83 protein-coding genes, 1 tRNA gene and 5 pseudogenes are annotated in these 99,244 nt (G+C 57.6%); 37 read left to right on the top strand and 52 right to left on the bottom strand.

Going from position 1 to position 99,244, the window contains the following annotated elements:
• Nucleotides 1-154 precede the first annotated feature (154 nt).
• Nucleotides 155-538: a hypothetical protein gene (locus AC19YQ_RS17690; RefSeq protein ID WP_043864217.1), complete on the bottom strand. Its 384-nt coding sequence runs from the start codon at nt 536-538 to the stop codon at nt 155-157.
• Nucleotides 539-1,479: 941 nt separating this feature from the next.
• On the bottom strand, nt 1,480-2,394 hold the full coding sequence (locus tag AC19YQ_RS17685) for a replication initiation protein (protein WP_338791582.1): 915 nt from the start codon (nt 2,392-2,394) through the stop codon (nt 1,480-1,482).
• Between the two features lie 374 nt (nt 2,395-2,768).
• On the opposite strand from AC19YQ_RS17685, the gene AC19YQ_RS17680 reads away from it, so the two are divergent.
• Nucleotides 2,769-3,314 carry a type 4 pilus major pilin gene (locus tag AC19YQ_RS17680; protein ID WP_481861439.1) on the top strand — a complete coding sequence of 182 codons (546 nt, stop codon included), beginning with the start codon at nt 2,769-2,771 and terminating at the stop codon, nt 3,312-3,314.
• Between the two features lie 244 nt (nt 3,315-3,558).
• On the opposite strand, the gene AC19YQ_RS17675 is transcribed toward AC19YQ_RS17680, so the two are convergent.
• From AC19YQ_RS17675 to AC19YQ_RS17665, 3 genes are all read right to left on the bottom strand, one after another.
• Nucleotides 3,559-4,641 carry a J domain-containing protein gene (locus AC19YQ_RS17675; protein WP_500595606.1) on the bottom strand — a complete coding sequence of 361 codons (1,083 nt, stop codon included), beginning with the start codon at nt 4,639-4,641 and terminating at the stop codon, nt 3,559-3,561.
• A 103-nt stretch (nt 4,642-4,744) separates the two neighbouring features.
• Nucleotides 4,745-6,583 carry a hypothetical protein gene (locus AC19YQ_RS17670; RefSeq protein WP_500595605.1) on the bottom strand — a complete coding sequence of 613 codons (1,839 nt, stop codon included), beginning with the start codon at nt 6,581-6,583 and terminating at the stop codon, nt 4,745-4,747.
• 522 nt (nt 6,584-7,105) lie between these two features.
• On the bottom strand, nt 7,106-8,779 hold the full coding sequence (locus AC19YQ_RS17665) for a recombinase family protein (protein WP_017736445.1): 1,674 nt from the start codon (nt 8,777-8,779) through the stop codon (nt 7,106-7,108).
• A gap of 46 nt (nt 8,780-8,825) precedes the next feature.
• On the opposite strand from AC19YQ_RS17665, the pseudogene AC19YQ_RS17660 reads away from it, so the two are divergent.
• Nucleotides 8,826-10,565, top strand: a pseudogene (locus AC19YQ_RS17660) (TonB-dependent receptor family protein); the annotation flags it as partial.
• Nucleotides 10,566-10,593: 28 nt separating this feature from the next.
• Here the strand turns inward: AC19YQ_RS17660 and AC19YQ_RS17655 are convergent.
• Nucleotides 10,594-11,745, bottom strand: coding sequence for an MFS transporter (locus AC19YQ_RS17655; RefSeq protein WP_500595604.1), 1,152 nt, complete (start codon nt 11,743-11,745; stop codon nt 10,594-10,596).
• A 147-nt stretch (nt 11,746-11,892) separates the two neighbouring features.
• Here AC19YQ_RS17655 and AC19YQ_RS17650 point away from each other — a divergent pair, with 147 nt between their 5' ends.
• On the top strand, nt 11,893-12,315 hold the full coding sequence (locus tag AC19YQ_RS17650; protein WP_500595603.1) for a RidA family protein: 423 nt from the start codon (nt 11,893-11,895) through the stop codon (nt 12,313-12,315).
• 158 nt (nt 12,316-12,473) lie between these two features.
• Here AC19YQ_RS17650 and uvrB read toward each other — a convergent pair whose 3' ends face one another.
• Entirely contained in the window at nt 12,474-14,489 is a 2,016-nt protein-coding gene (gene uvrB, locus AC19YQ_RS17645; RefSeq protein ID WP_500595602.1) for an excinuclease ABC subunit UvrB, read from the bottom strand.
• A gap of 323 nt (nt 14,490-14,812) precedes the next feature.
• Between uvrB and AC19YQ_RS17640 the strand changes: the two genes are divergently transcribed.
• Together AC19YQ_RS17640 and AC19YQ_RS17635 are read left to right on the top strand one after the other, a co-directional pair.
• Nucleotides 14,813-16,009, top strand: coding sequence for an amino acid aminotransferase (locus AC19YQ_RS17640; RefSeq protein ID WP_219261244.1), 1,197 nt, complete (start codon nt 14,813-14,815; stop codon nt 16,007-16,009).
• Nucleotides 16,010-16,074: 65 nt separating this feature from the next.
• A tRNA-Asn gene (locus tag AC19YQ_RS17635) sits at nt 16,075-16,150 on the top strand.
• Between the two features lie 98 nt (nt 16,151-16,248).
• Here the strand turns inward: AC19YQ_RS17635 and AC19YQ_RS17630 are convergent.
• The 5 genes from AC19YQ_RS17630 to AC19YQ_RS17610 form a co-directional block, all read right to left on the bottom strand.
• Entirely contained in the window at nt 16,249-16,533 is a 285-nt protein-coding gene (locus tag AC19YQ_RS17630; protein ID WP_133077617.1) for a type II toxin-antitoxin system RelE/ParE family toxin, read from the bottom strand.
• Entirely contained in the window at nt 16,523-16,762 is a 240-nt protein-coding gene (gene relB / locus AC19YQ_RS17625) for a type II toxin-antitoxin system RelB family antitoxin (RefSeq protein ID WP_133077618.1), read from the bottom strand. Before relB ends, AC19YQ_RS17630 begins: the two co-directional genes overlap by 11 nt.
• A 94-nt stretch (nt 16,763-16,856) precedes the next feature.
• Nucleotides 16,857-19,070, bottom strand: coding sequence for a DEAD/DEAH box helicase (locus tag AC19YQ_RS17620; protein WP_500595609.1), 2,214 nt, complete (start codon nt 19,068-19,070; stop codon nt 16,857-16,859).
• A gap of 43 nt (nt 19,071-19,113) precedes the next feature.
• A complete protein-coding gene (locus tag AC19YQ_RS17615) occupies nt 19,114-20,409 on the bottom strand; it encodes an ATP-binding protein (protein WP_500595601.1) in 1,296 nt (431 codons plus the stop codon).
• Nucleotides 20,406-22,592 carry a tellurite resistance TerB family protein gene (locus tag AC19YQ_RS17610; protein ID WP_500595600.1) on the bottom strand — a complete coding sequence of 729 codons (2,187 nt, stop codon included), beginning with the start codon at nt 22,590-22,592 and terminating at the stop codon, nt 20,406-20,408. The genes AC19YQ_RS17615 and AC19YQ_RS17610 overlap by 4 nt, the downstream gene beginning before the upstream one ends.
• A 276-nt stretch (nt 22,593-22,868) precedes the next feature.
• Between AC19YQ_RS17610 and AC19YQ_RS17605 the strand changes: the two genes are divergently transcribed.
• From AC19YQ_RS17605 to AC19YQ_RS17570, 8 genes are all read left to right on the top strand, one after another.
• The gene (locus tag AC19YQ_RS17605; RefSeq protein ID WP_339475464.1) at nt 22,869-23,636 is read left to right on the top strand and encodes an HpcH/HpaI aldolase family protein; all 768 of its coding nucleotides are present in this window, start codon (nt 22,869-22,871) and stop codon (nt 23,634-23,636) included.
• 17 nt (nt 23,637-23,653) lie between these two features.
• Nucleotides 23,654-25,741 carry a TonB-dependent receptor family protein gene (locus AC19YQ_RS17600; protein WP_500595599.1) on the top strand — a complete coding sequence of 696 codons (2,088 nt, stop codon included), beginning with the start codon at nt 23,654-23,656 and terminating at the stop codon, nt 25,739-25,741.
• A gap of 75 nt (nt 25,742-25,816) precedes the next feature.
• Nucleotides 25,817-26,140: a hypothetical protein gene (locus AC19YQ_RS17595; RefSeq protein ID WP_500595598.1), complete on the top strand. Its 324-nt coding sequence runs from the start codon at nt 25,817-25,819 to the stop codon at nt 26,138-26,140.
• Complete coding sequence (locus tag AC19YQ_RS17590) at nt 26,086-26,931, top strand: ATP-grasp domain-containing protein (protein ID WP_500595597.1); 846 nt, start codon at nt 26,086-26,088, stop codon at nt 26,929-26,931. The genes AC19YQ_RS17595 and AC19YQ_RS17590 overlap by 55 nt, the downstream gene beginning before the upstream one ends.
• Nucleotides 26,928-28,709 carry an IucA/IucC family protein gene (locus AC19YQ_RS17585; RefSeq protein ID WP_500595596.1) on the top strand — a complete coding sequence of 594 codons (1,782 nt, stop codon included), beginning with the start codon at nt 26,928-26,930 and terminating at the stop codon, nt 28,707-28,709. The genes AC19YQ_RS17590 and AC19YQ_RS17585 overlap by 4 nt, the downstream gene beginning before the upstream one ends.
• Complete coding sequence (locus AC19YQ_RS17580; RefSeq protein ID WP_500595595.1) at nt 28,694-29,836, top strand: MFS transporter; 1,143 nt, start codon at nt 28,694-28,696, stop codon at nt 29,834-29,836. Before AC19YQ_RS17585 ends, AC19YQ_RS17580 begins: the two co-directional genes overlap by 16 nt.
• Nucleotides 29,833-31,608 (top strand): IucA/IucC family protein, encoded by a 1,776-nt coding sequence (locus AC19YQ_RS17575; RefSeq protein ID WP_500595594.1) that lies wholly within the window; start codon nt 29,833-29,835, stop codon nt 31,606-31,608. Before AC19YQ_RS17580 ends, AC19YQ_RS17575 begins: the two co-directional genes overlap by 4 nt.
• Nucleotides 31,605-32,789, top strand: coding sequence for a type III PLP-dependent enzyme (locus AC19YQ_RS17570; protein ID WP_500595593.1), 1,185 nt, complete (start codon nt 31,605-31,607; stop codon nt 32,787-32,789). The genes AC19YQ_RS17575 and AC19YQ_RS17570 overlap by 4 nt, the downstream gene beginning before the upstream one ends.
• Before the next feature lie 55 nt (nt 32,790-32,844).
• On the opposite strand, the gene AC19YQ_RS17565 is transcribed toward AC19YQ_RS17570, so the two are convergent.
• The 4 genes from AC19YQ_RS17565 to AC19YQ_RS17550 all read right to left on the bottom strand — a co-directional run bounded on the left by AC19YQ_RS17565 (nt 32,845) and on the right by AC19YQ_RS17550 (nt 37,151).
• Nucleotides 32,845-34,275, bottom strand: coding sequence for an MFS transporter (locus AC19YQ_RS17565; RefSeq protein WP_500595592.1), 1,431 nt, complete (start codon nt 34,273-34,275; stop codon nt 32,845-32,847).
• Nucleotides 34,276-34,335: 60 nt separating this feature from the next.
• The gene (gene aroE, locus AC19YQ_RS17560) at nt 34,336-35,151 is read right to left on the bottom strand and encodes a shikimate dehydrogenase (protein ID WP_500595591.1); all 816 of its coding nucleotides are present in this window, start codon (nt 35,149-35,151) and stop codon (nt 34,336-34,338) included.
• Between the two features lie 303 nt (nt 35,152-35,454).
• Nucleotides 35,455-36,342: a dihydrodipicolinate synthase family protein gene (locus AC19YQ_RS17555; protein WP_500595590.1), complete on the bottom strand. Its 888-nt coding sequence runs from the start codon at nt 36,340-36,342 to the stop codon at nt 35,455-35,457.
• Between the two features lie 26 nt (nt 36,343-36,368).
• Nucleotides 36,369-37,151 (bottom strand): aldolase, encoded by a 783-nt coding sequence (locus tag AC19YQ_RS17550; RefSeq protein ID WP_500595589.1) that lies wholly within the window; start codon nt 37,149-37,151, stop codon nt 36,369-36,371.
• 159 nt (nt 37,152-37,310) lie between these two features.
• On the opposite strand from AC19YQ_RS17550, the gene AC19YQ_RS17545 reads away from it, so the two are divergent.
• Nucleotides 37,311-37,853 carry a helix-turn-helix domain-containing protein gene (locus tag AC19YQ_RS17545; RefSeq protein ID WP_500595588.1) on the top strand — a complete coding sequence of 181 codons (543 nt, stop codon included), beginning with the start codon at nt 37,311-37,313 and terminating at the stop codon, nt 37,851-37,853.
• Between the two features lie 46 nt (nt 37,854-37,899).
• Here the strand turns inward: AC19YQ_RS17545 and AC19YQ_RS17540 are convergent, their stop codons facing one another.
• On the bottom strand, nt 37,900-38,370 hold the full coding sequence (locus AC19YQ_RS17540) for an FAD/FMN-containing dehydrogenase (RefSeq protein WP_133077633.1): 471 nt from the start codon (nt 38,368-38,370) through the stop codon (nt 37,900-37,902).
• Nucleotides 38,371-38,530: 160 nt separating this feature from the next.
• Between AC19YQ_RS17540 and yghX the strand changes: the two genes are divergently transcribed.
• Complete coding sequence (gene yghX, locus AC19YQ_RS17535; protein ID WP_339475552.1) at nt 38,531-39,415, top strand: YghX family hydrolase; 885 nt, start codon at nt 38,531-38,533, stop codon at nt 39,413-39,415.
• Nucleotides 39,416-39,419: 4 nt separating this feature from the next.
• Here the strand turns inward: yghX and AC19YQ_RS17530 are convergent, their stop codons facing one another.
• Both AC19YQ_RS17530 and AC19YQ_RS17525 read right to left on the bottom strand, forming a co-directional pair.
• Nucleotides 39,420-39,602, bottom strand: coding sequence for a DUF1289 domain-containing protein (locus AC19YQ_RS17530; protein ID WP_500595587.1), 183 nt, complete (start codon nt 39,600-39,602; stop codon nt 39,420-39,422).
• A gap of 3 nt (nt 39,603-39,605) precedes the next feature.
• On the bottom strand, nt 39,606-39,977 hold the full coding sequence (locus tag AC19YQ_RS17525; protein ID WP_133077635.1) for a hypothetical protein: 372 nt from the start codon (nt 39,975-39,977) through the stop codon (nt 39,606-39,608).
• Between the two features lie 421 nt (nt 39,978-40,398).
• On the opposite strand from AC19YQ_RS17525, the gene mqo reads away from it, so the two are divergent.
• Nucleotides 40,399-42,045: a malate dehydrogenase (quinone) gene (gene mqo / locus AC19YQ_RS17520; protein WP_133077636.1), complete on the top strand. Its 1,647-nt coding sequence runs from the start codon at nt 40,399-40,401 to the stop codon at nt 42,043-42,045.
• Between the two features lie 100 nt (nt 42,046-42,145).
• Here mqo and AC19YQ_RS17515 read toward each other — a convergent pair whose 3' ends face one another.
• The 7 genes from AC19YQ_RS17515 to AC19YQ_RS17485 all read right to left on the bottom strand — a co-directional run bounded on the left by AC19YQ_RS17515 (nt 42,146) and on the right by AC19YQ_RS17485 (nt 46,804).
• Nucleotides 42,146-42,997 (bottom strand): CAP domain-containing protein, encoded by an 852-nt coding sequence (locus AC19YQ_RS17515; RefSeq protein WP_219261261.1) that lies wholly within the window; start codon nt 42,995-42,997, stop codon nt 42,146-42,148.
• Nucleotides 42,998-43,046: 49 nt separating this feature from the next.
• Complete coding sequence (locus tag AC19YQ_RS17510; protein ID WP_133077638.1) at nt 43,047-43,727, bottom strand: GNAT family N-acetyltransferase; 681 nt, start codon at nt 43,725-43,727, stop codon at nt 43,047-43,049.
• Nucleotides 43,728-43,839: 112 nt separating this feature from the next.
• Nucleotides 43,840-44,394, bottom strand: coding sequence for a UPF0149 family protein (locus AC19YQ_RS17505; RefSeq protein ID WP_219263166.1), 555 nt, complete (start codon nt 44,392-44,394; stop codon nt 43,840-43,842).
• A 61-nt stretch (nt 44,395-44,455) separates the two neighbouring features.
• A complete protein-coding gene (locus tag AC19YQ_RS17500; RefSeq protein WP_133077640.1) occupies nt 44,456-44,800 on the bottom strand; it encodes a hypothetical protein in 345 nt (114 codons plus the stop codon).
• A 125-nt stretch (nt 44,801-44,925) separates the two neighbouring features.
• Nucleotides 44,926-45,327, bottom strand: coding sequence for a hypothetical protein (locus AC19YQ_RS17495; RefSeq protein ID WP_500595586.1), 402 nt, complete (start codon nt 45,325-45,327; stop codon nt 44,926-44,928).
• A 26-nt stretch (nt 45,328-45,353) separates the two neighbouring features.
• Nucleotides 45,354-45,809 carry a GNAT family N-acetyltransferase gene (locus tag AC19YQ_RS17490; RefSeq protein WP_133077642.1) on the bottom strand — a complete coding sequence of 152 codons (456 nt, stop codon included), beginning with the start codon at nt 45,807-45,809 and terminating at the stop codon, nt 45,354-45,356.
• A 23-nt stretch (nt 45,810-45,832) separates the two neighbouring features.
• On the bottom strand, nt 45,833-46,804 hold the full coding sequence (locus AC19YQ_RS17485) for a threonine dehydratase (RefSeq protein WP_133077643.1): 972 nt from the start codon (nt 46,802-46,804) through the stop codon (nt 45,833-45,835).
• Between the two features lie 85 nt (nt 46,805-46,889).
• Between AC19YQ_RS17485 and AC19YQ_RS17480 the strand changes: the two genes are divergently transcribed.
• Entirely contained in the window at nt 46,890-48,227 is a 1,338-nt protein-coding gene (locus tag AC19YQ_RS17480; RefSeq protein WP_500595585.1) for an aminotransferase-like domain-containing protein, read from the top strand.
• Between the two features lie 478 nt (nt 48,228-48,705).
• Here the strand turns inward: AC19YQ_RS17480 and AC19YQ_RS17475 are convergent, their stop codons facing one another.
• A complete protein-coding gene (locus AC19YQ_RS17475) occupies nt 48,706-48,930 on the bottom strand; it encodes a DUF7683 domain-containing protein (protein ID WP_133077645.1) in 225 nt (74 codons plus the stop codon).
• Nucleotides 48,927-50,060: a colicin E3/pyocin S6 family cytotoxin gene (locus tag AC19YQ_RS17470; protein ID WP_500595584.1), complete on the bottom strand. Its 1,134-nt coding sequence runs from the start codon at nt 50,058-50,060 to the stop codon at nt 48,927-48,929. Before AC19YQ_RS17470 ends, AC19YQ_RS17475 begins: the two co-directional genes overlap by 4 nt.
• Before the next feature lie 348 nt (nt 50,061-50,408).
• On the opposite strand from AC19YQ_RS17470, the gene AC19YQ_RS17465 reads away from it, so the two are divergent.
• Nucleotides 50,409-50,633 carry a hypothetical protein gene (locus tag AC19YQ_RS17465; RefSeq protein ID WP_339475501.1) on the top strand — a complete coding sequence of 75 codons (225 nt, stop codon included), beginning with the start codon at nt 50,409-50,411 and terminating at the stop codon, nt 50,631-50,633.
• 108 nt (nt 50,634-50,741) lie between these two features.
• Entirely contained in the window at nt 50,742-51,344 is a 603-nt protein-coding gene (locus tag AC19YQ_RS17460) for a hypothetical protein (protein ID WP_133077647.1), read from the top strand.
• Between the two features lie 46 nt (nt 51,345-51,390).
• Here the strand turns inward: AC19YQ_RS17460 and AC19YQ_RS17455 are convergent, their stop codons facing one another.
• From AC19YQ_RS17455 to AC19YQ_RS17435, 5 genes are all read right to left on the bottom strand, one after another.
• The gene (locus AC19YQ_RS17455) at nt 51,391-52,068 is read right to left on the bottom strand and encodes an RES domain-containing protein (RefSeq protein ID WP_133077648.1); all 678 of its coding nucleotides are present in this window, start codon (nt 52,066-52,068) and stop codon (nt 51,391-51,393) included.
• Nucleotides 52,068-52,469 carry an antitoxin Xre/MbcA/ParS toxin-binding domain-containing protein gene (locus AC19YQ_RS17450; RefSeq protein ID WP_133077649.1) on the bottom strand — a complete coding sequence of 134 codons (402 nt, stop codon included), beginning with the start codon at nt 52,467-52,469 and terminating at the stop codon, nt 52,068-52,070. The genes AC19YQ_RS17455 and AC19YQ_RS17450 overlap by 1 nt, the downstream gene beginning before the upstream one ends.
• Nucleotides 52,470-52,634: 165 nt before the next feature.
• Nucleotides 52,635-54,314 (bottom strand): GmrSD restriction endonuclease domain-containing protein, encoded by a 1,680-nt coding sequence (locus AC19YQ_RS17445; RefSeq protein ID WP_500595583.1) that lies wholly within the window; start codon nt 54,312-54,314, stop codon nt 52,635-52,637.
• A gap of 57 nt (nt 54,315-54,371) precedes the next feature.
• A complete protein-coding gene (locus AC19YQ_RS17440; RefSeq protein WP_500595608.1) occupies nt 54,372-55,448 on the bottom strand; it encodes a DUF1615 domain-containing protein in 1,077 nt (358 codons plus the stop codon).
• 65 nt (nt 55,449-55,513) lie between these two features.
• A complete protein-coding gene (locus AC19YQ_RS17435) occupies nt 55,514-55,855 on the bottom strand; it encodes an FKBP-type peptidyl-prolyl cis-trans isomerase (RefSeq protein WP_133077650.1) in 342 nt (113 codons plus the stop codon).
• Between the two features lie 305 nt (nt 55,856-56,160).
• Here AC19YQ_RS17435 and AC19YQ_RS17430 point away from each other — a divergent pair.
• The 4 genes and pseudogenes from AC19YQ_RS17430 (at nt 56,161) to AC19YQ_RS17415 (ending at nt 60,712) form a co-directional block, all read left to right on the top strand.
• A pseudogene (locus AC19YQ_RS17430) lies at nt 56,161-58,418 on the top strand (FepA family TonB-dependent siderophore receptor).
• A gap of 128 nt (nt 58,419-58,546) precedes the next feature.
• On the top strand, nt 58,547-58,837 hold the full coding sequence (locus tag AC19YQ_RS17425; protein ID WP_133077652.1) for an iron transporter: 291 nt from the start codon (nt 58,547-58,549) through the stop codon (nt 58,835-58,837).
• A complete protein-coding gene (locus tag AC19YQ_RS17420; RefSeq protein ID WP_500595582.1) occupies nt 58,834-60,372 on the top strand; it encodes a PepSY-associated TM helix domain-containing protein in 1,539 nt (512 codons plus the stop codon). The genes AC19YQ_RS17425 and AC19YQ_RS17420 overlap by 4 nt, the downstream gene beginning before the upstream one ends.
• A gap of 1 nt (nt 60,373) precedes the next feature.
• Nucleotides 60,374-60,712, top strand: a complete 339-nt coding sequence (locus tag AC19YQ_RS17415; protein WP_326427070.1) for a DUF3325 domain-containing protein — start codon at nt 60,374-60,376, stop codon at nt 60,710-60,712.
• A gap of 629 nt (nt 60,713-61,341) precedes the next feature.
• Here the strand turns inward: AC19YQ_RS17415 and AC19YQ_RS17410 are convergent.
• The 4 genes from AC19YQ_RS17410 to AC19YQ_RS17395 all read right to left on the bottom strand — a co-directional run bounded on the left by AC19YQ_RS17410 (nt 61,342) and on the right by AC19YQ_RS17395 (nt 64,717).
• Nucleotides 61,342-62,010, bottom strand: a complete 669-nt coding sequence (locus AC19YQ_RS17410) for an amino acid ABC transporter permease (protein ID WP_133077655.1) — start codon at nt 62,008-62,010, stop codon at nt 61,342-61,344.
• 3 nt (nt 62,011-62,013) lie between these two features.
• Nucleotides 62,014-62,742, bottom strand: coding sequence for an amino acid ABC transporter permease (locus AC19YQ_RS17405; RefSeq protein ID WP_133077656.1), 729 nt, complete (start codon nt 62,740-62,742; stop codon nt 62,014-62,016).
• 71 nt (nt 62,743-62,813) lie between these two features.
• Nucleotides 62,814-63,620, bottom strand: coding sequence for an ABC transporter substrate-binding protein (locus AC19YQ_RS17400; protein WP_133077657.1), 807 nt, complete (start codon nt 63,618-63,620; stop codon nt 62,814-62,816).
• A gap of 230 nt (nt 63,621-63,850) precedes the next feature.
• Nucleotides 63,851-64,717, bottom strand: a complete 867-nt coding sequence (locus AC19YQ_RS17395; protein ID WP_500595607.1) for a DMT family transporter — start codon at nt 64,715-64,717, stop codon at nt 63,851-63,853.
• 96 nt (nt 64,718-64,813) lie between these two features.
• On the opposite strand from AC19YQ_RS17395, the gene AC19YQ_RS17390 reads away from it, so the two are divergent.
• Nucleotides 64,814-65,698, top strand: coding sequence for a LysR family transcriptional regulator (locus AC19YQ_RS17390; RefSeq protein WP_500595581.1), 885 nt, complete (start codon nt 64,814-64,816; stop codon nt 65,696-65,698).
• A 194-nt stretch (nt 65,699-65,892) separates the two neighbouring features.
• Here AC19YQ_RS17390 and AC19YQ_RS17385 read toward each other — a convergent pair whose 3' ends face one another.
• From AC19YQ_RS17385 to AC19YQ_RS17365, 5 genes are all read right to left on the bottom strand, one after another.
• Nucleotides 65,893-66,915, bottom strand: a complete 1,023-nt coding sequence (locus AC19YQ_RS17385) for a microcin C ABC transporter permease (protein WP_133078469.1) — start codon at nt 66,913-66,915, stop codon at nt 65,893-65,895.
• Nucleotides 66,915-67,985: a microcin C ABC transporter permease YejB gene (locus tag AC19YQ_RS17380; protein ID WP_133078470.1), complete on the bottom strand. Its 1,071-nt coding sequence runs from the start codon at nt 67,983-67,985 to the stop codon at nt 66,915-66,917. The genes AC19YQ_RS17385 and AC19YQ_RS17380 overlap by 1 nt, the downstream gene beginning before the upstream one ends.
• A 1-nt stretch (nt 67,986) precedes the next feature.
• Nucleotides 67,987-69,855: an extracellular solute-binding protein gene (locus AC19YQ_RS17375; RefSeq protein ID WP_500595579.1), complete on the bottom strand. Its 1,869-nt coding sequence runs from the start codon at nt 69,853-69,855 to the stop codon at nt 67,987-67,989.
• A 65-nt stretch (nt 69,856-69,920) separates the two neighbouring features.
• Nucleotides 69,921-71,309: an ATP-binding protein gene (locus tag AC19YQ_RS17370; RefSeq protein ID WP_133078472.1), complete on the bottom strand. Its 1,389-nt coding sequence runs from the start codon at nt 71,307-71,309 to the stop codon at nt 69,921-69,923.
• Nucleotides 71,287-71,970: a winged helix-turn-helix domain-containing protein gene (locus AC19YQ_RS17365; RefSeq protein WP_133078473.1), complete on the bottom strand. Its 684-nt coding sequence runs from the start codon at nt 71,968-71,970 to the stop codon at nt 71,287-71,289. Before AC19YQ_RS17365 ends, AC19YQ_RS17370 begins: the two co-directional genes overlap by 23 nt.
• A 218-nt stretch (nt 71,971-72,188) precedes the next feature.
• Here AC19YQ_RS17365 and AC19YQ_RS17360 point away from each other — a divergent pair, with 218 nt between their 5' ends.
• Nucleotides 72,189-73,544 (top strand): MATE family efflux transporter, encoded by a 1,356-nt coding sequence (locus AC19YQ_RS17360; protein WP_133078474.1) that lies wholly within the window; start codon nt 72,189-72,191, stop codon nt 73,542-73,544.
• Between the two features lie 101 nt (nt 73,545-73,645).
• Here the strand turns inward: AC19YQ_RS17360 and AC19YQ_RS17355 are convergent, their stop codons facing one another.
• The 4 genes and pseudogenes from AC19YQ_RS17355 to AC19YQ_RS17340 form a co-directional block, all read right to left on the bottom strand.
• Nucleotides 73,646-74,545, bottom strand: a complete 900-nt coding sequence (locus tag AC19YQ_RS17355) for a hypothetical protein (RefSeq protein ID WP_500595578.1) — start codon at nt 74,543-74,545, stop codon at nt 73,646-73,648.
• Between the two features lie 107 nt (nt 74,546-74,652).
• Nucleotides 74,653-75,240: pseudogene (locus AC19YQ_RS17350) on the bottom strand (YadA family autotransporter adhesin); the annotation flags it as partial.
• Between the two features lie 110 nt (nt 75,241-75,350).
• Nucleotides 75,351-75,429: pseudogene (locus AC19YQ_RS17345) on the bottom strand (hypothetical protein); the annotation flags it as partial.
• Nucleotides 75,430-75,651: 222 nt separating this feature from the next.
• Nucleotides 75,652-76,923: pseudogene (locus AC19YQ_RS17340) on the bottom strand (ESPR-type extended signal peptide-containing protein); the annotation flags it as partial.
• 1,469 nt (nt 76,924-78,392) lie between these two features.
• Between AC19YQ_RS17340 and AC19YQ_RS17335 the strand changes: the two are divergent.
• The 8 genes from AC19YQ_RS17335 to AC19YQ_RS17300 all read left to right on the top strand — a co-directional run bounded on the left by AC19YQ_RS17335 (nt 78,393) and on the right by AC19YQ_RS17300 (nt 88,478).
• Nucleotides 78,393-79,373 carry a WD40/YVTN/BNR-like repeat-containing protein gene (locus AC19YQ_RS17335; protein WP_339475532.1) on the top strand — a complete coding sequence of 327 codons (981 nt, stop codon included), beginning with the start codon at nt 78,393-78,395 and terminating at the stop codon, nt 79,371-79,373.
• The gene (locus AC19YQ_RS17330) at nt 79,370-81,796 is read left to right on the top strand and encodes an efflux RND transporter permease subunit (RefSeq protein ID WP_500595577.1); all 2,427 of its coding nucleotides are present in this window, start codon (nt 79,370-79,372) and stop codon (nt 81,794-81,796) included. Before AC19YQ_RS17335 ends, AC19YQ_RS17330 begins: the two co-directional genes overlap by 4 nt.
• A 157-nt stretch (nt 81,797-81,953) precedes the next feature.
• Entirely contained in the window at nt 81,954-83,198 is a 1,245-nt protein-coding gene (locus AC19YQ_RS17325) for a helix-turn-helix transcriptional regulator (protein ID WP_500595575.1), read from the top strand.
• Between the two features lie 93 nt (nt 83,199-83,291).
• Entirely contained in the window at nt 83,292-84,059 is a 768-nt protein-coding gene (locus AC19YQ_RS17320) for an SDR family oxidoreductase (RefSeq protein ID WP_500595573.1), read from the top strand.
• Nucleotides 84,060-84,075: 16 nt separating this feature from the next.
• Nucleotides 84,076-84,909 carry an SDR family NAD(P)-dependent oxidoreductase gene (locus AC19YQ_RS17315; protein WP_339475538.1) on the top strand — a complete coding sequence of 278 codons (834 nt, stop codon included), beginning with the start codon at nt 84,076-84,078 and terminating at the stop codon, nt 84,907-84,909.
• A gap of 232 nt (nt 84,910-85,141) precedes the next feature.
• Nucleotides 85,142-86,179: a 3-ketosteroid-9-alpha-monooxygenase, oxygenase component gene (locus AC19YQ_RS17310; protein ID WP_500595572.1), complete on the top strand. Its 1,038-nt coding sequence runs from the start codon at nt 85,142-85,144 to the stop codon at nt 86,177-86,179.
• Nucleotides 86,180-86,207: 28 nt separating this feature from the next.
• The gene (locus tag AC19YQ_RS17305) at nt 86,208-87,383 is read left to right on the top strand and encodes an MFS transporter (RefSeq protein WP_500595571.1); all 1,176 of its coding nucleotides are present in this window, start codon (nt 86,208-86,210) and stop codon (nt 87,381-87,383) included.
• An 81-nt stretch (nt 87,384-87,464) separates the two neighbouring features.
• Nucleotides 87,465-88,478 carry an AraC family transcriptional regulator ligand-binding domain-containing protein gene (locus AC19YQ_RS17300; RefSeq protein WP_133078482.1) on the top strand — a complete coding sequence of 338 codons (1,014 nt, stop codon included), beginning with the start codon at nt 87,465-87,467 and terminating at the stop codon, nt 88,476-88,478.
• Here the strand turns inward: AC19YQ_RS17300 and AC19YQ_RS17295 are convergent.
• The 3 genes from AC19YQ_RS17295 to AC19YQ_RS17285 form a co-directional block, all read right to left on the bottom strand.
• On the bottom strand, nt 88,464-89,993 hold the full coding sequence (locus AC19YQ_RS17295) for a SulP family inorganic anion transporter (protein ID WP_133078483.1): 1,530 nt from the start codon (nt 89,991-89,993) through the stop codon (nt 88,464-88,466). The genes AC19YQ_RS17300 and AC19YQ_RS17295 overlap by 15 nt on opposite strands.
• Nucleotides 89,994-90,075: 82 nt before the next feature.
• Nucleotides 90,076-90,804: a carbonic anhydrase gene (locus AC19YQ_RS17290; RefSeq protein WP_219263203.1), complete on the bottom strand. Its 729-nt coding sequence runs from the start codon at nt 90,802-90,804 to the stop codon at nt 90,076-90,078.
• 1,448 nt (nt 90,805-92,252) lie between these two features.
• Nucleotides 92,253-93,029, bottom strand: a complete 777-nt coding sequence (locus AC19YQ_RS17285; protein WP_133078488.1) for an IclR family transcriptional regulator — start codon at nt 93,027-93,029, stop codon at nt 92,253-92,255.
• Nucleotides 93,030-93,198: 169 nt separating this feature from the next.
• Here AC19YQ_RS17285 and AC19YQ_RS17280 point away from each other — a divergent pair, with 169 nt between their 5' ends.
• From AC19YQ_RS17280 to AC19YQ_RS17270, 3 genes are read left to right on the top strand one after another with little or no spacing between them, the layout of a single operon-like run.
• Nucleotides 93,199-93,960 carry an ABC transporter substrate-binding protein gene (locus AC19YQ_RS17280; RefSeq protein WP_133078489.1) on the top strand — a complete coding sequence of 254 codons (762 nt, stop codon included), beginning with the start codon at nt 93,199-93,201 and terminating at the stop codon, nt 93,958-93,960.
• Between the two features lie 59 nt (nt 93,961-94,019).
• Nucleotides 94,020-94,676, top strand: coding sequence for an amino acid ABC transporter permease (locus tag AC19YQ_RS17275; protein WP_133078490.1), 657 nt, complete (start codon nt 94,020-94,022; stop codon nt 94,674-94,676).
• Nucleotides 94,673-95,965 (top strand): NAD(P)/FAD-dependent oxidoreductase, encoded by a 1,293-nt coding sequence (locus AC19YQ_RS17270; RefSeq protein ID WP_500595570.1) that lies wholly within the window; start codon nt 94,673-94,675, stop codon nt 95,963-95,965. Before AC19YQ_RS17275 ends, AC19YQ_RS17270 begins: the two co-directional genes overlap by 4 nt.
• A gap of 21 nt (nt 95,966-95,986) precedes the next feature.
• Here the strand turns inward: AC19YQ_RS17270 and AC19YQ_RS17265 are convergent, their stop codons facing one another.
• Together AC19YQ_RS17265 and AC19YQ_RS17260 are read right to left on the bottom strand one after the other, a co-directional pair.
• Nucleotides 95,987-96,208, bottom strand: a complete 222-nt coding sequence (locus AC19YQ_RS17265) for a YgdI/YgdR family lipoprotein (RefSeq protein ID WP_133078492.1) — start codon at nt 96,206-96,208, stop codon at nt 95,987-95,989.
• Nucleotides 96,205-97,143, bottom strand: coding sequence for a LysR substrate-binding domain-containing protein (locus AC19YQ_RS17260; protein WP_339475542.1), 939 nt, complete (start codon nt 97,141-97,143; stop codon nt 96,205-96,207). Before AC19YQ_RS17260 ends, AC19YQ_RS17265 begins: the two co-directional genes overlap by 4 nt.
• A gap of 136 nt (nt 97,144-97,279) precedes the next feature.
• Here AC19YQ_RS17260 and AC19YQ_RS17255 point away from each other — a divergent pair, with 136 nt between their 5' ends.
• A complete protein-coding gene (locus AC19YQ_RS17255; RefSeq protein WP_500595569.1) occupies nt 97,280-98,218 on the top strand; it encodes a DMT family transporter in 939 nt (312 codons plus the stop codon).
• 16 nt (nt 98,219-98,234) lie between these two features.
• Here AC19YQ_RS17255 and AC19YQ_RS17250 read toward each other — a convergent pair whose 3' ends face one another.
• Complete coding sequence (locus tag AC19YQ_RS17250) at nt 98,235-98,909, bottom strand: histidine phosphatase family protein (protein WP_133078495.1); 675 nt, start codon at nt 98,907-98,909, stop codon at nt 98,235-98,237.
• Nucleotides 98,910-99,244: the final 335 nt, after the last annotated feature.

The following is a 99,244-nucleotide window of genomic DNA, read 5'->3' as shown; positions in this document are numbered from 1 at the left end:
GTAAGCGCTTCGATTTCAAATGCCCGATCGAAGTCATGGGAGAGGTGATGCAGGAAGCCTTGGCTATGCGGCATGATGCTCCGGCTTCAATTCAATAACCGTGTTGCACTCAGCTCCTGCAACCGCCGTATGTAAAGTGGGGCTTTACATGTGTTTATAGTTTAATGTCCAGCTTTTCGATAATAGATTGCTTGTATTCGTCGGCTTCAATGTCTATTTTTATTTTTGCTTCTTTCCACTGTTCTTCATAAAGGTCTTGCCATCGTGCTACTAATGAATGGACAATCATATCAAGGTTTTGTTGTTTTACACTGTTCCCGCTTCTTGCAAACTCCTTGATTAGAACATCATTGGATATTGATTTGCAGCCTGAAAATGCTGCTATTAGCTTTTTAGCGAGGTTTGAGGTCATTCGGATATCATGAAGCTCATCCATTTCTACTATCTTTACGAACATGATTAAAAATTTTTGACGCTCACGTCTTTTAAATCCACCAACCATACCGCCTATTTTTCCTGCATATTCCATCCTGTTCATAATTAGAACTCCTATGTTGTTATAATACCAATACCATAGGGTTTTGATATGTCAATGCTTCAAGGTCATATCTCCGAACCTTCAACCATTTCAGGTTTTGCTTCCGGGATATGTATTGTAGGAAATTGGTTACTTTCGATTTTTTTGAAATTTTAACGTCACCAATCCCCCACATTTTTTTGTGAAATTAATTTGAGAGCGATTTTTGAGTTTTTACAGTGTCGTTTTTTGTTCTGCTTTATGGCAAATTTCAACTAAGTGATTTGCTTAGGGTTGAACCCTATTTGCTCATTAACGTCCGACCTTATATTTATTTTCGTTTTGCTATTGACAAGGTTTTTTGCTGTAAATAAGCCATAATTCAATGGTTAAAAAATTAAATATCTAAAAAAATTCGATGAAAACGTTAAATTTTCACGGCAATTTTTTCAAGAAAATAATTTTTGTAAAAAGTCGATTTTTGGTTACTGCCCCAAATCGCTTTCGGGATATTTAGGCTTATCAGCCCAGTGAATGATATTCACCCATTTTGATGAATTTTGAAAAGTGTGAAATTTTCATCAGGAGAGAAATTTGATATGTATGTATACATACATATAGGTTGGGGGACATATCTCCGAACCTATGGAAGTATTGGGTTGAGTGGTTAACGCTGTTTTGGACTGTTTTTGATATAGGCTTTTTACACTACCCATAATGCTGCGAGGTATAACGCATTTGGCTATTTTAGGCGTGTAGTGGTGTGGCTTGGTGTCGTTGTATCAACGGAGTGGAAGAATGCCGATTTTGACCAATTCCGTGCGTTATATCGATATCGGTGGGGCGGTGTATGTATATGTGGGGGATACGGGGAGGAAAGGGAGGGGATGGGCGGGAAAGGAAGAAGAAACACCCTCACCGGGTGCTATTATCTGATATAGGCTTTTGCACTAATTATAATGCTAGGGTTGCTTTCTCCAATAAAATACAGTTCTACGGCTTACATTTAACTCCTTCATGACTTCCTTAATGGTTGCTCCTGCTTCAAGTAAGATAATACCTCGTTCTCTCTTGGTCTTGCCCTTCTGTTTACCCCTGAAAGCCTGTATCTCGCTTGTATGGGTTCTTGCGACATAATCGTCAAAGGTGCCCCGGTTAAAGTTTCTATGCGTCCACTTCGCCACGCTTTTGGCCGTGTGCTTTACTTCGGAAATGTCCAACGGCGTAGTAAAATTAACGTTGTAGCCGGTGGCACGGTCTAGGCAAGCGTTTAGCCATTGTTCATAGGTCGGCCAACCCTGACGAATCGCCTTGTATGCCCACGCTCTTAATTGGTCAAAAAGCATACAGTTACGACCCAAGCCATAATCCTCTATGGGCTTTTCTTTGGCCTTTTCAGGGGTTAGGTCGATGTAGTCGGCCAAGTCGTCCAACGTGTATGGATCGGCCTGCCATTGGTGGACGATCCAGTGGGAATTGATCGGGTTCTTGCAGATCAACCCGGAATAGCCTCTGTCGGCTCCCAGACGACTACGCAAGCCTGCCTCAACGGCTGCAGCGTATCGTAAAGCGGCGGTTTTGCCGTCGATTGCGGTTCGGACAGGTGTTTGTAGGAGGTAAAGCAAATGAGCGTGCCCATTGGCCGGATTTCGAGCTATTAGGTTTGGGGCTGGTGCTCCCACGTCATCCCAGTGCATCCCTGCATTAGATTTATCGAGGTCAAAAACCATCCAATATCTATGTGTAGGCCCATTGGGCTGAACTAGTCTTGCAAGTTTAGCTTTTTCTTTTTTGTTGATTTTTAAGCCGCTGATTAAATCATCGGTGTGATAAGGTCTCTTTGGTAAGTAGTCCTCAAATAGTTTTACGCATCCCATTGTTATCCTCTTCTAATAGTTATTTAGAAAAAGAAACCTTGGGAAGAGACTTGACAATAAAATTTTTGATGATTAAATAGTTTGTGTAGATTAAATTTTTATCGCTGTATCCAGACCACCTTGCCCAAGGTGGTTTTCTTTTTCTGCTCTATTCAAAGTGCCATAGAAATAATAATTGTCAATTAGCTATTGACTTTAGTTTGTGGCGGGTTAGTTTGTAATTGTGCATCAGCTCTTTGTAATTCCAGATTCCTCTGGTTGATGCCGTCTTGTTAAAAAGGCCAGCAAATGCTGGCCTTTTTTATTCCCCGCTCTTCCATTATCGTTTTCTTACTATATATTAAAGTATAAGTAAACATAAAAAGGGAATTACGATGTTAATAAATAGTAAAGGAAGGCGTAAAGGTTTGACGTTGATAGAGTCATTGGTGGTTGTAGGTATACTGTTGGGTATCGTTGCGGTTGCGTTAACGCTATATGGGACAGTTAAAAATAGATTGGACGTAAAGAATGAGTCCGAAAATATATCAATTATATATTCACAAATTAAAGATTTGTATAGTGATGAAGGCACTAAGGATTTAACCAATACGGTGGCGGTTCAGCTCGGCGTCATACCAAAAAAAATGAATGTAAACAGCGATGGCAAGACTGTTTATAATACATGGGGTGGGAAGGTGGATATTAAGGGCAATGGAGATAATGGGTTTATACTAACTTATCCTAAGGTGCCGTCTGGCAGTGTTTGCGTTGACTTAATACGAAACCAAAGGAAGGTCGGCTGGGATAAATATGGGGTCGGAAGCTCTGCGAACACACAATTCAGTGGCTTGAGTAATAAAGATTTGACAGTCAGTTGTGCAAGTACTAAGGATTATGTAGATGTTGTGTTTCAATCAGGAGAGGATAGTGGTTTGTAATTTTGTAAAGTACGGATAATAAAAGCCCGCAATTAAGTGGGCTTTTCTATTTTATTCTTTTGGGAATTTTCTTTTGCACATGTCGTAGGCTATTTGTGCGTGAAATTTGCTGCCTCCATTCTTTGCATTATACAAAACACAATCTTCAAAATTTCTAGGAGTGGTAAATAAGGTATAGGCGATTACCATCATGAAAATCGTTCCGGCAAGTATAACGGCATTTCTTAAGCTTGCATTTGAAAACTCAAAACGCATTTTCTGGTAACCTCTCGAAGTCCATGTTTCCGTTGAGCATTGTGTAGATTGTCAGGGATATATCGCTATATTGAATGCCTTGAGCTGTTTGGATTTGCTCAACGTCAAAAGGGTCTGACTTTGAGTTGCACCCATTCTTAATGTCTTTGTATTTAATTACATAGTTGCCCGGTTCAATTTTATTCATTTTGAATGTGCTCCCTGCTGGAATGTACGCCTCTCGGATTCCAGAAGATTTTCCATCAGTAGGGCGAGCAAGCTTAATGTAAATGTTTGAGTTGCCCTTACCATTGTCAATCGTAATAGTCGAATAACCATTGGCTCTAGTAATCGGCCCTACATAGGCAGCACGAGCGGGCCAAGCCTGTCCATTAGGGGCTTTTGTCATTTCAGGAGAGCACATGGTAGGAGCTGTTGGCTTTGTAGGAGCTTTAACAGTCGGTGCTTGAGTGCCTGTGGTGCCCGTTGGTTTGATATTAGTTTGTGTTAAAAGCTTTTTACTTTGTTCCGGTGTTAAATTATATGCTTGATGAAATGGCGATGTTTTCGTGGTTTCACTACTTTCTGTTGTTGATTTAGAATTGTTATAATCAAAAAAGTGATCCCAGTATCCGGCAATCTTGTTTTTCATATCTGTTGGAGTAAGCGAGTACCCCCAACCTAGAAGTATCAGTAAAGGTAGTATTGTCCTTGACCATTGAAACGGTTGTTTTTTTGAACTGGCGGGTTCTACCGGCTTTTTTTCCCGCCATTTATCTGAAGAGGCCGATGCTTGTGGCTGTGGCTGTGGCTGTGGCTGTGGCTGTGGCTGTGGCTGTTCTTTTTTTGGATCAACTCTATGAGCAGCTTTCCATTCTTCAAATCTTATCCATTTATCATGGTTATCTCGTTTTTCTGGATCAGAGAGAACCTCATATGCTTCATTGAGATGCAGCATAATTTTAGCTGCTTGCGGATCGGGGTTACGATCAGGGTGGTATTTCTGTGTTAACGACTTGTAAGCTGCACGTATAACCTCTGGAGGGGCGTCCCGTGAAACTTTTAAGTTATCGTAATGGGTGCGGATTTTCATTGGCATATCCGTTGCGTTCAATGCTGGCATTCTACCATTGAGATGCCGTCAATCCAAGAATTGCGTTGAAGGGGATAGAGGCTATAAAGCCGCTATATTGCGGCTATTGATAGGGGTCGTAAGGGTCTTGGAATGGGCTTGGCGGTTTGAGCTTTAGCAATTTTCGCCTTCTGGCTTCTTTTGCCTGCAAGGCTTCCTCTTTGTCAAATTCAACCACTTGTTTTTTTGTGAAGGTGTCGGATGCCCAAAGTTTTACTTTTTCTGTCAATCCAAGCTCCACTTTAACATGGTCTAATCCTTGCTCTTTTAGTTGTTCTCCGACATTAAATAGGTAATCCTTTCGCTTCTCGGAACCCAACCGGCTTGCCATTTTATAGGTGTTTTCTCTAAGTCTTTGGTAGTATTGCTCTGGATTTTCATCGAGCCTCTTAGCTTTAAGTATTCTATCAACGAGAATGTCAAATTTCTTGATTAATGGTTCTAACTCTACCTCGTAGACCTTAATTGCTCTTTCTAACACTGATTTTCTTTCGGTATCCTCTTCTATTTTCTTCCTTAGCTCGCGTAGTTCCTTGGTCATTTTTTCTTTGGCGGTTTTGAAGTTTGCCCTAAGCTCTTCGGTTTTGTTTGTCTTCTTGGTTATGTCCTCGGACAGTATTTGCCTATCGTGGTCGAGCTTCGCATTTTCTTTCTGCTGCTCCGTGGCGTGCATCTCTAAATTTTGGATTGTATTCTGGTATGTTGAAACAGTATTTTGAAGGTTGCTTATCGTGGTGTTAAGTCTGACGACAGTGGTCTTTTGCTCGGTCAGCTCTTCTTTCTTTTGTGTAAGCTCCTGCTCAAGTTTTTCTACTTGTCTGGTGTAATAGTTATGGCTTCGCTCGCTCTTGGGCTTCTTGGCCTCCTGCTCAATCTTGCTTAGGAATTCTTGTTTTTCCTTGGTTTTAGGTAGGAATTTTGCTTGTAATCCATATGCAGCGGCTAATCCGTTAAAGTGTTCATAAAAGGCTGCCTGCATTACTTTTGACTTCCATGACTCGCGTTCTCGGATAAACCTATGGTTTTGCTTTTCTTCGCTACGGTTGGGAAGTTTGAAGTCTTCTAATATTGGTGGCTCAGATATTTTGTCAAGGTGAGCTTTATTCCTCGCATAGTATTGTGATGCGAATTCAAATTCTTGGGCTGAAAAATCATATTTCCCAGTTTTTGTATTTTGAAGGTCAAGGAAGGCGTGGACATGGTTTGTGGTTTCGTCCAAGTGACTGAACGAAAATAGAATGTCGTTGTTGGGGAAGTTCTTTTGATAGAACTGGTGCATGGCTTTCTGCAAAAGGTCCGTGTATCCCTTTGTGATAGCCAATTTATTGGGTTCAGGTATCACAAGGATGATTTCTTTAACCCTGTTGACCGTCCTTGATACGGCTCGATTTGGTGCGTTTTGCTCGATCTCTCGCTTTTTGGTGGTGTAGTTCTCTAAAAGGTCGATACGTTGGGATATACGGCTGATTTTGTGCTGATTGAGTAGGGCGGCGTAGTCTTGGGCTACTAACGGCCTTTCTCCTTCCATTACCGATGTGACGTATTCTTTTATCTCAGTCGGTTCGGCTGCGTTGATGAATTTGACCAGCTTCGATTTTAGTTTTCGGAGCTTTTCTTTTTCTGCTGCTATCTCGTCAGTTGCTTCTGTTGCTTTGAGTTTGGTTTGTAGTTGGTCGTTGAAGTTGGCCAGCAATTGCTCTGCCAATGCCCTAGTTAATACCTGTTCAACGCCACCTACAATGGCGATATTTGGGTGGTCTGGATTGGGGTTGAATTCAAAGTCGTCATACTCGTTTTGGTCCAGTCTAAGCGAGTGTTTCAGCGAACTGTCCAGCCCCTTGAGGTTGGAATAGTTCCTGTCTCTTTTGGTCAGTGTGATTGTCTGCAAATTGGTGTCATTCATTTTATCCTCAGTGGTGGGTTTGTTTTTGCTCTTGGCTTTTGCTTCTGTCCTGCCGACTAGGCACCTGCGTTAACCGTCACATCTTTTGCGTAGCAAAAGTGGGATGGTTAACATAGCAGGTATGTTTCTAAGGGCTTCTTTGAAAACTTGAACCATATGCATATATTGAACCACATAAAAAATGTATATCAAGCATGATGGTGTGGGTGGTTTTGTATAGTGGTGTTGGTTGGGTATGTGCGTGCGGTGTAGTAATCTTTATTATAGTTATCTAGTGTATATGATATCTATATATAGATAACTAAAGACGTGTGTGGGTGCGTGCGTATACATGAGGCGTGTGCGGGGGAGTGCATTATGCGAGAGATTTTTTTAAAAAAGTTTTTTTTGAAGAAAGTCAAAAGCTATTCTGGTGATTAAGAGCGTGGTGCCTTTTGTTTTTGCTCTGGTTTTTAACGTGTAACGCCTTGGATTGTTAATGTGTAACCCCTCCAATTTTCGGTTTATTAGAGGGGCTTAATTTTATTTTATGATGTGGGAAAGGTCTGGTATTCCAAATGGCGTTAGTGGAGCTTTTTGTTTGAAAAATTGATGGGTATAAAGATTAAAGTCTTTTTCACCTTTTATACGAATGTCCATGCCGACGAGGTTTGTTTCTTTGTCAATTTTAACGTCGAAGGTGATTCCTCTGGTGATGAAAAATGTGTTGAGTTTCAATCGGCCTTCTTCTGTTTCGTATAGGGCTATTATGTCTTCGTAGGTGGTGATTTCGAGCGTTTCCGCTTCGATTGCTAACGTGCCTTCAAGTTTTTGGATCTCGCTTTCTAACACGGTGATCCGTGCTTCGCTATCGGCCACACGCCTGATAAATGTATTTGGAATTATTCCGTCAAACTGAGCTAGCGAAGCCTCTAACATCTCCAATGTGGATTTTTCGGTTGTTAGCTTGGCTTTCTTGGCTCGTATTTCTTCTTTTGGTGCCGAAGTATCACGAACGGAAAAGAAACGGCTGAATGCGTCGTTTACGGTGTCCATTTGCTTGTATTGGTCTTGGCTGAACCAAGTGAAGTCTTTTCGCTTCTTGTCTGTCCGCTCGTCAATGTAACGATTTTCCGATAATTGCCTAACGAAAGCGAGGAATGTGCCGAAAACAAGCTCAAATCTAATTCTGTTACTACATTCGCATACTCGTTCGGCTCTGTTAGAGCAAACAAGGTAGGCGTAGCGTTTTTTCTCGGTTCCTAATATTTGTAAGTTGAAAATCATCCCGCATTTATGTTCTTCGCATTGGATGCAGTGCCGGAAAATATTGTAATGGTGGGGTGTTCTACGTCCGTAATTTCGCCCATTTAATCGGGTTTTCATCGCAGCAACGGCTGCACTGAATTCTATTTCATCAATGATTTTTGGAAAATAATTGGGAACATAACGATCAAACGCTTTGGTGCCGTTCTCGTTGCGTCGTTGCAAACGTAGCACGCCAATTGGGCTTTTGCTGTTTATAAGTTGAAGGACTGCTGTTCTAGTCCAACGGCGTTTTGAATGTTTATTTACTTGCTTAACGCTCTCCAATACTCCAACGTGTTTGAGTAGGTCGAAAATCTGGCGAATTTCTTGGGCTTCATCTTCAACGATGATAAAAGATTGACTTTGTTCATCAAAGCGAAAGCCGTAGGGGCATCGTTTACCTATAACGTTGGTTTCTGCAGTGTCTCGCTTCTTTACCCACACGGATTTCAGGCGTTTGCTCTTGGTGTCGCTTTCTTCGTGTGCCCGTTTTGCGATTACACCTACTAGGATCAAGGTTTCGAGGTCGCGGCTTGGATCGTCGTAGGAATATGTCTTGTTGTCGAAAACGGTGTGTAGTCGCACGCCTTTTTTGAGAATTGATTGGATTAGATCAACGGAGTCGGTGAGTTTCTGGCGGGTTAGTCGGTCGATTGATTCGACAATGATGTAGTCGCCATGCTCAATTTCTCCACTCTCTATCCTGTCCAACAACCCTTTTAACTGGCCGATCCGGGCGTTTGCACCACGGAATGCACTGATCCCCTTGTCGATAACGGTTTCGACCACGGGGACGCCTGTGACCTCTGTAAATGCTTGGAGTGGGGTGGTTTGACGGTCGTGGCTGTCTCGGCCTTCTTCGCCTTGCGAGGCGGTTGACCATCTGACGTATGCGTATGCCTTGGGCATTGAATCGGCTCCGGGTAGGTTCTATCTCATTTTATTAGAAAATAGCTTACCGTGGTCGTCGGGCAACCTGGACAGCATCGATGTGGTGCGCGGTGCCGGTTCGGTGCGTTATGGACCGCAAAACGTGGGCGGGGTGATCAACTTTGTCACCCGGGCGATTCCTGAAACTTTCCAGGGCGAAGTGGGCACGACGCTGGAAACGTCCGAGCGCGGTGGCTGGAAGCACATTGAGTCGGCGTTTCTGGGCGGCACGGCAGACAACGGCATGGGTGCCGCGCTGCTGTACTCGGGGGTCAAGGGCGATGGCTACCGGGCGCGCAACAATGACAACGATATCGATGACGTGTTGCTTAAAACTCACTGGGCGCCCACCGACCAGGATGACTTCACGCTCAACTTTCACTACTACGACGCCACCGCAGACATGCCCGGCGGCCTGACCCAGAAGCAGTTCGATGCCGATCCGTACCAATCGTTGCGCGACTACGACAGCTTCACCGGGCGGCGCAAGGACGTGTCCTTCAAGTACCTGCGCCAGATTGACGACCAGACCCAGTTTGAAGTCCTGACCTATTACACCGACAGCTTCCGTGGCAGCACGATTGCTGCACGAAACCTGCAGACGCTGGCCTCGTATCCGCGCAGTTACCACACCTTCGGCATCGAGCCGCGGGTGTCCCATGTGTTCACGCTGGGGCCCGTGACACAGGAAGTGGGTGTGGGCTATCGCTACCTCAAGGAGGCGATGCACGAGGAGGCCAGCCAGGTCTTGCTGGTGAATAACGTGCCAGTGCCGGGGCCGGGAGCTGACGGTCATGTGTACCAGGATCGCACCGGAGGCACCGAGGCCAACGCCTTCTATATCGATGACAAGATCGATGTGGGTAACTGGACGGTCACTCCGGGTATCCGTTTCGAACGCATCAGCACCCAATGGCACGACCGCCCGGTACTGGCTAACAACGGTGTGCCGGTGCTTGAGAAGAAGCGCAGCATCGACAGCAGCGAAGCCCTGCCGGCCCTGAGCGTGATGTATCACCTCTCGGACGCCTGGAAGCTGTTTGCCAACTACGAAACCTCGTTCGGCAGCCTGCAATACTTCCAGCTGGGGCAGGGCGGTGTCGGCGATGCGACAGCGGCAGGCCTGCGCCCTGAAAAGGCCAAGACCTACGAACTGGGTACGCGCTACGACAATGGCGTGTGGGGCGGTGAAGTGACGCTGTTCTACATCGATTTTGCCGACGAGTTGCAATACGTCAGCAACGATGTGGGCTGGACCAACCTGGGGGCCACCAAGCACCAGGGCCTTGAAACCTCGGTCCACTACGACATGTCGGCGCTGGACGCGCGCCTTGACGGGTTGTCGCTGAATGCGGGTTTTACCTACACCAAGGCGACATCCGAGGGTGACATCCCGAACTTCAAGGGCCGTGACCTGCCGCTGTATTCGCGTCAAGTGGTCAACCTGGGGGCGCGTTATGTGGTCAACCGCTGGACCTACAACCTGGACATGTTTGCCCAGTCCCAGCAGCACGCGCCCGGCACGGGCGGGGTATATATCACTGACCCGACGCCGGATGGCCAGTATGGTGATATTCCGGGTTATGCCACCTGGAGCACCCGGGTGGGCTACGACTTCGGGCCAGAGGCGTCGAACCTGAAGGTCGGTGCGGGCATCAAGAACCTGTTCAACCAGACGTACTACACCCGCTCCAGCGACAACAACTCAGGCATCTACCTGGGCGAGCCGCGTACATTCTTCGTGCAGGCGAGTGTAGGGTTCTAAGCGACCGGTACAGGCGGGGATGCTTGACCTAGACGCGCAAGATCCGCCCGCTGATGGCCACGGCCATCAGCATGGCGGTGATCAGCAAAAAGGCAATGCTCAGGCTGCTGGCATGGGCGATAAAGCCGATGGCCGCAGGCCCTGCCAGAATCCCGGCATACCCCAGGGTGGTAATGGCCGGTACTGCGATGTTTTCCGGCATCACGGTCTGTTTGCCAACGGCGGTGTACAGCACCGGGACGATGTTTGAACACCCCACGCCCACCAATGCATACCCCAGCAGCGCCACTTCCCAGCCGGTCCCCAGTGTTGCCAGGGCCATGCCGGCTGCGGCGAACATTCCGCCCAGCACAATCACCCTTCGGGCACCCAGACGCTTGACGATGGTGTCGCCCATCAATCGACCTGCGGTCATGGTCAGGGCGAACGCGGCATAGCCGAGCCCGGCGTAGGCTTCGCCGATGTTTTTTTCGGTGGTCAGGAATACCGCGCTCCAGTCGAGCATTGCGCCTTCGGCCAGAAACACCGTAAAGCACAGCAACCCGATAAACAGCACCACGCCGTGGGGCACGGCAAACGCCGGGCCGGTGCTTTCGCTGCCATACGCCAGCAGGTGGGGAGCGGCTTTGAGCAGGGCCGCGAGGATCAGCGCAATCACCACGACAATCGCCCACAGGGGTGACAGGCCCAACGCAAGCAGCGCGCTGACTCCGGCAGCACCGGCGATCCCGCCCACACTGAACAAGCCATGAAAGCCAGACATCATGTTGCGTCCGCTGGCGCGTTCAACGATCACGGCCTGCAGGTTGACGGTAGAGTCGACGGCGCCCAGCCCTGCACCAAATACAAAGAGCGTCGCGATCAGCAGCGCCAGGGAACTGGCAGTCGCCAACAGCGGCAGCGCGAGGCAGATCAGCAGGGTTCCACCGATCAATACCCGCCTGCAGCCAAAGCGTGTGGCCAGAATCCCGGCGATGGGCATGGCCAGGATCGAGCCTGCGCCCAGACACAGCAGTAACAGCCCCAGGGTGGCCTCATCCAGCCCGGCCCGCGCTTTGGCATAGGGCACCAGTGGCGCCCAGGCTGCGAGCCCGAAACCGGCGATAAAAAAGGCAATGCGGGTCGACATTTGTTCGAGACGCCCCGGCACAAGGGGCATTTGGGTGTTGATGGCGGTCATGGTCATCCTTGGAATACGGGCTGTGGTGCGGTGCGGCGTGACATCCTTGCATATTTGCAGCCGGTGTCGCGAGGGCGCTGGCACAGGGGTTTGCGAGAGTGGTTGAATAGCGCGCTTGCTCACTCAACTGCCTATGGTGCGTATTTTATGGATAAGAACTCTAACCCTGCAGTGCAATTGCTCAACCCGGCCGGGCTGTATGACCCTGCACCCAACGGCTATTCCCATGTTGCCCGCCTGGCACCCAATGTGCGCCTGGTGTACACCGCAGGCCAGGGTGGTGAGAACGCCGACAGCCAGTTGTCACCCGACTTCGCCGAACAGGTGCGCCAGGCATTTGCCAACCTGCAGATTGCCCTGGCAGCAGCTGATGCGCAGATCAAGGACGTGGCCAAGATCACCGTACTGATCGTGGATCACAGCATGGAGAGGTTGCAGATTCTGGGCACTGAAGTGGCGCGGGTGTGGGGTGCGCTGCCAGCACCGGCCTGCACCTTGATCCCGGTGCCGCGACTGGCGCTGGACGAGATGTTGTTTGAAGTAGAAGCGGTGGCGGCAGTCGCCGTCTGATTGTGCGATAAAAAACCGTAGCAGCTGCCGCAGGCTGCGTCCGGTTGCGAAGCAATCGTAAAATCAGTGAGCGCGGTTTATCAGATGGGCCACGGTAGTTGATTTTACGACGGCTGCGCCGTCGGACGCAGCCTGCGGCAGCTGCTACTGGAGGCAGGTCACACCTGCAACAAGCGCTCCCTGAGCTTGCCGATTTCGTCGCGCATTTGCGCGGCGGCCTCGAACTCTAGGTCGCGGGCCAGGGCATACATTTTTTCTTCCAGCTGGCGTATGCGCTTGCTGATCTCGCTCGGCGAGCGCAGTTCGTTTTCGTACCTGGCGTTTTCTTCGGCGGCTTTGGCCATACCTTTGCGCTTTTTACTGCGCGAACCCGGTACGACCGCACCTTCCATAATGTCGGCAACGTCCTTGAACACACCTTTGGGGGTGATGCCGTTGGCGAGGTTGAAGGCGATCTGCTTCTCGCGACGACGCTCGGTTTCGCCAATGGCCCGCTCCATCGACCCGGTGATCCGGTCCGCATAGAGAATCGCCCGGCCATTGAGGTTGCGCGCCGCGCGGCCAATGGTCTGGATCAATGAGCGCTCTGAACGCAGGAAACCTTCCTTGTCGGCATCGAGAATCGCCACCAGCGACACTTCGGGCATGTCCAGGCCTTCACGCAGCAAGTTGATGCCCACCAGCACATCAAACACGCCTAGGCGCAGGTCGCGAATGATCTCGACCCGTTCCACGGTGTCGATGTCCGAGTGCAAGTAACGCACGCGCACGCCGTGGTCGGCCAGGTAGTCGGTCAGGTCTTCAGACATGCGTTTGGTCAACGTGGTGACCAGTACCCGCTCTTCCAGCGCGACCCGCTTGGCAATCTCGGACAGCAAGTCGTCCACCTGGGTCAGTGCAGGGCGAATTTCAATTTGCGGGTCGACCAGGCCGGTCGGACGCACCACTTGCTCGACCACACGGCCCGCGTGCTCAGCTTCGTAATTGCCGGGGGTGGCCGAGACGAAAATCGTTTGCGGGCTGATGCGCTCCCATTCATCAAAGCGCATCGGCCGGTTGTCCAGTGCCGAAGGCAGGCGGAAGCCGTACTCCACCAGGGTCTCTTTACGCGAGCGGTCGCCTTTGTACATGGCGCCTACCTGCGGCACGCTGACGTGGGACTCGTCGATGACCAGCAAGGCATCCGCCGGCAGGTAGTCGAACAGGGTCGGTGGCGGGGCACCGGATTCGCGGCCCGAGAGGTAGCGCGAGTAGTTTTCGATGCCGTTGCAGTAACCCAGCTCCATGATCATTTCCAGATCGAACCGGGTGCGCTGCTCCAGCCGTTGGGCTTCGACCAGCTTGTTATTGGCGCGCAGGTACTCAAGACGCTCCTTGAGTTCCTCCTTGATGCCTTCGACGGCGTCCAGCAGGGTTTCGCGCGGGGTCACATAGTGGCTTTTGGGATAGAAGGTAAAGCGCGGCATCTTGCGGATGACTTCGCCGGTCAGCGGGTCAAAGGCGCTGATACTTTCGACTTCATCATCGAACAGCTCGATGCGCACGGCTTCCAGGTCCGACTCTGCCGGGTAAATGTCGATCACATCGCCACGCACCCGAAATGTCGAGCGGGCGAAATCCATGTCATTGCGGGTGTATTGCAGGTCGGCCAGGCGGCGCAGCAGCTCGCGCTGGTCCAGTTTGTCCCCGCGATCGACGTGCAACACCATCTTCAGATAGGTTTCAGGGCTGCCCAAACCATAAATGCACGACACCGTGGTCACGATAATCGCGTCCTTGCGCTCCAGCAGCGCCTTGGTCGCGGACAGGCGCATCTGTTCGATGTGGTCGTTGATCGAGGCGTCTTTCTCGATAAAGGTATCGGAGGAGGGCACGTAGGCTTCGGGCTGGTAGTAGTCGTAGTACGAAACGAAGTACTCCACGGCGTTGTTCGGGAAGAACGACTTGAACTCACCATACAGCTGAGCTGCCAGGGTTTTGTTGGGCGCCAGTACCAGCGTGGGGCGGTTCACGTGGGCGATCACGTTGGCGATGCTGAAGGTTTTGCCTGAGCCCGTTACCCCGAGCAGGGTCTGGTGCGACAGACCGGCTTCGATGCCTTCGATCATCTGACGAATGGCTTCGGGTTGATCACCCGCAGGCTCGAAGCGGGTAACAAGCTGGAAATCGGACATGAAGGACCTCGGGGTTTGCTTCTATAAAGGCAGTGGCCCTTATAAGCGCATGCGACTCAAGCCGCAGGAAAAAACAGAATATGGGTAAATATGGAGGTGATGCCTGACTGTTTCAAGGCGCTGCTCTGACACGGCCATCCTGGCAAAGATTGCAATTGGACCAGTGGCCTGAAAATAAACTCAAATTCTTGGCCAAAACCGGTAATAGCCTGTTGCCCGAATCGTGATCGGGCTTATACTTGCTCCCCGTTTGTGCACCGCTCTAGTGCAATCGGCTGGAGCGTTGTCACCCCCTCCATTCTCCATTCAGAGCCGCCGTAATAATGAGCCTGTTCTCCGCTGTCGAAATGGCACCACGCGATCCTATCCTGGGCCTCAACGAAGCATTCAACGCCGATACCCGTACCAGCAAAGTGAATCTGGGGGTTGGTGTTTACTGCAACGAAGAGGGACGAATTCCGCTCTTGCGTGCCGTTGTCGAAGCCGAAACGATTCGGGTTGCTCAGCATGCGTCGCGCGGCTACTTGCCGATCGACGGTATTGCTGCCTACGACCAAGCTGTTCAGAAACTGCTGTTTGGCGCCGAGTCGCCACTGCTGGCTGCTGGCCGAGTGATCACCACTCAAGCCGTGGGCGGTACTGGCGCGCTGAAAATCGGTGCTGACTTCCTCAAGCAACTGCAGCCAAATGCTGTGGTCGCTATCAGCGATCCAAGCTGGGAAAACCACCGTGCCCTGTTCGAAACCGCGGGTTTCCCGGTTCAGAACTATCGCTACTACGACGCTGCCAGCCATGACGTCAACCGTGCCGGCATGCTCGAAGACCTCAATGCCTTGCCAGCCGGTTCCATCGTTGTGCTGCACGCGTGCTGCCACAACCCGACCGGTGTCGACCTGACCCCAGCCGACTGGCAGAACGTGCTGGACGTCGTCAAGGCCAAGGGCCTGATCCCGTTCCTGGACATGGCGTACCAGGGCTTTGGCGACGGCATCGACGAAGACGCCGCGGCAGTGCGCCTGTTTGCTGAGTCGGGCCTGAGCTTCTTTGTTTCCAGCTCGTTCTCCAAGTCGTTCTCGCTGTATGGCGAGCGTGTAGGGGCACTGTCGATCATCACCGAGTCCAAGGAAGAGAGCGCTCGCGTTCTGTCCCAGGTCAAGCGTGTGATCCGCACCAACTACTCCAACCCGCCAACCCACGGTGCAACCATCGCCGCTGCAGTGCTCAACAGCCCAGAGCTGCGTGCCATGTGGGAAGAAGAACTGGCCGAAATGCGCCTGCGCATTCGCGGCATGCGTCTGCAAATGGTAGAGCTGCTGTCGAAAAAGGCTCCGGGGCATGATTTCAGCTTTGTGGCGCGTCAGCGCGGCATGTTCTCGTACTCCGGTCTGACTGTTGAACAAGTGACGCGCCTGCGTACCGAGTTCGGCATCTACGCCCTGGACACCGGCCGAATCTGCGTTGCTTCCTTGAATCAGCGCAACATTGAAGCCGTAACCGACGCCATTGTTCAGGTCATCTGAATAATGCATGGAGAAGTCATCGAAAGTGTTGACTTCTCTATTTATATCAGTAAGATAGACGCCATTCCGCGATAGCTCAGTTGGTAGAGCAAATGACTGTTAATCATTGGGTCCCTGGTTCGAGTCCAGGTCGTGGAGCCAGATAGTAAAAAAGCCGCTAGCGATAGCGGCTTTTTTTTGCCTGAAATTTGGTGTGCTGCGGCCAGAATCAACCCTGAAATTCTTGGGGACAGTGGTTTTTACCACGTGTTAGGCGGGAGTCGGCGGGTGTGGAAAATTCGTAATACCTGCAATTTACCAAGACGAATCCGATAGGGGATTACATAAGGCAAGTCGGGCAGTGGCCACTCTCGGGTGCCTGGCAATCGGCCTTCATGGCCCATTGATGGAAACTGTGAAAGCTGTTCAACGCTGGCCTTGATGGTTTTAACGAATCGGGCCGCCGCGTGGGGGTTGTCCTTGGCTATGTAGCGGGCCTCGTCATCCAGATTTTTGAGTGCCGTGCGCAGCCACTCAACCTTCATGGACGGACCATTTGTTAAGCGTGGCGGTGACTTCCTCCTCGGTAGCAAAGTCGCCTGCATCTGCTTCTTCCAGTGCCTGCTGGATCTCGGCTATCTGCCACGCCTCACGTGCCAGATAATCCCGCAGTGCATCGACGGCCAGAAACGATTTACTGCGGCCTGTAGCTTTAGCCAAATTGGCGAGGGTGTCGGCCATTTCGTCAGGCAGGCGTATAGACATAACGGACATGGGAACCTCGGTGTAGTGATGTGTAATACAACATACTACACCGACATACATCCACATCAGTAACCGGTCATCGGGCCCCGCTAGCGCCTTGAATTCAACTCGTTGCAGCCTGATGCTGGCCTGCTTTCGCTTCGGATGTTCCTGACAATTGAACCTGCGCCTTTGCAAAGCCTATAGCCGTCTCAATGTCCAGGGAGGTAGAAGCGAAGGACTTCATAAGCAGCGACTCAGGTAGCGCCCAGTCCCATTTTTCCCGGCTCATGTTCTCAACATCTGCCAGCAGGGTTTTTAGATCGCTGGCGTCCAGAGCTGCCACCTGTTCAAGTGCTTGCATCATCTCGACGGTGTCGGCCTGCGTCGAAATCAGTAATCCCTCCGTCTCGCAACTCACCCCGACATGATTAAGCAACAAACACAGGGCGTCATTGGCGTGATCACCCAGCCAGCTAACGATCTGGCAATGGCTGCCTTTTTTTATGATGTGTTTTTGTGCCAGGCCAAGATCTGCAAAAGTCTGTCGCGCCTCATCCAGTAGTGCTTGAGCAGTGCGGTCAATAAAGGGGCAGGGCGTGTTTTCAGTGAGCAATGCTCGCATCTCCTGCCTGACCCGGTCGTGAATCATGGCGCCCAGTCCCTCAAAATGAGGAGGAGCACCGCCACGAGAAGGGGACACAACAATCACTTTGGCCTCCAGATCAACGTCCTGAACTTGCCAGCGGCGGCCGCCAAATATGATTCGCTGATCCTTGGTCAGGGGGCGGCTGACCGGAACGCAGCCCAAAGGTTTGCCTGCGCAGACCAGTCGAAACTCCTCATCACTGGTGAATGCACTGTAAAACTCATAATGGTTGATCATGCGCTCGCCAATGGTGCCTGGCAGCAACAGGCCCGAACTTTCTTGTGTGATGAGCTCTTTTGCACCGAGGTTTTTGAGCAGTTCTACAAAGTCTGCTTTTTCGGTTCGGGTAAACGCACCGTCCGTAACCAGACGCCGCCATAACTCGGGCGCTGTAGCCCCTCCGCATTGGGCAATGATGGAAAGGCATTGCTGAACGAGTGTGGAGGCATGCACACCTTGAGTACGTGGCGGCTCAAACCATGACTGGGTGAGCAGACGAATCATGGCGATGGTCTGTACCAACCCTTGGCGCAACTGGTCCGAAAGGGTGGAGTTGGTTGTCAGCACCGGCTCTTTGCAGTAAGCACGCAAAATGGCGGGTTCACCGGGGCGCCTGCCGGAGCGCCCCAGGCGTTGACGAAGGCTCGCGACCGAGGGCGGGGAGCCGATCTGTACGACATTTTTGATGGAGCCAATGTCGATACCCAGCTCCAGGGTTGATGTGCAGATGCCTGTGGCGGGATATTCCCCGGACTTCAAGGCATGCTCGGTTTGCTCGCGCAGATCCTTGGACAGACTGCCGTGGTGGGGCCAGAACTCATTGGGCACGGCATCCCGTTCACAGCATCGACGAAGCCGGTCCGCGTAAACCTCGACCTGGCCGCGGCTGTTGGGGAAGACCAGGTTATTGCTACCTCTGAGTACCTTGTACAGATGCTCGGCGATAGCAAAATCAGGTGTGCTCTGATCTTCAGGTTCTTCATCGGAGTCTGTTTGAGGCTCATCCCCGGTTTCGAGCAGTTTGCACATCGGGGACAGGATGTAGCCTCTTACCTGGATCTGAAGTTTCTGGCCCGCATTCCTGGACTCAATGATCTTGACGCCCTCTGCGCGACGAGGGCAAAGAAACTCACTGGCCATCTTCATATCACCCAGCGTTGCCGAGAGCCCGACCCTGGGCAAGGTTCGACCGACCACCAACTCGACGCGGTGCATCAGCGATTGCAGTTGTTTGCCGCGCTCACTGCCAATAAAGGCATGCAATTCATCAACGACGATGTAGCGCAGGTTTTTGAACACTGCGCCAAGGTTGGAACCACGATTTACAAAAAGCGCTTCGAGGGATTCCGGCGTGATGAGTAGCACACCTTCAGGTGATTTCAGGAAGCGGTGTTTCTTGCTGGCCGAAATATCCCCATGCCAGGCAACTACCGGGATTTCCAACTGCTCGCACAGGCGACCCAGGCGATCCCATTGATCGTTAATCAGCGCTTTGAGGGGGCTGATATACAGCACCGAGCCCGGTACATCGGGGTGATTGAGCAGGTGGGTCAGGATTGGCAGGAAAGCCGCCTCGGTTTTACCCGCTGCGGTGGCTGCAGCAATAATGACGTCCTGATTGGCGTCGACCAAAGCGGGAACAGCCTGCTCCTGGGCATCCCTGAGCGACGTCCAGCCTTCGTCCCAGATCCAGCGCTGAATCCGCGAGTCGAGCAGGCTGAAAGAGCAGGAGTCAGAGTTCGAAGGTGGCAAGTTCATCGTCCTGCTCCACGGTCAGGTCAGATGCGCCACCGTTGTCCCTGGCCACTTCAACGCTACCAATCAATTCGCGCCAGTCCGTACCCGGGTTCTGCTCAAGAATGGCCAGCAGGTTGATAAAGGCTGTGATCGTTGTGCGGGGTGTACGGAAATAGGCTTCACCAAGACGTTGATGACAGTGCGCCATAAATTGCGGCAAGGCTTCGTCGGGCAGCAAGTACTTCTGAGGATCCCCAGAGGCATACACGTGTCGCAGTTTTTGCAGCAATACGTAAAAGTCTTCAGGTGTCAGGCTGGTCAGGCGCAGAACCGGCCCGGACAAATCCACCAGGCCACTTTTGGCAAAGGCGTTTTCCGCCAGCCGGGATTGAAGGGCAGGGTAGCTGAACAAACCGCGGCGAGTATCCATCAGGAACTCAGGCGTACCCCCCAGGACAAAACCCAATCCTTGTGTGGATCCCTGTAAGGAGTCGTTGAGAATGCGCAGGATCTGTTCATAGTTGGCGTTACGGGCCTGGGTGTTGGCCAGCTTGTACAGGTTCACCAGCTCATCCAGGCAAACCATCAATCCGGCATAGCCGGCCAAACGCACGAATCGGGATAACAGTTTGAGCTGATCGTAGATCGAAGCGTCGTCAATAATTGTCCGTACCCCGAGGGCCGCTCGTGCGTCGGTTTTTGTCGAAAACTCCCCCCTCAACCACCGAATGGCATCTCCCTTGAGTTGCTCATTGCCCTCATCAAAGCCACGGCAGTAGGCCGCAATCACGTGTGCAAAGTCATACCCGTTGACCATTTCAGTCAGTTCATTGAGGCGTGCCTGGATGACGTTTTCGGTACTAACGCCCGATGCCTTGGCTTCTGCTTTTGCCTGGGATATGAACTTTTCGACGATACCCTGCAGCGCGCCACCGTCCGGTTTTGCCCGAGTGGACATGTTTTTCGCCAGTTCGGCATAGAGCGACCGGGCCTGCCCGCCGTTGGCGTGCAAACGTCGGTCCGGGTTCAAGTCTGCGTGCAGGGTGACCAGCTTGCGCTCCATGGCAATTGCACGAACCAGATTCAGAAAGAAGGTCTTGCCTGCGCCGTACTCGCCGATCACTACCCGAAATGACGAGCCACCGTCCGCCAAACGATCCACGTCCTTGAGCAGAGCATCCAGCTCACCGACACGTCCAACCTGGATCAGGTGTTGACCCACGCGCGGTACAACGCCAGCACGCAGTGATTGAATAAGCGCATCGCGATCTTTTGTTCGAATAGTGCTCATAGGGCCAATTTTTCCAGAATGTCCGGGTTGATTTCGACGGGCTCTTCACCTTCGGTAATGGGCATGTCGAAGTGTTCATAAGCCAGTTCGTTGATATGTTCCAGAGCTCCGTCGAGCATCAACTCCATATCGCTGGCGCTGTCCTCCAGCTCTGAGCGGCTCCACTGGGGGCGGGAGAGCAGCAGCCTCAGGAATGCAAGATGGTCACCTTCTAGCCCCGGGATGATGACGGCGGCATCATCTTGCGTTTCGCTCACCGGGGGGGCTGGCTCAGGCTCGATGACCGGCTCTTCGGTAAACACTTTAGCCAGTAATGCCGAGACCGCCTCGGTTTCCCGCTGCAGCAGGGCGATGCGATCCAGATTGAGCACCACACCACCCAATTCAGGCATGAGTTGCGGTTCAGGGGTGGTCAGCGGTACGCCGAAGTGTTCCGAGAACGCCCGTGACGCAGTAGCAACATGCAAGTCGCCGTAAAGGGACTGAGGATCCAGCTGAAGGACTTTGTAGACCCGTTCCAGTAGTTTCACCTCTTGAGCACTGACACAACCATCTGCCTGGGCAAGGCTCGCAAGGAAGTGGGCGATTGCCTGCTTCTCTGTGATTGCCAAGGGTTCTAGTCTGCTTTTGAGGCTTACAAGCGTCGGGGGTTGTTGCAGTTGAATACCCAGGTGAGCTTTCAAACGCTTGCGCTGAGCAATGCTCAGATGCTGCCAGGCATCGATCTGGTTCAACAGCAGTGATACTTCTTCTGCCGATATTTTTCCGTCGGCAACCGTTACGGCGCTAGCCAGGTCCAGCGTCAGACACGCCGCGTTATAAGCCGGTGTTGCCCGAAGTGCACCATCGTCAGGCAGTGTGACAAACAGGGCAATGCAGTCATCAGGCTTGGGTGTCCTGCTGCCCGCCAGCACGTCGGGTTCGATGCCTATTTGCAAGGACTCCAAAGCCCGGGCCATGGCCAGCAGCAGCGGGCGGGACAAAACACCGGCACTGTTGAAGCGTTTGCCCAGATCTGCAAACGTCATGACTTCCAGGTCATCTTCTATACGGGCTTTCAACCGCTCCAGCTCATCGCGCAGGGTTGATGGCCATAGTGAGATGGGCAGTTGAAGTAAACCTTCAAGCTTCTGCGCGCTTTCAGGGTAACGGCCAATAAAACGGCTATACCCGTCCAGATCACTGGAGCAGCGGTCGAGCAAGAACTGAAGCTTTTTGCGATTCAGCGAGCTGGCTGTCACATCGGGAATCTCTCCCAAATCCATCACTGGGGCGCCAACCGCTCTCGAAGCGGTGCGGTAACCGTGCTTGAGCTTCGTTTTGTTATGGCTCAGCACAATGCCATCGGGATAGACCCGCTCAAACTCATCAATAAACAGAGTGGCCAGCAAGTCCGGGCAACGAGTTGCAGGGGTGCGTCGTGTAATGTCCGGGTCTGAGAGGGCCCAGGCCAAAGCCCATTGCCCGTTAACCGGATACTGATTGATAGCCATTTGCCCGAGGCCGACTCTCAGCCCCATTGGCATACTGGATCGCGCTGCAGAGGTGACTGGCGGAGAGTGTAAATACAGTTTTTCGTCTACTTGCGAATGGCCCAGATAATCCAGAAAACTTTCTGCATAGCCTCGCAACGAGCTGTTTGAGCCATAGATACCGAGCAGATGTTCGACTGCCTCAATAATATCCGGCAGGTCGTCAATAGCTTCTTGATCATCGCCTGTGTCTATCAGGGCGCGTCGCTCCAGCCCGTAGAAAAAGATGAACACGTACCCGATATCAGCCCGAGGATCGCAACGGCCCTCTGCCAGCCATTGCACATACCCGCGTCGAGCTTGTGCAGATATGGTTTTGTAGTCTGGCCAATAGGTCATCAATGATGAAGATGAGTCAACGTTTTCAGGCCAAAGCTTGAGCCAGGTATTGATAAGCGATGGCTCACACAAGGCGGATTGGGGATCTACGCACAGCGTTGTGTAAATCAACCCACCCGGGATCAGGAAGTTGCCGACCGAAAGGGGTTGGCCTTTCTTTAGCCAGCGCGCTGCGACAGCGCCTTCAGCAGACGCCGACGAGACCGAAGCCCCACTCACGCTTTGAGTGGGGGGAGCGGGGATTCTGTATGCCCTTGCAGGGCGAGTGCCAAGATTAATGGTGAAGAAGTCTGAGCTGGAAGTGCTTGCCATAGGGAGATTCTCAGATTCCAGAGCGCAATTGAGCCTTGCAGCTTGAATGATGGCTTATCGGCAGTATCGCTATTTATGTGCAAATGACCAAGCACTCCACAGCTCAGCGTCTGAAGTTCAAGAAAGCACTGGCGTTTAGCCAGCTATTTGCGGGCAGCACCGTTTTTTTATGCGCTCCATCACGAATATCGCTATTCGATAATAAAAATCGTTTACACCTATCTGAGAATGATTATTATTGGCTTCAGTGTTTGCTCGCTCAAAGGACCTGTGTCAGTGATCAGAACTTCTCCGGTATTTTCCCGACTTCAAGACGGGAAGAGCGTCTACGGCATGCTCAACTCCCTGCCTTCACCCATGCTCTGTGAAATGCTCGCGTTTGCCGGGTATGACTTTGTAATCCTCGATCTTGAGCACTTGCTGCGCTCCGAAGAAGACCTCATGCATTGCATCAGGGCGTGTGAGGCGGCCGGTATTTCTCCCTGGCTGCGCCTGCCCCAGGTTGACGAAAAGCTGATCGGCAGGGCACTGGATGCCGGTATCGAAGGGATCGTCCTTTCACGTACCGAAAGTGCAGCGCACGTTCAGCGCGCCATCGAAGCCGCCCGTTTCCCGCCCTTGGGCAAGCGCGGAATCACCGGCGGGCGCATTACCGGATTCGGTCGTGTGCCATTACCCGAATACATCGAACTGGCCAACCGCCAGACTCCCATCATTCCCATGATCGAAAGCCGCGCCGGGGTCGATGCCCTGGGCGACATCCTGCAATTGCCGGGGGTCGGCATGGTCATGGAAGGCGCGCTGGACCTGTCCCTTGATCTCGGTCTGGGCCCCGACCCTCTCAACCCTCACGTCTGGCAAATGCTGCAAGACATGGCTGACGCCTGCCTCGCCGCTGAAGTGCCTTTTTGCGCAAACCCCCGCACCGCTGAACAGAACGCGTTCTGGCGAGCCCGGGGTGTACGCAGTTTTCTGGCCGGTGAAGACCGCGGCTTATTGCACAACGCATTGAAAGCCCGCCTGCATTCTCTCCAACAGCAATAAAGAGTCGACGTAGATCAATGAAAACAACAACATACCTACACTTTTCACTCAGTCTCATCACGCTTGGCATTTGCCACGCCGCCCTGGCTGCCGATCAACCCCCTGCCAGCAGTCTGGAGCTGGCGCCCATGACGATTCAGGGTGACGTGCTCGGTGCTGCCAGCGATCAGGACGTGCGTACTTACGCCGGCAGTCGCAGCGTGGTCGATTCAAGCGACCTGAAAAAAGCCAGCGCCCGTGGCCTGGACGACGCCCTGCAACGGGTGCCCGGGATCAAGATCTTTGACGAGACCGGCACCGGTGCCTTGCCGCAGATTTCCGTGCGCGGGCTCTATGAGAGCCGCAGCGGCCGGATCCAGGCCTTGTCCGATGGCATCCCCCTGGCCTTGGCGCCCTATGGCCAGACCGGTCTTTCGCTGTTTCCGATGACCATGGCCACGGTCGATCGTATTGATATCGTGCGCGGGGGCGCAGCGGTGCAATACGGCCCGAACAACGTTGGCGGGGTCATCAACTTCATCAGCAAGCCTATTCCCCGCGAGTGGGAAACCACGTTGCAGGAGAAAACCACCTTCAACCCTGGCGGGCGCCAGTTGTGGGACACCTATCTGGGCACCGGCGGCTACCTGACCGACAACTTCGGCCTGCAACTGGATATCAACACCCTGAGTGGCGAATACGGTCGCGAACACTCTGACACCGATGTCCAGAACTACCGCCTGCGCGGCCAGTGGAACATTGACGACGATCGTGACCTGAGTTTCGGTGTGCAGCACTACAAGGCCGACATGGACCTGGCCGGGGCGCTCAGCGTGAAGGATTACAAGGCTGATCCGCGCCAGTCGACGCGTCCGCTGGACCGCTTCGAAGGCGATACCGATCGCGTGTGGGGCACCTACACCCAGCGCCTGGGTGCGATGGGCCCATTCGATTCCGTGGAAGTGAGCTGGACCAACTTCGCCCACAACAGTTACCGCAACTTCGTGGTCGGCTTGCCGTTCACTCCGGACGGAACGGCAGTCACCAAACAGGACGGTCCCCGTGACTTCAAGGTCTGGGGTACGGAGCCGCGCATCAGTGCCACGGTCGATGGCGACAACGTCGGCCAGACCTGGCTGCTCGGCGCCCGCTATGTCAGCGAAGACATCGATTACAAGGTCAACCGCCAGAGCCTCGCGACCGGTGTGACGGCGCCGTTCCGCGACTGGAAGTTCGATGACAACGCCCGTGCCTTCTACATCAGCAACGCCATCAGCCTGCTCGATCATCGCCTGACCATCACGCCGGGCGTGCGCTATGAAAACGCCCGCATGAATTACAGCGACGGCATCACCGGGTTCGAGCGCGAGAACAAATCCGAGGAATGGCTGCCGGGCCTGACCGTGGGGTATCAGGCAAACGACGCCTGGTATGTCTACGCCAACGCCCAGAAGTCCTTGCGTCCGCCCCAGGTCACGCAGATCGTCAAGGAAGGCGCTGTCGGTGCCGAACTGGCGTGGAACTACGAGACCGGTGTGCGCTATACCCCGTGGGATGGCATGCGCGTCGACTTCAACCTGTACCGCATCGACTTCGACGACCAGATCGCCTACAACGCCACGACCGACCGCTTCGACAACCTTGGCAGCACCCGTCACCAGGGTTTCGAGACCGATATCTTCTGGACCCCGCAAGCCATGCGTGATCTGGACCTGCATGCCGGTTATGCCTACCTCGATGCCAAGCAACGCAACGGAACATTCAAGGACAACGAAGTACCGTACTCCTCGCGTAACCAGTTCATGGTTGACGCCCGCTACCGTTTTGCCGAGCACTGGACCTACAACCTTGACGGCCTGTACATCAGCAAGGCCTACACCGATGCCGCGAATACCCGCGATGAAAATGCCTCGGCCAGTGTGGGTGAGCTGCCTGCTTACTGGGTCTGGAACACGGCCGTGGAGCGCGAGTTTCCGCTGGCAGACAAGAGCGTCCTGACCGCTTCTGCGGGCATCAGCAACCTGTTCAACCGCGAATACTATTTCCGCGGTATCGATACCGCCCCTTGGGGTCGTCAAGCCGCGCCCGAGCGTTCGCTCACCCTAGGCGTCAATTACCGCTTCTAAACCGCGCACACGCGCCTACGTCAACCAGTTGCCCGATCCTCAGGGACGGGCAACTGCTGCCCCCAGGAAACTGCCATGCAACGTCCATTCGTCATCCTTGCCCACGTCGCACATCCAGCCATTCTCGAGGGTTTCTTGCCTGCAGCCCACACGCGCGGGCTGCCGATCGTGGTGATCACTGACCACGCCCAGGAACACCGGCGCCTGCTCGCCACTTCACCCATTGCACCGGACCAACTGCACGTTATCGAGTGTGATGTGTTCAATCCGCTGGCTGTGATCGAGACGCTCAACGCCCAGGCAAGGACTGGCGACTGTGTTATGCGGCGAAGAACAAGGCAGCCATGCGCGAGCGCATGCAGCGACTGGGTTTACCAGGACCGTGGTTTCAGGTACTGACATCGAACGCCCAGGTGCCGAGCGATGCGCCATGGCCAGTGGTCGCCAAGCCTCGTGAAGGCGTCGCCAGCCTGGACGTCAGGCTCTGTCACAACGCGGCCGAACTCAGCGCTTACTGCGAGCAGTTCTGGCAACAGCAACCGGACCGGGCGCTGTTGCTGGAAGCCTACATGGAGGGGCCGCTGTTCACCCTCGAAACCCTGGGCGACGGGCGTAATCTGCAAGCCATTGGCGGCTTCGACGTGACCCTTTCTGCGCCGCCGCATTTTGTGGAGCTCGCCGCACGCTGGAACGGCCACCTCAGTTGCGCGCAGCGTTCTGCGGCGCTGGCACAAGTGGCTGCATTCGGGGTCAATTTCGGCGTGTGCCACAGCGAGTTCATTCTGACCGCCCAAGGCCCGGTACTGGTTGAAATCAACTATCGCAGTATCGGGGATGGCCGGGAGTTCCTGCTTGACCGGCTGCTGCCGCAAGGGTGGTTCGATCGTATTGTTGCCGTGCATTTGGGGCACGCCCTGAGCGCTGCGCAACCGGCGCAAGCCCAGGCCACCGTGCATTACCTGGTAGCCGACCGCAGCGGGCGCCTGGACCAGGCCAGCGCCAGTTTCAACGTCGAGCGAGAAGGGCACTGGTGTGATTACCGGGCGTTGCAGCATGCGGGGGATACGGTAACCATCAGCCATTCCAACAAGGACTATGTCGGTGTGCTGCGCCTGATCGCGCCGGATGATGTCAGCCTCGATGCGCAACTGAATTCAACCCTGAATGACCTGAAATGGGTGGTGGCATGAGCCTGCAACCAGAGGTCGCCGATCAGGGCTTCATCACCCGGCGCATCATCGATTGTTGCCTGCGCGAAGACATTCGCGGGGTTGTCAGCCAGGGGCAGGTTGGCCCGCTGCCCGAAGCGTTGAGCCCCTATCTGGATCACCAGCCCGGCGCCCACTGGCTGCGTATCGCCCATTTGGGCGCCGACGAGCTATGGCTGCCCGTTGTCAGGGCCTATCCGTTGCAGGACTGGATCGGTACAGGCGACGCCTGGATCAAGGTTTCGTCGCAACAACCGGCCGAGGTCCAGCGCGGCTATCCGCTCTGGCTGGGGCATCTGAGTCAGGGGCTGGATGAAGAGAGCCTGACGCTGTTCGCGGCGTATCTGAAAGAAGCGGATTGCGCCACTGAACACCGGACCCTGTGCAATCAGGCTTACCTGCGCTTTGCACCCGAGCTCGGTCATGTGATTGCACTCAAGGACTGGTCCCGGCGGCTGCTGAAGATTGACCAGCTGGCGAGCTATCTGGATCACCCGTTCTATCCGACGGCGCGGGCCAAAAGCGGCTTCGACGGGGCTGCGCTCAAAGGCTACGCCCCGGAGTTTGCACCGCGTTTCGAACTCAACTGGCTGGCAATTCCCAACCAGGCGCTGACCCTCACCAGCCCGCAACCGCCGCACTGGCCGGACTTCGAGGAGGTCGGCCTGTCACCGACCTTGCACAACAGCCATTCACTGTTGCCGGTTCATCCGCTGACCTGGGCCGAGCTTGAGCACCATGGCTTGCCTGAAGGCACGCTCAAGGCTCCACGCACCGCCATGCAGGTAGAGCCCACGCTGTCCGTGCGAACGGTGGTGTGCATCGACCAACCGCAGTGGCACATCAAGTTGCCATTGCTGGTCAGCACCCTCGGGGCGCGCAATTTGCGCCTGATCAAACCGAGCACCCTGTATGACGGCCACTGGTTTCAAACCACCTTGCTGGCCTTGACCGAGCGCGATACGGCGCTGGCATCGCGGTATCTGCACGTTGATGAAAAGCATGGCGGACATGCCGACCAGAACCGTCATCTGGCCTATATCGTGCGCCGCTACCCCGAGGGGCTGGAAAACACCACGCTGGTGCCTGTCGCTGCGCTGGCCAGTCCGCTACCCGATGGGCGACTGTTTCTCGAACAACTGGTCGAGGGTTTCTACGCAGGTTCATTGCACCACTGGCTCAGCGATTATTTCGACCTGCTGCTGCAGGTCCATCTGAGGCTGTGGTTGCACTACGGCATCGCACTGGAGGCCAATCAGCAGAACGCCGTGCTGATTTTCGAAGAAGGTCAGCCATTGCGTCTGTTGATGAAGGACAACGACGCCGCGCGCCTGTGGCCTCTGCGCTTCGCTGCTGCCTGTCCGGATCTCGCCGACCTGCCGACGACGCTGCTGGATGAGCGCATTCGGGTCGACAGCACCCAGCCCTTGGCCGAGATGTTCTGCACCATCACCTTGCAGTTGAACATCGTGGCCATTGTCGAGGCCATTGCGGTCGCGGGTCTGGCCACCCGGTCCAGCCTGTACGGTGCGTTGCGTCAGCGTCTGACGCACTGTCTGGAGCAGCTCGAAGCAGAAGGCATCAACTGTGACGATGCACGCCTGTGGCTGCTCGACAGCCCGAGGCTGCCGGTCAAGTACCTGCTCAGCGCAGGCAGCCTGTTCAGCAAGGCGCATTCTGGTGCCAGTGACATCAACAAGTTCTATGGCTACAGCGCGGTGAACTTCCTGCTGGCGGAGGCGCCATGCAACGCCGTCTGATCACCAGCGTCCTGCTGGGGCATTTCCTGTCGGCCTTTACGGCATTGGGTATTCCGCTGTACCTGCCGCGCATCCTCGCCGATCTGGCGCCCAACACCCCCGGCTGGGCCATTGGCGTGCTGTTTGTATTGCCGACACTGTGCACCGCACTGGCAGCGCCGATCTGGGGGCGCTGGGCCGACCGCAACGGCTGTCGCCTGTCGTTGCTGCGTGCTCATGCCGGGCTGTTCGCGGGGTTTCTGCTGGCAGGCTTCAGTCCCAACCTGACCGTGTTCGTCCTGGCGTTGATCATCCAGGGCACCTTCGGAGGTGCGATGGCAGCGTCCAACGCCTACCTGTCGACCCAGCTCAAGGGCGGGGACCTGTCCCGAGCCCTGAACTGGACGCAGTACTCGGCACGCCTGGCGATGATCAGTGGTCCGATTTTGCTCGGGCTGATGACTTCCAAAGGCCTGGGGTTGAGCCTTTACAGCTATCTGGCCTGGTTGCCGCTGCTGGCCTTTGTGCTGGTGCTGGCATTGCCCAACGACAAACCCGGTCGGGCCCTGGACAGCAAAAAAGCCGAGGTATTGGGCGAGATGCCGCCCGATATGGCGCGGTTGCTGGCGGTGCAATTTTTATTCAGCTTCGCGATGGTCGTCACCTTTCCCTACTTCATGCCGTTCGGCGAGCAATTGGGAATTGGCAGCGACACCTTGATCGGCGTGCTCTACAGCCTGCCGCACCTGGTGTACCTGCTGGCCTTGCCCTGGGTACACAGGCATCAGGGCAACCTGCTGTTGCCGGGACTGGCGCTGCTGGCAATCAGTAACGCACTGCAGTTCTGGAGTGTACAGGCCGAGCCTTTATTCGCCCTGCGACTGCTCAGCGGGGCGGGCATGTTGCTCAGTTTTGTCGGGTTGCACCGCTGCCTGAGCCAGCGCAGCCGCCAGGGCAGTGCAGGGCGCCTGTTCGGTTGGTTCGACTCCAGCGGTAAATGGGCCGGAACCGCTGCCGGCGTCACCGCCGCCGTGGTCAGCCAGACCTGCGGCATTGCCTCTCCGTTTCTTGTTGCGTGCCTGGCGGCCATGACGGCCATGGTCCTGGCGCGACCTCTATTGATGACTTCCCGGGAGATTCCGGCATGACGTTCGCTAGCAATACCCCATCCCTGAACACCGCATCCCTGCATGACCATGCCCTTGATGGCGAAGCGCAGCGACATGCCATCGAGTGCCTGCTCAATTGCTATTTGCGCGAATACGCATTGCCACGCAATGAAGCCAGCCTGGATTATCAGGCACAGGACTTACCGATGAGCCTGCGCCAGGGCAATGGCCGTTGCATCAGCATTCGCCTGCCAGGCGGCCGGCTGGTTGTACGCATCGACCGCGCCAGCCTGCTGGGTCGTTGTCACTACACCAGCGCCCCTTATTTCAAAGGCAATAACCAGAGCTGGCGCCCGCTGGACGCCCATGAACTGGCACGCCTGCTGTGTACCCCGCTAAGTGGCGCCGAGCGCGTCGGCGAGATGTTGCAGCAAGTCGCCAACAGCCTGCAGATCACCCGTACCTTCCTGCGCCATTCCCGTCCTGCCAATCAAGTGGCCGACAGCCTGCTGGCATCCGAGCAACATCAGCTGTGGGGTCACGCACTGCACCCGACCCCGAAGAGCCGCGAGGGTATTTCCCATGAGGATTTGCTGGCCTGCTCGCCGGAAGTCGGTGCGCGTTTTCAGTTGCACTGGTTCAAGGTCGATCCGGCGCTGATCAGGCATCAGGGCGAAGACCCGCGCAGCACCTTGCGCGAACTGTCGGGGCGCGACGACGCCTATCCATGCCACCCCTGGGAAGTCGCGCGCATTCTCGCCGATCCGCTGGTTCAGCGGGCCCAGCAGCAGGGGCTGATTGCCTACCTCGGCGCTCTGGGCCAGTCCATGTACCCAACGTCGTCGGTACGCACGCTCTATCATCCGCAGCTGCCGTATTTCATGAAGTTCTCGATGCACGTGCGGCTGACTAACTGCGTGCGCAAGAACGCCTGGTATGAGCTGGACAGTGCCGTCGCTCTGACCCGGCTGCTCGGCCCTGTCATGAACGAGCTGGCGACGCAGCAACCGGGCTTCAGGCTGATGCCCGAACCCAGTGCCACCAGCCTGGACCTCAGTGCTTTGGGCACCCTTGAACAGGCCCGGGAAGTCACTGAATGCTTCGGCATCGTGTACCGGGAAAACCTGTGCGCCGCTGACCGCGAGCGTTATCAGCCGCAGGTGGCAATGGCCCTGTTCACCTGGGACCAGCAAGGTCGCAGCGTGTGTCGTGAGCAGGTACAGCGCTATGCCGACCGCGCCGGTTTGAGCATGGAGCACGCCACGCTGAACTGGCTGGATGCCTATGCCGCCCGGATGCTCGGCGGCGTGCTGTATTGCCTGTTCCGTCAGGGTGTGGCCCTGGAGCCGCACTTGCAGAACACCGTCATCGGTTTCGCTGAGGACGGGCTGCCAAGCCAGGTGTGGATCCGCGATCTTGAAGGCACCAAGCTGGTCCCGGAAATCTGGCCAGTTGAACGCCTGAGTGCACTGGATGAACGTACCCGCAACTCGGTGTATTACAGCGCGCAAAAGGCCTGGCAACGGGTGGGCTACTGCGCCCTGGTGAACAATCTGGGTGAGGCGGTGTTCCATCTGGCCAACGCCAGTGCTGAGCTGGAGCAACAGCTGTGGGCACGTATCGGCGAGCTGCTGCAGGCGCAATCAGCGTGTCTTGGCCACCCTCGGCAGCTGCGTGAGTTGTGCGCCGGGGCGCCATTCCCGAGCAAGGAGAACTTCATGACACGCCTGATGATGCGGGCTGATCGTGAAGCCGGTTATACCCAGTTGCCCAGCCCGCTGGCAATCATTGAAAGGAGTCAATGCGCATGAACCTTCCTGCATCCGTCACCCACTGCATCGAGCAGCTCAAGGCTGAGCACGACGCACCGTTGTGTGCCTACGTCTACGATCTGCCAGCCCTTGAACGGCACGTAAAGGCCATGCGTCAGGTGCTGCCCCGAAACTGTGAATTGTTCTACGCCGCCAAGGCCAATCCGGAAGCCCGGGTGCTGAAAACCCTTGCGCCCTGGGTCGACGGTTTTGAAGCGGCCTCGGGGGGCGAACTGACGTGGTTGCATGAGCAGTGCCCCGACCAGCCGCTGATCTTTGGAGGCCCCGGCAAGCTCGATCGTGAGCTGGATATCGCCCTGCAGTACCGGATATCGGCGTTTCATGTGGAGAGCGTGACTGAGCTGCGCAGCCTGGCACGTATCGCTCGCGAACGTGGCGTGCAGGCCCCGGTGATGCTGCGGTTGAATTTGAAGCTGGCCCAGGCACCCCGCAGTCGCCTGGTCATGGGCGGTAAACCCACGCCGTTCGGTCTGGATGAAGAGGGGCTCGCAACGGCCCTTCAAGTATTGGCTGAAGAGCCGTCCCTGGCGCTCAAGGGGCTGCATTTTCATCTGTTGTCGCACCAGTTGGATGTCGACGCACACCTGGATTTGATCCGCAGCTATTGCCTGACCTTCCGCCAGTTGTGTACCGATCACAACCTGCAACTGCCGATCCTGAATGTCGGGGGAGGCATGGGCATCAACTATCAGGACCCGGCGCAGTCGTTCGACTGGCCAAGGTTCTGTCAGGGCCTGCAGGGGCTGATCGATGAGTTCGACATGGGTGCCACCCGCATCCGGTTCGAAATTGGCCGCTTTATCAGCGCTGCATGCGGCTACTACGTCATGCAGGTACTGGACATTAAAAGCAGTCACGGCGAGTTCTTTGCCATAGGCCGCGGCGGTACCCATCACTTCCGCACGCCTGCGGCTCAAGGCCACGACCATCCGTTCACGGTAGTGCGAGGTGCGCAGCACGCACAGATCAGCCATCAGACGGTCACGCTGGTGGGGCAGCTGTGTACACCCAAGGACGTGCTGGCCCGACAGCAGCCAGTGGCGCACCTGGCGATAGGTGACTTGCTGGTGTTCACCCTGGCGGGCGCTTATGCCTGGAACATCTCGCACCAGAACTTCCTGATGCACGAGCCACCCCTGAAGGTGTTTATCGAGGGTTGAAGCAGGGCAGTACGGCTGCGGGAGGGAGCAGGCTCGCCCCCGCAGTCGATGAACATCACGGCACGACGGGCTGCGGTGTCACGTTCGTGACGCTGTGGGCGGGCATCATTTCCCAGGCATCACGGGGCTCGTCCAGATCGCGGTTGAGGGTTTCCGGGGTCTTGAAGGTGGTGTACAGGGTAATCAGTGTCAGTAGCGACAAGTAGCAGGCAATCGGCAGCCAGGCGCCGATACCTGCACTGGCATCGCCATCGTGGCTTGCCACGACCAGGGCTATCAGGCCTGCGCCAATCAGTGGCGCGATGCCTCCGGCGATCACGGCCGAAGCTTCCCTGGCGATCGATACGCCCATATAGCGGTGACGCGAACCAAACAATTCGGGCATGAGCGCAGCCTGAGTGCCGAACATTCCCCATGTACCGATACCCAGAGCGATGGAGATGGCAATGATGCTCGCCACCACGTTGCCCTGACTCAGCACCCACCACACCGGAAAGGCCAATACCAGTTGCAGCATGGCAAAGGCCCGGTAGACCACCACACGACCAAAGCGATCGCTGAGCTTGCCGGCAATCGGCACCGTCAGCGCTCCAAGGCTGGCGGCGCAGATCAATGTCAGCACGCCCACCGGCCCTTGCAGACCCACCACGCCAACGATGTAACTCACCGCCAGGGCCTGATAAATCGAAGATCCACCGTTCTCTCCCAGGCGCAGGCCAATGCCGAGCAGCAAGGTGGGCCTGGAGTGTTTCATTGCACTTTTAAGCGGGTTCTCACAGACGCGCTTGAGTGCCTTGAGGCGGATAAATGTCGGCGACTCCTTGAGCGACAAGCGCATATACAGGCCCAGGGCAACAATCACCACGCTGCTGAAAAACGGTATGCGCCACAGTCCGCTCTCCAGCACGTTGTCACTGCTGCTGATCACCATGAAGTACACCAGGGCCGCGAGAATGGTGCCCAGCTGGATGCCCAGGAACGGCAGGGCGGCATAGAAGCCGCGTCTGCCTTCGGGGGCGTACTCGGTCATCATGACGGCTGCGCCTGCCTGTTCGGCACCCGCGCCCAGGCCTTGAAGCAGACGCAGAACCACCAGCAGTACCGGTGCCAGGTAGCCCACTTGTTCAAAAGTGGGCAGGGCGCCAATCAGGGTGCTGGAAACACCCATCAGCAGCACCGTGGACGTGAGCACGAACTTGCGCCCTACGCGGTCTCCGATCATGCCGAACAGAACACCGCCCAGAGGCCGTATTGCAAACCCCAGGAAGTAAGTGCCGAAGCTGGCAATCAGGCTCATGGTGCGGGTTTGTTCAGGAAAGAACAGCGGCCCGAAAATCAGTGCGGCGGCCAGGGTGTAGAGAGCAAAGTCGTAGTATTCCAGAGCACTGCCCAGGGAGCAGGCCCAGGCAGCGCGGTGCAAGTCTTTCTTGTGTGCTTGCGGTTCGGGGACCAGGTCAATGTCAGATGGAGAATGATCATGAGTCATGTTGGTACCTTCTGGTAGGTGCCTTTACGGCATCTTGTTATCGATAGGCAGCAGGGTTGTTTACAATTTCAGTCTCTGTATTTCCTGGAGCATGGCCTGCTCCATGATGTCGATGGGAGCGTCGTGTTCGGTGTACAACTCGATTTGCCGGCAGGCCTGGTGCACGAGCATGCGCGTGCCGCAAATCGTGGTGCAGCCCAGCGCGGCGGCTTGCAGCAGCAGGGCGGTCTGCACGGGCATGAACGCCACGTCCATGACAATCAGGTGGCTGGCCAGCAGGCCGTCCAGCGGGTTGCTGTCCGGTTGCTTGAAACCCACCGACGTTGCGTTGATGACGATGTCGAAGTCACGGGCTGAAAAGGCATCGACGCAGCCGCCCCATTGCGCACCCAAATCCTCGGCCAGTGCCTTGCCGCGCTCGCTGCTGCGGTTAAACACCGTGACCTGCGCGGCAGCTTGCAGACAGCCGTAAACCACCGCCCGGGCAGCGCCACCGGCACCGATCACGGCAATCCGCTTGTTGCTCAGTTCGCAGACTTCCTGCAGGGCGCGCACAGCGCCCAGGTAGTCGGTGTTGTAGCCGGTGAGAACACCGTCGATGTTATTGATGGTGTTGACCGCACCAATCACCTGGGCGGACTCGTCGATCACATCCAGATGAGCCATGACAGCCGTTTTGTAAGGCATGGACACGTTCATGCCGCGTACGCCCAATGCCCGGATGGCCGCTACGGCGGCCACCGGGTCTTCAACGCCAAAGCAGACAAAGGTGTAGTCCAGGCCCAACGCGACGTAGGCTGCGTTGTGGATTTTTGCGGAGAGGGAAAACGGCGACCCCATGATCGAACCGCACAGGGTTGGCAGGGATTGGGGCATGGGTGCCTCCTTGAATTGGATTTATGAGTGGGGCAATGCCGCCACTTTCAACCCCTCCCGGCCTTGAGTGCCAATCGTATATGGTGATGCCGTGATCACGGATCGTGATCACCAAAAGAGCGGTGCCGCTGGTGTTGGATGTTGTGTGCCATTAACCCTGCAAGTGCTGTGAAAGTTTTCGTCGCCGCCGCCTCGTGCTACTCGTCAGCGGCTACAAGGCTGCCGCAGGGATGGTGTAGTCGCTGAGGAGCGGAGCGAGGCTGCGAACGGACACCACATAAACCCAGAAAAATACCGGACTCATCAGCTCAAGGCGGCGATCAGACGTTCAAGCTGTTTGCAGGCGCCATCGTCCAGTGGCGATACCGGCAAGCGCGGGTTGCCGACGTCCAGCCCGGTGGTGCGCAAACCGGCCTTGATGGTTGCCGGCAAGCCACCCTTGAGGATGAAATCCAGCAGGGGTAACTGGCGGTAAAACAACGCCCGCGCCTGTGTCAGGTCATTGGCCAGGACGGCCGCGTACAGCTCAAGGTTGAGTGCTGCAATCAAGTTGGGGGCAGCGGTGCACCAGCCCTTTGCGCCTGCGGCAAAGGCTTCCAGTGCCAGAGGATTGCAGCCGTTGTAAAACGGTACCTGGCCCTCGCCCAGCAGTTGCAAGCGATGCATGCGCTGGATGTCTCCCGTGCTTTCTTTGACCATGGTGACGTTCTCCACGGCGTTGAAGATCCGCAGGATCAGCTCGGGCGACATGTCCGTGCCACTGGTGGCCGGGTTGTTATAGAGCATGATCGGCAAATCGATGCTGCTGCCGATGGCCTGGTAGTGGGCCAGGATTTCGGCTTCGCTGAGCTTCCAGTAGGACGCAGGCAGCACCATGACCACATCGGCACCCCGGGCCTGGGCAAAACGCGCGCGACGTATGGCCTTGGCGGTGGTCAAATCGGAAACGCTGACCACGGTCGGGATCCGCTTGGCCACGTGCTGGATGCTGAAGTCGCACACCTGGTCCCATTCAAGGTCACTCAGGTAGGCGCCCTCGCCGGTGCTGCCCAGAGGCGCGATGGCATGAACGCCGCTGTCGATCAGGCGGTCTATGGATTGCCCCAGGGCATCCAGGTCAAGGTGTTCGCCGTCAGCGGAAAAAGGGGTGATGGTATAGCCGATGATGCCGTGGATATCAGGTGTCGACATGTCAAAGTCCTTGAGGGAAGTGGTGGTCAGTTGAGGCAATCGGCATGACGACGAAGGTTCTGGCGCACGTAATAGTTGAAGGCGGCGGTGTGGCGTTTGGGTCTGGCAATCCAGTCATGGGCTTCGCGGCCCAGTTCAGGCTGGATCGGCTTGATTTCACCGGCGGCCATGGCCAGCAATTGCAGCTTGGCGGCACGCTCGATCAACTGCGCAATCACGCAGGCTTCTTCAATGCTGGCGCCGGTAGACAGCTGACCGTGATGGGAAAGCAGCACCGCCCGTTTGTTGCCCAGTGCAGCGGCAATCAGTTCGCCTTCTTCATTGCCCACCGGCACACCCGGCCAGCCTTCAAGAAACCCGCAGTCGTCATACAGCGGGCACAGGTCCATGTGGGAAATCTGCAGCGCAACTTCCAGCATCGACAATGCGCTGACATGGGTAGGGTGGGTGTGAATGATGCAGTTGACGTCCGGGCGGGCCCGGTACACCCAGCTGTGGAAACGGTTGGCCGGGTTGGGCATGCCGTGCCCTTCAAGCACCTCCAGGTCCTCGTTGACCAACAGTAGATTGCCCGCGCTGATTTCGTCGAACCCGAGCCCCAACTGTTGGGTGTAGTAGGTGCCGGGTTGCGGGCCGCGAGCCGTAATTTGCCCGGCCAGGCCTGAGTCATGGCCGTTTTCAAACAAGATACGGCAGGTAAGTGCCAGCTTTTGCCGGTCAGTCCACGTATTATCCGCCAGGGTGTGTTGCATCTGCTGCAGTGCTTGCTTGACCAATTGGTCCTTGGGGAGTGTTAGCGTCTTACCCATTAAGGTGTCCTCTGATGCGTTCAATAAGCGTCGAGTGCGCCGTTCACTCATCTCTGGGGAGGGTATGGGTGAATGCAAATGACACGAAAGATCCTATATGACACATTGTGTCATTGGCAAGCATGAGTCGTTTCCTTTTTTGTGAGCTGGCCGTTTTTTATGTCTATCCGATTGAAATTGCTAAGAAAAAAACTGGGGATGAGCCTGGAGGTCTTGGCTGAAAAATCCGGCATGACCAAGAGCTATCTGTCGAAAATCGAGCGCGGGCTTAATACGCCGTCGATTGCGGCGGCCCTGAAGCTGGCCAAAGCGCTGAATGTGAAGGTCGAAGAGTTATTCAGCGAAGAAAACGTCCAGCTCGACAGCTACAGCCTGGTGCGCAGCGATGAACGTCAATCGTTGGCGGCCAATGACCAGAGCCTGGGTTATGCCGTGCTGGCCCATCAGGTGGGTGAGCGCAGCATGCTGCCGTTCATGATCTACCCGCCGGCCGACTTCATCGACAATGCCTTCAAGGAGCACGTGGGCGAGGAGTTTTTGTTTGTTCACGAAGGGCAGGTCGAAGTGGACTTCATGAACGAGCGTGTGTTGCTCAATCGCGGGGATGCATTGCATTTCAACGCGCAGAAACCTCACCGCATCCGTTCGGTGGGCGAGCAACAGGCACAACTGCTGGTGGTGGTGCACAGCGCTCAAGAGTGAGGCAGGGGGGAGGGGCCCGAAGCCGTGATGGCGGAGCCCCGGACAGTCATTGAACCGGCAGTTTTTCCAGCGCCTCGCGCAACTCGTCAGCGGTAGCAAATTCCTGCTGGGAAACCAGGGTGCCGTTGTCCAGTTGCAGCCACAGCACCTTGTCTTCGGCGCCCGGGTAGTTGGCGGCAATGGTGCCGTCGCGGTCGAGGACCACACGGTAGTTGTAGTCACGCATGGCCGGAATGGCGATGAACTTGCCGATCAGCGATGGCATGCGCTGAACATCGGCCAGGAACACTACATGGCGTGCTTCCAGATAGCCTTTGGCCTGGTTTTCCAGGGCCGCCTTGAGCAGTTTGGAACCGTCCATGTTGCGCGCCACCAGTAGAACCCGGGTTTTCGTGTCCAGGGTATAGGGCTGGTCGTGCTGGTCCTGCAGGGTCCAGGGCGTCAGGCGCTCGCCGATATTCGCCGCGAAGGCCTGCATGGACAGCGCGCTCAACAGCAGCACAAGTGCAATTCTCACCGTTTGATACCCCTTCAGGTTGTGTAGTCGAAGCGTTGGAGCCCGACATGCATCGGGCATGGCGCGTATGGTATCCCACATGATCAGGTAAAAGTTCTGAGACGCATTTAGCTACAAATTGCTCTATGGTTAAACGCAACCGGCCATAGGAAGTGCACTGATGACTCGTCTTACCGCGAAAGACTTTGCCCCTGAGTTGCTTGAGCTTTATGACTACTACGCCCATGGCAAGATCAACCGTCGCGAGTTTCTGGATCGTGCCGCGTTGTTCACCCTCGGCGGGACGGCGCTTTCCGTGCTCACGGCCCTGAGCCCCAACTACGCGCTCGCCGAACAGGTTTCTTTTACCGACCCGGATATCGTGGCCGAGTACGTCATGTACCCCTCGCCCAAAGGTAACGGTCAGGTTCGCGGCTATCTCGTGCGCCCCGCCAAGGCGCAGGGCAAGTTGCCCGCCGTGGTGGTGGTTCATGAGAATCGCGGGCTCAATCCGTATATCGAAGATGTGGCCAGGCGCTTGGGCAAAGCGGGCTACATCGCCCTCGCGCCCGATGGCCTGACGTCAGTGGGCGGCTATCCCGGCAACGACGCGCAAGGCCTGGCGCTGCAACAAACGGTCGATCCGACCAAGTTGATGAACGACTTTTTTGCGGCGGTGGAATGGCTGATGCAGCACGACGCCAGTACCGGCAAAGTGGGGATTACCGGGTTCTGCTATGGCGGCGGGGTGGCCAATGCGGCTGCAGTGGCCTACCCGGAACTGGGGGCGGCGGTGTCGTTTTACGGACGCCAGCCCGCAGCCGATGAGGTCAGCCGTATCAAGGCACCGCTCATGCTGCAGTACGCCGGGCTGGATACGCGAATCAACGAAGGCTGGCCGGCCTTCGAGCAGGCGCTGAAGGCCAACGGCAAACGCTATGAGGCGCATATCTACCCGGGGGTCAATCACGGCTTTCATAACGACTCGACGCCGCGCTACGACGAAGCAGCGGCGACGCTGGCCTGGAACAGGACGCTGGACTGGTTTGGCAAGTACCTGGCGTAAGGGCTCAGTTGTTCTTTTTGCGCAAACTCTTGAGCCGCGTGCTGGCGCGTTGCACGGCGGCCATTTTTTCCGGGCGCTTCATGCTCCGCCACTTGCGGATGTCTTCCTTGGTACGGCCGCAACTCACGCAGAGCTCGCCACTTAACTGACAAACTGCAATGCACGGGTTTTCAATGTCTTTTGCCACAGATCAGCCACGCCCCGTTTGCTTCTGGGCCAGGCGTTTTGGCCAGTTTCCACCACAGCTGCGCTGGCATTCTTCTTCGGAATCGAAAAACACGTGGGCCGATCCATTGCGTACCTTCACCTGGGCATCTGCCAATGCCCGGGCCGTCAGTTCACCCATGAAGCTGGCCTCGCCATCTGCCAGGGCGAAGTCTTTGCTGGCTTGCGTGTCGAATACCCAGACCACTTTCAGGCTGGCCGGGAAGGCCTCGTAGTCGACCACGTGAGTCAGCCAGACAAACCCCGGGATCTGTGTTTTGGCTGTTTCACAGGCCTCGGTCAGGGTGGTGATCAGGCGACGTTCGATCTGTGCCTGTGTGCGCTTGCTTAAAGACATGGGTGAATCCTGTTGATGGGCGGAGCAAAAGCGCGATTATACCTGACACGGGCGCTTGGCCACTGCAACGACTGCCGCTTCGCCCAAAGTGCCACCTGAGGTAGAATGACGCGGTTAGTCGGCTGGCCGCAGTGGATCGTCGTGTCCACACCAGTTCCCCGGAAGGAGCTGCGAGCAGGTCGGACATCAAGGAGCCGCAAGTGCTGCACAAAAAATGTTACCCAAGTAGCTGAAGCCAAAACCAACAAGAGATCAGCGCCCAAGGTGCATAAAGTGAGGTCTGTAACGTGCACAGGCCTTATATATCTGCCCGTTCAAGGTTTGAGGGTCGGCTCGATTGCAGGCGACAAGCCTGTGGTGAGTCGAAGAATTTCATGCTCCGCGTGTCGGGTAGATGGCGTTTTATCTTAGGTACTACAACATGTTTAAAAAAGTGAACAAGGGGCTACTGGGCCTGGCGCTGACCATGGGGATTACCTCCGTGCACGCTGCCGAGCCTAAACACGTGGATGTACTGCTGATTGGCGGCGGCATCATGAGCGCTACTCTGGGTGTCTGGCTCAATGAGCTGGAACCTGGCATGTCCATGGAGATGATCGAGCGTCTCGATGGCGTTGCCCTCGAAAGCTCCAATGGCTGGAACAACGCCGGTACCGGCCACTCTGCCCTGGCCGAGCTGAACTACACGCCAGAAGACAAGAACGGCAACGTTGAAATCCCGAAAGCCATTGAAATCAATGAAGCTTTCCAGGTTTCGCGTCAGTTCTGGTCGTGGCAGGTCAAGAACGGCGTATTGAAAGATCCGCGTTCGTTCATAAACTCCACTCCGCACATGAGCTTTGTGTGGGGCGATGACAACATCAAGTTCCTGAAGAAGCGCTACGAAGCCCTGCAGGCCAGCCCTCTGTTCGCGGGCATGGAGTACTCCGAAGACCCGGTGCAGATCAAGAAGTGGGTTCCGCTGATGATGGAAGGGCGTGACCCGGCTCAAAAAGTCGCGGCCACCTGGTCCCCTATCGGTACTGACGTAAACTTCGGCGAAATCACGCGCCAGTTCACGGCTTACCTGCAAACCAAGCCTAACTTCTCGCTCAAACTGTCGAGCGAAGTTGAAGACATCAAGCGCAATGAAGATGGTTCATGGCGTGTGGTGTACAAAAACCTGAAAGACGGCACCAAAACCGAGACTGATGCCAAGTTCGTATTCATCGGCGCAGGCGGCGGTGCACTGCACCTGCTGCAGAAGTCCGGCATTCCTGAAGCCAAGGAATACGCAGGCTTCCCGGTTGGCGGCTCGTTCCTGGTCACCGAAAATCCTACCGTTGCGCAGCAGCACCTGGCCAAGGCCTACGGTAAAGCGTCGGTTGGCGCACCACCGATGTCGGTTCCGCACCTGGACACCCGCGTACTGGATGGCAAGCGCGTAATCCTGTTTGGCCCGTTCGCGACCTTCTCCACCAAGTTCCTGAAGGAAGGCTCGTACTTCGACCTGCTGACCAGCACCACGACCCACAACATCTGGCCAATGACCAAAGTCGGCATCGAACAGTACCCACTGGTTGAGTACCTGGCCGGCCAACTGATGTTGTCTGATGAAGATCGCTTCAATGCGCTGAAAGAGTACTTCCCGAACGCCAAATCTGAAGACTGGCGCCTGTGGCAGGCCGGTCAGCGTGTTCAGATCATCAAGCGTGACGAAGAGAAAGGCGGCGTGCTGAAACTCGGTACCGAGATTGTCAGCGCCAAAGATGGCAGCATCGCAGGTCTGCTGGGCGCATCGCCTGGTGCATCCACCGCGGCGCCAATCATGCTGACCGTGCTCGAAACCGTGTTCAAGGACAAGGTTGCGACGCCAGAGTGGCAAGCCAAGCTGCACCAGATCGTGCCGAGCTATGGCACCAAGCTGAACGGTGATCCTGATCGCGTTGCTCAAGAGTGGGCCTACACGGCTGAAGTCCTGCAATTGACTCCGCCGCCGGCGATCCCGGCTGCAACTCACACCGCAACACCTGCTGCCGCGCCGGCCAAGCCTGCGCCAAGCAACCCAGCGGCTGACATGGCGCTGTAAAAAAACGGCCCCACCCGACACTGTTCGGGTGGGGCTGCTTTACCTCGCTACACCCCCCCTCGAACATCCTCCCCGCAGCCTCTTACTGCGTGTCGTGCTCTTACTGAGTACCGAACAGGGCCGTCCAGTAAATCCCTGCGTCACTTTTCGGGTCTACTGCATAGGCTGCGCCCAACTCGCGAAACTCCGGGTTCATCACATTGGCGCAATGGCCGGGACTGGCCAGCCAGCCGTCGACCAGCTTGCGCGTGGTGTCTTGTCCGGCCGCGATATTTTCGCCGATCTGCTGGGCGATATAGCCCGCCAGTTCTGCGCGATCGCCCGGGGTTGAACCGTCGCGACCCTTGTGGTCGAAATAATTGTTGTTGGCCATATCCCGCGAGTGGGTCTGGGCTGCGGTTGCCAGTGTGGCGTTCCAGGTCAGTGGCGCGGCGGGGCCAAAGGCCTGCGTGCCACACTGACGGGGTTGGTTGCGAGCGCTGTTGAGCATCTCCAGGACTTTCTGCCCTTCGGCCTGCCAGTCGCCCAGGCGTGCTGTGAGCAGGGGGCGGGCCAGTACGATGCGCCATTCACGCTGGTCATGGCTGACGCCGATATCGACAAACTGGGGGTCCAGTACCACGCGGCAGAAGCTTTCCTGCACGGCTTTCATGGCGGCCTGCGCATCACGGGGGCCGGAGAGATTGATCGCCTGTACGTTGACCATCGGGTATGCCGCCCGCCCGAGCGCTTCCTGCAAGTCACCAAAGCTGCTGGCGGGCAATACCAGCCGGGTGTCAGCGGACAGCGGTGGCAGCTCTTGCGAGGCTTGCCCCGCACACCGCTGGATCTGGCTGCGATACGCGTTGATCGAGTCGATCAGCTGCGACTCTTCGCTGGCGAGGGCCGAAACGCTGAACGCCAGCCCCAGGGTCAAGGCACCAGCACGGGCCAGGGTAAAGTGAGTACGCATACAGGTTCCCTCTCAACGTAAGGCGCCCATGATGCTTTATTTCAGCGACTTAGTCTTTTGCCTGGGCCACAAAGGCTTTTGCCCTGGCGGTCAGTTGATCGATCTGGCGATCGCGTTTCTTCTCGGCGTCCAGCATTGCCTTCTTGCCGTTGCGTTGCAGCAGGTAGGTGTGAATCTGGCGCACTTCGGTGGAGCTGTAGATCGCTGCAACATCGAGCACGCCCATCAGGCCGTCGGTGCTGTGATCGAGGGTATTCATCAACACTTGCGGGCCACGGGTGCCGATGACTTGCAGGCCCATCGCTGCAAATTCCCCGACCTTGGCCACGCTGCAGGTCAGCTCGGTATGGGGATGGCGCCGCACGACTTCCCCGACCAGTGCCCGGGTGACACCCAGGTGACGATGGCTGGCCAATTCGGCCATGTAGGCGATGCCGCAGGCTTGCGGATCATCCTTGACGGGCAGATACAGGGCGAAGCCGGTCACTTTTTCCGGGTCTTGAGCGTCAGTCGCCACAATCAGCTCAACCGCAATCCCCCTGGATCCGTCGAGTGCTTGCAGGTAAAGGTGCACTTCAAAGCCAATGGCATATTGGTAAATGCTGTACAGAAGATTGCTGGGCGCGATCTCCATGGCGCTGATGTCGGTGAGGTGGTCGACGACGATCTGCAGAATCTGGCTGTTGATCGGCTCGCTGACCGGAGTATCGAAATGGGTGAGGGTGGTCATGGGCGTCAAGTCTCTGTAGTCGCTGACGAGGAACGAAGGCTGCGAGCTTTTAAAAATCCAAAGCTCGCAGCCTTCGTTCCTCGTCAGCGACTACATGGGCAGTAGGTAGAATTCAGCGCTGGCTCAACCAGAAGTCATGCAGTGCACGCGCCGCCGGTGCAATGGCGGCAACGCTGTGCTGATGAGCCGCCACGTCCAGGTCTTCAGGCAGTTCAAAGTTGTCCTGCTCGGCGCACTCGGCAATGGCTTGCAGCAGGCTGGCCTGTGGCAGGGGCAATGCTGGCCAGTTGCAGATGGCAACGGCACGGGTGTAACCGAAGCACCATTCTTCAGCCAGCGTCACGTCTTGCCCCAGGTGCTCGGTCTGCTCGAAACGCGGTGCAAATGCAGCACTGTCTTCAGCCAGTTGCCGTGCCAGGGTGTTGATGTGGCGAACGCTCAGCTCGATGAACTGCTTGGCTTCTTCAGGGGTTTGCCAGGCCGGGTTCTGGCCGCCCCAGATTGCCGGGAACCATTCGGCGATGTCCACCCGAGTCGGACTTGAAACCAGAGCCGTGAAGTAGCCGTCCAGTTCTGAAGGGTTGAGCACTGAGTGATCGTCGCCGTATTTGAGCAGCGTGTTCTCGATCACTTCAAAGTCGCTGGCGTTCAGGGGTTGCGATTGCATGTACGGGCTCCTTGGATGGGGCGCTAAAGCGGGCGGTCAATGACTGACCGCCAGTGCGAAGTCAGTCCACTGAAACGATAGACTCAAGCTCGAAGTATTTGAAGCCAGCTTTGGCCAGGGCTTTTTTGGCCTCTTGCTCTGCGTTGAACCGGCTCAAATCCTTGGAATCGTGCACAAACTTTGTTTCATCACCGTCAAACACCTTGGTCACGCGCATGGTGACGCGAAGAATCGGGCCACTGCGCTTTTTCGGCGCAGGTGACTGAGCCTTTGCAGGGGCCGGGGCTTTCTTCACAGTGGGGGTGGTTTTTGCAGGGGCAGGTTCAACTTCAGGTTGAACAGGGGCAGCAGGTAGATCAAGGCCGAGCGCTCTGCGCATGTCGTCCTCGGTGAATCCGGCACTCATTGATAAGACTCTTGTAATATAAAAGACGCGCTTATAGGACAGCGATTCGGGTTATGGCAAGGAAATTTGTTCATAGGCTGCATATTATGGCCTTTTAATGGCTAAAAGTCCTTATCTGAACCGATTCAGGTGTCACGCAGCAAGTCGTGACCATCCAGTAGTTTGTAGGCAATTTCCGGTCGTTTTTCCAGGGCACGGCGGATGGCAGCCGGGATTGCCTGCCGGGTTTTTCGACACAAACCCGGTTGTTCGGCAAGGCGGATACCAATGCCGCGCATGGTGCGAACCTCGGTAAATCCCGGGTCGATCTGCACTTCAATCCCCAGTTGCTCGCGCAGGCGGCGCTGCATGTGCTCCAGGTCACTGAGGCTCTGGATATTCTCCAGTCGTTCCAGCAGAACTTTCTCGGCCTGGCGGGTCAGGTTGAAGATGCGCAGGTCGCTGTCGGGGGTTGCCAACAGCTGTTCCCGCTCGCAGATGCAGGCGCCGGGTGGGCAGGGTGAGCGGGTCGCTGCTGTAGGAGTCATGGGGTTCAGCATAGCTGCGCTACGATTCAAGCGTCCAGACGCAGCGCCATGATCACCGTGTGTTCGGGGCCGTTAAATTCATCGCGCACTTTGTGAAAACCCAACTGCGCGTAGAACGATTCGGCGGTCAGCGAGGAGGGCACTCTCAACTCGTCGATCTGGGCGACAAGGGCGGCGTCCATGAGCCGTGCCATCAATTGCTGGCCGATACCGCGCCCCTGATGGCGCGGGCTCACGAAAACGCTGCGCACCACCGCCCGGTCCAGGCTGGCAGTGCCGACCACGTGCTGCTCAACCACGGCCACATACATCTGGCGTTGTTTCATCAACGCCAGGATCGAGTCCGGGCAGAAATTCTGTTCTACCTGGGCGATCACTTCGGGCGGATAGTCCCGGGCGTTGGATTCTTGCAGGGCGCCAATCACCACCTTGCTGATGGCGTGTGCATCGACCGGCATGGCACGACGAATCTGACACTGCATACAGGCTCCTTGCTCTTCCAGGGTCAGGCTGAGGGATCAGGGCCTTCGGCCAGAATCCCCGCATACAGCTGACGATCAATATTGGCCCCGCTCAGAATGAGCGCAACCCGACGACCTTGCTGGCTGGACTGCTCGCTGATCAACCCGGCCAGCGCGGCAGCCCCCGCACCTTCGGCGGTGTTGTGGGTGGTTTCATGGTAGACCCGAATGGCGTGTGAGATCTGCTGGTCAGACACCCGAATGACCCGTGCCGCACCTTTGGCGATAATGGCCAAAGCCTCGGGCTGCGGCTGACGACAGGCCAGACCGTCGGCGAAGGTGTGGGCCGAGTCTGTGCACACCACGCGGCCTTGCTCAACGCTTTGCGCATAGGCATCGGCATGGGATGACACAACCCCCACGATTTCTGTGTCCAGGCCCAGCAGATCACGGGTCTGGATCAGCCCGCAAATCCCCGAACCCATGCCGATGGGTACATACACCGTGTCCAGTTCCTCGATGGCTTCAAGCAGTTCAAGCGCATAAGTGGCGACCCCGCGAATCAGGTCGTGATGGAAGGCGGGGACCAGATGCCATTGATGGGTTGCGGCCAGAGTGGCGGCTTCGGCCCGCGCTTCATCGAAGTCCTTGCCGCATTCAATGACGGTTGCGCCCAGTGCCCGCATGGCCGCGTTTTTTTCCAGGGAATTGCCTTCAGGTACCACGATACGGATTGGCAACCCCATGCGCCGGGCCGCCAGGGTAAGGCTTTGCCCATGATTACCGCGGGTGGCCGTGACCAGGCCTCTGGTGTTCGGTTCCCGTGCCAGCAAGCCCTGCACATACAACAACCCCCCGCGCACTTTGAACGCGCCGGTGGGCATGTGGTTTTCATGCTTGACCCACACCGTGCAACCCAGGCGCTGAGTCAACAAGGGCCAGGCCAGTTGCGGTGTTGGCGCCAGGGTCTGGTATACGGTTTGTGCTGCAAGGCGAAGGTCGTTCAAGTCAAACATGGCGCACCGTCATCGAGGGGTTTGACTCGATTCTAGGCACAACGCATTGTATGGGCCGATCCTTATATTGCATGGCCAACAATAAATGTGGATACCGACGCTCAACGACACGGACCAGCCGCGCTACCTGGCGCTGGTCGATGCCATCACCCAGGCCATCGCCTGTGGAGAACTGCAACCCGGCGCACGCTTGCCGCCACAGCGGCGACTTGCCTGGGCACTGGGCTGGAACCCCAGCACGACCATGCAGGCCTATCGCGAGGCGGCGCGTCGGCATCTGGTCTCGGGCGAGGTGGGCCGTGGCACCTACGTGCTGGCGAGCAGTCAGGAAGCGACCCTGTTCAGGCTGCAGCACGCCGATGAGCACGCGCAACGCATCGACCTGCGAACCAACGTGCCCGCCATTGATCACGTGGGTGAGCATGATGGGCAGGCGTTGTCATGGGTGCTCGACAGTCGCCAGGCCATCCGCTTGCAAGGCTACTTGAGTGCGGCGGACTTACTGCTGACGCGGGCTCAGGGCGCGGCCTGGTTCAAGGGGCGCGGGCTGGAGTTGACCGTGGAAAACATCATGCCGTGTACCGGCGCCCAGCAAGGGCTGTTCACCGTGCTCTTGTCGCTGTGCCAGGCCGGCGAGCCGGTGCTGGTCGAGGCGTTTACCGCTCCGGGGATCAAGGCTGCCTGCGCGCAACTGCGCCTGCCCATGCATGGCGTAGCGCTTGACCAGGAAGGCATCGTGGCGGAGGACTTCGACCGGATGATCCGCGCTACGGGGGCGCGGATTGCCGTACTGACGCCCACCCTGCAAAACCCCACGTCGGCCGTGATGAGCATTGAGCGCAAGCGGGCCATTGCCCACGTCGCCCGGCGCCACGGTGTCATGGTGATTGAAGATGACGTGTACGGGGCACTCACCGACAGCCCGCCGTTGTACCGTTTCTTGCCCGAACTCACGGTGCTGGTCAGCAGTTTGTCCAAGACTGTTGCGGCGGGCGTGCGCGTGGGGTGGATCGTGGCGAGCCCGCAGTTGCTGGCACGTATTGATCCCTATGCCCAGTCGGCGCACTGGGGAGTATCGCCCCTGTGCATGGCGATTGCTTGCCGATGGATTGGCGACGGCACTGCGCAAACCCGTGTGCAGTGGCAAAGCCGGGAAGTTGCCCGACGCTGGCGGCTGGCAAAAAAGATCCTGGGCCCCGGGATGTACCAGACACAGACCCCTTCGCCCCATATCTGGCTGACGGTGGCCGAGGGTCAGAGCCCGCTTGCCGAGGCGTGCCGCGCAGCGGGGGTCGATGTGGTGCCTGCGGATGTATTTGCGGTCAAACCCACCGCGACCAATGCGGTGCGCATCAGCCTGACAGCGGCTGAGAGTGTCCAGGTTCTGAAAGTGGCGCTGGAGCGGATTGCGGGTAATTGCTAAGTGGTACTCGCGATCCGTGGCAGCTGACGAGTGGAACGAGGCTGCGTCCGGCTGCGTAGCAGTCGTAAAATCAGCTTGCACGGTTAATCAGGCAAAGCGCGTGTTCTGGTTTTGCGCCCGCTACGTCGCAGTGGCGCACCATCTCGATCGCAGCCTCGTTCCACTCGTCAACTGCTACGACGCGTAGTTGACGACGAACCCGCTGCGAAGCGGCCCCATTGTTGCTAACAGGCTGGCCGGGTACATATCCGGCATTTTGGTTTAGCTGGAATATGGTTTTCGCCTTTAAACCGAGGAACTTCTTCCAGCCGCCGAAAAAGTATTCAAAAAGGCATCAATATGCTGGGATGTTATTCTTTCGTGGTATCGGATGAGGTCGCCCATGGGGAGTTGCGGCCACTGCGTAATCCCGACGATGGCGCTTGATTCGCTTTGGACGTCTGTGGTGAGTGTTGGTACGGTTTGCGACCACCAGTTATCAGGCGTTACACGTTAGAAAAAGCTCCAGATCTCTGGGTAGCTCCAACGAACAAAGCTGCTCTATAGCGCTAATTTGCTCCGAAGTAAGCTGGTAGTCGTATACGTAGTCATCGTCTTTTTCCCAGCCCATTATCGGTTTAAGATCCGCGACAGAAACCGGAATCTCCTTTTCAAAGGATGCAAAGTCCTCACCTTCAGAAACGCCCATAATCACATGTTTCATGGTTCTACTTTCCTTGTCGGGTCTGCTGCTTTGTTTTGAGTGCCCGTTTCGTGATCGAACTCGCCGAGGTGCTTTCCGCGTTTATTGTATTTCTCAACAGCACCATGCTGAAAATCCCATTCGTAGATTGTGCCGTCTCTGCTCTTCCAGCGCGGACGTAAGCCTCCTCCACCTTGAACTGACGTTTTTGATTTGGCCCATTTGGCATCCGGAAACGCAGGCAAGAAGTCAGGTTTTGGATAGTAGCCAGATCCTGACGTGCTCAGCGAGATGTAAATCGGCTGAATTCCAGTGTTCGGGAACCAGATAATCGCGTCTTGGTAATCGGGCGGGTGCACCGGATTGATCAGGATATGATTGGCATGTTCGGTCGGTGGATACACCCACGCAGCGGGTTGCATCAGAGCTCCCTCGAGTGCCGGAATACCCAACACTGCGCCGGGATCAACAGCTGGAGTCCAGATGACCTCGATGCCATCGCCCATATCCGCAACAAGTTGCTCGCCACGTGCCTGCGCCGCGATCACTGGTACACGCTGCCATTCCTGCTTTGTCCCGGTATAGAACCCATACAGGCTCACGGAACCATCTGGCAGGTGTTTAACGTTCACTCGCACTCGTGTATTGCCTTCGGTGAGCTGGGCGTATTGCTCGGACGTGTAGAACGCGCTATCGGGTGAGGTCGTGTTTGGCAGCACCATGCCTATGATGATCTTCACATTGGGCGGGGCCAGCGTCGACAAGCTGCCCCCTAAGCGCTTGGCCAGCTCGATGGAGCTGCCAGAACCGCCAATCCACTCCAGCGCCGTCCCGGCCGAAGAGACCGCTGTCCCCATGCCCAGCACCGCATACGCGCCATACTGGCTGAGCGACTCGACCGGCACAAACCCGTTCGGGTTGCTGTGGTTGATAATCCCATCTGGCAACGTACACGACTTGGCGAAGACGCAGCCCCTGAGCTGGGGCGAGGGAGCCTTTTTTACTGGAGGGGGAGGCTCTGGCCGTGGCGCAGGCTCGACCAATTGCCGGTTGCGTTTTGCAAGTAACAACGCATCTAGTCTCGCCTTTTCCTTCATCGCTTGCTCGTAACACACCTTGCAGTGGTGTCCTGCCCAGTTCCCTTCAGCCATTTCATGCTAGTCCTGATTTCAGACGACAAGCCTACCGGCCAGGGCGCAAGTGAAGCCAAACCTATGTGTGCAGTCGAGTAACATTTCGTTTAATGAACGATCCATAACTGATCAAGCAGGTCTATCTGCAAATCATGAAACAGTACTACCAGAGCTTAAGTGCACTTTATGTTCTGTTGCTCCCCAAGCCCGTAAAACGCCGTGGCGCATCGAAGGATAGGTACTGCGATAACAGCAAAAAACCTCGCACACCCGGTCTGCCAGCCAAACCGAAGAAGCTTATCTTGTGACCGCTGCGCCCAAAGGTCTTGTGTATCCTTTAACGCCCGCATTGTCCAAGGAACCCCCATGCGCAGAGAAATTGGCTACTGGCACCGTGAAGGTCGCGAGTTGTTCTATTACCTGGAATTCAAGCCCGACACTGCCGAGTTCTACCTCACTTGCGAGCACACGCCCAGTGAGGGCGAGGGCAGCGTGCGTTCGGTGTTGCTCAGCGAAGCTCGGGGCGAGCGCTACTACGAAGATGCCTTGTTGATCATCAAGGAGGAACTGTTCAGGCAATACACCCTCTGAGTGGTGTCGCGATCAATGATCTGGTTTGAGGCCAGGGCAAGATCTGTCGATAATGCCGCGGGCTCGGCAGGTGCCGGGCCAGGAAGTTGCAATTCAAAGGAGCTGTAGATGCGCGTGTTTTATATCTTTACCCTGCTGGGCACCTTGCTGTTGGCCGGTTGCGCAAGCAATCCAATGGACCCGGTAGCTGACCAGGCGGTGCAGCCACCTGCGCCAGGCATGGCACAAGTGGTGTTCATGCGCGATGCCTATACCGGCAAAGCCATTGTGTCCTCGCTGTATGACGTGACCGATGGCAAGACACAATTCATTGGTGTCATGGCCAACGGCACGAAAATCGCCCATCCCGCCACCCCTGGCAAGCACACCTACATGGTGGTGTCCGAAGCGGCCGATTTCATGGAAGCCGATCTTGTGGCAGGCAAAACCTACTACGCGCTGGTAACGCCGCGCATGGGTTTGTGGAAAGCACGCTTTTCACTGTGGCCGATCAGTAATGACCCTGAAGCCTCTCACAGCCTGAAGTCCAAGAACTTCAAAGGCTGGGTTGAAGACACGGACATGGTGACCAACTCACCAAAATCTTTGGCCTGGTACGAGCGGGTCAAAGCCAGCGTAGAGAAGAAACGCGCTGAATACTGGCCGGTCTGGCAGGAAAAAAGCGCTGACGCAGTAGCTGAACGCACGCTCAAGCCTACTGATGGCTTGTAATATTTGAGCCGGGGGGCAGGGTGGCGACAGTGACGTTGCCCTGTTCCTATCTCACCACTTCAGTGACCTGCAACACCCAGGCAATCGCCTGCGTCCTCTCATCCCACACATACCGAAAATGCTGGCCTTGCACCGGTAGCGAGAGCGCTGGTGGGCGGAACGCGGCAACGCATTCGTGTCCGTCAAGGCGCACGCTCTTGTAAAGCAGGCCCCAGGCGCCGTCTTCGCGCAATGGCCGGGCGAATGCCTGAGACAGGCCATAACCTGACGGCGACGGTTGATGCAGCCCCGGGTCGCCACGCACATCGATCATCGGCTGCACGACGCGGTTGATATAGGTACGCATGGTGATTTCGATGCTGGGCTCCTGTGTCGCCCGCCAGAATTGCTCCTGATGAAAACAGGTTTCGGCGATTGCCGCCTCTACGCTGTTGGCGCAGTAGTACACGCCGTAACTGCCATCGGTAAAACGACTGGCCCGCCCGATATGGGTAAAGGCAGCCATCACGGCGGTCGAGCCTTCGCCACACAGGCGGTCTTCTGGCCGGACCCTGTTGAGCACGCCTGCCTGATCGCGCAGCCGGTCATTGGTCAGGCTTTCGAGGACAAAGGCGATCTCCAGGTCGGCCGGGTCCAGGGTGTCTTCAAACACTGAAACGGGCGGGAACGCGCTGTTGATGATGCGATAAGCCTTGTTCCATTCAGGCAGCATTGCATCAGGCATCAGCCGCGCACTCCATCCAGATAGCGGCGCACATCTGCGAGGTCGACCACCTGGCCAGCGAGCATGTAACTCAAGGCGCTCTGACCGTTAAAGGGCGCAGCGGTGTTGGGTTTGTGCACCCATTCATAGGCACGTTCAGGCTGGTTGCTGAACAGGATGCGCAATGCCTTGTGCACGCCCATCAAGTACGAAATGCGCTCCAGGGTGTCGTGGGGCAGGCGCACGTTCGGCAGTTTTTTGTACTTGAAGTAGGTGGTATTGCCGATGGAACCGAGCAGGGTGCACTGCTGGTCCTTGGTACAACCCCAATGCTCCATGAGGCTGAAGAAAAAGGTCAGGGCAACCCGGCCCGCATCGCCGCTGGTGATCTCGGGTTCGGGATGTTTGGCTACGAGGTGCATGGCGGCCTCCAGAGAGTTGATACTTCCAGCTTACTCCGGATGTGGCTCTTTTCAACAAATCAGTTCATATATGATTTATGAAAATGTAACGGCACGGGCTCGCACGTGCCGGGGCCGTTGGGCTGGCCCCGGCGAAGGTGCACATGGCGCCTTACAGCTGTTCCATCAGCACTTCAACGATCCGTTCATGCCTGCGGTCATGGCTCGCTTGCCCCATAGCGGTTTGTCACCGCACAGTTCGGCGATTTCCCGTTGCTGAGTGGTGTGGGTGTAGCTGTCGAGTTTCTTAGAAAACACAACATTGCCCACGGTGCAGTTATGGGACTTGGACAGCAGCAGGTAATTGCCCAGGCAATTCAAGTAGCCAGATACAAAGCTTTCATCATATTTGCCGTAACCGTGGGGCTTGGTCTTGGGCTCGGTGGTTGGGGCAATGTGCTCCAGCTCAGGCAGTTTGATGTCATCGTAACGGGTCGGTTTGTAGCCGCGCTGGCCGCTGTTTTCGAGGTGGTTCTCATACTTCCACAGCAGGTACTTGGCGGTGGCGTGGTGGATGTCGTTGTTCAGCGCCGTTCTGAGGTTGTCGTTGTTCCAAAAACCCAACCAGGGGGCCTCCGCAATTTTCAACTGATTGATGCGCTCTACAATGGGCTCGATCTGCGGATTTTGTGCAGTGAATTGCTCATACACGTGTCTGATGCGAGAGGTGATGTCCGCACGGGTTCCAATCAGTCGGTGGCGCACGATTAACCCTTCAAATGCGCGGCACAGTGATTCGATCTCGTGCATCTCGAGGTTGAAGCGATAGGCCTTGATGATAAAAGGCAGAACAATCCCGATACTCCCCAAGGTCACCAGTGCGTGAATCGCAAAGTGTTTTTTCTCGTCGGGGCCGAAAAAATTGCACAAGTGCAGAAAGCTGGCCGCCAACGCCTGGGTAAATTCTCGGATAAAGATCAGCGAGTCTGGCTGGCCGAGCAGTTTGTCGATTTTATCCAGGCTGTCGCTTTCCCATAGAGAGTTGAACTGAACCCTCAGGGTGTAGAGCAATACCTCGTCTTCGTTGATGCGATAGTCAATCGAGGCAATGGATTTGTAGATCTCCTCAAAGCGGTCCTTGATTTCGCTGATCAGCAATTGCTTGTGGTCATCATCGTCACCGCGCAGGTGTACGGCATACATGAACTGGGCCTTGACCACTTCCAGGTTTGAAGGGCGCTTGCCACGGTTGTTCTGGAAGATGAACATTTGAATCGCTTCGGCTTCGTCCTGAACCCTGTGCGTCGTGCAAGCGGCCTGACAGACGATATCCAGCATTCGGCACAGGTAGGTTTCCGGCTTGTTTTTCAGTTGTCCCGTGAAGTAGTCGAATGCGTCGACAATGCGTTGGGAAGAGGTAGTGCTCAGGCCCTTGTGGTCATTCTTGACCTGGTCAATCACGTAATCGATAAACACCCGGTTGTCATAGTCCACGGTGTTGAAGCGAATCACATGGGGCGTGTGAATCACGTCGGCATAGCATGCCTGTTCCGTCTCGCTCAACGGGCGCAGGGCCTTGAGGCATTTGAACAGGGCCGACAAGAACAGGGTCAGGGTTGTCAGCCGCTGCTGGCCGTCGATCACCTGATACTTGCCATCTTTTTCCTCAAACAGAAAATGCCCGAAGTAGTAAGGGCTCCGGGCACTGCTGGTGCGGTAGTCCTCAAGGTCCGACAGGAATACGTCGGTCTGTGTGGTGCGTGTGCTGGTGGGGTTCGGCGTCTCCCATGAATAGGCGCGCTGATAGGCCGGTACGACGATGCGTTTGTTCGCCAGCATGTTTTGAACGGTGGTTGAGGGGTTCACGAGAAATCCTTGTCGATCGATACAAGACTAATGGCCATAAGCCATATTGTGCCATGCTCAGCCCTTGGGCAGTGACTGCGCCTTGTTGATGCACCGTGCCCGCCGTTCATCCACGCGCTTGGCAAACCAGGCGGTTGTCAGGTTGCGGGTGATCTTCGGACTTTGCAGGGTGATGCCCGGCAGCACGGCGCGGGGCAGGGGTTTGCCTTGCTGGCGGTCGGCAAGGGCGAAGACGCTCTGGTAAAGATCCGTGTCGTTAAATGCCAGGCTGTCGCCTTTTTCGAGTTGGCGGCGGATCGCGTTGTTGCTCAGGCCCACCTGCTTGCCAAGGGCGCGCACCGCCAATTCGGTGGAGCCGAGTGCGTAGGAGCCGGGGATGGTCAAGTCGCCATCCAGTGCCAGCGGGATGCCTGAAACGCGGCTGACGGCATTCTGAAACGCGGCATTACGGCTGGCATACCAACCCGCATTGAAGTCGGCAAAACGATACAGCGATTGCGTGTAGTCGACCGGGTAGCCCAGCAGATGGGCGATACCGAAGTACATGCCGCCCCGGCGCGTGAAGACTTCCTGGCGGATCGAGTGTGTCACGGGGTAGGGATAGTCCCGTGCCCGCTGTTCGGCAAAGGCGATGCTGACTTGCATCGGCCCGCCCGTGTGAACCGGGTTCAAACCGCCAAACAGACTTTTGCCCAACGGCACCATGCCGATGAAATCATCAAAAATGGCGCTCAACTGGCCTTCGGTACGGGCGGTGTCCAGGCGTTGATTGTAGGTTTTGCCGTTGGGCGAGGTGATGCTCAGTGCGCTGCGCACCACAAACTCGGGGATATGCAGTTTGCCGGCGCGGCGGTTGATTTCCGAGCGGGCGATGGTGGCCAGCCCTGGCACCGGCGGGTCGGCTTGAAAGGTCGACTCCTGCTCGGTCACCGCCAGCACGGAGCACAGGTTCTCATCGGTGGGGGCCAGCCCCTGAGCGGTAAACGCGACCTGGATATCCGCCGCCCAGCCCTGGCGATCCGCGGTTTTCACCGGTAGCAATTGCACAATGCGGGCACGTGCCTGGTCGGGGGTGATGTCCGGGGTTGTCCGCGACGCCTGGGTACCGCAACCCGCCACTATCACCAGGGGCATCACCGATAAAAAACACCTGAAGAATCGATTCACCCGATACAACTCCTTTAAATATGCGCTGCCAATCAATCGTCGCGCGTCAGCACTTCCAGCAGTTCGATCTCGAAACGCAGGTTGGAGTTCGGTGTGATGTGCGCGCCCATGCTTCTTTCACCATAGGCCAGGTGAGCAGGCACCTGCAGTGCGCGTTTGCCGCCGACCTTCATGCCCATCAGGCCGATGTCCCAGCCCTTGATCACACGTCCGGTGCCGATCACGCACTGGAACGGTTTGCCACGTTGATGGGAAGAGTCGAATACCGTGCCGTCTTCGAGCCAGCCGGTGTAGTGCGTGGTAATCAGGGCGCCCTTGACCACGGTTTTGCCGTCGCCCGGTAACAGGTCAGTGATGTGCAGTTCGTCAGTCATGGCGATGGAACTCAAAAAGTAGGTTTAACGATTGTTCTGGGTAGGGTTTCTCTCAATTCGAAGACGGTTTGGCAATGCATTTTGATTTTTTTTACGTAGGAGAAGGCTCTAAAACAAAGGGATTGGGGAACTTTGTAATGAGGATGATTGTCAATTGCGCTTTACTCTCAACTGAGAATGTTTATCATTGCAGCCCTGGCAGTGCCGGGGAACGCTAATCACGTAGGTCCTTTCAAGGTCGTGCGTCAGCAATTTCCAGCCCTTGGCCTGCTGAGCACACTCCATTGTTAAGGGATCAACTGGACATGTCGTCTCGATACAAACGCAGTCATCTTTCACTGGCTCTCATGGCCGCTCTGGCTTCGCCTACCTTGCTCGCCGATGCACTTGAGCGCGAGCGTGACGAAGTACCCGTAGAGGCCACCGATTTGCCGGTGGATGGCACTCGCCAGGCGTTGCAGCTCGAAGAAACCCGCGTACTGGGCACTGCTGCACAGGAGTTGAAGCAGGCTCCGGGTGTCTCGATCATCACCGCCGAAGACATCAAAAAGCGTCCGCCTGCCAATGACCTGTCCGACATCATTCGTCGTGAGCCCGGGGTCAACCTCACCGGCAACAGTTCCAGCGGCGCCCGCGGCAACAACCGCCAGATCGACCTGCGCGGCATGGGCCCGGAAAACACCCTGATCCTGATTGACGGCAAGCCGTCTTCTTCACGCAACGCACAGCGCTATGGCTGGAGCGGCGACCGTGACACCCGCGGCGAAACCAACTGGGTCCCGGCCGAAGAAGTCGAACGCATCGAAATCCTGCGTGGTCCGGCTGCGGCCCGCTACGGTTCCGGCGCAATGGGCGGGGTGGTCAATATCATCACCAAGCGTCCTTCGGACAAACTCAGCGGTTCGATGACGGCGTACTACCTGTCCCCTGAAGACGATTCTGAAGGCGTCAGCAAACGCACTAACTTCAACCTCAGCGGACCGATCACGGACGATCTGGTGTTTCGTGTGTATGGCGGCCTGAACAAGACCGATGCCGATGATCCGGGCATCAACACCGCCGCCCAGGCGTCCCCCGACAGCGTCGTGGCAGGTCGTGAAGGCGTGCGTAACAAAGACGTCAATGGCTTGCTCAGTTGGCAGTTCACCCCGGAGCAGAGCCTGGACCTGGAAGCCAGCTACAGCCGTCAGGGCAATATCTTTGCCGGTGACACCATGCTCAACAGCGGCGGTGATTTCGTTAACAGCCTGACCGGCAAAGAAACCAGCGTGCTGCAGCGCAGCAGCTTCTCGGCGACCCACAATGGCTCGTTCGACTGGGGCACCACCATGGCTCCCTGACCCATGACCTGACCCGTAACGCCCGCCTCAACGAAGGCCTGGCCGGTTATGGCGAAGGTGCACCGTCCGAGAGCGCGGGCAGGTTCGAATCGCGGTTGCGCAACACCCGTGCCACTGGCGAGGTCAACCTGCCGTTGACCATGGGCACCGCCCAAGTGCTGACCCTGGGCGGTGAGTACCTCTACGAATCGCTCAATGACCCGGGCTCGCTGCGTCCGCAGAGCTGGGATCCGGGTGCCGGCGGCACCCCGGGAATCCCGGGTACGGACCGTACGCAAACCAAGTCAACGGCCAACAGCTATGCGTTCTATGTTGAAGACAACATCGAAGCCGGCGCCAAGACCATCGTCACCCCCGGCGTGCGCTTTGATCACCACAGCGAGTTTGGCGGCAACTGGAGCCCGAGCCTCAACGCGTCCCACCAGATCACCGATGAGCTGAGCATCAAGGGCGGTATTGCCCGGGCCTACAAAACCCCGAACCTCTACCAGTCCAACCCCAACTACCTGCTGTATAGCCGCGGTAACGGTTGCAGTTCAGTAGAAGTGAATCTGGGTGGCTGCTACCTGGTGGGTAACCCGGACCTGAAGCCTGAAATCAGCGTCAACAAAGAAATCGGCCTGGCGTTCGACAAGGGCACATGGCGCACCAGCGCCACGTATTTCCGCAACGACTACCAGAACAAGATCAATGCCAGCAACGAATCGGCATTCCGCCTGCCGAACGGGCGTCGCGTGCTGCAATGGGAAAACAGCGGCAAGGCCATTGTGCAAGGGGTTGAGGGCAACCTGTTTGTCAGCCTGCGCGACGATCTGGACTGGAACACCAACCTGACCTACATGATCGAAAGCAAGGACAAGGAAACCGGCGATCCGCTGAGCATCATTCCCAAGTACACCCTCAACACCATGCTGGACTGGTATGCCACTGAGAAACTGTCGTTCCAGGTCAGCGGTACTTACTACGGCAAGCAGGAAGCGCCCAAGCGCAACAACCGCGCCAACGAAGCACTGGACAAGTCGGTACAACAGCCGGTTGACCCTTATGGGCTGGTGGGCCTGAGCAGTGGGTATGAGTTCAATAAACACTTCAGCGTGCGGGTGGGCATCAACAACCTGTTCGACAAGCAGCTCTACCGCAAAGGCAACGCTGACGAAGCGGGCGCGCAAACCTACAACGAAGCAGGCCGTGCCTACTTTGCGTCGGTGACCAGCTCGTTCTGATAAAAACCCGGGCCTGACCGCTGTTACCCGTGCAGGCACTTAAAGGCGCGACATCCGTGAAAACGGGTGCCGCGCCGTTGTCGCATCTGGTGCAGGCAAAATGCAGAGCTCGATGAGGAATTGAAAACATGAAACTTGCAACGTCGGCCTGGGCGCCGATTGTGTCCCGCACCCTGGCTGCACTGGTCGGCGGCTATGTCTTTACCTACGCCTTTACCGCTGCATTGGCGCGGCTGCTGCCGCTGGACAATGTGGACTCGCTGATCGTCGCCAGTTTGCTGTCGTTTGTGATCTACACCTTCGCCATCCTGTGGGCGTTTGCCGCCCGTCATCAGTGGTCGGCCTGGATGGGCGCGGTACTCGCCGTACCTTTGGCGGCCATCGGCTTTTGGCCACAACTGCTGGAGCAACTGGGATGAAACAGACCCTGACCCAATCCATGGCCTGGCTGCATACCTGGGGCGGCCTGATTGTCGGCTGGTTGTTGTTCGTGATTTTCTTGACCGGCAGCCTGGCGGTATTCGATCAGGAGATCGACAACTGGATGACCCCCGAACTGCCTGCGCACCACTTGACGGATGAGCAGGCCGCGCAACGGGCGCTGGATTACTTGCAAGCCAACAAGGCCGACGCCAGGCAATGGGGCATCAGCCTGCCTTATGAGCGTTCACCGCAACTGCAGGCCTCGACCGGCGGGCGCCGTGACGGGGTGTCGGTGACGCTCGACCCCAACACGGGTGAGGTAATGCCGGTGCGCGAGTCGGTGGGGGGACGGTTTTTCTTCCTGTTTCACTTCACCCTGCATATGCCGCGCATGATCGGGATCTACCTGGTGGGCGCACTGGCCATGGGCATGCTCGCGGCGCTGGTCAGCGGTATCGTGATTCACAAAAAGTTCTTCAAGGAGTTCTTCACCTTTCGCCCAGCCAAGGGCCAGCGCTCATGGCTGGACGCGCACAACGCCAGTGCCGTTCTGCTATTGCCGTTTCACTTGATGATCACCTACACCGGGCTGGCGATTTTCCTGGTGATCTACATGCCTGCGGCGATGGATGCCTTGTTCGATGGCGACCGCGAGGCCTTTTTCAAGGCACAGGACACGGCACCCGCAGGCGTTGAAGCCATGCGCCCGGCGACTGTAGAGCCAGCGCCGCTGGTGGCCCTGGGGCCGTTACTGAGCAAGGCCCGCGAAGTGATGGGGCCGTTGGGCGGGGTGAGTATCAGCAATCCCGGGCAGAGCAATGCCCAGATCCAGATTCGACCGATTCTGGGTAATCGCATTGCCCTGACCAAGGGGCAGGGCATGCGTTTTGACGGGGTCACGGGGGAGCAGATCTCCGGGCCGACCGAAATGCGCCCCACCGTGCTGACCCATCGGGTGATTTCGGGGCTGCACTTTGCCCAGTTCGGGGGGTATCCGATGCGCTGGCTGTACTTTGTCTGTGGCTTGATCAGCAGCGCCATGATCGCCAGCGGCCTGGTGCTGTTCACCGTCAAGCGGCGGCGTAAATATGCCAGCGAAAGCCGTGTTGCCCAGGTGCTCTACCGTCTGGTCGAGGCGATCAACGTGACCGTCATGGCGGGCTTGAGCCTGGCCTGTATCAGCCTGTTGTGGGGCAATCGCCTGTTGCCGTCGGGGATGAACGAACGGGCTGATGCTGAGCTGAACGTATTCTTCGGTGTGTGGGCGCTGAGCTTTGTTCATGCAGTGATCCGACCGCGCATGCAGGCCTGGCGCGAGCAGCTTGGGTTGGCAGGGATGATGTGCATGGCCTTGCCACTGCTGAGCGTGTTCACGGTCAGCCGGCCTTGGGCGTTGCATACCAGCATGGGCGTGGAACTGACCGCGATGGCGCTGGGTGCCTTGTTGCTGTGGGCGTGCTGGAAAGTATCGCAACCGGCGGTTGAGCGAGTACCGCGTAAAAAGACCGCTGTCATGGCCGAGGTGAACTGAGATGCTGGCTGATTTTTTTGCGGGTCTGGGATTCGCCTACCTCGGCATGCTGGCGCTGTGTCAGGGGTTGGACCGTCATTACAAACAGGTGTGGGGCAAAGCCCCGTCGGCCCGACTGAGCCGTTTGCTGCGCGTGGCGGGCTGGGTGAGCCTGGCGCTGAGCTTCTGGTTTTGCGGGCAGGCCTGGGGCTGGGCGATGGGGCCGGTGGGCTGGTTGGGCATGCTCTCGCTGAGTGGTTTTGGCCTGCTGATGCTGTTGCCGTACCGGCCTCGCCTGGCCGTGTGGTTGCCGATGGGTTTTGTGCCGGTTTGGGCGGTGATCGAAACCCTGACCCTGTAGATACTCTGTTGCCGGTCAACCGAGCTCCTCTATGGGGTTCGCCCTTACGGCGAGGGAGGTGGTACTCGCGATCCGTAGCAGCTGACGAGTCGTGCGAGGCTGCGTCAGGTTTGGCGCACCATCTCGATCGCAGCCTCGTTCTACTCGTCAGCGACTACACGAGGGATGGGGTCGAAACCTTTAGATACTCTGTTGCCAGCCGACCTGTTCAGAGCAATGTGCTCCGCTAAAAAGGGCGGCCTGTAGGCCGCCTCGGCGGGCAGTTGATCTTGTTTTTGCACTGGTTTTTGATCTGCCTGCCCTTCGGGAGGCCGAGAGGAGGTTCTGCGTAGTGGGTCGACCGGCATGGATGCCGGGAGAGCCGTGTTGGGCCAGGGATGGCCCGTCACGGCTGGCGCGGCGTCCTGCCGCGCCACCCCCATAACAGCACCTGCGTTCGGCCTTCTGTGATGGGCATTCGCATCGTCTGGACATACGTGTGGCTCCAGCAAAAGCAAAATGCATCGCAGCCTCGTTCTACTCGTCAGCGACTACACGAGGGATGGGGGTCGAAACCTGTAGTCGCTGCCGAAGGCTGCGATGGGCTGCGCAGCAGCCCCGCTTTCAACGTCGCGAGCGAAGGCCAGGTTCTAGCGTTTCACCAGACGATTGGCAATTACATCCAGACTGCTGCAAAACACAAAGTACACCAGGGCCACAAACAGAAAGATTTCAGTCGGGTGCACCATCACCCGATTGCTCACTTGAGTGGCGACAAACGACAACTCGCCCACCCCGATCACATACGCCAGCGAAGTGTCCTTGATCAGTGAAATCCATTGATTGAGAAAGGAGGGCAGCATCATCGGCAACGCCTGCGGCAGGATGATCAGGCGCAGCACTTGCCAGGTGCCGAAACCCAGTGCCTTGCCCGCAGCCCATTGCCCAGGCGGCAAGCTGCTGATCCCGGCATACACCGAGTGCGCCAGATAGGCGCCACCAATCAACGACAGCGCGCACACCACGGTGGCCAGTGCAGGGACATCGACCTTGAACACGATGGGCAGCAGGAAGTAACTCCAGAAAATCAGCATCACCACCGGGATCGCCCGCAAGAAGCCCAGCACGCCGAGCAACAGCCAGCGCACCTTGCCGCGAATCATCACCAGCGCAATACCCAGCACCAGCCCCAGCACTGCCGAGATGATCCCCGACAACAGGCTTAGCACCAGCGTCAGTGCCGCGCCGCCCAGAGGTCCGTTGGGCCAGGCGCCGAGCATGAAGTACGAAAAATTGTCGCTAATAACCGAAAAGTCCATGACTCACACCACTCCCTGGCGATACCACTTGCTGCGTGCAATCCCTTGGCCGATCACTTCGATCAAGGCAATGCTGAGCACATACAGGAGCGTGGCAAAACCGAAGGCCTGGAACGTCTTGAAGGTTTCGGTCTCGACTTGTCGCGAGGCATACGACAGTTCGGCCAAGCCGATGGCCATGGTCAGCGACGAGTTCTTCAGGGCATTCATGTATTGCCCCAGCAATGGCCCCAACGCCGTGCGCAACGCCTGGGGGAACACGATGTAGCGCCACACCTGGGCAGGCTTGAAGCCCAGTGCCAGGCCGGCAGCCCGTTGCTCGATACGCACCGAACTGATGCCTGCGCGAAACTCTTCGCAAATGAAGGCTGCCGTGTAGAGCATCAGGCCCCAGAACCCGGCAATGAATTCAAAGGACGGCCATTCAATCTCAAGTACACCCAGAGACAGGCTGCGCGGCTGGTTGAGCCACATCACCAGCCCTTCGGGCAGCATCGCCGTGACCCCGAAGTACCAGAAAAACAACTGCACCAGCAGCGGCGTGTTGCGAAACAGGGCCAGGTAGGCCCGTGCAGGCCACGACCACAGGCGTGAAGGCGAGATGCGCGCCAGGCACAGCAAAAATCCCAGCCCGGTAGCCACCAGGCAGGTCAGCAGGGAAAGGATCAGGGTCAGAACAAAACCATCGAGCAGCCAGTGCAGGTAATGCGGGGCCAGCAGTTCACCGAACATAAAAAACGTCCATCCAGAAACGAGCAAAACCCGCCCGGTTGACCGGGACGGGCTTTCAAAGGTGTTGCGAGTTAGCTCTTGTCGCCGATTTTGTACAGACGGGTCAGCGGGGTCTTGGTGGTCGGGCCGAACCAGGCGTCATAAATACCCTGAGCCTTGCCCTGGGCTTCCAGGTCGGTGAGGGTCTGGTTAACCACTTCGGTCAGGCGCGCTTCGCCTTTTGGAATGCCGACACCGATCAGGTCATTGGAAATGGTGAACGGCGGCACTTCATATTTGTCCTTGTCCGGCACATTGGCCAGCAGGCCGATCAGCTTCGGGCCGTCCTGGGTGATGGCTTGTACGTTGCCGTTGCGCAGGGCAGTGAACGCGAACGGGGTGTCATCGTAGGCAACCACTTTGGCGCCGGGGAATTTCTCGCGCAGCACGCCTTCGTTGACGGTGCCCTTGTCCACGCCCACACGCCACTTGTTCAGTTCATCCGGGGATTTGAGGGTGCCTTTCTTGACGATAAATTGCTGGCCCGAAGCGAAATACGGAATGCTGAAATTCACCTGCTCGGCGCGCTCAGGGGTAATGGTGAAATTGGCCAGCACCAGATCCACCTTGTTTGCGACCAGCAGCGGCACACGGTTGGCCGGGTTGGTCGGCTGCAACTGCAACTTCACGCCCAGCTTGTCGGCAATGGCCTTGGCATAGTCCACGTCCAGACCTTCAATCTGCTTGCTCTTGGCATCGACAAAACCAAATGGCGGGTTGCTGTCAAAGGACGCTACACGCAGCACACCGGACTTTTTGATGTCATCCAGACGATCAGCGTGGGCCAGGCCAGACAAGACAGCCAGGGTCAAAGCGGTGAGGGCAGTGAGTTTTTTCATTTCGTTCTCATCATGAGTTGGAAGAGTTATGACGAGAGTCTTGCAGGAAATTTAGCTTTTAAAAAAGAATATAAAACGATTTAAATATTCCTTTAAGGAATATGAGATTTCGATGATCGCTGTGGGAGCGGGCTTGCTCGCGAGGGTATCCACGGGGTTTGCCTGACAAACCTCGCCGCCTCAATCGCGAGCAAGCCCGCTCCCACAAAAAAGGGGGGCTCAGCAAATTATTACCGCACTCGACTCATCGCCATCACACTCGTCAACACGATGGCTGCGCCTGCCATCACCCCCATGGAGACGGTGCTCTTCAACACCACTGCCGCCATCACCATCGCGACCGGGGGAATCAAATACATCACCCCGACCACGCGGCTGACCTCGGCTCTGGCCAACACAAAGGCCCAGAACAGATAAGCCAGGGCGCTGGGAAAAATCCCCAGCAGCAACACTGCCCCGTTTACCCGTGCGGGAGCATTCAAGACCGCATCCGTGAGCCCCGGCGCGTACACACCCAGCAGCAAGGTCCCGCTCCAGATCGTGTAGCACACCAGGGTCAGTGGGCTGTAGTGGTTGGAGTAATGCTTTTGCAAGGCGAAATAGACGCTCCAGGAAAACGCCGCCAGTAAAATAAGCAGGCCCTGGGGCTTGAATCCCGTGATGCCTTTATCGCTGATCACCACCACCAGCGCGCCCAGCAAACCCATGCCCACCCAGAACCAGCGCCAGCCGCTGACGGGCTCTTTCAAAAACACGCGGGCAATCAGGGTGCTGAACAGCGGTGCGGATTGCGCCAACACGCTGGAGGCGCCGGGGCTGACCCATCGTTGCCCGAAGTTGAGCGCCACGTGATGCAGCACAATGGCGAAAAAGCCCAACATGATCAGCCAGGGCACATCCCTGAGCCTGGGCAGATCAATGCGCAAAACCAGCGCAACCACCCCCATAAATACCGAGGCGATCAAAAAGCGCAACAGCGCCAGATGCCCTGGCGAGTAAGCGTGCAGACCGATATTGATGCCAATCGGCGAGTACGCCCAACACAGCACAACAGCGGTCATGGCGGCGACACGGCTAAATGGAGGCGGCACGTTGATGACCTGCAATCCTGTGGAGTGGCGGGCAGTGTTTACCGGCCTTGCCGTGGGTCACAAGTGAGTTATAAAGAACCCAGAAATCATCAGGAGTGAACAATGGAGTTAAGCCAGTTGCGTATGGTCAAGGCGGTGGCAGAGTGCGGCAGTATTGCCCTGGCAGCTCAACAGCTGCATTGCGTACCGTCGAATATCACCACCCGTATCAAGCAGCTGGAAAGCGAGTTGGGCACTGTGTTGTTCACCCGCTCGGGGCGGGGCTTGCGCATCAGCCCTGCGGGCAAGGTCTTTGTGAACTATACCGAGCAAATTCTGGCGCTGATCGATCAGGCAAAGCGTGCCGTACAGCCCCAGGCCGTGCCCGCTGGCAAGCTGCGCATCGGAGCGATAGAGTCCTGTGCCACCGGGCGATTGCCGCCACTGCTGGCCGAGTTTCATCAGCGCTACCCGCAAGTGACGCTGGAGCTGGTCACCGGCCAATGGCGGCAACTGATCGATGACGTCCAGCATCATCGACTCGATGGTGCGCTGATCGCAGGCGATAGCGATCAATCCAGGCTCAATAAAAATTCGTTGTATGACGAACCGCTGATCATGATTGCCAGCCCGACACTCGCACCGCTTGCCAGCCTTGGCGATGTGCATCAACACACCGTCTTTATGTGGCCACCCGGTTGCCCGTACCGTGCGGCACTGGAGAATTGGCTGGCGGCGCACCGACTTGAGGTCAACTGCGTCGATTACGCGAGTTGGGGAAGCATCATTGGCTGCGTCAGTGCGGGTGCAGGCTTGGCGCTGGTCCCTGAAGGGCTGCTCCCGCATTTTGGTGCTTGTGGGCACCTGACCGTCTACCGCTTTGCCGAGCTGAAGCCGATTCCCAATCAGTTTTTCTGGCACAGCGAAACCGGCAACCACGGTGCCCGGGATGCGTTTGCTGCACTGTTGGCTGAGCGTTTCGAGCCTTTGCCCGTTTTTTCAGAGTGATTGCGTAGCAGTTGACGAGTAGAACGAGGCTACGTTCGGCTGCGAAGCAGTCGTAAAATCAGTTTGTACGGCTTGCCAGATATGCCGCGTGTGCCGGTTTTACGACCGCTGCGTCGCAGTGGCGCACGATCTCGAACGTAGCCTCGTTCTACTCGTCAACTGCTACGCAACGGTGTGCGAGGCTGCACTCAGGTTTACGCCCGTGGATCAAAAGCATCACGGCAGGCTTCGCCGATAAACACCAGCAGCGAAAGAATCAGCGCCAGTGCACAGAACGCGGTCAGGCCCAGCCAGGGGGCTTGCAGGTTGCGCTTGGCCTGGCCGATCAGCTCGCCCAGCGACGCGGTACCCGGCGGCATGCCAAATCCCAGAAAATCCAGGGCGGTAAGGGTGGCGATCGCGCCCGTCAAAATAAACGGCAGGTAGGTGAGGGTTGAAGTCATGGCGTTGGGGAGGATGTGCCGTCGCATCAGCTCGATATCGCTCAGGCCCAGTGCCCGCGCTGCCTTGACGTATTCCAGGTTGCGACCGCGCATGAACTCGGCGCGCACCACGTCCACCAGTGCCAGCCAGCTGAACAGCGCCATGATCCCCAGTAACCACCAGAAGCTTGGCGCCACAAAGCCCGACAAGATGATCAGCAGGTACAGCACCGGCAGCCCGGACCATACCTCTTGCAGGCGCTGGCCCAGCAAGTCCACCAGCCCGCCATAATACCCTTGCAGGGCGCCAGCACCGATGCCCACCACCACGCTGATGGCGGTCAGGATCAAGGCAAACAGAATCGAAATCCGGGCGCCGAAAATCACCCGCGCCAGTACGTCCCGGGCCTGATCGTCGGTGCCCAGCCAGTTTTGCCTGCCGGGTGGACTGGGAGCGGGTTCCTTGAGGTCGTAATTGACCGTGTCGTAGCTGAACGGGATGGGCGCAAACAGCATCCAGCCTCCCTGATCGTCAATCAGCTTGCGCACGTAGTCACTTCGGTAATCGGGCTCGAACGGCAGTTCGCCGCCAAACTCGGTTTCGACGTAGCGGGTCGCCACCGGGAAGTACCACTGGTCTTTGTAGTGAATGGCCAGCGGCTTGTCGTTGGCGATCAGTTCACCGCACAGGCACAGGATGAACAGCGCGATAAAGAGCCACAGTGACCACCAGCCCCGGCGGTTGGCCTTGAAACGGGCCAGGCGCCGACGGCCCAGGGGGGAAAGGTTGAGCATCAAGCCTCCTTCGCCGAGAAGTCGATGCGGGGGTCGAGCAGGGTGTAGCACAGATCGCCGATCAGTTTGATCAACAGGCCGAACAGGGTGAACAGGAACAGTGTGCCGAACACCACCGGGTAATCCCGTGACACGGCTGCTTCGTAGCTCATGCGCCCGATGCCGTCGAGGTTGAAGATGGTTTCAATCAACAGTGAACCGGCGAAGAACACTTCGATCAGGGCCTGGGGAATCCCGGCCACCACCAGCAGCATGGCGTTGCGCATGACATGGCCGTACAGCACCCGGCGCTCGGTCAGGCCTTTGGCCCGTGCCGTGACCACATACTGGCGGCTGATTTCGTTGAGAAAGCTGTTTTTGGTGAGGATGGTCAGGGTGGCAAAGCCGCCAATCACCAACGCCGAGACAGGCAGCACCATGTGCCACAGGTAATCGCCGATTTTGGCGAAAAACCCCAGGCTGTCGAAGTTTTCCGAGACCAGGCCTTGCACCGGAAACCAGCTCACATAACTGCCACCGGCAAAGACCACAATCAGCAAAATGGCAAACAGAAACGCCGGCATGGCGTAGCCGATGATGATCGCGGTGCTGGTCCACACATCGAACGCGCTGCCATTGTGGATGGCCTTGCGTATGCCCAGCGGGATGGAGATCAGGTAAGTAATCAGCGTCGCCCACAGCCCCAGTGAAATAGTCACCGGCAGTTTTTGCAGGATCAGGTCCGTGACCTTGGCGCCTCGAAAGAAACTGTTGCCAAAATCCAGTTGCGCGTAGTTTTTGAGCATCAGCCACAAGCGCTCGTGCATGGGTTTGTCGAAGCCATAGTGGCGGGTGATTTCTTCGACAAGTGCCGGGTCCAGGCCACGGCTGCTGCGGCTGGCAACGCCAGTGCCGCCTGCCATGTCGCGGGCTCCGCCAGCCACGGCCGTACTGCTCACACCCTGCAGGCGGGCAATGGCCTGCTCCACCGGGCCACCGGGGGCGGCCTGCACGATCAGGAAGTTGACCACCAGAATGCACAGCAGGGTGGGGATGATCAGCAACAAGCGTCGACTGATGTAATGCAGCATCTCAGTGCCCCTCCGGCGATGTGCCGGTTGCTTGCATGGCTGCATTGGTCAGTGCGGTTTTGCTGACCTCCCACCAGGTGTCCAGCCCCTCGTCATACTTGGGCTCCAGCGCCGGGCGGGCGAAGCGGTTCTGGTACACGGTCGGGGTGCCCACCGAGTAATAGTTGGGAATCATGTAGTAGCCCCACTGCAGGACGCGGTCGAGGGCGCGGGCGTAGTGCACCATTTCGTCACGGGTATTGGCCTGTACCAATCCGTCGAGCAGTGTGTCCACGGCCGGGTCGCGCAGCACAAAGGCGTTGGAGGCACCGGGCTGGGTGGCACTGCGTGAGCCATACATGTCGTACAGTTCCCGGCCCGGGGAGACGATGGGGACGCCACTGCGCGGGAAACCCACCACGATCATGTCGTAGTCACGGGCATTGAGCCGGTTGACGTATTGCGCCGAGTCTATCTTGCGGATGTCCATGTGGATGCCGATCTGCGCCAGGGTCCGCTTGTACGGCAGGATCATGCGGTCGAATCCGCCCTGGCCATCGAGAAAGGTGAAGCTCAGCGGCTCGCCCTGTGCGTTGACCAGCGTGTTGTCTTTCGCGCTCCAGCCTGCCTCCTTGAGCAGCGCCAGGGCTTGCAGCTGTTTGTCGCGGATGTAGCCGCTGCCATCGGTTTTCGGCGCTTGATAGACCTGGGTGAACACCTCATCAGGCACCTTGCCGCGTAGGGGTTCGAGGATCTCCCGTTCACGGGCGTCGGGCAGTGCAGTGGCAGCCATTTCGCTTTTGGGGAAGTAGCTCTGCTGGCGCACATAAAAACTGCGCATCATCTGCTTGTTGGTCCATTCAAAATCCCATAGCAGGCTCAGCGCCTGGCGTACCCGGCGGTCCTGGAAAAACGGATTCTGCAGGTTGAAGGCAAAGCCCTGGGCAGCGCCCGGCTTTTGCCTGGCAAATACGCCTTTTTGCAAGCGGCCATCGGTCAGCTTGGGGCTGTCATAGCCGATGCTGAACCCTGTGGCCGAGAATTCGCGGTTGTAATCGAAAGCTCCACCCTTGAGCAGTTCGCGGGCCACGTCCGTGTCGCCGTAAAAATTCACGGTCAGGCGGTCAAAGTTGTACAGCCCCTTGCTGACCGGCAAGTCCCTGGCCCACCAGTTTTTGTTGCGCTCAAAGCTGATGCTGCGCCCCGGATCGACTTGCGACACTGAATACGGGCCGCTGCCCAAGGGCGGCTCAAAACCGCCGCCATTGCTGAAGTCGCGGGTCTGCCACCAGTGCTGCGGCAGGATGCGCATGCTAGCCAGATCCAGCGCCAGGGTACGGTTCTGGTTGCTCTTGAAGTCGAAGCGCACCTGCAGCGGGCCTTCGATCTCCACGGCCTTGACCTCGCCATAGAGCATGCGAAAGCCCAGGCTGCCTTGGGTCATCAGCAGGTTGTAGGTGTAGGCGACGTCCTGGGCGGTGATCGGTGTGTCGTCGGCAAAGCGTGCCTTGGGGTTCAGGTAAAACCGTACCCAAAGACCGTCCGGGTCGCGCTCCATTGTTTGCGCCACCAGACCGTAGACCGTGTAGGGCTCATCCAGTGAGCGAAAGGCCAGTGGCGAGTACACCCAGTCATCCACTTGCGTGACCCCCGTGCCTTGGTCGACGTAGGGGGTGATGTAGTTGAACTGGCCTATTTCCATTGCCGCCCGGCTCAGCGATCCGCCCTTGGGTGCATCCGGATTTACAAAATCGAAGTGCTGGAAACCGGCCGGGTATTTGGGTGCTTCACCATAGACGGTCATGGCCTCGCCGGGCGCTGCGCTCACGCTCAGGCACGCCAGCACAGGGGCCAGCAGGAAGCGGAGCAGGGGCAGGAGTGGTAGAGGCATGCGGGAGTTCCTTGTGCCGCGTGTTGAAAAAGCCACTCCCACAGTATTGATGATTAAAAAGCGGATTACCCGGGGTTAATCAGGCTTTGTCGACAGTGCAGGGTCAACCGGGCGCCGCCGCTTTCGCGGTTGCTGACGTCCAGGGTGAAGCCGTGCAGGTTGACGATGGCGGCGACGATGGACAGGCCCAGGCCAAAACCGCCGTGGCTATCATCGCAGCGGTAAAAGCGCTTGAACACGGCCTCCCGCTCGGCCTCGGGGATACCGGGGCCTGTGTCGAGGACCTCAATGCGCGGGCTGCCGTTGTCGTCAGTCGCCCGCAAAATCACTTCACCGCCGGGCGGGGTGAATTTGATGGAGTTGCTGAGCAGATTGGCCAGCGCCTCAAACAGCAATGCACGATCGCCCGTCAGGCTGGGCAATGCGGGCGGCGTGTCGAGCACCAGAGTGACCTGGCCTTCTTCCGCCAGCGGCAGGTAAAAATCGTACAGCTCCTGTAGCAGGGGCAGCGGATCGAGTTGCAGGAAGCCCGAGCGTCGTTGATGGTCTTCCAGCTCGGAAATGCGCAGCAAGCCGCGAAAACGTGCCATCAGGGTGTCGGTTTCACCGATGACTTCGTCCAGTTGCAGGGCTTCGGGGGAGCCTTCGACAGCATGCTGGCGCATCCGGTAGAGCTGGGCCCGCAAGCGGGTGAGGGGGGTACGCAGGTCGTGGGCGATGTTGTCGCACACCCCCTTGACCTCGTGCATCAGCAGTTCGATGCGATCGAGCATGGCGTTGACGATGGCCGCCAGCATGTCCAGCTCGTCACGCCGATTGGACAGCGGCAGGCGGTAAGTCAAATCCCCCGCGACAATCGCTTCGGCACTGGCCTGGATCGCCCGAATGCGTTGCAAGGGGCGTCTGCGCAGCAAATGCCAACCGGCAATGCCCGGGATGATGGTCAGCGACAGGCCCCAGAACAATGCATGCAAAATGATCCGGGTGACGGCAAACAGCGAGCCGTTGTCGCGCACCAGCACCAGCCAGCGCCCGTCGTTGGTTTGAGTGGCGATGGCATCGCAGCTGTCCTGGGGCAGGTTGGGGTCATCGGAGTCGATGCAGGTGCTCAAGGCGTGGATCCGGCCATCCAGCGGCAAGCCCGGAGGGAGCGCCTGGATAGGGCCGCTCAGGGGGTTGTGTTGGGCATCGAACAGGCCATAGGCATCCACTGCGCGCATGTCGAAGGTCATGCTGGTGGCAAGTGCTTCGTCCAGTTGCTCGCCTTCAAAGCGTGCAAACAGGTGCTGGCGCTGCATCAGCGAGTGCCTGGCCAGGTTGCCCAAGTAATCCGACACCTCGTAATAGAGCACCCCCATCAGGATGCAGCTCCAGGCCACGAACAGAAAACTGTACAGCGCCAGCAGTCGGCTGCTGGAAGAACGCCAGCCCTTAGAGGGGTTCGGCAATGACATAACCCGAGCCTCGGACAGTGCGAATCAGAGGCACTTGGCCCGGCGGATCGATTTTTTTGCGCAGACGGCCGATATGCACGTCGATCAGGTTGGTGCCAGGGTCGAAGTGATAGCCCCAGACTTCCTCGAAAATCATCATGCGCGAGAGGATTTGCCCGGTGTTGCGCATCAGGAACTCCAGCAACTTGTACTCGGTGGGCAGCAGGCTCAGCTGTTGTTCGCTGCGGCTGGCTTCACGGGTGATCAAGTTGAGTTCAAGGTCCGAGACGCGCAATGAAGTCTCGTATTTGTCGACCGGACTTTTACGCCGCAACAGGACTTCAACCCGGGCCGCCATCTCGTCGCTGGCAAAGGGTTTGGTCAGGTAGTCATCGCCCCCGGCGCGCAGGCCGCGAACCCGTTCGTCCACATCGGACAGGGCGCTGATCATCAGAATGGGCGTACTGACACCAATGGTGCGCAAGGTGGTCACAATCGCCAAGCCGTCCAGCTCAGGGAGCATGCGGTCAAGGGTGATCAAGTCGTAGTCGCCGCTGACAGCGCGTACCAGACCTTCGCGACCATTGGCTACCCAATCGACCTCAAGGCCGTGGCTGGTCAATTCAGCCACGATTTCTTTCGCCGTCACGGCATCGTCTTCAATGGTCAAAATACGGGTCATACCGTCACCTGATGGGCTATTTCAGCGTTGAGCACATTTTGCCCGCAAAAAGCTGAAACGTTTCTGAATATTTCTTCATGTTCAGCAAGTCGTCAGAAAGCGTAGTCCAAATGTCCATGACCAGGCTCGGTAGCCGGGTCGTTGATGATGCTCGACAGGAACATCTGGATACATTTGCGGTATAACTTCCGTTGGTTATTTTTTCAGGCCCTTTGTTCATGCAAACCCCTTCGCAACGGCCGCTGTGGCTGATCTACCTGATTTTTCTTGCGCCGATGGTGCTGTCCAACTTCCTTCAGAGTTTCTCCGGGACCCTCAACGGGATCTATGTCGGGCAATTGCTGGGTACGCAAGCGCTGGCCGCGGTGTCGGGGATGTTTCCCATCGTGTTCTTTTTTATTGCGCTGGTGATTGGTCTGGGGGCGGGCGCTTCCGTGCTGATCGGTCAGGCCTGGGGGGCGCGGGAAACAACGATGGTCAAGCAGATCACCGGGGCGACCCTGACCCTTGGGGCGCTGATCGGGCTGATTGCAGCGGTGTTGGGCAGCCTGTTGGCGCGGCCCGCCTTGCAGGCGTTGGGCACGCCGGTTGACGTGCTGGAGGAGGCCGTCGGTTATGCCAGGGTCATGATGCTGATCATGCCGTTGCTGCTGGTGTTTATTTTGTTCACGCAAATCCTGCGTGGGGTCAGTGACACGGTTTCGCCGTTGCTGGCACTGATGGTGTCCACGGCGGTGGGCTTGCTGTTGACCCCGGCGTTGATCCTGGGCTGGACCGGCTTGCCGCCGATGGGTATTCAAAGTGCGGCCTATGCGGGGCTGGTGGGTAACGTGCTGGCCATGCTGTTTCTGGTGCTGCGCTTGCGCCACAAAAACCATGTGATGGCCCCGGACCGCGAACTCTGGGCTGCACTGCGCCTGAACCGGGAGATTCTGGGCAAGGTCCTGCGTATCGGTTTGCCCACGGGCGTGCAGATGGTGGTGCTGTCGCTGTCGGAGCTGGTGATCCTGGCGCTGGTCAACAGTCACGGCTCCCAGGCCACGGCGGCCTATGGGGCCGTGACCCAGATCGTCAACTACGTGCAGTTTCCGGCGCTGTCGATTGCCATTACGGCCTCGATTCTGGGGGCACAGGCCATTGGCGCCGGTCGCATTGAGCGTATCGGGTTGATATTGCGCACCGGTTTGCTGATCAACCTGTGCCTGACCGGTGCCCTGGTAGTGCTCGGTTATGGGCTGTCGCACTGGTTGCTGGGACTGTTCATCACCGATGTCGAGGCGCGGGTCAGGGCTGAGCACCTGCTGCATATCATGCTGTGGAGCGTGCTTGTATTTGGCTTCCAGGCCGTTATTGGCGGGATCATGCGGGCCAGCGGCGTGGTCCTGGTGCCTATGGGGATCACGATCTTCTGCGTGCTGTGCATTGAGTTGCCGGTGGCTTATGCACTGGATGCGCATTTTGGTTTGCAAGGCGTGTGGATGGCGTTCCCGGTGACCTATATCGCCATGCTGGTGTTGCAGACTGCTTATTACCGGCTGGTCTGGCGGCACAAGCAGATTCAGCGGCTGGTTTGAGGTTTGCGCTGCCAGGCCGGGTATCGGGTACATATCCGGCTCTGCGACAACGTGCGGTGCCGCACTGCACACGTGTGCAAGGGCGACAGTCTGCGATGGGTTCAAGGCCTGACGGTGTTGGTTTTGCCTGGGACCGCTTGCAACGCGGTTACCAGTGCCGGATCGAAGTACGCCACATCCAGCCAGTAGGTTTTACCCAGCAACTGGCCAGACCCGTACCAGGGGATGCGGTTGAAGGTCAGGTTCAGGCCGTTGTAGTCGTATTCAAAAAGAAGGCCGCTACTGCTCACGAACTTGAAGCCGTTCTGCGAATAATCCCTTAAGGCAAACAGGGTATTTTTATCGCTGGCATACAGTTCCTTGACCCGCTGCAAGTATCGGGGGGCAATGGTTGCAAACAGGCTTTTGGCCCGCTGATTGTATTGATCCAGGGTCAAGCCAGGAGTCTGTGCCAATTGGGTCGCAATCATGGCAAATACGTCTGCATCAGACTTGGCGATTGCCAATTGCACCCGCATGAAGTTATTCAGCTTTTGCGGGTCGACAGTCAGTGTCTTCGACTGTTTGCCCTGCGGGTGTTCGGTGATCGTTTGCACCATAAACTCACTGGTTTTGGGCAGTACCATTGTCGACGTGGCGATGTAGGCTGCGCATGCGGTCTCCCGGTGAGACATGTCCGGATCCACCAGCAATGACAATGGATCGCCCTGTTGAGGCGTTTTGCTCAAATCAATCCCCTGTTTTTTCAAGGTTTCGGCAACTTGTTTGGCTGTGCTTTCGCCCCGTGCCATTGCGCAGACATGGTGCATCATCACATCGTTGCGTTGCCCTTCGACCATAGGCACTAACCCCATGACCGCTCCCTGGATGATTGGCAGCGCCGGGATCATGACTCCGTTCGGCTCCTTATGGGTGAGGTTGGCGAGAACTTGTAGAGCGCCGTCGCAGCCGGCCATCAGCGCCAATGAGAAAACCCATCCGGTTGTTTTGAGCAATGACATGGTATCCGCCCTGATTTTTGAGATTAACGCCCCGGCACCCATAGAGCCGTGCCGGGGCAGCAGTGACGGGGGGTAGACCGTCGTTTGTAGAGCGCTTTAGTTAAGGTTCACCACTGGTAGCCCACACCGACCCCTACCCCCAAATAACTCTGGGTAGTGGTACTGGCCTGGAGCTTGCCCACCCAGTGGCCGTTATCAGAAACTTTCGACACCCCGAGCGACAGTCCCTGTTGCCCGCGATAGGTGGCGGCCGCTATGGCTGTCATGCTGGCGCCTGCAACGTAAGGCTGGGGCAGGCTGGCCATGGCCATGGCCCCGGCGATCCCCGCGCTCAAGACGCGATCCTGTTTGTTCAGGTCGCTTTTTAGCTGGGAAAAACGTTGGTCGGTGTAGGTGTTGGCATTGTTGGTGGTGTTTGCCGTAGCGCTGTTGAGTTGGTCGAAGTTCACCGCATCGGTCCCTTGAGTTGCGGCTGCAACATGGGTGATCTGCCGTTCGCTGCCGGGGGCTCCTACCGAAACGCTGTTGTCGCGAGTGGCTGTCGAGTTGACACCCAATGCCACGCTGTTCGTTCCTGTAGCGGTTGCTCCGTGCCCGACCGCGACTGTGTTTTCTGCGCTGGCAATGGCATTGCTACCCACGGCCGTACTGTTGTTGCCGGAAGCTTGCGCGCCGCCACCGCCTGCGACCGCGTCGGTACCGGTTGCCGCAGGATTGGGCAATGCACTGGTGTTCTTGACCTGGAACATGCCTTCCGTGCCGTTCTGGATGTTGGTAATAGCGGTTGAATTGGAGGTGACCTGTTGATTGGTCGCATTGAGTTGCGAGCCATTCACTGCGTCGGTGCTGGTGGCGCTTATTTGGCCAGCCGCAACGTTGGTGATCTGCCGTTCTGCCCCCACGCTGCCGACGCTCACCACGCTGGCCGGAGTGGTCCCGGCAAAGGTGTAAGCGACACCGCCAATGGTTGCCCCGCTGGTGCCGACCGCGGCAGCGGTGGTGCTGCCAGCGCCGAGCGCAACGGCGCGGGCGTTGTTGGACGTTGCACCGGAACCCAGTGCCAGTCCCTGGGTCGCCCCGACCGCCACGATGGCTGCATCGCCGAGGGCAACAGAGCCTGCCTCGTTGGCTTGGGAGACATTGCCCAGTGCCACCGCTCCCTGGCCCGTTGCCGTATTGGTGTGGCCCAGCGCTACGCTGCCCTGGCCATTGGCGGTGTTTTCGTCGCCCATGGCGACTGCGCCGGTACCTGTTGCGGTGTTGGGGTCACCGATGGCCACTGCGCCGTTGCCGGTGGCGATATTGCCTGCACCGATGGACACGGCTTTACCGCCCGTAGCCTGTGCCGAGGTGCCTATGGCTACGGCATCTGCTGAGTTGGCTTGCGAGCCGTTACCCAGGGACACTGCTCCGGCACCGCTGGCAGTAGCTCCCGAACCGGCCGCCAGGGAGTTGCCGCCGCTGGCAATGGAATTGGCGCCGATTGCTGTGTCCGAGGCATTCAGAGACTGGGCATTGGGCCCGACCGCTGTTGCATCAAGGCCTGCCGCCGATGAATCGTCCAATAACGAGTTGGCGTGGAAGTATTTAATCCCGGCGCCGTTGTTCATGTTGGTAATAGCGGTTGAATTGTTGGTGACCTGTTGATTGGTCGCATTGAGTTGCGAGCCGTTCACTGCGTCGGTGCTGGTGGTACTTATTCGGCCAGCCGCGACATTAGTGATCTCCCGTTCTGTCCCCACGTTGCCGACGCTGACCACGCTATTCGGAGTGGTCCCGGCAAAGGTGTAGGCGACACCGCCAATGGTTGCCCCGCTGGTGCCGACCGCGGCAGCGGTGGTGCTGTTGGCGCCAAGTGCAACGGCGCCAGCGTTAAAGGAAGATGCACCGGCGCCCAGTGCCATCCCTTGGGCAGATCCGGTTCCCACTCTGGCCGAGTTGCCTATGGCAACCGCATCTGCACTTGAGGTATTAGTGCTTACTCCGACCGCAACAGAATTAGCGCCGATGGAAGTGGCACGGCGTCCGACAGCAGTAGAACTGTCGCCTAATGCATCTGAGTCATCACCGATTGCAATACTTCTGTTTTGGGCCGAGGCCCCGTTACCGGCACCAATGGCGATGGAAGAGCCGTCTACGATTGCTGCTGCCGTTGACCCGGTACCTAGCGCAGAAGTATCGCTAACGACCCCTCTCTGCATTGCCGTACCTGCAAGCGCGAGCGTGGACAGCAGCCCGAAAGAGAGCCCGACAGCCACGGCCACTAATATTTTAATGCCCTTGCAAGGCCCACTTTTGGATGTTTTTTGCGCCAACTCGCTAGTTACCACCCAACCGCTCAAGGAGTAACTCCACACCACAGAAAAGATCGTGTTCATAATTTTTTATGGCGTGATGTACGCCAGCCTCTGATGAAGGAATATTAGATGCGCCAGGAACTACCGCCTTTGCATACGGTGTTTAAGTGCGGGTTAAAGTTTGCGGCACCAGAGTGGAACGGGCAGGGGCTTTATTGCAAGCCAAGTGCTGGTTGCTCCGGCATAAGATAAAGCGTGCATATTATCTGGGGCCTCTTGGGGGCGTGGTGGGGTGTCGTTATCAACAGTATTGTTGGTTCCGGGTTTCAATAGTGCGAGCGCGCAATTGATGTGTTCGCCCTAAAGCGCAAACGGAACGAGTGCGGCCGGACAGCGGGCAGGTAGTGTTCGTGGTGCATAATCAAAAGTAGTACGGTTGTAGAGCATTGCAAGTTTTCGGAATTATAGTCGGATGTGTTTAATGTTTAGTGTGTGGAGGGCGTGCTGATTGCTTTCAATAAGGTTAACAGCGAAGTAACAGGTTGAGCGCCTTGTGCTGGAAGGCTTGTGGCGGGGTAAGTTTAAAACGCGGTTGTGGAAGACCAACCTATTGAAAATATGGTTTTATTTACATTAATCAGTTTCAGTGGGGCTTGCGCCTGATGTGTCTCAGTGGCAAAGAGCAGGCTGCTTGACTGTCCCTGCGCTAGAGCGTTCATGTAAAAGAGGTTAAACATCAATTTGAACGTGTGGTTATGATATTTCAGATGCTGGCCCGCGGGCAGGCGTGAGCTTTACAGTGATGCTTATACACTTTGTTTAAGGTAATAAGTTCTTGTGTGAGTGGCGGAAAGTTATGGGGTTTTGTTGGTGGTGGCTGTGCAGGTCTGGTGGTGTGTTTTATAGGTTTTAATATGTCAGCTTTAATATGATTTATCTGTAAATTGGCGCTTGGTAAGTTGTTGTGTTGTTATGATGGTTGACCGTAATATAATAAATATGGCAAGGCGAAAATCACGTGGCGTATTGTTTGTTTGCGAGGGCTTTTACTTCTGTAAGCCGGTCTGGCGGTCAATGTGTTTTGTACGGGTTATGCGTGCGCTTGTATTGAAGTTGCGGTGTCATGACAGTTATAGGTGTCGCAGACTGCGTATTACCGGCTGGTATGGCGCACCCTCTCGATCGCAGCCTCGTTCCACTCGTCAGCGACTACAGCGCGGGTAAACGTGAGTCTGTAGTCGCTGACGAGCCGTGCGAGGCTGCGTCCGGCGAGGTCGCCGTCGTGAAATCAACTTCCTCGATTAATCAGGTACTGCGCGTGTACCGGTGTCAGCGGATACAGGCGCAAAACCCTTCTCTATGGCCGTTTTTTCACTCATCCATCCGGGCTAGGCCGTTTGGACGATGTGCCTGTGACTGACCAGTCCGATGATCGAAGCCAGGTTCTGGATACCTCGCCGAGGAGCAAGCCAGAGCATCCAAGATAATAAAAAGAGGACTGGCTGCATGAACTCTGCCCAGCAATTGAATTGTGCAGCGAGGCATCTACCATGCGCTCAATGATCGGCTATCTGGTTTGCCTGATTGTCGCTGCAACCATCGCATTCACTTTCTCCCCCCGTCCTGCCTCTACCGTCGCTTCTGCTCAGTTGCGCCCGGACCGCCTGCAAATCAACGGCATGCTCTACCTCGATCAGCGTGTGGTCGCCGTGGGTGAGCGCGGCAATATTTTGCTCAGTGATGATCAGGGCCTCTCCTGGCAGGCCGCTGTGGTCAAGCCGCAACGGGATCTGACCCTCACCGCGCTGGTGGCCCTTGAAGACAAGAGCCTGCTGGCTGTCGGTCATGATGGCTGGATTCTGCGCTCTGAAGATGAAGGCGCGAACTGGTCCGAGGTCCGCTTCGATGGCGAAGTCGCCGAGCCGTTGCTGGGTGTCTGGAGTGCCGGTGGCAATCGCGTGCTGGCGTTCGGCAGCTTCGGCAAGTTTTACCAGTCCAATGATGACGGTCGCACCTGGCAAGCCCAACCCCTGGAAGTGGACAGTGCTCACCTCAACGGCATGGACGGCGGTGCCGACGGCCGGCGGATGGTGGTCGGAGAGCAGGGGCTGGTGTTGCGCAGTGATGATGCCGGTCTGAGCTGGAAGAAGCTGGAACCGTTCTACAACGGTTCTTTGTTTGGTGTGGTGCGCCTGAGCCCCGATCGCTGGGTTACGTACGGCATGCGCGGCCATGTGTTTGTCAGCCAGAACTTCGGCAACACCTGGGAGCCTGTGAAGGTGGGCAATCAGTTGCCGCTCTATGGGCATGCGCTGTTGCCCAATGGCGGTGGCCTGCTGATTGTCGGCGCGGGCAGTTCTCTGGTGCGCCTGGACGGCAATGGTCGTCTGGTCAGTGCTACGCGCCTGCCTGGGCTGGGTACGCTGACCTCGGCGGTATTGATCGGCGCCCATCGCTTGCTGGTGGGCGGTGAGCGCGGCGTGTTTCAAGGTGCCGATGGCGGTGTTGCCGCGCTTGGAGGTGCTCAGTGAGCAGCGAAAAAACTGCAGTAAACCGCGTGGTCGAGCGGGTTGCCGATCGGTTGATTATCTGGCGCAAAGGCTTGCTGGCACTGTTTGTACTGCTGACGCTGGCCCTGGGTTACAGCGCCACCCACACTCAGCTGGACCCGGGCTTCAACAAGCAGATCCCGGTGCGCAACGGGTTCATGGTCAACTTCCTCAATTTCAGCCAGTACTTCACCGGTGCCAACCGTTTTCTGGTCAGCGTGAAGTGGAAGGGCGAGGGGGATATCTATAACCGTCAATACCTCGAAACCCTGAGTAAGGTCACGGATGACGTGTTCTTCATCAATGGCGTCAGCCGCGCCAGTGTGACGTCGCTGTTTACGGCCAATGTGCGGTATATCGAAATCACCGAAGACGGCTTTTTTGGCGATGTGGTCGTGCCGCCGCGCTTTACCGGCTCGGCCGAAGACCTGTCCCAGGTGCGCAACAACGTCGCCCGTTCGGGGCAGGTCGGGCGCCTGGTGGCCAATGACCTGACCTCGTCGATGGTGCGCGCCGACCTGCAGGATCTCGACCCGCAAACCGGCAAGTCGGTGTCTTATGCCGAGGTGGCCAAGCGGCTTGAAGATATCCGCGCCAAGTACAGCAATGACGATATCGAGATCAATATCGTCGGCTTTGCCAAGCTGGTGGGCGATGTGGTTGACGGGCTGACCACGGTGATCGGCTTCTTTGTGATTGCCTTTGTCATCACGGCCTTGATGCTATGGGTGTATTCACGCTCATGGCGCCTGACGGTCGTGGCCCTGGCGGTGGCGTTGCTGCCGGTCGTCTGGTTGCTGGGGCTGTTGCCTTTGCTGGGGCTGGGGATCGACCCGATGTCGATTCTGGTGCCGTTTCTGATTTTCTCGATAGGCGTGTCCCATGCGGTGCAGATGACCAATGCCTGGAAGCAGGACGTGCTGCGCGGCAGCTCTTCGGTGCAGGCCGCGCAGGGGGCCTTTTGCAAGATCTTCATTCCCGGCTCCCTGGCGTTGCTGATGAACGCCTTGGGCTTTGGCGTGATCATGCTGATCGACATTCCCATCGTCCATGAACTGGGTGTGACCGCCTGTATTGGCGTGATGCTGATGATCATCACCAACAAGTTGATGCTGCCGATCATCCTGTCGTATTTGAAACTCGAACCGGGCGCGTTGGCCCAGGGCCTCAAGGTGCAGGGCAGGCACGCTTTGTGGTGGCGCCTGTCGGCGCTGGCCGAGCCGAAACCGGCACTGGCGGTGTTTGTGGTCAGCCTGTTGCTGCTCGGTGTGGGGGCCTGGAAGGCCCGGGACCTGGCGGTAGGCGACATCGGCGTCGGCGCGCCGGAGCTGCGGGCGGATTCGCGTTACAACCAGGACAACCAGAAGATCATCAACAGCTATTCCATCGGTCTGGATGTGATGTCGGTGTTTGTTCAGGTCAAAGGCATTGAAGAAGGTTGCCTGGCCCCCCAAGTGATGCGCGCGATCGAGTCGTTCGACTTTCAGATCCGCAGTGTCGAGGGGGTGCAGTCGGTGCAGAGCGTGGCGGGCATGGGTAAAACCGTGATTGCCGGCAACAACGAGGGCAATCCGCGCTGGTCGGCAATCCCGGGTTCCGAACGTGGCTTGAGTCAGGGCTCCCGGGCTTACATGCCCGATGACGGGCTGGTGACCGAAGGCTGCCAGCGGATGCAGATCCTGGTATTCCTCACCGACCACGAAGGGGCGACGGTGAGTCATGTGGTCAACGAAACCCAGCGCATCATTGCCGGTTTGCAAGGGCCGAATGTGGAGTTCCTGATGGCGGGCGGCAACGTGGGCGTGATGGCGGCGTCCAACGAAGCGGTGAAGCAGGCCGAGGTGGTGATGCTGGCGGCCCTGTTCGGTTCGGTGGCGCTGTTCTGCTGGCTGACCTTCGGTTCATTGCGGGCCGTGCTGTGCATCCTGGTGCCATTGGCGATTGTTGCCATTCTGTGCAACGCCTTGATGGCAACCCTGGGCATCGGCCTGAAAGTCGCGACGTTGCCGGTGATGGCGTTGGGTGTGGGCGTCGGGGTCGATTACGGGATCTATCTGTACGAGCGTATTGCCCATGAGATGGCCGACGGCAAAGACCTGCGCACCGCGTTTTACGAGGCCATGTGCCAACGGGGCACGGCCGCGGTGTTTACCGCGCTGACCATGTCCATCGGTGTGTGTACCTGGGCCTTTGCACCGTTGAAGTTCCAGGCGGACATGGGCGTACTGCTGTCGTTCATGTTCCTGGTCAACGTGCTGGGGGCGATCTTCCTGCTCCCTGCGCTGGCAGCCTGGTTCAATCTGGGACGACCGCTGGTCAAGGTGAAAACTCGGGCACAGGACGCACCTGCCGGGCATTACCCGCTCAAGCAGAGCGTGGCGGCCAAGGACTCCACAAACCGCTGAACAGACAGCCTGCCGGGCTTGAATGACGGCCAGCATAAAGAGACACTGAGTCGTTTTTGCGCAGTTGCAGTTGCAGGGGCTGCGCACAAACAACCGCTGGTAATAAGAACAATAAAAAGGGCAGGTCCCGAACCTGACCCAACGCGAGGAAACATCCGTGGATACAGTGACCCTGAACCACCAAACCCTGGCCAGTCTGGGGCTCGAATTGGCCGATTACGATCAAATGGTCGGCAGCTTCTACGACGGTGCGCTGGACCCGAAAGCGATGGGCCGTACCTTGTGTGCCGTACGCAGCATGTTCAAGGCCAACTACGCGACCCTGATTTTGCGGGTTCCGGACCAGCCCGATCTGGGTCTGATGATTGTGGCCGGCGATATCGAAGGCGAGGGTGAGCTGACGTATCAGACTTACCCGCAAGCCAATACCCCGTTCGCAGGACAGGCGCTTGACCAGGTGTTTACGGTTGAAGACCTGATGAGCGAATCCGAGTGGGTGCAATCGCCGTACTTCAAGGCCTACTGCGCCAAGCAGGATGTCTTCCACGTCATGGGTGCCGATATATCGACCCCCGACGGTGGCAAGCTGCGCTTTCGTCTGACCCGGCCCAAAACCTCACCTGCCTTCTCCAGTGCCGAGCGCGCGTTGTGCAGCAGCTTCCTGCCGCATTTGCGCCGGGCCCTGCACCTGCACAACTTGCTCGATCGCAGCGAGTCCATGAGCGAGCTTTACGCCCAGGCCATCAGCCGCCTGTCCGTGGCCACCATCGTGCTCGACGAAACCGGCAAGGTGCTGCGCCTCAACCCGGTGGCCGAAGAAATCCTCAAGAATGCCGATGGCTTGAAGCTGGTGGGCGGCAGGCTGGAGGCCACATACCCCAGCGATAACCGTGAGCTGCAGCGTCTGGTCAAGCACGCCTTCAGCCAGGAAGTGCGCGACGGCGGGGTGACGGCCGACGCGATGTCCGTTACCCGGCCATCGGGGCAGGTCAGCCTGGGGCTGGTGGTCGAGGCGATTCCTTCCCTCGAATGGGCGGAAGGCAAGAGCAAGCCTGTGGCGGTGATTTATATCCGTGACTCGGTCGGCAAGTCCCTGGCCAGTGAAGTGGTGACCAAGCAGCTGTTCAACCTGACCAAGGCCGAAACCGCGCTGGCGATGGAGCTGGCAAACGGTTTGTCCCTGGAAGAAGCCGCTGAAAACCTGAACATCAGGCGCAACACTGCACGGGCGCACCTGCGTTCGATCTTCTCCAAGACCGGTGTGCGCCGTCAGACCGAACTGGTAAGGATTTTGCTAAACAGCGTGGTTGCCTTGGGAAAGCCCAAGTGCGCCTTGCGAGCGGCTGAATCCGTGATAGTGCCGGCGCCACAGTTGGCGCGACCCATTCGCAAAAGCGCTTGAGTTTTGATTCCAGGCCGGCAGCGGCGATTGAACGTCACTGCCAGCTGCCCTTCAGACAGGCCAACCAGGGCCTGAATCATCAAGGAAAGTCTTATGCCAGTTACAGCTGTCAGTGGTTCCGCTTCCGGGATCGGCGCCGCCGTGTGCGCGGTATTACGGGCTGCGGGGCACCGCATTATCGGGATTGATCGGGCCAGTGCCGAGGTGGAAGCCGACCTGTCGACCCGTGCCGGGCGTCAGGCGGCCGTGGCGCAGGTGCTTGAACAGTCAGGCGGCGTACTCGACGGCCTGGTGTGCTGCGCCGGGCTCGGGGTAACGGCGTCTTCCAGCAGCCTGGTGCTGGCGGTGAACTACTTCGGCGTCAGCGAGTTGCTGGACGGCCTGGCCGATGCACTGGCCAAGGGGCAACATCCGGCCGCGCTGGTCATAGGCTCGGTGGCAGCCACCCAGCCGGGTGCCGATCAACAGCCGATGGTCGCGGCCATGCTGGCCGGTGACGAAAACCTGGCGCTGGAGCTGGCCAACACACTGGGCCAGCCCCACATCGCCTATGCCAGCTCCAAGTACGCCGTGACCTGTGAAGCGCGGCGCAAGTCGGTGCAGTGGGCGGCGCAAGGCATTCGCCTGAACGTGGTTGCGCCGGGTGCGGTCGAGACTCCGCTGCATCAGGCTGCCAAGGAAGATGAGCGGTTTGGCAAGGCAGTACGTGAGTTTGTTGCGCCATTGGGCCGAGCGGGCAACCCGGCAGAAATCGCCCGGGTTGTCGCTTTTCTGCAATCGGACCAGGCCAGCTTTGTGACCGGCAGCGTCGTGTTTGTCGATGGTGGCATGGACGCAATGGTGCGTGCCCAGCGCTTCTGACCTTTAAGGAATCCTGATGAACAAAGTGGCATTTATAACAGGCGCCAGCCGCGGTATCGGTCGTGAAACAGCGCTGGCGTTTGCCCGCGCAGGTTTTGATCTGGCCATCAGCGCACGCAGCCTGGATGAAGGTGAAAGTCATACCCACGGCTTGCGTAACCCCGACGGCACGGCGCTGCCCGGCAGTCTGAACGCAACGGCCGCAGCGATCCGCGAACTGGGCCGCAAGGCGCTGGTGGTGCGGATGGACCTGCTCGACAGCGAGTCGGTGCTGGCCGCCAGCCAGGCGGTATTTGCCGAATATGGCCGGGTGGATGTGCTGGTCAATAACGCGATCTATCAGGGCAGCGACCTCAACGCGCCCTTTATGGACTTGCAGCCCGAGACCCTGGCGCGGGTGTTTCAGGGTTACATGATGACTCCGTTTCTACTGACTCGGGCCGTGGTCAGCCAGATGCTGGAGCAGGGTGGCGGGGTGGTGATCAATGTCACCTCAGGCGCGGGTGAAACCGATCCTCCGGTGGCGGCGGGCAAGGGCGGCTGGGGGTATGCCTATGGGGCGGGCAAGGCAGCGGTGTCGCGGCTGTCGGGCATTTTGTCGGTGGAGTTTGGCGAACAGGGGATTCGCGCCTACACCCTCAACCCCGGGGTGGTGACCACTGACGCCTTGCGCGCCACCATCGGTGACAAGGGCGTGATTGCCTTGCGTGCAGGCTCGGCGCCGCCTGAGGTGCCGGCAGCGGTGATGCTGTGGCTGGCGACCAATGATGCAGCAGTCGATCACCAGCGCAAGACCATCCAGTGCCAGCCATTTGCCCGGGAACACGGGATTGTTGAGGATTGGCGTTAATAAGGATTTTGAACACTCAAATCCTGTAGTCGCTGTCGAGGCACGAGGCTGCGATGGGCTGCGCAGCGGCCCCGGTTTTTTGAAGGTCCTGCGGCCCTTATCGCAGCCTCGTGCCTCGACAGCGACTACAACACCTCTGTGTTCTAGTCCATCTGAACGATGAGCCTGCCTCTCACCTCGGTGAAGATCTCTCGGTAAAGCGCCCTGGCCCTTAACCTGAGGAATAATAAAAATGACTAAACTCGCTGAAATTCACGTCGAGAACGCTTTGTCGCCGCGCTTTGGCCGTGGTTGGCATTGTCTGGGCGAAGCGGATGAGTACCGTGATGGCAAGCTGCATACCCTGAATGTGTTCGGCTCGCGACTGCTGGCGTTTGCCACCTCCAAGGGCGAGATCAGTGTACTGGACGCCCATTGTCCGCACATGGGCGCCGACCTGTCCCAGGGCACTATCGAGAATGACCGCGTAGTCTGCCCCTTCCACCACTGGCAGTACGAAGCCAGCGGCAAATGTGTCGAGATCCCGTATTGCAAACGCATTCCGCCAAAGGCCAAAACCCGCGCCTGGCAGACCTGCGAAGTGAACAGTCTGCTGTTTGTGTGGAACAACCCTGAAGGCAAGCCGCCTGCCGAAGACGTGGTGATTCCCCATCTGCCCGAAATGGACAGCGATGAGTGGTTGCACAGCTGGCACATGGACAAGCTGGTCATCAACACCAACCCTCGTGAATTGGTCGACAACCTGGTGGATGCCCAGCATTTCGGGCCGGTGCATGGCACCCCGACCAAGTATTTCCATAACGTTTTTGAAGGGCATATCGCTCAACAGATCTTCCACGGCGACTCCGAGCGTCTGGGGGGGGATCTGGTGGCAGAGTCGGCCTACTACGGCCCTGCGACCCACCTGACCCGTATGCGCGCGGTGTTCGAAGGGCTGGAAATCAAGTCCATTCTGCTTAATTGCCATGTGCCGATCGGCCCCAACAGCTTTGAGCTGCGCTTTGGCTGCATGGTGAAAAAAGTGCCGGGCTGGACCGAAGAGCAGAACGAAGCGCTGGCCATGGATTACGTGCAACGCAACCGCGACTCCTTCTATCAGGACGTTGATATCTGGACCCACAAGGTTCGGGTCAATAACCCGGTATTGGCTGAAGATGATGGCCCGGTGTATCAGCTGCGCGAGTGGTATCAGCAGTTCTTCACGGACGAGGCCAGTGTGCCGGCGAGCATGGCCGAACGCCGTGAAATCACCACTGTTGATCACCGCTGATTGATGGCTTGAGCGAAGGGCACTGCCGATGACGCTGAACCAACGTAGAACCCTGACCTTTATGTTGGCTGCGAGCCTGGCCTCGACCATCGGCGGTTTGCCCTTCAACACGCTGCCTATTTTGCTGGGCTCACTGGCGGACAGTTTCGGTTTTGCACCGACGCAAATCGGCCTGCTCGGGTCGGTGTGTTTCAGTGGCTACCTGGTGGGAACGCTGGTTGCTGTGGGCTTTATAGACCGTTGCAACTGGCGTGCCCTGACCTTGGGTTGTGCAGTGGGCGCGGCCCTGGCGTTGTTGGCGTCCTCCCAACTGCCAGCGGCTGCACAGTTGCCGTTGTGGGCCCTTATCGGCTTTTTTGCCGCGCTGATGACGTGCCTGGGCCTGCGGATCATGGCCGAGATGCCCAACAAGGAACGGGCGTTCGGCATGCGTCAAGGGATTGAACTGGGTCTGGTGGCGTTGGTGCTGTTTGTATTGCCTTCGCTGGTGATCAGCAACTTTCACTACGCCGGTGCTGCGCTGGTGCTGGCGGCAATGATTCTGTTGCTGAGCCTGAGCGCGTTCGCGTTGCCCCGGCGCAGTGATTTCACCGTGCATGCAGATCTGGCTGGAGACAGCTCCCTTCAAGGCCGTTTTCGCTTCCCGGTGCCTGCCTATTGGGCACTGGGTTTTTTCTTCGTGTTTGGCGCCGGGCAGATTGGGCTGTGGGCATTTCTTGAGCGGCTAGGGCACGGACTGGACGTCGCCCCGGCGCAAATGGGCGTGGTCTTTGCGGTACTCAAACTGCTGGGTGGCGGCGCGGCCCTGACCCTGGCGCTGATCGGCGATCGCCTGGGTTCGCGCTGGCCCCATCTGCTGGTACTGGCGGTGATCGGCACGGGCTTGCTGCTGTTGGCCTATGCCCAAGGGTTTGTGATGTATGCCCTGGGCGCCTGGATCTGGGAGGTGGGTTTCTGCTGGGGCTGCATCTACCAGACCGCCGCCGTGGCCCGGCTCGACCCAAGCGGGCGTTCGATCATGCTGATTCCTGCCGCGTTTGCCTTGAGCTCAATGGTCGGCCCGGCCCTGGCGGGGCAGTTGGTGGCAGACGGTTTTGCCGGGCTGCTGTGGCTGGCCCTGGCGATGGCTGTGGTACCGGTGGTGGCCTTTGCCGGACTCTTGGCCAGACGCTTGGCATCACCGCCGCTGGCGTTGCCCGTATAAGGCTAAGGTACTGCTGGCTTTTTGATCCGTGCTGCTTAAGATGGCCGTCAATCAACCGTCATCGGGCTCGGAACACGGCCAATGTTGAACAAGGACACCATCTCCATTCATCTGGTGCGCGAGGCGTTGCTGCAGAGCTGTGCGCCCGGTAGCGCCACGGATGAAGTGCTGCATAAAGTCGGCATTGCCCCCGGGTTGCTCAACGAACCGGATGGCCGTGTGCCTGCGCTGGTCTATGCACGGATGTGGCGACTGCTGGCGCGACGTCTGGATGACGAATTTTTTGCCATGGACCCGCGCAAGCTGCGTTCTGGCAGCCTGGCGTTCATGTGCCGCACCGCAATGGCTCAGCCGACCCTGGCCCAGGGGCTGGAGGTGGTGCTGGGATTTCTGTCGTTGATGCTGGAACGCTTACCGGCGCAACTGGTGCGCCAGCAAAGCCTGGCGGAAATCGTCTTGCACGAACCTGAGCAACCGGCGAGCCGTGGCTTTACCTACTTCACCTATTGGATGATCGTGCACGGCGTTGCCTGCTGGCTGGCCGGGCGGCGAATTCCTATTCTGGCCATTGAATTGCGCTGTGCGGCGCCCGATTACTGCGAAGACTACGAAGTGATGTTCTCCGAGAACCTGCGCTTTGAGCGGCCACGCACACGGATGATTTTTGCTGCCGATTGCCTGGATGCACCGATCAAGCGCAATGCTCAGGAACTGAAGCGCTTTCTGGCCGAGGCACCTGCCAATATCCTGGTCAAATACCGGGATCCCGAGAGTCTGGCCAGCCAGATCAAACAGCATCTGCGCCAGTTGCCTGCCGAGCAGTGGCCTGAAACCCCGGGCCTGGCGCAAAGCCTGTGCATGTCGGCATCGACCTTGCGCCGTCGCTTGGCGGACGAAGGGCACACCTTCCAGGGGATAAAGGACGGCGTGCGCAAGGAACTGGCGATTGGCTGGTTGGCCGAGCCCGACCACAGCTTTGCCGACATCGCCCTGCGCCTGGGCTTTGCCGACACCAGCTCGTTTTACAAGGCCTTTCGCAAGTGGTCGGGAACCAATCCGGGGCATTACCGCAGCTTGATTCTAGGCGGTGGCTGACCCCAGGCCGCGGGTCGTGCGCAGTCGGCCTTCCAGGCGTCGTTTCAACCCCTGGGGTTCAATGATCAGCTTCGAACCCTTGGCTGCATTGGCCCGTCCCCACTCTTCGAACAGCTCCAGGCAGGAATGGTCGATGTAGCTCAGGTTGCTGAGGGGGACATGCACGATGCTACCGGCCGGTACCCGAGCCAGTACCTGAGTCAATGCCGGTACTTTGAGAAAGGTTGCCGAGCCATTGAGCCGCAACTCCATTTCACCGCTGCGGGGCAGATCAATCAGGCTGATTTTCAGGCGCGCAGCCTTCCAGGCCAGATTGGCCAGGGTGAGGCCGAACCCCAGCAGTACCCCGGTCAGCAAGTCAGTGAAGATGATTGACAGGGCGGTTGCCCCATAGGTCAGCATCGGTATGCGGCCATAGCGTGCCAGGCCGCGAAACGCCTTGATGTCCACCAGTTTGATCCCGGTATACACCAGCACACCCGCCAGGCTCGCCACCGGAATGCTTTGCAGCACACTGGACAGCAACAGCACAAAAGCCAGCAGCCACAGGCCGTGGAACATTGTCGAAAGCCGGGTGGTGGCACCTGCCTGGACATTGGCCGAACTGCGCACGATCACACCGGTCATTGGCAGCGCGCCCAGCACGCCACAGAGCATGTTGCCGACCCCTTGGGCGGTCAGTTCCTTGTCAAAATCCGAGCGCTGGCCGTTGTGCATGCGGTCGACGGCTGCGGCGGACAACAGGGTTTCTGCGCTGGCAATAAACGCCACTGCAAACGCCGCGATCAACAGAGCGGGATCGGCAAAGTTCAGCAGGTCGGCCGGACGCAGCCAGTCGATAGCGTCCGCCAGATTGTCCGGGACTTCCACGCGCTTGACCTGTAACGCCATGACCAGGCTGACGGCCGTGGTCAAGCCCACACCGAGCAGGGCGCCGGGGACAAAGCGCAGCTTTTGCGGGCGTAATTTATCCCACGACCACATCACCCCGATGGTTGCAAGGCCCAGCAGGCCCGCCTGCCAGCCAAGGGTTGGAATGGCTTGCGCCACTGCCTGCGGGAAGCCGGCAAGGTTATCAAGGCCCGAGGGTTTGGGGGTGCCGTCGAGCATCACATGCAGTTGCGACAACACAATCAGCACCCCGATTCCGGCAAGCATGCCGTAGACCACAGCCGGTGCGGTGACGCGGAACCAGCAACCCAAACGCAAACGCCCGGCCACCAGTTGTAAAAAACCTGCCAGGAGCAGGATCGGCCCCAGCATGGCCATGCCATGCTGGCGTACCACTTCGAACACCAGCACTGCCAGCCCGGCTGCCGGGCCACTGACCTGCAGCGGCGATCCGGCCATCCAGCCCACGACCAGGCCGCCGATGATACCGGTGATCAAGCCTTTGGCCGGGGGCATTCCGGAAGCGATGGCGATGCCCATGCACAAGGGCAGGGCGACCAGAAACACAACCACAGAGGCCAATAGCTCCCGTGGCAATACTGCTTTTAATTGCGCAGTACGCATGATGATTCTCCCTGGGGATTCTTGGGGCGTGACAAAGCCCGGCGTCGTGCCTGGTTGCCACGGCTACCTCATTGGGACATGTTCAGAAACGCGCTTTGGGTGTCGCGCAAGGGATTGTCTGGAGATTGTCCAGTGGCAGAAAACTGCCGGATTCAGCGTCGTAGGCTTTGATTTGGCTGGTTTCGATGTTGTAGACCCAGCCATGGATAAACAACTGGCCGCTGGCCATGCGCGAAGCGACGGAGGGATGGGTACGCAAGTGCTGCAACTGAGCGATCACGTTTTCTTCGGTGAGCACGTGCATGCCTTCAGCTTCATTGGCGCACGCACAGTTTTCCTGAACCATGGTCCTGGCCACTTCGGCATGGCGCAGCCAGGCTTTGACCGTGGGCATTTTTTCAAGGCTTTGCGGGTTGAGCACGGCGCGCATCGCGCCACAGTCGGAGTGCCCGCAGACGATGATGTGCTGTACGCCCAGTGCCAGGTTGGCGTATTCGATCGCCGTGCTGACCCCGCCATTCATCTCGCCATAAGGCGGTACGACGTTGCCGACATTGCGGGTGACGAACAGATCGCCAGGAGCGCTTTGGGTAATCAATTCGGGGACGATTCTAGAATCGGCGCAAGCGATAAACATCGCCCTTGGGCGTTGAGCAGTGGCCAGTTTTTTGAACAGGTCTTTCTGTTGTGGAAAGACCTCACGATGGAAATGCAGAAAACCTTCAACAATGAGCTGCAGTGCTGCGTCAGCCTGTTCCGTTTCAGGAGGGGCAGTAGCTGCAGCCGAGCGCTGTGTGACCTTGATATCCATCGTTCATCCTCTGTGGTAGAGCAGGGGAAAGGCTAATGCGAGTCATTTGTGACTCGTCGGTCACGTTAGCGCCCGAAACTTAACTGAACCTTAATTGAATGCTCTAGCACGGGGTTTATATGAGGATGCTACCTATTTCGGGAGGGGGTTTTGTTGCCATGCAACGACAGCGGCGGTGGTGATTCAGGGTGCCACGATCACCGATTCTACGACTGCTTCGCAGCCTCGTTCCTTCGACAGCTACTTGTAGGTTGGCGCTAAAACGTTTTGCGCAAGGTTCTGTGGCGTCTGCGATGCATTTTGCTTTTGCTGGAGCCACACGTATGTCCAGACGACGCGAATGCCTATAACAGTGCCGGAGTGAGGGAACCACCAAGCCTGGGCGAGGCGGCCGTAAGGGCGGAACCCGTAGAGAGCCGTGACACATCGAATGGATATGGACTCGGCATCGCTGCGGGCGCTTCGCAAAACAACTGGCACACGGGGTACATATCCGGCATTCGCGGTTAACTGAAATGATGGTTTCGCTCTTACAGCGAGTCACTTTGCAAAAGCGGCAAAGTAACCAAAGCGCTTTCGCCCCAGCGTACGGCCCTCGCTGCGCTCAGGTGTCCCTCACTCCGGTCCCGCTCCGTGGGCCTCCCGAAGGGGCGGGCAGATCAAAAGCACTGCCCGCCGAGGCGGCCGACCGGCCGGCCTGGTTGGTGGGTTGCATTCACGATCTGTAGTCGCTGACGAGCCGTGCGAGGCTGCGATCGGCGGCGTAGCCGTCGTAAAATCAGCCTCCCAGGTTTATCAGGTAAACCGCGTATTCCGGTTTTGCGACCGCTGCGCGCTCGAACGCAGCCTCGTTCTACTCGTAAGCGGCTTGTATGTTGGCGCTAAAACGTTTTGCGCAAGGTTCTGTGGCGTCTGCGATGGATTTTGCTTTTGCTTTTGCTTTTGCTGGGGCCACACCCATGTCCAGACGACGCGAATGCCCATCACAGAAGGCCGAACGCAGGTGCTGTTATGGGGGTGGCGCGGCAGGACGCCGCGCCAGCCGCGATGGGCCATGGATGGCCCGTCGCGGCGTGCCCCCATGACAGTGCCGGAGTGAGGGTACCGCCGAGCCTTGGCGAGGCGGCCGTATGGTAGGGCAAGCCTTTTTGGTTACTTTTTCGGCGTCTGGAAAAAGTGACCCGCCGTAAGGGCGGAACCCGTAGAAAGTCGTGACACATCGAATGGATATGTACTCGGCATCGCTGCGGGCGCATCGCAAAACAACTGGCACAAACAAGATCAATTGCCCGCCGAGGCGGCCTACAGGCCGACCTGTTTAGCGAAGCACATTTCTCTAAACAGGCCAGCTGGCAACAGAGTATCTACAAGGAATACGTAGCAGTGGACGAGCTGTGCGAGGCTACGTCCGGCTGCATCGCGAGCAGGCTAGCTCCCACCGGGGACCGCTACAAAGTTCTGATCGAATTGCTGATCCCACGGGCACACTGGATAACGGTCGAGGCCAATTTATCTTCGGCTTCTTCCATGCTCCAGCGACTGCTCGGCACTACCACATGCACGGCCGCAACCGGCAGGCCGTTGCTGTTGAATATCGGTGCGGCAATGGTCATGTCCCCCAGGAACATTTCTTCCTTGTTGGTGGCATAGCCCTGATTGCGGCTGGTGATCACACGCTCAAAAATGGCGGTGGCATCCGTCAGGGTGTAGCGGGTCAGCTCAGCCAGCGTGCTGTCTTGCAGCACACGGCGAATTTCGTCATCCCCTAGGCCACTCAGATAGGCTCGACCGCCCCCGGTGCAATACATCGGGATTCGACTGCCGATGGGCATGTGGATCGGGATAAATTTAGGCGCCACAAAACGGGACACATAGACCATGTCCAGGCCGTCCGGCTCCGTCAGGTTGACCGTCTCGCCCGTGATCTGGTTGAGCTCGGCCAGGTAGGGGTTTGCGACATCGACCAATATGTCGGCGGCTAAATAGTTGTAGCCGATTTCCATAACCTTGGGCGTTAACTGGAAACGTCGGCTTTGCGGGTGCTTACGCACATAGCCGAGTTCTTCAAGGGTATGCACCATGCGCTGGGCCGAGCTTTTGCTGATGCCCGCAACCTGCGCGATATCCGCCAGAGTCATGGTGCGCCGCGCTGCCCCGAAGCCGCGAAGTACGGCCAGGCCCTTTTCCAGTGACTGGTTGAAAAGAGGGTTGTTGCTGTCGCTCATGGCGCATCCTTGGCTTTTTTCGACCTATAAATATCGATATGCGATATTTATAAATCTCTTTACGATTTAAGTAAATTGGTTATAGTCGATGGCGGCATTTTGTACCAGAGGGTGCAAGGGTGTTAAATGCTGCCCCGCAACAATAAAAGCGACCACAGGGAGATTCGCTATGCACAAACCTTTTCAAGTACTGACGCTTGTATGCGCAATGGCAGCCGGACTGATTGGATCAGCCAGTGCTGTTGCAGAGCCTGTCTATAAAGTCGGTGCAACGGCGACAGGTATCCCGTTCACCTTCCTCGATATCAAGAGCGGAAAAATCCAGGGCATGATGGTCGACGCCGCTGAAGCCGTCGGCAAAGCAGGGGGGTTTGACACCGAGATCCAGCAAACCACGTTTGCCGCGCTGATCCCTTCGCTGACCACCAACAAAATTGACCTGATTTCCGCCGCCATGCTCAAAACCCCTGAGCGTGAAAAGGTTGTGCAGTATTCCGATCCGATTTTCAGCTATGGCGAAGGCCTGATCGTCCAGACTGACGATCCCAAAGAATACAAAACCATGGATGACCTGGCCGGTGAAGTGGTCGGTGCTCAAGTGGGCACGGTATTCCTCGACGCCCTGAACAAGCATGGCGGCTTCAAGGAAGTGCGCAGCTACGACTCTATTCCTGACCTGATGCGTGACCTGAAGCTGGGTCGCATCAAGGCTGCTTTCGGCGATCGTCCGATCATCGCTTACCAGTTGGCCCAGGGCAAAAACCCTGAAGTGAAACTGTCGAGCACCTATGTGCCGGTCGTGATGGGTGATGTATGCCTGGTCATGCGTCAAGGCGACGCCGAGAAACTGGCGCAGGTCAACAAGGGCATTGCCGCCATCAAGGCTGACGGCTCGCTGCAGCGCATCATCGAGAAGTGGAAGCTGAACTGATGATTCTGTGGCCCCCGCTCTGCGGTGGGCCACTTCTTGTAGCGGTGTGCAGGTAGTTTATGTTTCTCCAGGACGCGTTGGACTTTCTTCCGATTCTGCTCAAAGGCGCAGTGGTCACTGTGCAGGTCACGGCGGGTTCGTTCCTGCTCAGTTCAGTGATTGGCCTGATGTTCGCGCTGATGATGGTTTCCAAAATCCGTGCCGTCGCCTTGTTCGCCATAGGCGTGGTCAATGTGATTCGCGGGTTGCCGATCATCGTGCAACTGTTCTACATCTATTTCGTCTTGCCCGACTTTGGCATCCAGCTCAGCGCCATGCAGGCCGGTGTGATCGGTCTGGGGATTGCCTATTCGGCCTATCAGGCCGAGAACTTTCGGGCCGGCATTCAAGCCATCGACATTGGCCAGATCGAGGCAGCCGAATCCTTTGGCATGCGCGGCCTGATGATCATGCGCCGCATTGTGCTGCCCCAGGCGTTTCGCATTGCCTTGCCGCCTTATGGCAATACGCTGGTGATGATGCTCAAGGACTCCTCGCTGGTGTCGACCATCACCGTGGCCGAGATGACGCGCCAAGGTCAACTGATCGCCTCTTCGACCTTCGAAAACATGACGGTCTACACCCTGGTTGCGTTGCTCTATCTGTCGATGAGTTTGCCGCTGTCTTATGGCTTGCGTCGTCTGGAAGGACGTTTTGCGCTGCGGAGGCGTACATGAAAGCAACGTCAAAACTCACCTTGCCGCCTTCGCTCTGGTCCGCCACGGCGCGCTCGGCTGCGATGACCCAGGCGCTCGCCGAAAACAAGCGCGTGGACGTGGCCATTGTCGGCGCCGGTTACACGGGGCTTGTGACCGCGCTGCGCCTGGCCGAGTCGGGTGTTAGCGTGTGTGTGCTGGATGCCGGTGAGCCAGGCTGGGGCGCTTCGGGGCGCAATGGCGGGCAGGTCATTCCCGGTCTCAAATACGATCCGGATCAACTGATCGAGCGTTTTGGTGCGGCCCGCGGCGAGAAGATTATTGAGGCGTGCGGCGGGGCGGCAGACGAAGTGTTTTCGCTGATTCGCGAGTACGGCATTGCGTGCGATGCAACCCGCAAGGGCTGGATTCAACCCGCGTACTCCAGTGCCACGATGAAGACCCTGGAACACCGTGCCCGCCAATGGCAACAACGTGGTGTGGCGGCTGAGTTGCTGGACGCCAGTGCCGTTTGCCAGCGCATCGGCACGCAAAATTACGTGGGCGGCTGGGTTGACCCCCGTGCGGGAAGCCTGCATCCACTCAATTACGCCCGGGGGCTGGCCAGATCGGCGCTGGGCCGTGGAGCGATGATTCACAGCGATAGCCGGGTGACCGATCTACGGCGCATCGGCACGCAGTGGCAACTGACCACCACCCAGGGCCACAGCGTCACGGCTGAACGGGTGGTGTTGGCCACCAATGGCTACACCGACGGTTTATGGCCCGGCTTGCGGCAAACCGTGCTGGCGGCCAACAGCTTCATGATTGCAACGCGACCGCTTTCGCCGGAGCTGCGCAAAACCATTTTGCCTGGTGGGGAAGTGTGTTCGGATGCGCGGCGCCTGTTGCTCTACTTCAAGCAAGATGCCCAGGGGCGGGTGCTGCTGGGTGGTCGCGGGCCGTTTGCCGAGCCGGGTCGCAATGAAGACTGGGCGCACCTGGAACGCTCGCTGATCAGCGTGTTCCCGCAGCTGGCGGGCGTCGCAATTGAGTACCGCTGGAGCGGTCGTGTGGCGCTCAACCATAGCGTGCTGCCACAACTGCATGAGCCGCAACCGGGCCTGTCCATCCTGATGGGCTATAACGGGCGCGGCATTGCGATGTCCAGCACCCTGGGCAAGCACCTCGCGGCCCGTGTTTCGGGAGTCAGCGATGACTTCCCGTTCCCGGTGACGCCGATTCGCAGAATTCCCTTCCATAGCCTTCAGCGCTTGTATGTGGCCGCAGGCATCAGCTATTACCGGCTGCTGGATGCGTTGAACGGGTGAGGGGCGGGCTGGCGCCGACCTTCAATCAGACTTGATGCTGGAGACGTCAGCAGCCCTGACCTTGATGTGTTTGCCTGCAATGTCCACAAACTCGTACAGGCCGTCCTTGTTCGTGGTAACCGGCAGGTCTTTGGTCAGGTATTGCGTGCCGTTTTGCAGGGTCACAACGCTCGGGGTTGCGCAGCCTGCCAGTCCCAGCAAGGCAACCACAAGCAGGGGTAAACCGATAGCGTTGATTTTCATGGGTGTACCTTGAGCTCTTGGCAAAGTGGAGAGTGTTCGCGCCGGGCGTCGTCGAGCAGCCAGCGCTGGAAAGTAATTGCTGCATCTGACAGCGTTTTATGGCGAGAGTGCGCCAGGTAGTCCGCATTCGTGCTTAAAAATTCAAAGGGCCCCACGCGTCGCAGTTCGCCCTTGTCGATTTTGTCCCTGACCATAAAGTCCCAACCCAGCCCCACCCCCATGCCCTGCACGATTGCCTGATAGGCGAGCGTGACCTGATTGAAGGTCGGTCGCTTGGCATCGGCTTTGTGTTCCAGGCCGAAATGCTTGAACCAGTCGTGCCAGTCCATGCAGTTCCATCCCGAGGCGTCGAGTTCGATCAGGGGCAATGTTTGAAGGTCGGCAGGTTCATCGACGCTGGCCAATACCAGGTCAGTGCGGGCGACAGGGTAGACCTTTTCGGCAAACAGTGGCTCGACATTCAATGATGACCAGTGACCGGCGCCGTATAAAATCGTGAAGTCGTAATCGGCAACGCTGGATTCATGGATGTCGTTGCTGGCGTGAATATTGACCGTGATTGACGGATGCTCGGTATTGAACGCAAGCAATCGCGCAAACAGCCAGAACTGCGCGACCGCATGGGTACAGAGCACAGTGACGGAGTTGGGGGCATGGGCTGCCTTGATCCGATTGACGCTGTGCTGCAGGCGTTCGAGCAGGGTGGTGACTTCGCTGAACAGGCTTGCTCCGGCCTGGGTCAGGCAAATGCCCCGCGCCTGGCGCTCAAACAAGGTGAGCTTGAGGTTGTCTTCCAGGGCCCGGATCTGTTTGCTGATCGCACTTTGAGTCAAACACAGTTCGCTTGCTGCACGGGTAAAGCTGCCATTGCGCGCGACGGCTTCGAAGGTGATCAGGCTGTCCAGAGGGGGCAGGTTTTTCGAGTAGCGATTCACAGAGACCTTAAAGCAGGTTGTGGGGGGGACGGTATAAGGCATTCCTGCACGGAATGCCAGCATGCCAAATGATCTTTTGTGCCAAATCGCAGGGCCGCTTACGCTCACTCGATATTGATCAGTTTGAGAGTCTTGAATGAAACGCGGGATAGTCTATGCCGGCATGGCCGGTGCAGTGTGGGGCCTGGTGTTTCTGGTGCCCAAGCTGTTGCCGGAATTCAGCCCGCTGTTGCTCAGTTGCGGGCGTTTTATCGTGTACGGGGCCGTGTCGCTGATTGTGTTGCTGCCCAACGCCCGGCGTTTGCTGGGCCAGCTGACTCGGCGCGATGTGCTGACACTGGTCAAGTTCGCGCTGCTGGGCAACCTGATTTATTACATGCTGCTGGCGGCATCGATTCAGTGGGTGGGTATCGCCGCCGCTTCCTTGATTGTGGGGGTGTTGCCCCTGAGCATTACCTGGCTGGGGCGCCGCGATGCTGCAGCGGTGCCACTGGCAAGGCTGGCGTGGCCGTTGCTGCTGGTGCTGGGCGGCGTGCTTTGCATCAATCTCGAGGCCTTGTTCGGCAGCACGTCGCAGCAGCCACTGGGGGACAAGGTGCTGGGCGTGCTGTGCGGGATCGGTGCCTTGCTGTGCTGGAGCTGGTTTGCGATCGAGAATGCGCGGTATTTGAAGCACAGTCAGTTTGACAGTGGGCAGTGGTCGACCCTGTGGGGCGTCACCACCGGTGTGTTGGGCTTGTTGATCTGGGGCGTTGCCCAGGGACTGTCCCTGGACGCGGTGACGGTCGAGGTCAGTGATCAGCGCTGGCAGATGTTCTGGATGGTCAATCTGGCGTGCGCCGTGCTCGGCTCATGGTTTGGCAATCGGATGTGGAATGCATCGTCCCGGCGTCTGCCGCTGACCCTGAGCGGGCAGTTGATTGTGTTTGAAACGGTCTTCGCGCTGTTCTATGGCTTTGTGTACCTGCAACGCTGGCCCACCTTTTCAGAAGCTCTGGCGGTGGTGCTGCTGCTGGGCGGTGTCAGTTGGGCGGTGCGCTGCCATGCCCCGGCGCGGATAATGCTCGCGCCGTGATCGAGGTGCGGGGTGATCAGCTCGGGCAGGTTTTGGCCCCATTGTTGAGGTCCTGTTTTTCGCTGCGGCTGAGCAGGGTGGCCTTGCCATCTTTCCAGGTCAGGGTCAGCACGTACAACGAGTCGAAGTCATTGCCGGGCCAGTCTTCTGTGAGCGAGGTTTTTTTGCCCAGGGCCTGGCTGGCAACGTTATTGATCAGGTCCGGCAAATAGCCGTGGGACCACGCGGTGTAGATGGTGGAGTTGTGATACTGGTCGCCGGTCAGTTCCCTGGCCAGTGCGCGTGTGTCGTTGGCCGAGTACTCCAGGTTGATCGGCAAGCCCAGCTTGATGGCGCTGGGGTTGATGGTCATCATCGGACGCACGTAGCTGTAGGCGTCATCATCAGCCCCTTCTTCCACTTGTCGCGACGGGTTGGCGGCAAACACGTAATCGGCCTTGCCATAGCGTTGTGGCAGCAGGGTGGCCAGATCAATTGCGCGGTTAAGCCCCTGGCAGGTGAGCTGGCCAAGGCCGTCGGCCGGTTTTTCGGCGTGACGCATAAACACCAGGGTTTGTACGCCGTCTACCGGCTGGGCAAACACATCATCCGCATGTACGGCCAGCGTCACGGCGCCTGCAACCAGTAACAGCGGGATTGCCGCCAGTGCGTAGGGTTTGAGTCGAAATTTTTTCCAAACAGACTGGGTCATGGGGGTCTTCTACTTACCGCATTAAGGCTGACTGGCCTGGCACATCGAGCGTATCGCCCGCGTGTTTATCCCTGTCATTGCTACACCACCTGTGTTTCTCATCCTTGGTCCAAGCAATCATTAGATGTCATTTTCAAATATGGTTCGATTTTACCTGCGCTAGATTGCGAATGGTCCTACAGGCCGAGTGCTATGGTGGCTTTTTTGTATGACAAAATCGTTCTCTCTTTAGTCGGGTCACTCTTCAGAGGCATTCGCCATGCTCCCAGCGCCACTCAGAAAACCGAGCAACCCCGTGCATGTGCGTGTTCGTGCCTGGCGCGGGCGGGTGGGGC

Source organism: Pseudomonas sp. MF06569, from assembly GCF_059862735.1.
Note: the sequence above shows the minus strand (reverse complement) of the source record. Positions and strands in the feature narration are given on the sequence as shown.

Coding starts and splice junctions, on each gene's coding strand:
- AC19YQ_RS17690 (WP_043864217.1), bottom strand. CDS start 538: ATGAACAGGATGGAATATGCAGGAAAAATAGGCGGTATGGTTGGTGGA.
- AC19YQ_RS17685 (WP_338791582.1), bottom strand. CDS start 2,394: ATGGGATGCGTAAAACTATTTGAGGACTACTTACCAAAGAGACCTTAT.
- AC19YQ_RS17680 (WP_481861439.1), top strand. CDS start 2,769: ATGTTAATAAATAGTAAAGGAAGGCGTAAAGGTTTGACGTTGATAGAG.
- AC19YQ_RS17675 (WP_500595606.1), bottom strand. CDS start 4,641: ATGAAAATCCGCACCCATTACGATAACTTAAAAGTTTCACGGGACGCC.
- AC19YQ_RS17670 (WP_500595605.1), bottom strand. CDS start 6,583: ATGAATGACACCAATTTGCAGACAATCACACTGACCAAAAGAGACAGG.
- AC19YQ_RS17665 (WP_017736445.1), bottom strand. CDS start 8,779: ATGCCCAAGGCATACGCATACGTCAGATGGTCAACCGCCTCGCAAGGC.
- AC19YQ_RS17655 (WP_500595604.1), bottom strand. CDS start 11,745: ATGACCGCCATCAACACCCAAATGCCCCTTGTGCCGGGGCGTCTCGAA.
- AC19YQ_RS17650 (WP_500595603.1), top strand. CDS start 11,893: ATGGATAAGAACTCTAACCCTGCAGTGCAATTGCTCAACCCGGCCGGG.
- uvrB (WP_500595602.1), bottom strand. CDS start 14,489: ATGTCCGATTTCCAGCTTGTTACCCGCTTCGAGCCTGCGGGTGATCAA.
- AC19YQ_RS17640 (WP_219261244.1), top strand. CDS start 14,813: ATGAGCCTGTTCTCCGCTGTCGAAATGGCACCACGCGATCCTATCCTG.
- AC19YQ_RS17630 (WP_133077617.1), bottom strand. CDS start 16,533: ATGAAGGTTGAGTGGCTGCGCACGGCACTCAAAAATCTGGATGACGAG.
- relB (WP_133077618.1), bottom strand. CDS start 16,762: ATGTCCGTTATGTCTATACGCCTGCCTGACGAAATGGCCGACACCCTC.
- AC19YQ_RS17615 (WP_500595601.1), bottom strand. CDS start 20,409: ATGAGCACTATTCGAACAAAAGATCGCGATGCGCTTATTCAATCACTG.
- AC19YQ_RS17610 (WP_500595600.1), bottom strand. CDS start 22,592: ATGGCAAGCACTTCCAGCTCAGACTTCTTCACCATTAATCTTGGCACT.
- AC19YQ_RS17600 (WP_500595599.1), top strand. CDS start 23,654: ATGAAAACAACAACATACCTACACTTTTCACTCAGTCTCATCACGCTT.
- AC19YQ_RS17595 (WP_500595598.1), top strand. CDS start 25,817: ATGCAACGTCCATTCGTCATCCTTGCCCACGTCGCACATCCAGCCATT.
- AC19YQ_RS17590 (WP_500595597.1), top strand. CDS start 26,086: ATGCGCGAGCGCATGCAGCGACTGGGTTTACCAGGACCGTGGTTTCAG.
- AC19YQ_RS17585 (WP_500595596.1), top strand. CDS start 26,928: ATGAGCCTGCAACCAGAGGTCGCCGATCAGGGCTTCATCACCCGGCGC.
- AC19YQ_RS17580 (WP_500595595.1), top strand. CDS start 28,694: ATGCAACGCCGTCTGATCACCAGCGTCCTGCTGGGGCATTTCCTGTCG.
- AC19YQ_RS17575 (WP_500595594.1), top strand. CDS start 29,833: ATGACGTTCGCTAGCAATACCCCATCCCTGAACACCGCATCCCTGCAT.
- AC19YQ_RS17570 (WP_500595593.1), top strand. CDS start 31,605: ATGAACCTTCCTGCATCCGTCACCCACTGCATCGAGCAGCTCAAGGCT.
- AC19YQ_RS17565 (WP_500595592.1), bottom strand. CDS start 34,275: ATGACTCATGATCATTCTCCATCTGACATTGACCTGGTCCCCGAACCG.
- aroE (WP_500595591.1), bottom strand. CDS start 35,151: ATGCCCCAATCCCTGCCAACCCTGTGCGGTTCGATCATGGGGTCGCCG.
- AC19YQ_RS17555 (WP_500595590.1), bottom strand. CDS start 36,342: ATGTCGACACCTGATATCCACGGCATCATCGGCTATACCATCACCCCT.
- AC19YQ_RS17550 (WP_500595589.1), bottom strand. CDS start 37,151: ATGGGTAAGACGCTAACACTCCCCAAGGACCAATTGGTCAAGCAAGCA.
- AC19YQ_RS17545 (WP_500595588.1), top strand. CDS start 37,311: ATGTCTATCCGATTGAAATTGCTAAGAAAAAAACTGGGGATGAGCCTG.
- yghX (WP_339475552.1), top strand. CDS start 38,531: ATGACTCGTCTTACCGCGAAAGACTTTGCCCCTGAGTTGCTTGAGCTT.
- AC19YQ_RS17525 (WP_133077635.1), bottom strand. CDS start 39,977: ATGTCTTTAAGCAAGCGCACACAGGCACAGATCGAACGTCGCCTGATC.
- mqo (WP_133077636.1), top strand. CDS start 40,399: ATGTTTAAAAAAGTGAACAAGGGGCTACTGGGCCTGGCGCTGACCATG.
- AC19YQ_RS17515 (WP_219261261.1), bottom strand. CDS start 42,997: ATGCGTACTCACTTTACCCTGGCCCGTGCTGGTGCCTTGACCCTGGGG.
- AC19YQ_RS17510 (WP_133077638.1), bottom strand. CDS start 43,727: ATGACCACCCTCACCCATTTCGATACTCCGGTCAGCGAGCCGATCAAC.
- AC19YQ_RS17505 (WP_219263166.1), bottom strand. CDS start 44,394: ATGCAATCGCAACCCCTGAACGCCAGCGACTTTGAAGTGATCGAGAAC.
- AC19YQ_RS17500 (WP_133077640.1), bottom strand. CDS start 44,800: ATGAGTGCCGGATTCACCGAGGACGACATGCGCAGAGCGCTCGGCCTT.
- AC19YQ_RS17495 (WP_500595586.1), bottom strand. CDS start 45,327: ATGACTCCTACAGCAGCGACCCGCTCACCCTGCCCACCCGGCGCCTGC.
- AC19YQ_RS17490 (WP_133077642.1), bottom strand. CDS start 45,809: ATGCAGTGTCAGATTCGTCGTGCCATGCCGGTCGATGCACACGCCATC.
- AC19YQ_RS17485 (WP_133077643.1), bottom strand. CDS start 46,804: ATGTTTGACTTGAACGACCTTCGCCTTGCAGCACAAACCGTATACCAG.
- AC19YQ_RS17480 (WP_500595585.1), top strand. CDS start 46,890: ATGTGGATACCGACGCTCAACGACACGGACCAGCCGCGCTACCTGGCG.
- AC19YQ_RS17475 (WP_133077645.1), bottom strand. CDS start 48,930: ATGAAACATGTGATTATGGGCGTTTCTGAAGGTGAGGACTTTGCATCC.
- AC19YQ_RS17470 (WP_500595584.1), bottom strand. CDS start 50,060: ATGGCTGAAGGGAACTGGGCAGGACACCACTGCAAGGTGTGTTACGAG.
- AC19YQ_RS17465 (WP_339475501.1), top strand. CDS start 50,409: ATGCGCAGAGAAATTGGCTACTGGCACCGTGAAGGTCGCGAGTTGTTC.
- AC19YQ_RS17460 (WP_133077647.1), top strand. CDS start 50,742: ATGCGCGTGTTTTATATCTTTACCCTGCTGGGCACCTTGCTGTTGGCC.
- AC19YQ_RS17455 (WP_133077648.1), bottom strand. CDS start 52,068: ATGCCTGATGCAATGCTGCCTGAATGGAACAAGGCTTATCGCATCATC.
- AC19YQ_RS17450 (WP_133077649.1), bottom strand. CDS start 52,469: ATGCACCTCGTAGCCAAACATCCCGAACCCGAGATCACCAGCGGCGAT.
- AC19YQ_RS17440 (WP_500595608.1), bottom strand. CDS start 55,448: ATGCCCCTGGTGATAGTGGCGGGTTGCGGTACCCAGGCGTCGCGGACA.
- AC19YQ_RS17435 (WP_133077650.1), bottom strand. CDS start 55,855: ATGACTGACGAACTGCACATCACTGACCTGTTACCGGGCGACGGCAAA.
- AC19YQ_RS17425 (WP_133077652.1), top strand. CDS start 58,547: ATGAAACTTGCAACGTCGGCCTGGGCGCCGATTGTGTCCCGCACCCTG.
- AC19YQ_RS17420 (WP_500595582.1), top strand. CDS start 58,834: ATGAAACAGACCCTGACCCAATCCATGGCCTGGCTGCATACCTGGGGC.
- AC19YQ_RS17415 (WP_326427070.1), top strand. CDS start 60,374: ATGCTGGCTGATTTTTTTGCGGGTCTGGGATTCGCCTACCTCGGCATG.
- AC19YQ_RS17410 (WP_133077655.1), bottom strand. CDS start 62,010: ATGGACTTTTCGGTTATTAGCGACAATTTTTCGTACTTCATGCTCGGC.
- AC19YQ_RS17405 (WP_133077656.1), bottom strand. CDS start 62,742: ATGTTCGGTGAACTGCTGGCCCCGCATTACCTGCACTGGCTGCTCGAT.
- AC19YQ_RS17400 (WP_133077657.1), bottom strand. CDS start 63,620: ATGAAAAAACTCACTGCCCTCACCGCTTTGACCCTGGCTGTCTTGTCT.
- AC19YQ_RS17390 (WP_500595581.1), top strand. CDS start 64,814: ATGGAGTTAAGCCAGTTGCGTATGGTCAAGGCGGTGGCAGAGTGCGGC.
- AC19YQ_RS17385 (WP_133078469.1), bottom strand. CDS start 66,915: ATGCTCAACCTTTCCCCCCTGGGCCGTCGGCGCCTGGCCCGTTTCAAG.
- AC19YQ_RS17380 (WP_133078470.1), bottom strand. CDS start 67,985: ATGCTGCATTACATCAGTCGACGCTTGTTGCTGATCATCCCCACCCTG.
- AC19YQ_RS17375 (WP_500595579.1), bottom strand. CDS start 69,855: ATGCCTCTACCACTCCTGCCCCTGCTCCGCTTCCTGCTGGCCCCTGTG.
- AC19YQ_RS17370 (WP_133078472.1), bottom strand. CDS start 71,309: ATGTCATTGCCGAACCCCTCTAAGGGCTGGCGTTCTTCCAGCAGCCGA.
- AC19YQ_RS17365 (WP_133078473.1), bottom strand. CDS start 71,970: ATGACCCGTATTTTGACCATTGAAGACGATGCCGTGACGGCGAAAGAA.
- AC19YQ_RS17360 (WP_133078474.1), top strand. CDS start 72,189: ATGCAAACCCCTTCGCAACGGCCGCTGTGGCTGATCTACCTGATTTTT.
- AC19YQ_RS17355 (WP_500595578.1), bottom strand. CDS start 74,545: ATGTCATTGCTCAAAACAACCGGATGGGTTTTCTCATTGGCGCTGATG.
- AC19YQ_RS17335 (WP_339475532.1), top strand. CDS start 78,393: ATGCGCTCAATGATCGGCTATCTGGTTTGCCTGATTGTCGCTGCAACC.
- AC19YQ_RS17320 (WP_500595573.1), top strand. CDS start 83,292: ATGCCAGTTACAGCTGTCAGTGGTTCCGCTTCCGGGATCGGCGCCGCC.
- AC19YQ_RS17315 (WP_339475538.1), top strand. CDS start 84,076: ATGAACAAAGTGGCATTTATAACAGGCGCCAGCCGCGGTATCGGTCGT.
- AC19YQ_RS17310 (WP_500595572.1), top strand. CDS start 85,142: ATGACTAAACTCGCTGAAATTCACGTCGAGAACGCTTTGTCGCCGCGC.
- AC19YQ_RS17305 (WP_500595571.1), top strand. CDS start 86,208: ATGACGCTGAACCAACGTAGAACCCTGACCTTTATGTTGGCTGCGAGC.
- AC19YQ_RS17300 (WP_133078482.1), top strand. CDS start 87,465: ATGTTGAACAAGGACACCATCTCCATTCATCTGGTGCGCGAGGCGTTG.
- AC19YQ_RS17295 (WP_133078483.1), bottom strand. CDS start 89,993: ATGCGTACTGCGCAATTAAAAGCAGTATTGCCACGGGAGCTATTGGCC.
- AC19YQ_RS17290 (WP_219263203.1), bottom strand. CDS start 90,804: ATGGATATCAAGGTCACACAGCGCTCGGCTGCAGCTACTGCCCCTCCT.
- AC19YQ_RS17285 (WP_133078488.1), bottom strand. CDS start 93,029: ATGAGCGACAGCAACAACCCTCTTTTCAACCAGTCACTGGAAAAGGGC.
- AC19YQ_RS17280 (WP_133078489.1), top strand. CDS start 93,199: ATGCACAAACCTTTTCAAGTACTGACGCTTGTATGCGCAATGGCAGCC.
- AC19YQ_RS17275 (WP_133078490.1), top strand. CDS start 94,020: ATGTTTCTCCAGGACGCGTTGGACTTTCTTCCGATTCTGCTCAAAGGC.
- AC19YQ_RS17270 (WP_500595570.1), top strand. CDS start 94,673: ATGAAAGCAACGTCAAAACTCACCTTGCCGCCTTCGCTCTGGTCCGCC.
- AC19YQ_RS17265 (WP_133078492.1), bottom strand. CDS start 96,208: ATGAAAATCAACGCTATCGGTTTACCCCTGCTTGTGGTTGCCTTGCTG.
- AC19YQ_RS17255 (WP_500595569.1), top strand. CDS start 97,280: ATGAAACGCGGGATAGTCTATGCCGGCATGGCCGGTGCAGTGTGGGGC.
- AC19YQ_RS17250 (WP_133078495.1), bottom strand. CDS start 98,909: ATGACCCAGTCTGTTTGGAAAAAATTTCGACTCAAACCCTACGCACTG.